Source organism: Alteromonas sp. KS69 (assembly GCF_003989595.1).
Classification (GTDB): Bacteria; Pseudomonadota; Gammaproteobacteria; order Enterobacterales; family Alteromonadaceae; genus Alteromonas; species Alteromonas naphthalenivorans.
In genome coordinates this window covers 57,672-173,014 of sequence record NZ_PYHU01000007.1, presented here as the reverse complement: position 1 = coordinate 173,014, position 115,343 = coordinate 57,672, and the positions used below count along the sequence as shown (strand labels likewise).

Below are 115,343 nucleotides of genomic sequence, written 5' to 3'. Positions count from 1 at the left end.
CTCCCCCCGCTAAACGTGCAGATGTACCAGGCCAACGAAGCAAACGCGTAGCAAGTGCCTTAAGCGTGTTGTCCCCGTTAGAATACCCGTAAAGGTCGTTAGTGGTTCTAAAACCTATAGTGGTAATAGCGACAACCTGCAAATTTTCATTTTCAGACATTTTTCCATCAAAATAGCCTTCAACATAATTTCGATTAAACAAGCCAGTAAGCACGTCATGTTGCGCTTGATACCGAATATGCTTTTCTCGATGTTGAATGCTCTCTTGCATGCTATCTACTGCCGTAGCGAGATCACTAATTTCGCGTAAATTTGAAGGTTTATCTAGTGTCGCGCCGTACTCACCGCCTGCTACCCGATTCACTGCTTTTACAAGGTTGGAAACAGAACTGCTGACATTTCGAGCCAATAGCATTGAGAACCCTAACGCCACTAAAACTGCAATTAGGGTTAACACCAAAATACTTATTTGGATTTTAGTAAACGCCTGAAAAGCCTCTGACACGTCTACAGCTATAGTAATGCGTACAGGAAGCTCCGATACCGACACTAAGCTAACTTCACGGCTTATGTAGGTGTTTTTCTGCTTGAAAGTTACATCGACCCAAGAAGGTGTGGGCTCACTAGTTAACACTGATTCTACTTGCTCTGGTGAGAGCGTTGATGCAATCGGCGTATTGTCACTCATATTGGTGATAATAATTTCAGCATCAACAAGATTTCTTAGTTCTTGTAATAATGTTTCATCAAACTCCACACCAATGATCATATAATAACGTAATGTCGGAATTTCTACTTTATAGAGATTCAACTGAATTAATGAGCCATCAATGAGGAAAAAACCATTTTCGTAGCCCTTTGCAGCCAAAGCGGTGCTGGCTTCTGAGGTTTCACCCGGTTTAAATAAGGCACTATGAGAAGCAACAATGGTGTGATCTAAATTCACTAATGCAATCACATCGGAATTAATTCGCGATGCATAACTTTCTAATGCAGTTTGTATAGAGGGTAAATCTGAGGTCCCCACTGCTTGGCGAAAATCGTAAGACCGAAGGAGTACGTTTGAGACGCTTTTAATGATAGCTTGGCGATCTTCAATTAGCCTATGCAGCACCTTTTCGGTAACAGCAATATCTTGACTAATATTTTGTTTAACTAAGTTGTTGGCTGACTTCCAAACCCCAGCAACAATGAGGAGTGAGGCTATAAAAATCCCGCCAAGAAGCGTTCTAAAAAGACTTTGTCGAAGTGATATTTGCAACCTACCGCTCCCAGCGTGCCAATCTATACATAATACGTGCATTCACTTTTTCTAATTGAGTTAGTAGCATAGCCCAATTACCCCAATACTTATAGTCGCGAGGTTGTCGTAATTCTTCAATTTATAACGGATTAGAAACAAAAAAACCGGCTAAAAGCCGGTTTTTAAAGTTGGTGCGGAAAGCGGGACTTGAACCCGCACGAGCTATGCTCACCACCCCCTCAAGATGGCGTGTCTACCAATTCCACCACTTCCGCAAAAATCTTAGTTAGGTACGTCTGAATCGTCAGACTTAGGTACGTCTTCCTCAGTAACTTCCGCCTGAGGAGCGTCAGCGTTGGGAGCCTCAGCGTTAGGAGCGTCACCCATTGGAATATCATTCGTCGTTGCTGCGTCTTCTACAGGCGTATCCATAACAGGAACATCCATATCACCTGGTGCTTGCACTGGCGCTTCAACCGCTGCTGGAACTTCTAAATTGTCCCACTCATCTTCAGCACTTTCACGGTTTGCCGTCATCGCGCCTAATGTAAGGCTGATAAAGAAAAACAGACCGGCTAAAATAGCAGTTGTTCGGGTCATAAAGTTACCTGAACCACCTGAGCCGAAAACAGTATTTGAGCCGCCGCTACCAAAAGAAGCGCCCATATCTGCACCTTTACCCTGTTGAATAAGAACAAAACCAATCAACAGTAATGCAACAATTAAATATGCTACCAGTAGCACTTCGTAAACCATAATTACCTCGTCAGTTTGCCGCTTGGCAAATTGAAATAAAATCTTCTGTTTTTAAGCTGGCGCCACCAATTAGGCCACCATCTACGTCTTGTTGTGCAAACAATGTTTTAGCATTATCTGCTTTAACACTGCCGCCGTATAAAATTCGTAACCCTTGAGCAAGCTCTGCGTCTACTTTTGCAAAGTATCCACGAATAAATTCATGTACGTCTTGCGCTTGTTCAGGTGAAGCTGTTTTTCCAGTACCTATAGCCCATACAGGCTCGTAAGCAAGTACTGATTTAGAAAGCTCTTCAACGGTTAAGCCGTTGATTAACGCATCAAGTTGTTCGCCAATGAAAGACTCAACTTGACCACTTTCCCTAATATCAAGTGACTCACCCACACAAATGATAGGGGTTAATCCACTCGCAATTGATTTCTTTGCTTTCTCGGCCACTAAGCTATTGCTTTCGCCGTGGTCATCTCTTCTTTCTGAATGCCCTACTATGGCGTATCTACAACCAAGCTCAGCAAGCATGTCAGCCGATAAATCGCCGGTGTGAGCGCCATTATCAAGATGACTAACATCTTGACCGCCTAATGCGAAAGCTTCAGCACAAAATGCTGAAAGATATAAAGCAGGCGGACAAATAACTACATCAACATTCCCGATGACATCAATAGTTAATGCATCGTTGAAATTAGTGACCAGAGAACGGTTACCGTTCATTTTCCAATTGCCCGCTACCAGCGGCTTTCTTTTATTGTTATTCACAATGCAGACCTTAGCCCTGTCTTAAAGCGGGCGTGATATTAACGATTTCAGTAAAAATATACAAGTATAAAACGCGAAATTTCCAGTTCTGCCAACTAATTGGCGACTTTACGAACAGTTTCAGCAATATGCTCTGCCCACTTGGAAGAATGCCCTTCATTATCAGACTCTACCATAACGCGAATAAGAGGTTCAGTTCCGCTTTTACGTAATAAAACGCGGCCTTTCTTACCTAATGCTGCCTCTGCTTCCTGTTTAGCGCCTTGCACATCAGCGTGGGCTAGATAATCTTGACTAGCATCTTGATAACGCACGTTGACTAAGCACTGAGGATACATATCAAAGCCACTACTTAAATCATGTAAATCTAAGTCTGAGCGTAACATTGCAGCAAGAACTTGTAAGCCAGCAATAATGCCGTCACCGGTAGAAGACGTTGCTAAATTCAAAATATGACCCGAGTTCTCGCCACCAATTGCCCAGCCTTTTTGCTGAAGCATTTCCATTACATAGCGATCCCCTACTTTGCTTCGTGCAAAAGGAACACCTAACTTACTAAAGGCGATTTCTAATCCAAGGTTACTCATTAAGGTGCCTACGACACCGCCTTGCATACGACCATTTTTAAGTGCATCGCGGGCAATCATATAAACAATTTGGTCGCCATCTATCACATTGCCTAAATGATCAACCATCATAATACGGTCGCCGTCACCATCTAAGGCAAACCCAAGATGCGCGTTCGTTTCTTTTACTTTCTCAACTATCGCGTCCATCGATGTGGCGCCAACACCTTCATTGATATTTAAACCATTTGGCGCGGTACCTATTTCAACAACCGTAGCGCCAAGTTCACGCAGTACATTAGGCGCAATGTGGTAAGTAGCACCGTGGGCGCAATCTACGACTATTTTTAAACCGGTAAGAGATAAATCAGACGGGAAGCTACCTTTACAAAATTCTATATAACGGCCAGCAGCATCGTTAATTCTGGTCGCCTTTCCCAACTTATCCGAAGCAACGCATGTCATTGGTTTATCAAGCATGTCTTCTATCGCCAGCTCAATATCATCGTCTAGCTTGAATCCGTCTGCTGAGAAGAACTTAATTCCATTATCGTAATAAGGATTATGTGAAGCACTAATCACAATACCGGCTTCAGAGCGGAATGTTTTCGTTAAGTAAGCGATAGCAGGCGTGGGCATGGGGCCTAGTAACCCACTATCAATACCCGCTGCTGATAAGCCTGCTTCTAATGAAGACTCTAGCATGTAGCCAGATATACGAGTGTCTTTGCCAATAAGTACTTTATTGGTGCCTCGTCCGGCAAGTACTTTCCCTGCTGCCCAACCAAGCTTAATAACAAATTCGGGATTAATATTACTTTCGCCCACTTTACCGCGTATGCCATCAGTGCCGAAATATTTGCGCTGCCCCATGAAGGTTCCTTATTCTATTGTTGTTAGCATATTAACAATGTTAACTGCGTCCGCTGTTTCTTGTACATCGTGAACGCGAATAATATGCGCACCTTGCTGTGCTGCAATTGTAGCGAGGGTAATACTTCCCGCCAAGCGTTCATCTACATTTCTATTTAACAAATTGCCAATCATTGATTTACGTGACATACCTACTAGCACAGGATAGCCCAGCGCTATTATGCTTGGGAGGTGTTTTACTAATGCGTAATTATGTTCCAGGGTTTTACCAAATCCATAGCCTGGGTCGAACAAAATTTGCTCTTTTTTAATGCCAGCTGCAATGCAATCTGATGCTCTTGCTAATAAAAATTGTTCAACGTCAGCGACCACGTCTTTGTAATGAGGCTGCTGCTGCATATCTTTAGGCTGGCCTTGCATATGCATTAAACACACTGGCACATTGGCATTTGCCGCTGCCGATAGTGCACCGGGTTCTTGCAAAGCTCTTACATCATTAATTAGCCCTGCTCCAGCGTTAACCGCTTGCGTCATGACCTCAGCTTTACTGGTATCTACTGAAATAATGCAATCGGTATTGGCACGCAACGCTTCAATTACCGGAATAACACGGTCTAGTTCTTCATCTAGTGAAACGGCTGCAGCACCTGGTCGAGTCGACTCACCGCCAACATCTATTAACGTAGCACCTTGAGCTAGCATCTTTTCAGCATGTCTTACCGCATTCTCAAGAAGCGCGTGTTTGCCACCGTCAGAAAAGGAGTCGGGTGTGACATTTAAAATACCCATCACCTGTGGGCGGGATAAATCTAGTGTGTGGGAAGAAAACTGCATTTACTTACTCTTAAAATCAATCAGCCAACTCGGCGTGGTATCGATCATTAAAAAAATTATCACTGCACAAATAAAAAACGCCAGAAATACTGGCGTTTTATTAACTTTATATCAATTTCTAGCTAGGTAAGTCACCTGGTTTACCAACAGACGGCTTTTCAACACCATCGTTAGTAATTTCGCCTTCGCGAGTAGGTTTACCGCCGCTTGGCTTGTCACCATCAGAAGGACGACGATCATCCCAATCTGCAGGAGGACGAACTTCGCGACGTTCCATTAAATCATCAACTTGCTTCGCGTCGATAGTCTCGTACTTCATTAACGCATCTTTCATGGCTTCCAGAATATCCGCGTTATCTTTTAGGATCTTTTCAGCTCGTGCGTAGTTGCGATTGATGATGTCTTTAACTTCTTCATCAATTGCTAAAGCAGTCTGGTTTGACATTCTGATTGAGCTAGATGAAGAACGACCTAAGAACACTTCGCCTTCTTCTTCTGCGTATAGCAATGGCCCCATCTTGCTTGACAAGCCCCATTGCGTCACCATTTTTCGCGCAATATCAGAGGCGCGCTCAATATCGTTTGAAGCGCCAGTAGTTACGCCAGCTTCGCCAAGGGTCATTTCTTCAGCAATACGTCCACCATACAAGCTAGAAATCATACTTTCTAAATGCTGTTTACTGTGGCTGTACTTGTCTTGTTCTGGAAGATACATAGTGACACCCAGCGCACGACCACGAGGAATAATAGAAACCTTGTAAACAGGATCGTGTTCTGGAACCAAGCGACCAACAATTGCATGCCCTGCTTCGTGGTAAGCCGTGTTGGTCTTTTCTTCCTCAGTCATCACCATAGACTTACGCTCAGAGCCCATCATGATCTTATCTTTCGCTTTCTCAAACTCTTCCATCGCCACTAGACGTTTATTACCACGTGCAGCGAATAAAGCAGCTTCGTTAACCAAGTTAGCTAAGTCAGCACCAGAGAAACCTGGCGTACCACGAGCAATAACACTTGGTTCAACGTTATCGGACACAGGTACTTTGCGCATATGAACTTTAAGAATCTGTTCACGACCACGGATGTCAGGTAAACCAACAACCACTTGACGGTCAAAACGACCTGGACGTAACAATGCAGGGTCTAACACATCAGGACGGTTAGTCGCGGCAATAACAATAATGCCTTCATGACCTTCAAAACCATCCATCTCAACAAGCATCTGGTTTAGCGTTTGTTCACGTTCATCATGACCACCACCTAAACCTGCGCCACGTTGGCGACCTACCGCATCAATTTCATCGATGAAAATGATACAAGGCGCTGCTTTTTTCGCTTGCTCGAACATGTCACGAACACGCGATGCACCAACACCCACAAACATTTCCACGAAATCTGAACCTGAAATGGTAAAGAACGGTACTTTGGCTTCACCAGCAATTGCTTTTGCAAGCAAGGTTTTACCCGTTCCAGGAGGACCAACCATCAGGACGCCTTTAGGAATTTTACCGCCTAATTTTTGGAACTTAGATGGGTCGCGTAAGAAGTCTACCAGTTCAGTCACATCTTCTTTTGCTTCGTCACAACCTGCAACATCAGCAAAGGTGGTTTTAATTTGGTCTTCACCTAAAAGGCGGGCTTTGCTTTTGCCGAAAGACATAGCGCCGCGACCACCGCCACCTTGCATTTGACGCATGAAGAAAATCCATACACCAATAAGCAGAAGCATTGGGAACCAAGAAATGAAAATAGATGTGAGAAATGATTGTTCTTCTGGCGGCTCACCGTAAACGCGCACATCGTTTTTAACCAAGTCAGAAACTAACTTGTCATCAAAATACGGTACGTACGTTTGAAATGTTTCGCCTGAACGTCGGGTACCACGAATTTCGCCGCTATTATCAATGCGAACTTCACGGATGTTACCCTGCTCAGCTTCTCTTAAAAAAGTTGTGTAATCGGTCTGTGTTTTCGACGATTCACCAGGTGAAAAGCTCTGAAATACAGACATCAACACAACGGCGATAACCAACCATAAGATTAAATTTTTTGCCATATCGCTCAATGCTACTAACCTCTAAAAATCCGAAAGAATATACTTGTGAAAGATAAAACCACGAGTGCTTCCCTTACACACATAAACTTTCGCAACGAAAATCGCTTACTCAAAGCGTACTACACTTTGTACCCAAGAGCCACCAAATACACCTCACGAGACCGTGATCGTGATGAATCGGGCTTACGTGTTTTTATGGTTGTGAACGAGTCACGTAATGCACGTAGAAAGGTATCAAAGCCTTCCCCTTGGAAAACCTTAATCATAAAACCTCCACCTGGTTTCAGTACTTGATGACACATATCCAGCGCCAATTCACACAAGTACATCGAGCCAGCTTGGTCTACCGCTGCATTTCCAGACAAGTTCGGTGCCATATCAGACAACACTATATCTACGGTGTTCCCGCCAATTCTGTTCAATAACGCATTTAAAACAGCTTCATCTCTGAAGTCACCCTGCAAAAAATTAACGCCAACGATAGAATCCATTGGTAAAATATCGCATGCGATAACTTGCCCGTTGTCTCCTACCAGTTCAGAAGCGAGTTGAGACCAGCCTCCTGGCGCAGCCCCAAGGTCCACTACTGTGTTACCTTTGCTGATAAGTTTGTCTTTTTGCTGAATTTCTTCCAATTTGAAGAAGGCACGCGATCGCTTACCCTGCTTCTGCGCTTTTTGCACATAATGGTCGTTAAAATGTTCTGTTAACCAGCGTTTACTGCTGGCAGAGTGCTTCTTTTTTGTCATTCCAATACATTGTCATTAGGATTGTAGAGAAGATGGCGTTAGAATACGTTAATTCAAGCTTAAATTTATAGATTAATTGTAAGAAAATTGACTACATGAAACTTTCAAATAAACAGAAACAATTTTTAAAAGGCCTAGCGCACCCGCTAAAGCCTATCGTACAGCTAGGTTCAAACGGCCTTACTGAAGGTGTTGTTGCGGAAATCGACAACGCATTAAATTTCCATGAACTGATAAAAGTTAAAGTTCCCACTGATGATCGTGAAGAAAAATCGCTCATCATGGATGCGATTGTTCGCGAAACTAAATCAGAAAAGCTACAAGTAATTGGACACACGCTTATTCTTTACCGTCCGAGTGAAGAGCGTAAAATTCAGTTGCCAAAATAAGTCATGCCGTGGTGCCGGTTTTTGCCGGCGCCATAGTTTTCGTACCGTATTCCCGTTAATATTATGTTAACAAACATGATAATGTCGTTGTGGACATAAATTAACAAACAATAATACGGAACCTACGCGGAAACCCTATGATAGAAACCAAGCCTATTCCCGACTCGCTTAAAACTCCCTATTTGCAACAAAAGTCACTTGAAAACCGAACTGCCATAGTTACTGGTGGGTGCTCCGGTCTTGGTCATGCTACTGCCATTGCCCTTCGTGCTGCTGGTGCCAATGTGTGTTTGCTCGATTTAAATGAAGACATGGGTAAGCAACGTGTAGAAGAACTCGGTGCTGAACATACCTTGTTTGTTAAGGTTGACGTAAGAAGCGAAGACGACATTACCCATGCGATAGATAAATGCCTTTCTCGTTTTTCCACGCTTTCTCTGTGCGTAAACTGCGCCGGTATTGCCCCTGCAAAGCGTTTACTGGACCGAGATGGTAATCCAGCCCCCTTAGGTGACTTTCAAAACACGATTGATATTAATTTAGTAGGTAGCTTTAATGTGGCGCGTCTTGTGGCGGCAGCCATGGCGGAACAAGCCCCATTGAATGAGGAAGGCGAGCGAGGCGTTATCATTAATACAGCCTCTGTAGCAGGCTATGAAGGGCAAATAGGACAAACCGCTTACGCAGCAAGCAAAGGCGGCATTATTGCGCTGACCCTACCTATGGCGAGAGATCTTGCCCCGCTAGGCATTCGGGTTAACACTATCGCGCCAGGGGTAATGGGAACACCTATGCTGCTTGCCATGCCAGAAAAAGTACAAGACGCTCTTTCTAGTAACGTTCAATTTCCTAAACGCTTAGGTTTGCCTGAAGAGTTCGGTAAATTGGTGCTGCATATTGCCGAAAATAACTATTTAAATGGTGAGACTATTCGCTTAGACGGCGGCTTAAGAATGCCGCCAAAATAATTGGCTGTATTGCTATAACAACAAAGAGCATCAAATTGATGCTCAAACTCTCTTACGAAAAGACCGAGCGGCCTGAACGGGTGCAGCATTGAGCGACCGGCGAATGAAAGCGCTTATTCGCCGTCGCCACCGTTAACCATGAGTGCAATATTGTATAAACGATTCACTGCATGATAGTTAATGGTGTTTTTGGGGTAACGACCTCGGCTACTTAATGTACCGGCATCTTGCCCCATCAATACGGTCAAGGCATCATCTACCGTTTCTACAGTATGAATGTGGAACAAGCCTTTTTTCACCGCATCAATGACAGTGGCATCTAATACCAAGTTGATTGCATTCGATTTAGGAATGACCACACCTTGTGTACCCGTTAAGCCGCGGTGCTGACATAAGTCGAAGAAGCCTTCAATTTTTTCATTCACCCCACCCACCGCTTGCACTTCGCCATACTGGTTAATTGAGCCTGTAATAGCGAGGGTTTGTACGCATGGAATTTCGGTTAACGCAGAAATTAACGCCACCAATTCTCCTAATGACGCACTATCACCATCGATGTGCCCGTACGACTGCTCCAACGCAATATTAGCCGACAAGGTTAGCGGGAAGTGCTGAGCGTATTTATAACCTAAATACCCTGTTAATAGCATCACGCCTTTTGAGTGAATCGGTTGGCCTAGCTCTACTTCACGTTCAATATCAACCACGCCACTTGCGCCAGCAAATACCGTAGAGGTAATGCGCGCAGGCGTACCAAAAGCAGTGTCACCAATATCTAGCACCGTAAGTCCATTCACTTTACCTATGGCTTTGCCGTCGGTAGCAATAAGTACATGCCCTTCTTTAATATCATTAAGTAGAGTTTGGCTTACTCGCCCGGTTCTGCGTTTTTTAGCACTAAGTGCGGTGCGCAAATGGTCAAGCTCTAGGGTTTCACTACCTGACTTTACGCAAAAATAATGGGCTTCATTCACCAACTCAATCACTTCAGCAAAATGTGCTGAAAGCTTTTCTTGGTGTTCAGCCATGCGCAATGAATATTCGACTAAGCGGCACATAGCATTGGCGGTAATACCGGTTAAGTTAAGCGCTAAAATGTGTTTGCGCACTTTGCCCACAAAATCGAACAAAGCTTGTCGAGTCACCTGAATTTCTAAATCGAAATCGACCAGCACACGAAACAGCTCATCAAATTCATCATCGTAATCTTGCAAGGTGTAATACAATTCTCGCGACCCTAGCAGCACTATCTTTACGTTCAAATCGATAGGTTGAGGGTTTAGGGTAATCGCATTTACCATACCGACATCTTGCTGGGGTAAATCCATTTTCAAACTACCCGATTTCGCCGCCAGCTTAAGGGTATCCCACACATAGGGCTGTTCTATTAACTGGTCGACATCAAGCAGCAAATAACCGCCATTGGCACGATGTAATGCGCCAGGGCGAATCATTCGGTAATTAGTGTAAACACTGCCATGAATATTAGTGTATTCAATTTTCCCGAACAGGTTTTGATACGTTGGGTTTGGCTCATAGATTACTGGCGCGGAGTCATCTAGACGATTCGCAACCAATACATTAGGCAGAAATTGCTCTTCTAAGAATAAGCGTTTATCGAATTCATCACTTTTTTCGTCTTTTTGCTCTTCAGCCAAAATAAGTAAAATAGCATTCACAAGTGCAGTTTTAAGCTGCTTTAAGTATTTTAAAATGCCTAAATCTGACGCGTATTTGTGCTCTAGTACCTTTAAAAGTGGCTTAATGCCTTGCTCGGCAGTTTGCTTATCTAGCTCACGCAAGCGCTCTGAATTTTCACGCTTCCACGACGGTAAACTTAATAAACTTTCACTTAGTCTATTTTCTAGCTCGTCTATCAAGTTGTAAAAGAATTGGCGCTTTTCGTCGCTAGCCGTTGCAAATTCGGCATCGCTAATGGGTTTACCATCAACAATAGGTGAAAACGTGATAGTGCCCCCGTCTTCATTCATTGCCACTTCATTAGCTTTTGCGAAACGCTCTACCGCATCAATGGCGCTATCGTATTTTTGATCGAACTCGCGAGAAATGCTGGTTCTACGGCGCTGATAACCTGGGTTATCAAATGCCACCGGAAAGGTATCGAGCACGTCATCAATTAAGCTAGTGATGTCTTTTTGAAATGCTTTACCGCCACCTGGCGGAAAACGAAGGGCTACTGGCTCGCGCTCTTCATCAAAGTTATTGATATAACACCAATCATCGGGTGCAGGCAGCACGGCTACTTGGCGTTCAATGTAATCTTTTACCAAGGTAAAGCGACCCGTAGCCGGTTCACCCATCACATAAAGATTATAACCTTTCGCGTTAATGCCAAGACCGAAGGTTAACGCTTCTCGCGCGCGCTCCTGCCCTATAAATGTGGCATTTAGGGCTTCATCGTCTTTTAAGGCAGCATTCACTGCTTTTCGATTGATGGTTGGGGTTAGGTCAATTGGATCTAGGGCCATAGTGGTGCTTTCGCCTGGCATAGTGTTCTATTTATTGTGCTTTAGGGTAAGTGAAACCCTATTTAAGTAGTGTGTCAAACCCTTATGCCGTAAAGCACTGTTTCGGGCCTCTAATCGATGAATTAACGAACAATCACGGCTATTAATTTTTATGTACGAAACCGCTATCAAGTGAAACCTTTGCCAATACGCTTACTTTTTCAACAAGTAGTCACAAAAAAGTCGTGCTAACCTAGCACTAGCTATTGAGGCTAAGTGTAGCGCTGGGTTATTCTATGCGGCTACATGCAAGTTAAACCTGCAATATTGTGATTCTGTCCAACGACGAGTCACACCCCACAATGAAATTTGGGGGAGCAGGTTTCATGAACGTTTTAACTCTAATAATGCGGAAGCCTAAGTTTCATGGCCGAAAATCAGTACAACCCGAAAGATATAGAACAACGTGTTCAGCAATACTGGGAAGAAAACAACTCATTTCAAGCAAATGATGATGTAGAAAAAGAGAAGTTCTACTGTCTCTCTATGTTCCCTTACCCAAGTGGTCGCTTGCATATGGGTCACGTGCGTAACTACACCATTGGTGATGTTATTAGCCGTTATCAGCGCATGCAGGGTAAAAACGTTCTCCAACCTATGGGTTGGGATGCTTTCGGTCTTCCAGCAGAAAACGCCGCGATTAATAATAATACTGCGCCTGCCAATTGGACCTATTCCAATATTGATTACATGAAAACTCAGCTTCGCTCTTTGGGTTTTGGTTACGACTGGGATCGCGAAGTAACAACCTGTAAGCCAGACTACTATCGCTGGGAACAATGGTTCTTCACTCGTCTTTACGAAAAAGGCTTGGTTTATAAAAAGAACTCAACTGTTAACTGGGATCCGGTAGATCAAACCGTTTTGGCAAACGAACAAGTTATTGACGGTCGCGGTTGGCGCTCTGGCGCATTAGTGGAACAAAAAGAAATTCCACAATGGTTCATTAAAATTACCGACTACGCCGAAGAGTTGTTGGCTGACTTAGAACAGCTTGAAGAATGGCCTGATCAAGTGCGTGCCATGCAGGCGAACTGGATTGGTCGCTCTGAAGGGGTAGACATTACCTTTAACTTAGGTAAAAACGGCAGCGACATAAACGATTTAACCGTTTACACCACTCGCCCTGATACATTCTACGGCGTAACCTACGTGGCAGTCGCTGCACAGCATCCATTAGCGGAATTTGCAGCTAAGACGAATGCTGAGCTTGCTACCTTTATTGACGAGTGCAAAAACACCAAAGTAGCCGAAGCAGAATTGGCTACCATGGAGAAAAAAGGCTGTGATACGGGCATTCAAGCAGTACATCCTTTAACTGGCGAATTGTTACCTGTTTGGGTGGCGAACTTTGTATTGATGGATTACGGTTCAGGCGCAGTAATGGCTGTACCAGGTCACGATCAACGTGATTGGGAATTTGCGACCAAATATGGCTTAACCATTAAGCAAGTTATCGCGCCAGATGCAGAAGCAAAAGAAGAATGTGATTTAACCGTCTCTGCGTATACCGAAAAAGGCACCTTATTAAATTCTGAAAAATTCGATGGCCTAGCGTTTGACGATGCGTTTAATAACATCGCAACCGCACTTGAAGAAAAAGGCTTTGGTAAACGTAAAGTAAACTACCGTTTACGAGATTGGGGTGTAAGCCGTCAGCGTTACTGGGGTTCACCTATTCCCATGCTTAACTTGGAAAATGGTGAATCGGTTCCTGTACCAGAAAGCGAATTGCCGGTAGTACTTCCTGAAGATGTGGAAATGAACGGTGTTACATCACCGATTAAAGCCGATCCTGAATGGGCGAAAACCACCTACAACGGTGAACCTGCACTTCGCGAAACTGACACCTTTGATACCTTTATGGAATCGTCGTGGTACTACGCTCGCTATGCAAGCGCTACAAATCACGATGCAATGCTTGACCCTACTTCATCGAACTACTGGCTGCCTGTCGATCAGTATATCGGTGGTATCGAACATGCCATCCTGCACTTATTATACTCTCGCTTCTTCCACAAACTATTGCGTGATGAAGGCTTGGTAAATTCTGATGAACCGTTTAAGCGTTTGTTGTGTCAGGGCATGGTGCTAGCAGATTCTTACTACCGCGAAGATGATGCTGGCAAGAAAACTTGGTACTCACCCACTGAAGTGTCTACCGAAAAAGACGAGAAAGGCCGTATTGTAAAAGCATGGCTAACCGCCGATGGTGAACCGGTTATTCATGGCGGCATGACTAAAATGTCGAAGTCGAAAAACAACGGGATTGATCCACAAGAAGTTATCGACCTATATGGTGCCGATACGGTGCGTTTATTTACGATGTTCGCTGCGCCTCCTGAGCAAACACTAGAGTGGGTAGATTCGGGCGTAGAAGGTGCTAACCGTTTCTTACGTCGTATTTGGAAGCTGGTAACCGAGCACGTTGAAAAAGGTACGCCTGTTGCCCTTAACGCAAAAGCGCTGAATAAGAACCAACAAGCATTACGCCGCGAAGTGCACAAGACTATTGAAAAAGTCTCTGATGACTTAGGTCGTCGCCAAACGTTCAATACCGCTATCGCCGCTATTATGGAGTTATTGAACCATCTTCAAAAAGCACCACAAGAAGATGCGCAAGATATTGCCATTATGCGTGAAGCTGCAGAGTCATTAGTCTTGCTACTTAACCCTATTACCCCTCACATTTCTCATGAATTGTGGAAAGTATTGGGCCAGACAAGCGATATCGATCATGCCCCTTGGCCTGTCGCCGATAAAGCAGCCTTGGTTGAAGACGAAAAGCTTATTATCGTGCAAGTTAACGGTAAGGTTCGCGCTAAGATGACCGTAGCTGCTGATGCCAGCAAAGACGCCATTGAAGAAGCGGCCAAAGCACAAGATAACGTGCAACCGTTTATTGAAGGTAAAACAATACGTAAAGTTATTGTGGTACCAGGAAAACTTGTCAACATAGTGGCTAACTAATATGCGCCGTTTACTTCGTTACACAGTGGTATTGAGTGCACTTTTTGCACTTGGCGGTTGTGGATTTCATTTAAGAAGTGCCCCTAGCCTTCCTGAAAATGTAAAATCAGTGCTTATCACCAGTGCTCGCGCTCATGCACCTCTTGCAAGAGCGCTTCACAACCGCCTTACTGTGTACGGGTTAAATGGCGTCTACCAACAAGATAGTACGTCGTCTAACGACGGCGTATCTTTGTATTTACTGCCTGAAAAATTAGAGCGCAGACTGCTTTCGGTTTACGCTTCGGGTCAAGTTGCTGAATACGAACTGATTTATACCGTGCGTTATCGGGTTCAATTCCCTGACGAGGAAGCCATTATGGCTACCTTCGATGTAATGCGTGATTATCAAGATGATCCCGATCAAGTATTGGCGAAATCAAGAGAACTCGAATTAGTACTCGATGAAATGCGTGCCGAGGCAGCGGACATTATTATCCGTAGGCTTTCAAGCCAAGCCTCTGCTGCTAAGCTGATTAATTAAGCATGCAAGTCTACCCAAACCAATTTTCCAGTGAGATAGGTAAAGGATTAGCATCCTGTTACTTGGTGTTTGGTGATGAGCCTCAGCAGAAGTTTGAGGTGATAGAGCAAATCCGCAGCACGGCAAAAGCCAACGGTTTTGATGAGCGCACAGTGCTTGTGGCCGACACTGGCTTTTCATGGAATCAGCTGCTTGAAGCAACCCAAAGCATGTCGTTGTTTTCAAACCAACAGTTTATTGAATTAGAACTTCCTACAGGAAAACCCGGCGCAGAAGGCAGCAAAATGCTGCAAGAAGTGGCTAAAGGGTTAACTCAAGATACTCTTCTTCTAGTGCATGGTCCTAAAATTGGCAAAGACGTACAGCGTGGGAAGTGGTTCAAAGTACTCGATGACATGGGCGTTTCTGTACTCTGCTACCCTTTAGAAGGCAGGCAACTTAGTGCATGGATCAGCAATCAAGTAAAACAACATCAGCTGACTATTAATGCAGCTGGAATGAAAATGATTGCCGATTTTTGCGAAGGTAATTTACTAGCAGCAAAACAAGAAATAGATAAGCTTGCCCTACTTTACCCTCAACAGTCCGTGTCTGAAGCACAGATTGAACGGGCGATGGTAGATCAATCTCGCTACAACGTGTTTCAGTTAGTAGATGTCATGCTAAGCGGCGATGCCAATCGCTGCGTGAAAATGCTTTACCGATTAGAAAGTGAAGGCTTAGAGCCAAATATTATTATTTGGGCCCTGATTCGTGAATGGGAAGTCTTATGGAAATTGAAAAGTGCTACCGCTAATGGTGAAGCCATTCAATGGCAAAAGTTTGGTATTTGGCGCAACAGGCAGGGCTTCTATCAAAGTGCGTTAAATCGCCTTAGCATAGAACAGCTGCTACAAATTCAGGATGCCCTCACCCAAGCTGATTTAGCGTTTAAACAAAACGTTATTTCTCGCCCCTTCGTGAAGCTTTGCCACTTATGCATGATGTTTATGGCGATGGGTATTTTTCACCTTCCTTTGATGGAAGCCTAACATTTTGGCTATTCGCGCCATTTTAGGGGGGACGTTTAACCCGCCCCATTTAGGTCATGTATCACCTGCGCTCCATTTATTGTCTGCGCTGAATATCGACGCCCTCGGTTTAATGCCTTGTAAATTACCGCCGCACAAATCAGTGGCCGTTAGCGAAGAACACCGGGTCAACATGGTGAAGCTGTGTTGTGAGCAAGATAAACGCTTGTACCCCGAGCTAATCGAACTCTCGTTACCTTCACCTTCTTACACGGTAAAAACCCTTCGGGCATTAAAAGAAAGAGACAATAAGACAATCTGTTTTTTCATTGGCGCCGATTCCCTGTATAATCTTAAGTCTTGGTTTGAGTGGGAGCGTTTGCTTGATTTCTGTCACCTAGTGGTAATGCGTCGCGACAGCGATACATTTACACCACCTGATGACTTGGTTGAGTGGTTAAAAGCCAACAAAACAGAGGACGTTCTGCAACTACATGCTCAGCCTAATGGCTTAGTATTTCTTGCGGATACCCCATTACACCCTGTTTCATCAACGCAATTGCGCAGCGCCGTTCAAACGGATGCATCATCGACATTGCAAGAAACATATATGAACGAAACAGCATTGCATGACGCAAAGTTTCAAGCCACGACATTAATAGCAAAGTGGCTGCCTCAGGCAGTCTCAGACTATATTTATACACATCGGTTATACCAAGAATTATCAAATAAGTGAGGAAACACTTGGAGAGTCAACAACTCAAGCAGTTCGTAAAAGATAAAGTAGACGACATGAAAGGCCGCGATATTATAGAACTGGATGTTCGTGGCAAATCAACCATTACCGACACCATGATTATTTGCTCTGGTAACTCTAAGCGCCATGTTGTTGCTATTGCTGAGAATGTAATAGTAGAAGCTAAAAGCGCAGACGAAGCACCAACAAGCGTGGAAGGCAAAGAAACTGGCGAATGGGTATTAGTAGATTTTGGCGACGTTATTTTGCACGTAATGCAAGACGAAACCCGCGATTTCTATCAGTTAGAGAAGCTGTGGTCATAACAAAGCCAACCGCAGACTTATAAAAAGGGCTGCGGTTAACTTTGTTGGTAGTTTGATGTTCTAAAGGATTTACCCACTGTGCGTATACAAATTGTCGCCGTAGGTACAAAAATGCCCGCCTGGGTCACCACTGGGGTAGATGAATTCCTTCGCCGTTTCCCCGCCGATTTACCGGTGAGTTTCACCGAAATTCCCGCTGGTAAACGCGGCAAAAATGCTGATATTAAACGCATTTTAGAAAAAGAAGGCGAACAAATGCTCGCCGCTATTCCTAAAGGTAACCGCGTAGTGACATTAGAAGTCACTGGTAAGCCTTGGGACACCCCCACATTAGCTAAACAGTTAGATAATTGGAAAATGGATGGCCGTGATGTCAGTCTTTTGATTGGCGGACCTGAAGGTTTAGCACCTGAATGTATTGCCTTGTCTGAACAAAAATGGTCACTGTCTGCACTTACGCTTCCTCATCCGCTTGTAAGAATTATTCTTTCTGAAAGTCTATACCGCGCTTGGTCTGTTACTCAGAACCACCCGTATCATCGCGAGTGAGAGAATAGCCTTTTATGCATCGCAAGCGCCAAGCAATTCGAGACCACTCGGCTGAAGCAAACTTATTTGCCAGACGTGCGTCTATCGCCTTTATTATTGTTGTTATGATGCTAGGCGTGGTGCTGAATAACCTTTATTCCCTGCAAGTTGAACAACACGACGTTTACCAAACTCGCTCAAACGGGAATCGCATTAAGGTATTACCTGTTGCGCCAAACCGTGGGTTAATTTATGACAGAAACGGCATATTGCTTGCGGAAAACCGCCCTGTATTTAGCTTAGAGATCACACCTGAGCAAACTAACGATTTAGACGCCACCTTAGATGGCTTAACCCAATTGATGGGCATTACCCCAGAAGAACGTGAAAGCTTTAATGGCAGCTTAAAAGGCCAACGACGTTTTAAACCTATTGCCCTGCGGACTAAATTATCCGAAGAGGATGTTGCATTATTTTCTGCCAGCAAACATTTGTACCCCGGGGTACAAATTGAAGCGCGACTAGCTCGTCATTACCCTTATAAAGAAGCCCTTACCCATGTATTAGGTTATGTGGCGCGTATTAATAAGAAAGACCTCCAAAAGCTGGTAGAAGCAGGGCAAGAAGATGACTATGCTGCCACCCACGACATCGGCAAATTGGGGGTAGAGAAATACCACGAAGAGCTATTGCACGGTTCAGTGGGTTACCAACAAGTGGAAGTGAATAACCAGGGCCGGATAATTCGTGTGTTAAACGTCGACCCACCCGTGCCCGGTAAAGACATTGTATTAAACATCGACCTTTCGCTACAAATTGCCACCCAGCAAGCACTGGAAGGTCAGCGCGGCGCGGTGATCGTGAGTGATGTAAAAACGGGAGGGGTATTGGCGTTATTTTCAAACCCCAGTTACGACCCGAACTTGTTTGTTCACGGTATCAGCAGAAAGAATTACTCTGCCCTGTTAAATTCCCCCGATCGCCCCCTAATAAACCGCGCCACTCAAGGCCAGTATCCACCTGCATCTACCATTAAACCTCACCTTGGCTTAATTGGACTTGAAGAGGGGATAGTCACCGAAGAGTATACGATTCAAGATAATGGTCGCTATCAGTTACCCAACGTATCGCATACATGGCGGGACTGGCGAAAGTGGGGCCACGGCGAGGTAGATATCGCAAAAGCAATAGAAGTCTCCTGCGACATTTATTACTACGATTTAGCTTATAAGTTGGGGATAGATAAAATCAGTGAAGCCATGTACGAATTTGGATTTGGTGATTTTACCGGTATCGATTTATACGAAGAATCTGATGCGAATATGCCTAGCAGAGGCTGGAAGCGTGCACGATTCAACCAGCCTTGGTATATCGGTGACACCATTCCTGTCGGTATTGGTCAAGGATTCTGGTCTACCACCCCTATTCAGTTATCGCAATCAGTGAACACATTGGTTAATCGTGGCGAACGTATAATTCCGCAAATTATTCGCGGGTTTATGCATGAAGATAGCTCGGTAGAAATTATTCCACTTAAAACCCTTCGACCTATCGAGATTAAAAACCAGCATAATGTCGATATTGTACTGAATGCGATGCACGACGTAGTGCATGGTAAAGAAGGTGGTGCTCGCCATACGTTTGCTGACGCCTCCTATCAGTCTGCGGGCAAAACCGGTACTGCACAGCTATTTTCCGTGGGGCAAGATGAAAAATACGATGCTGAAAAAATAGATGAGCGTTTGCGAGACAATGCCATGTATGTAGGCTTTGCCCCCTTTGAAAACCCAGAAATTTCAGTAACCGTCGTGCTTGAGAACGCCGGTGGCGGTAGTAAAAATGCCGCTCCTGTGGCCAAGAAAATCATGGATTTCTATTTTCGTGATCGGGTTTTCGACACCGAAATTAGCAAGGTTGACGAATAATGAAAAAGAACACGCTCAACCCAAATAAGACCAGTTTTTTACAGCGTATTCATATTGATGGTTGGCTGTTTTTAAGCCTGTTAGTACTTATGTCAGTGGGTTTGGTAACGCTGTATTCTGCATCAGGACAGGACAGCGGCCAAGTAGAACGCCAAATTACGCGCTTGGCACTGAGTGTGGCAGTTATGTTTGGCATTGCGCAAATTCCCCCCGGCGCATTTCGCCGCCTGTCGACATACGCCTATATCGCGGGGCTGCTAATGCTTATCGCGGTATTGTTATTTGGCGACATGGGTAAAGGCGCTCAGCGCTGGCTCGACTTAAAGTTTATTCGCTTTCAACCGTCAGAGTTAATGAAGCTCGCGGTGCCTATGATGGTCGCCTGGTATATTAGCAAGTTCACGCTACCTCCTCGCACCATGAATATTGTGGTTGGCTTTCTAATGGTGGCTATCCCAACGGTACTTATTGCTAAACAACCCGATTTAGGGACATCGCTGCTTATTGCCAGCTCCGGCATCTTCGCGATATTCCTCGCCGGTATGAGTTGGCGGCTTATCGGGTTTGTTGCGCTGTTGCTCGGTGGTTTCGCGCCCATTATGTGGTTCTTTTTAATGGCGGAGTATCAAAAGCAACGCGTATTGACCTTTTTAAACCCAGAGAGCGATCCACTCGGTTCGGGTTACCATATTATTCAGTCGAAAATAGCGATAGGTTCAGGTGGTGTAGATGGAAAAGGCTGGTTGCAGGGCACCCAATCACAATTAGAATTTTTACCCGAGCGACATACCGACTTTATTTTCTCGGTTTTCAGTGAAGAATTTGGCCTTACAGGGGTTATTGTTTTACTGATTATTTACCTTTGCGTTATTTTACGTGGGCTTATTATTGCGAGTAGAGCTCAAGACGCCTACTCTAAATTACTGGCAGGCAGTATTACCTTAACCTTCTTCGTTTATGTGTTTGTAAACATGGGGATGGTATCTGGGTTACTTCCTGTAGTAGGAGTGCCACTACCTTTAGTCAGTTATGGCGGCACTTCCATGGTGACATTAATGGCAGGCTTTGGCATGCTAATGTCTATTGCCACTCAAAAACGATTAATGTCTCGATAACATGCGCACACTACTGTTAATACTGCTTGCTTCATTTATACTCGCCGCGTGTAAGTCAGCGCCTAGTGGACGCTATACTCAGCATCAAGATACTGCCCCGAATCATGTAGCGAAAGTGCCTGAAACTTTGGATGCAGTTCCTAAGTATGAAGCATATAGAATGTTTAACAGCCGCCCTTATAAGGTGCTAGGCAAACATTATACACCGCTGACATCAGGTAAAGGGTTTGAAGAAGTAGGTTACGCCAGTTGGTATGGTCAGAAGTTTCATGGCCATTTAACGTCAAACGGTGAAACCTACAATATGTTTGCTATGTCGGCTGCCCACAAAACCTTACCGCTTCCTTCTTACGTGCGCGTGACTAATTTAAACAACGACAAACAAGCGATTGTGCGAGTGAATGATCGTGGCCCTTTTCACGATAACCGTATCATCGATTTGTCGTACGCTGCGGCGGTAAAGTTGGGTTATCACAACAAAGGTACGGCAAAGGTAAAAATTGAAGTCATTCACTTCGACCCCGAAAACAATGTAACGGTTGGTATTAACCCGACCGTTAGTTACGACGAATACATTGGTATTGCTCCCCTTCCCTCAGCACTAGCATCAACATCACCAGTGACACCATCATCTGAGGTCGCCGCGAGTACTTCAGCGCAAAGCGATAATCTTCAGCAAACGTCAATCTCTCTGGACGGTTATTTTATTCAGGTGGCAGCACTATCAAATCAGAAGAAAGCTGAGTCTATTTCAAATGTACTTTCTGCACTTTATCAGGTGCCAACACACATGCCAGTAGTAGGCAATGTGTACAAACTTCAACTTGGTCCGATTGAAGATGAAGCGCTTGCTCATGAATTGTTAGAGCAGTTAAAACAAAACGGCTACCCCCAAGCTTACAAGATAAAACAAACCCTCTAACGACTCGTTTAAAAAACCGCCACAACTATGGCGACAATGTGGCGAAACACGTTTCAAATCTGTCATTTATGGCGCTTTTTCGTTGTTTCGTAGCCTAATCTCTATTAACAGCTAAACTTTTTGGTTTAACCCTAGTCGAACTATGCGCCTTACGTTAGAATTCTAAACTAAGTAGTAGTATAAACTGTGTAGCGTGCCTGCTGTTCAGTTTTAAACGGATAATAAACGGTCAAAGAAAATAAAATCATGCTCAGAATAATTCAACGCGCTAAACCGTCCTTTCTCTCCTTCGCTTTTATGCTTTTCAGTGCACTAGTACTGTCAGCGAATGCAGCAGTGGTTACTCCACCAGCTCCATCGGTAGCGGCGGAAGGCTTTCTTTTAACCGACTTTGAAACCGGACACGTAATCGCGTCGAAAAACGCAGACATGCAATTGGCACCCGCCAGCTTGACTAAAATCATGACCATTTATGTGATTGGAAAAGAATTGCAAGCCGGTAACATTAGCCTTTCAGACGAAGTGACCATTTCTGAAAATGCGTGGGCTAAAAAATTCCCAGATTCATCAAAGATGTTTATCGAAGTGGGAACGCAAGTATCGGTAAGCGATTTATTACGCGGTATTGTAGTGCAATCAGGTAACGATGCGTGTGTTGCCATGGCAGAGCACGTTGCCGGTTCACAGGCGGCGTTTGCCAGCATGATGAATGCGCATGCACAAGCTATTGGTATGACATCGTCTAACTTTGTTAATGCCCACGGCCTGCACGACCCAGATCACTACACTACCCCTCGTGATATGGCTGTGCTGTCTCGTGCGCTTATTGCTGAAACTCCTGAAATGTACAAAATTTACAGCGAAAAAGAATTTACATTTAATGGCATCAAGCAATATAACCGTAACAGCCTATTATGGGACAAAAGCTTAAACGTTGATGGCATTAAAACTGGCCATACGTCAGACGCGGGTTACAGCCTTATTACTTCTGCCTCACAAGGCGACATGCGCTTAATCTCTGTAGTTATGGGTACAGATAGTGAAAGAGCCCGTAAGGTTGAAAACAAGAAGCTACTTAAATATGGTTTTCGCTTTTATGAAACGCTAACGCCTTACCACGCTGGCGATAGTTTTGTAGCACACCGCATTTATATGGGCGATAGAGAAACCGTAGACCTTGGAATTAACCAATCTACCCCCATTACCATTCCACGCGGCCAGGCGGCTAACTTGGAAGCCAATTTTGAACTAGATAAAAAACTAGAAGCGCCACTGGCTAAAGGCCAAGTTGTCGGCACACTTTTCCTTCAACTCGAAGGCGAAGATGTAGCCAGCTACCCCCTTGTCACTTTGCAAGAAGTGAAAGAAGGCAGCATGTTTAACCGCATTAAAGATTACATTATGCTGCAACTGGGCTTCGACGAAGCGTAACATTACGCCTCGCTACACTAGTTCAAGGGCGGCCTGATTGGTATAATCGGGCCGTTTTTGTATTTAATGACTGTATAAAAAGGATATCGCATGGATACCCGTTTCGATGAACTTCTAGATTTTCCGACAAATCAAACATTTAAAGTAATGGGCATCGCCCATGACGATTTACCTAATCACGTAATTGAGTGCTTACAGCAGCACGCGCCAGGTGATTATTCACCCGCAGTGAAGCCTAGCAGCAAAGGTAATTACCATTCTGTATCGGTAAGTGTACGAGTGACCAGCAAAGAGCACATGGAAACTATTTACACTGAACTTGCTAAGTTAGAACTTGTAAGAGTCGTACTATAAGTGAGCACCCTAACCGACTCTGTCATTATTCGGCAACTTGGCAGACAAAGCTACGAGCCCATATGGGCTGCCATGAAAGCGTTCACGGATGAACGTGATGATACGACTGAAGATGAAATTTGGCTGGTTGAGCACGACCCTGTATTCACACAAGGTCAAGCAGGCAAAGCTGAACACATTTTGATGCCCGGTGACATTCCCGTGGTGCAAGTCGACAGAGGCGGTCAGGTAACCTATCACGGCCCAGGCCAACAGGTTATCTATCTTCTTATTAATATTCGAAGACGCAAGCTAGGTGTACGTCACTTAGTGACTGCGATGGAAGATGCTGTGGTAGGCTTAATGGCCAAATACGGTGTTACCGCCTACCCTAAACCCGATGCACCAGGGGTTTATGTAGATGAGAAAAAAATTTGCTCACTAGGGTTAAGAATTCGTCACGGTTGCTCATTTCATGGATTGGCATTAAATGTTAGTATGGATTTGTCACCGTTTCAGCGCATTAACCCATGCGGTTATGCAGGTATGGAAATGATTGATACCGCCAGTCTGAATGGCCCAGATTCGATAAGTGTTGCCGGTGAAGTTCTCACCGACTTACTACTTGAAGCGCTTTCCATTACGGAAAAACGACATAAAGAAGGTTTTGATGAGTAACGCACGACCTGTAGCTGGAGTTAAACTCCGCGACGACGAAAAAGTAAAACACATTCCTGTCACCATTATTCCTACTGAAAAGGAAGAAATGCTGCGCAAGCCTTCGTGGATCAAAATTAAGCTGCCACGCAGCACCGATAAAATTGACCATATTAAGAAGACCTTAAGAAAGAATAAACTGCATTCTGTGTGCGAAGAAGCCAGCTGCCCTAACTTAGCTGAGTGCTTCAACCATGGTACGGCAACCTTTATGATTTTGGGTGACATTTGCACCCGTCGTTGTCCGTTCTGTGATGTTGCCCACGGTAAACCACTACCGCCAAGTGCAGAAGAACCAGAAAAGCTAGCGAAAACCATTGCTGAAATGAATCTTCGTTACGTGGTAATTACCTCGGTAGACCGCGATGACTTGCGTGACGGTGGTGCACAGCATTTCGTTGATTGTATCAACGCGATTCGCGAGCACAGCCCGACGACCACAATTGAAGTGCTAGTACCGGACTTCCGTGGCCGTATGGATCGCGCATTAGAAATTTTCAAAAATGGTGTTCCTGATGTGTTCAATCACAACTTGGAAACTATTCCGCGCTTATACCGCGAGTGTCGCCCTGGTGCTAACTATCAGTGGTCACTAGACTTGCTCAAGAAATTTAAAGCGCAGCATCCAGATGTTAAGACCAAGTCTGGCTTAATGATGGGTATGGGCGAAGAAAATGTGGAAATTGAAGGCGTACTTCGCGATTTACGTGCTCACGATGTGGACATGTTAACACTTGGCCAATATTTACAGCCAAGTCGCCATCACTTCCCTGTTAAGCGTTATGTTCACCCTGATGAATTTGATGCGCTAGGCGCTTACGCCAAAGACATTGGCTTTACTCATGCAGCTAGTGGCCCAATGGTTCGCTCTAGTTACCATGCCGACCAACAGGCAGCGGGTAAAGAAGTAAAATAAATATAAAAAAAGCGGCTTTTCACAGCCGCTTTTTTATTTGCCTTTCTTTTCGCTAAGCTAAGCTATCAACTTACTCGCCTTAGCTTTTAGAATTTAGATTTTAGATTTTACTTCGTCTATCCACATCGACATCTTGTCACTCAAGATAGGCATTGGCATTGCCCCATCGGTCAGTATATTGCTGTGGAACGCTTTAATATCGAAGTCGTCACCTAAGGCTTCTGTGGCTTGATTACGTAAATGTCTGATATGACGTTCTCCCACTTTATACGCTAACGCTTGACCAGGAATAGAAATATAACGTTCTACTTCTGCCACCGCATCAGACTCAGCCATTGATGAGTTATCAAGCATATACGCAATGGCCTTTTCGCGGCTCCACCCCTTAGCATGCAGCCCTGTATCAACCACCAGGCGCATAGCACGAAGCTGTTCGTCGTTTAGTCGTCCGTACCACATGTAGGGGTCGGTAAACATGCCAAGCTCTTTTCCTAAGCTTTCCGCATACAAGGCCCAGCCTTCACTGAACACGGTATAGCCGTTGAATTTTCTAAACAAAGGTAAACCTTCCACTTCTTGCTGAATAGCTATTTGGAAGTGATGACCAGGCGCCGCTTCGTGAATACTAAGGGTTTCCAAACTAAACTTTGGCTGCGCTTTTAAATCACGAGTGTTGATATAGAAAATGCCGGGTCTACTGCCATCAGGGGCAGGAGACATGTAGCTAGCTGCTGCCGATGACGCTTCACGATAAGGTTCTACCGCTTTTACAATATAATCAGCTTTCGGAAATACGCTGAAAAGCTTGGGCAAACGGGCGTCTATATCCTTTTTCACGTCGGTGTACGCTTTAATTAAGGCTTCATCAGACTCGAAGTAGAATTTATCGTCAGTACGAAGATGGTCGAAGAACGCCGCTAGGTTTCCTTCAAAGCCCACGATTTCTTTGACCGCTTTCATTTCACCTAATATGCGCGACACTTCAGATAACCCAAACTCATGCACTTCATCGGCACTCAGCGCTAAGGTGGTATTGTCTTTAATTTTGTACTCGTACCACGCCTTTCCGTTCGGTAAATCTGAGTAACCTACGGTAGCGCGAGTGTGGGGCAAGTATTCTTCTACTACGAAGTCGTGCAATTTTTGATACGAAGGTACAATCATTTCAGTGATCATTCCTTCATAGGCTGCGGCTAAACGCGCTTTTTCATCGTCGCTAATGTTTTCATTTGTTTCAAGCTGTTTTACTGGACCGTAAAACACACTCTCAGAGGCCTTTTTAACAACGTGAGCACTTAACTGCGGCACCATTTTTTCGGTGATAGCAGTCGGTAAAACCACGCCTTCCTCAATGCCTTTTTTCATATACTGGATTACGCTATCGATAAACGCTACGTAGCCTTTAGTACGTGAAATAAAGTTTTCGTAGTCTTTTACCGTAACAAACGGCTGGGCAGATTGACCCGAGCCCAGCATGGGGAAAAAAGTATGCACACCATACATTTGATTAATTGGCATGTACTGGCTACCAAACTCGTATCCCGCAATGCGGTGTTCTCTGTCGTTTTTGAAAATATGGTAGCTGATCCAGTCTTGCCCAGAAAGTTTAGACGCATCAATAGCATTAATGGCTGCTAAATACGTTTGCTCGTGCGCCTTTGATTTTGCGATAGACGCCTCGCTTAAAGGCTCGTTAAACTTATCGTTATAATCGCTCACGCCATAAAATGTCGCCATTACTGGGTTTTGTTCCAACGACTCGTTGAAATATTTAAGCGTTAAGGCGGCTAATTTTTCTGCCTCGGTTTTATTTGCATCCACTTCCATGATGTCTTTAGTTTCACTAACCGCAGACTGCAATTGTGTAGAAACCGCTGTATTGTCTTGCTGATGCCCTAAAGCGGGTGCAGCCATTAAGCCGCCCACTATGGCAGCACTAAGTAAACTTATCTTCATTGTTTTCATTATAAAAATAACCTGTCGTGTATTTATTATTAATTTACCGCCCAATATTGCCTGTTCCCCCCTAATGATTACAAGGTTTTTGCGCGATCAGGATGACTTTAGTCTGCGGGCTGTTAGAATGCCGTCATTCTGCCTAAACCCACAAAAGAAGTGAGGTTACGCAATGCGTAAACATATCTATATTGCCTACACAGGCGGTACCATCGGAATGAAGCCATCAGATCATGGTTATGTTCCAGCGGCTGGGTTCCTTGGTGATACATTGAATGACATGCCTGAGTTTCATCGTAGTGAAATGCCATTATTCACACTGCATGAGTACGATAACCTGATTGATTCATCGGATATGAACCCTTCTGATTGGCAGCGCATTGCCGATGATATTGCAGAAAACTATGATAAATACGACGGATTCATCATCTTGCATGGCACAGATACCATGGCGTATACCGCATCTGCGTTAAGCTTTATGCTGGAAGATTTGACCAAGCCTGTGATAGTTACTGGTTCACAAATTCCTCTTGCAGAGCTGCGTTCTGACGGTCAAGTTAACCTGCTAAACGCGCTTTACGTTGCGGCTAATTTCCCCATTGCAGAAGTCGGTTTGTTTTTCAATAACCGCTTATTACGGGGAAATCGCAGTCGTAAGGTAGATGCCGATGGATTCAGTGCCTTCGATTCACCTAACTTCCCACCACTTCTTGAAGCAGGTATTAACATCCGCCTTAAAGCCGGTGAACTTGCCACTAAGTCAGATAAACCCCTGAAGGTTTCGAGTGTAAAAGCTCAGCCCATTGGTATGGTAAGTTTGTACCCTGGCATTTCTTCAGAAGTGCTTAAAAATACCTTACAACAACCGGTAAATGCACTCATTTTATTAAGTTACGGCGTGGGAAATGCCCCCCAAAGCCCAGCCCTAATTGCTCAATTAGAATATGCAAGGGACAGGCAAATACCGGTGCTTAATTGCACCCAGTGTATGCGCGGTCGCGTCAACATGGGCGGGTATGCCACTGGGCATGGTTTACAAGAAGTGGGCGTGTTATCTGGCAGCGATATGACCCCCGAAGCAGCATTGGCAAAATTACATTATTTATTAAGTAAGAATCTGCCGTTTGAAACCATTAAAGCCAAGCTTACCCAAAACCTCTGCGGCGAGCTAAGCGAATAGGAATACACCATGACCACATCTTATAGCGGTGCGCTTAGAAAAATGCGCACTCATGCTGACGACAACAACACGGTAAACTACCAGCTTCCTATTGGAGAACACAAGGTAGATATAAACCCAGTTATCGGCCAAAAGGTTTCCCTAGATTTTACGGGCGACATTAACTGCGTACATTGCAATAGAAAGACCAAAAAAAGCTTTAGCCAAGGCTATTGCTACCCTTGCTTAATTTCATTAGCCCAATGCGATAGCTGTATTATTAAACCTGAAAAATGTCACTACCACGAAGGAACATGTCGAGAACCGCAATGGGGCGAAGAACACTGCTTTAGCGAGCACTTTGTGTACTTAGCTAACACCGGCAATGTAAAAGTCGGCATCACTCGCCACGTTACTGATGGGGTATCGTCCCGCTGGATGGATCAGGGTGCTACCCAAGCCACGGTCATGTTACGCGTAACAGACAGGCTCACCAGCGGCCTAGTGGAAATGCTTTGCAAAGAGCATATTGGCGATAAAACCAATTGGCGCACTATGTTGAAAAGTGCACCAGAACAGGTTGATTTACTTGAGGTAAAAGCCACTATATTGTCGAAAATTGCTGATGGATTAGCTCAAATTCAGCAGACAAAAGGGATACAAGCGGTGTCTGAAGCCGATGGTGAAGTGCATAACATTCACTACCCTGTTGATACTTATCCTGAAAAAATCAAATCGATTAACTTAGATAAAACCCCAGAATTTGAAGGCGTACTCACTGGAATTAAAGGCCAGTATTGGATGCTGGATGGCGACCGTGTTATCAATATCCGTAAATACGCCGGATACAATGTAAATCTGCATGTAGGATAAAGTTTGGGATAAGAGGTGGCTCAAATTGTAACACCGCCCCTTCCCGCGCAATCCGTGCAGATAATGTTGTCCTATACTTTGTCTGCACGGTTAGCTTTCTGCCTAAGCGTGTAACATAAAGTTTGTAACGCAAAGCTCGTAACGTTAATCTCGTAGCGCTAATCTCGTAGCGTTAATCTCTTAGCAATAACCTTGTAATGCAAAGCTCGTCACATAAACCTCTTAGCACCAACCCTATAGCATAAAGCGTGAAACTGCCGTCCAGCATTCAAAAAGCTAGGGGGTTAGCGCCAATATTCAAAGTAGTCAGAAGTATCACGTTCGGGTTTCGCCGCAGGTTCAAACGCTGGCGTACCTAAATATAAAAACCCAACTATCTCGTCGTCATCGTTTAAATCAAAACCACGCTTTACCGTATCGCAATGGGCATAACTTCCCGTTCTCCACATGCCATTAAACCCCTGGGCTACTGCAGCCATTTGCATAGCCATCACCCCACACGATGCAGAAGCAATTTGCTCTACACGGGGGACTTTTTCATGTTCAACATGCTTAGCAATCGCCACCACAATCATAGGTGCTCGACGAGGTAACTGCACTGCCCGCTCAATTTCTTTCTCAGACTTATCGTTATCGATAGCAGATTGCTCATATAAACTGCCTAGTTTATCTAGCCCTTTACCCTCACAAACGATAAAACGCCACGGCGTTAAACACGCATGATCAGGGGCACGAAGTGCAGCTTGCATAATGTTTTCAAGCGCATCACCTGACGGAGCAGGCGCAGTAAGTCTAGGTTGAGAGCTTCTGTTAAGCAGTAACGTAAGTGCATCCATTTCAGTATCCTATTATCGAACAAAGCGTTATGAAGATCCTACGTTCTATTATGAGAAAAGACCAGCATAGCGGGTCTATTTTAGGGGCAGGCTACCTAAAGTTGTTATCTCGCAACTTAGGGCGAAAGAAGTAATCAATACTTACATAGCGACCACCCCCATAGAAAAATAGCACCAGCAGCATCACAAAATAGGTAGCACCGAATTCAATACCATTATTTAGCACCACTAAACTACCACTGGAAGTAAGCCAATCGTAGTTGCCATACGTTTGCAGTAAAGATTTAGCAGCACTTAATTTCTCAGGTGCCGCCATGACACTGTCGTTCATCAAAATAGTGCCATCGGCTAGCCAAGATGATGCATCGGCAATGGCTAACCACCCGTTGTCGATGTGCACGGTGAATATGGCCACTAACATGGTTACCATCAACGGAATAGCCACCAACCTAGTAAGTAAACCGAGTAATAAGAATATACCGCCTACTAACTCAGCAGCAGTGGCTAGAAAAGCAAGCACGAGCGGAAATGGCAATCCCAATCCATAGTCTTCATTACCAAACCAGTCAACAATGGACGAAAAGCTGCTCGCCTTATTCCAACCAGCTTGAATCATGACAGGGGCTAAATAAAGCCTTAACAACAGTAATGGTATTCCATCTGCCACACTTAGTTTTTTAAAGAGGTTCGCGTATAATTGTTTTATCATTATCAAGCGCCTTGTTAATGGAGTTTGGTTTTTAACGTATTGTTATAGGAACGTGATGAAGTGAATAAACTTTCACTTAACAATAGAAAACAACCACGGGATACGCAAAAAACATCACCGCTTAAGCGGTTGTTTGTGCGTGGCCACAAAAAAGTAGGCTATAAAAAGACCACTGGCGACTTAATGATGCAACTAAGCGCGAATGATCATAAGCACATCGCTGAAGTGATTGCGCAATGGCTAACAGATGACGAGAATGCCCATAAGTGAGTGACTTTGCGGTACAATCACAAACAATTACAAATAAGTTAGCGATCTAGTTTCGATTCGGTAACATAATAGAGTTAAACAAACAGAAGGTAATGTAATTTATGGCTGCCAAAGGAAACTGGACTAAATCCTTATTTATTGGCCTGTGGACGGTTTTAAACTTCACCCGTAAGCTTTTTTTCAATGTCATTTTTCTGGTGATTTTTGTTGGCATAATCATTGCGATTACCTCTCAAGAAGACGACCAACTTACGGTTAAAGCGAATAGTGCGCTTTTACTTACGTTGAACGGACAACTTGTTATTGAAAAAGAGTCTGTCGATCCCTTTGAACAGTTTTTACAAGATGCCATGGGGTCAGAGCCTGATAACCCAGAAGTGCTAGTGCGTGATGTCGTAAAGGTTATCGAAAACGCTAAGCAAGACAGACGGATTAAAGCGTTAGTTTTAGACCTTCAAGGTTTATCTGGCGGCGGTTTAGACAAACTTCGCACAGTTGCGCGCGCCATCAACGATTTCAAAACCTCTGAAAAGCCTGTTTACGCTATTGGTGACTACTACACTAAAGAGCAGTACTACCTTGCGTCTCATGCGAATCACGTTTATCTCAATCCTATGGGTTCATTACTGCTAGATGGCTATGGTCGTTATGGCATGTATTTCAAAGATTTCCTGGAAAAACTTAAAGTTACTACACATATTTTCCGCGTGGGTACTTATAAATCTGCCGTAGAACCACTTATTCGCAACGATATGTCTGAAGCGGCCAAAGAAGCTGAGCGTAAATGGTTAGACGGTTACTGGCAGCAATATAAAGAAGACGTTGCTGCGGCCCGTGGCATCCCACTTTCCAACTTTGATGAAACCTTGGAAGGCTTACTGGCTAAGTTTGAACAAGCTGGTGGGGATTTTGCAAATTACGCATTACAAAATAATTGGGTAGATGCACTAAAAACCCGAGAAGAGGTTCGCGTTGAACTTACCGGTCTTGTGGGCGAAAACGAAGACAATCACGGTGTTAACGTGACTAACTTTAACACCTACTTGAAAGTCGTTAATCCTCCCCTACCGTCTATCAATAGTGACATCGATAAGGTGGCTATTGTGGTAGCGAAGGGCACTATTTTAAATGGCAATCAAAAAGCGGGCACCATTGGCGGCGACAGTACTGCACGGTTATTGCGTAAAGCACGTCTAGATGAAAACGTTAAAGCAGTAGTACTGCAAATAGATTCCCCAGGGGGCAGTACGTTAGGTTCAGAGATTATCCGCCAAGAAGTACTTGAGTTGAAAAACGCAGGTAAACCGGTGGTGGTTTCTATGAGTACTTACGCTGCATCAGGCGGTTATTGGATTGCAGCAAACGCCGATCGCATTTTTGCCAGCCCAAGCACTATTACTGGCTCTATCGGCGTATTCGGCATGTTTATGACATACGAAAACTCACTTGATTACTTAGGCATTCATAGTGATGGTGTTGGCTCGAATGAGCTAGCGGGTTTCTCAGCAGTACGCCCTTTAGCACCAGAATTTGGTCAAATTTTGCAACGTAATGTTGAAACTAGCTACGGTAACTTCTTATCTTTGGTATCGAACGCTCGAGATATGACGGTAGATGAAGTAGATGACGTTGCACAAGGCCGTGTATGGATTGGTACCGACGCCTTAGAACTTGGACTAGTTGATGAACTGGGCACGCTAGAAGACGCTGTTAATGCCGCGGCAGAATTCGCTGCACTAGAAAACTACGATACATTCTATGTTCAACGTACACTTTCAGCACAAGAACTGTTTTGGAAAGAGTTCTTCGGTCAAGCCTTTACGTTTGTTGGAAAGTGGCAGTTTGCTAACTCAGACTCTGCGCTAATTAATGAATTTAAACGTGTATTAGGCGAGTTCAGTATTTTCAACGAACTGAACGACCCGATGGGTACCTATATTCTTTGCCTGCAGTGCCAAGTAGAATAATTAGTCACGTAGGTAAGGTACTACTATAGCAAACCATGATTTAACCTCTCTACAGCGTCAGCACATTGCTGATGCTGTAGAAGGCTGCTACCAACGCGCTGATGAATATTTTAAGCGCACATTCCCCCGCCCTGCGCTTACCTTTAGACGCTCTGGTAAAAATGCAGGCACTGCGTTTCTTCAACAAAATCGCATTAACTTACACCCCGAACTATTCAAACAGAATGAACACGAATTTTTCGAAGATGTCATTCCCCATGAAGTGAGCCATTTACTTACTTGGCAATTATTCAAAAAGGTAAAACCCCACGGTGTGGAATGGCAGGCGATTATGGTTGATGTGTTTAAGCGTCCGGCTAACGCTACCCACAGTTTTGATGTAAAAGGCGTGATTGGTAAGTTGTTCAACTATGCCTGCCTTTGCAGTTCACACCAACTGACAATAAGACGACACAACAAAATTTTAAAAGGGGCGCAGTACAAGTGCCGAAAATGCAATGGCGTACTTGTAGAAGAAAAGTTAGTTAATTAGTTGGTTAATTCGCTAGCTCGCGAACGTGCTTCGACAAAGTAACAAGCAACCGTATTTTAGCGGAACCAATGTTTAGTAAATACATTATCTAAATCATTAAAAGCAGTTTTGAGCAACGCTGCCAATTCTTTATATTTCGGTTTCGATTTGACCGACGATACATTACAACCTTCAGAGCGCATCTTGCTGTGAATATCTAGATACCAGCTATTTAACTGCGGTGGTAAGTATTGGTTTGAACGATGACCCAACCACAATAATCCCTGAAGCGGAATACTGAGAAAGAATGCACCTATAGTGATAGTTTGGGGGAAATAGTCTGTGCCCATGTTCTGAAGTAACAGTGCGCAAGAGAGTATCGCCGCAGGTGGCATGGTCTTTATAGCAAAACGCGTGGCTGCAACCACCCTACATTCAGGGAAGTAGGCATACAGTTCTTTTTTGACGGGCCAGGTTTTCATGTAGTGCTGGCCATCTTTTAGCATTGTTATCACAGACTGTGACATAAACCACCTCATTTCGCTTCAGTAAGTAGCGCACTCTGGATACTTGTTCTTATTCACTAATAGCCAGTTGGCGCCGCTTTAACGCCGTATTGGCTCGTGACTATCGCAAATTAAAACGCTATGCATATTTAAACGCTGTTTTTGCCATAAAGCTCAGTGATAATACAAACACTTAATTATTACCCCAGCGCTCAAGGTTAATATGGTGTCTAAACATGATTTCTAAAGCACAGATTTAACGTATTGCTACAACATGAATTGTAATACGAATTTCGCCTAATACAACGCAAGTTCGTCGCAATATCGCCGCCTTTTATTATAAATAATTTAAAAACAGACTTAATTGCATAATTAATTATCACCAAGTACATCAGATGGGTGACTTTTCATCATCATGAAGGCATCATAATGCCCTTCTTTCAGTGCTATTGTGCGAAGGTATCGTGTTTTTCAAAGGTATTGGCCGATTAGCAGTTGAAAAAGCAAGGTACAGTCCTTACCTAGCTACCTATAGCGTAGTGACAGCGCGACAGACAGTTGGCAAGCTTCGCTTCAAAATTATAGCAGAATTCAGCCCGGATAAATGGGCATTAGTTGGAGATACAAATGGCAGATAACAGACATGTTCGCCTACTTATTTTAGGATCGGGCCCAGCAGGCTACTCAGCGGCAGTTTATGCAGCTAGAGCAAACCTAGAACCTGTGCTTTTGACGGGGATCCAGCAAGGCGGACAGCTTACTACGACCACAGAAGTAGAAAACTGGCCAGGCGATCCTGAAGGACTAACCGGTCCTGACCTTATGGTTCGTATGCAAAAGCATGCAGAGAAGTTCGATACTGAAATTATCTTCGACCATATTAATAAAACAGACTTAACCAAGCGTCCTTTCACTCTTTATGGTGACAGTGGCACATACACGTGTGACGCCTTAATTATTGCCACAGGTGCATCTGCTAAATATCTTGGTATGGAATCTGAACAAGCGTTTATGGGTAAAGGGGTTTCGGCCTGTGCTACCTGTGACGGCTTTTTCTATCGTAACCAAAAAGTAGCGGTCATTGGCGGTGGTAATACCGCAGTGGAAGAAGCCTTGTATTTATCTAACATTGCGTCTGAAGTTCACGTTGTGCATCGCCGTGATACTTTCCGTAGTGAAAAAATTCTTGAACAGCGTCTTCGCGACAAAGCGGAAAATGGCAATGTGGTATTACACTTAGACCGTACCCTTGATGAAGTCATGGGTGACGAAATGGGTGTAACGAAAATTCGTATTAAAGAAACCGATGGTGAAGCCACCGAAGAAATTGATGTAATGGGTCTTTTCGTGGCTATCGGCCACAAGCCTAATACTGACATTTTCGCTGAACAGCTTGAAATGAAAGACGGCTACATTGTGGTAAATAGCGGCTTGCATGGCAATGCAACGCAAACCAGTGTTGAAGGTGTATTTGCTGCCGGTGATGTGAGCGACCATATCTACCGTCAAGCAATAACGTCTGCGGGAACAGGCTGTATGGCTGCGTTAGATGCAGAAAAATACTTAGATGGCTTTATGCCTGAGCAAGGCTAAGCCTTGTTCGATTTCAAGCCCTGCCATTTTCAGGGCTTGATGTCTTTCCTTTTATGATAGCGCTGCCTTATTTAGACATTGATACACCCTTTCCTCCTGTATCTGAAGCACTTGACGATCCAAACGGCCTACTAGCCTTTGGCGCAGATCTTAGCGCCCAGCGTCTTTTTTCTGCCTATTCTAGCGGAATATTTCCTTGGTTTAGCGATGATGAACCCTTGTTGTGGTGGTCGCCCAATCCACGTTCTATTATCGAGTTAGATGATTTTGTGTGTTCGAAAAGTTTACGCAAACTGGCTCGACAAAAGCGCTACAAGGTGACGTTAAATCACGCCTTCGATTCTGTGATTAATGCCTGTGCCAATATTCCACGTAAGAATCCGAATTCACAAGCGCCCAGTCAAGACACCTGGATAACAGAAGATATGCAAAAAGCTTACAGTTATTTGCATCAGCTTGGTTTAGCGCATTCGGTAGAAGTGTGGGACGGTGATGCGCTTGTTGGAGGCTTATACGGCGTAGGTGTAGGGAAAGTGTATTGCGGTGAGTCTATGTTTCACAAACAAAGCAACACCTCTAAATTGGCTATGCTAGCGTTAGTTGAGCACATGAAGCGTAACGAGATGGCATTCATTGATTGTCAGCTGCCAACGGATCATCTTGCCTCACTGGGTGCGAAAACAATTTTCCGTAACGAATTTATTGAAAAACTGCAAACTAGCAACCACACTCTAACCGATGAAGGCTCTTTAACTACCGACTACATGCATCAGTGGCATCCGCAGGTTATCACACCGTGAGATTTGGAATTACGCAATCTTTTGATTGTAGCTATTTGCCCAATCAACAAGAACAATTACTGGTTTATGCCGAATCAGATAACCAGCTTGCGTGGCGTTACGGTCAACTTATTCAAGTAGGGTTTAGACGCAGCGGTGAGCAAATCTACCGCCCACACTGTCCAGACTGTCATGCCTGTGAATCGGTAAGAATACCGGTGGCTACTTTTTGTCCTTCTAAAAGTCAAAAGCGTATACTCAATCGCAACCAACATTTTGTAGTAACCAGCGCCAAGAGCGCCAATCATTTATATTACCCATTGTACGAGAAATATATTTGCGCCCGGCACACCGATGGTAGTATGTATCCGCCTTCTAGCGAACAGTTTGAAAACTTTATTTTGTGCGAGTGGAAACGCCCCCAATTTATTGAAGCCTACGATGGCGATACGTTGATTGCAGTAGCAGTGACAGACACCATCGACAATGGCGAAGAGCATCAAGCCTTATCGGCACTTTATACTTTTTACGATCCTGATTATCACTCATCGTCTCTTGGGACGTGGATGATCATGATGCAAATCGAGCAGGCAAAGCAACAAGAACGAGATTTTGTCTACTTGGGATATTACGTAGAAGAATGCCAAAAAATGTCTTATAAGCATAAATTTTTCCCTTATGAGCAATTTTCTGGCAACAAATGGCACCGTTTTGATAAAAAACCTGCTTAATCGCTTTACACGCAACGCAAGATTGGTTAATGTCTGCGCGGCAAAAAATTTGAATTACTGAGGTAACTGCTTTACATGGCAAAAGAAGATTGTATTGAAATGGAAGGTACGGTTCAAGACACCCTACCTAATACTATGTTCCGTGTTGAACTAGAGAATGGTCACGTAGTGACAGCACATATTTCTGGTAAGATGCGTAAAAACTATATCCGAATTCTTACTGGCGATAAGGTCACTGTTGAGATGACTCCTTATGACCTAACAAAAGGTCGTATCATTTATCGCGCCAGATAATGAGCCATTAAGCGGTCAACGCATTCCAAAAAAAAGCCCAATGTAAATCATTGGGCTTTTTTGTATGTGTAGAGTTAAGCCCCGCGAAGGCATTTGGCAGTACCCTAACGCTTGGGGTTTAGCATTAAAGTGTTTGGGTTTGCATTTGGGGTTTGGGTTTAGCGCTTAGTATTTGACACTTAGAATTTGGCACTTTGCATCAACAGGCAATCAAACTGCCTAGCCCTTTCACGTTTATCGCGTTTATCGCGTTTATCGCGTTAGAGGCTCAAGGTTTTAAAAACAAAAAAAATGCCACACCCTTTCAGGCGCAGCATTTTTTATTCAACATTACACGTCTAGTGCAACAAGGTCACTAGGTGTTAGCTAGACTCTGTTTCTTCTTTAACTGCATCAACGCCCGAATATTCAAACTCCAACTTATCGTCGTTCAAATCTACTTTAACGTCGCCGCCTTTCGTTAATTCACCAAACAGCAATTCATTCGCCAGTTCTTTCTTAATCTCTTCTTTGATTAAGCGAGACATAGGACGGGCACCCATGGACTTGTCGTAGCCCTTCTCGGCTAAATAAGCACGTGCTGCAGGGGTAACCTCTAAAGATACTCCTTTAACGTCCAGCTGCGCCTGAAGCTCGATAATGAACTTATCAACAACCTGCAAGATAACCTCAGCATCTAGGTGATTAAACCAGATGATGCCGTCTAAGCGGTTTCTGAATTCAGGGGTAAACACCTTGTTGATTTCAGATAGCGCATCGTGGCTATGATCTTGCTGTTTAAAGCCAATAGACTTGCGCACCGTTTCTTGTACACCCGCATTGGTCGTCATTACCAATACTACATTTCTAAAGTCTACCTTGCGGCCATTGTTGTCGGTAAGCGTACCGTGATCCATGACCTGCAACAGAATGTTGTAGATATCACTGTGCGCTTTCTCGATTTCATCTAGCAGTACCACTGAGTATGGGTTTTTAATAACCGCATCGGTTAACAATCCACCTTGCTCAAAACCTACATAACCTGGAGGCGCACCAATCAAACGGCTAACCGCATGGCGTTCCATGTACTCAGACATATCGAAACGAACCAACTCAACGCCCATTATTTTAGCAAGTTGCTGCGTGACTTCGGTTTTACCCACACCGGTAGGCCCTGCAAACAAGAAACTACCAATTGGTTTTTCTTCCGCACCCAACCCTGAACGCGATAGCAAAATAGCGTCGTTAAGCGTCTCTATGGCTTTGTCTTGGCCAAACACCATCATTTTAAGGTTGCGGCCAAGGTTCTTAAGTACTTCTTTGTCAGACGCGGAGACAGACTTTTCAGGGATTCGAGCCATCTTCGCAATAATCTGCTCAATATCCCCTACCCCAATCGTTTTCTTACGCTTCGATTGCGGCAACAAGCGCTGGCTTGCACCGGCTTCATCCATCACATCAATAGCCTTATCAGGCAAGTGACGTTCGTTTATGTACTTAGCCGAAAGCTCAGCTGCAGCCTGAATAGCTTTTTGTGTATAGCGTACGTTGTGATGATCTTCATATCGGCTTTTAAGGCCAAGTAGAATTTTGGTAGTGTCGCTTACGCTTGGCTCAGTCACATCCACTTTTTGGAAACGACGGGCCAAGGCTCTGTCTTTTTCAAAAATACCTTGGTATTCCTGATAAGTTGTTGAGCCAATACAACGAAGTTCACCGCTTGAAAGCTTAGGCTTCAGCAAGTTAGATGCATCCATAACACCGCCAGATGCCGCACCAGCACCAATGATGGTATGAATTTCATCAATAAACAAAATGGCGTCTTCGTCTTTCGATAATTCTTTCAATATCGCTTTTAAGCGTTTCTCGAAATCACCACGATATTTAGTGCCGGCTAGTAGGCCACCTAAGTCTAGCGAGTAAACGGTACTGTTGCTGATAACTTCAGGCACGTCTTCGTTTACAATTCGATAGGCTAACCCTTCAGCAATAGCGGTTTTACCTACGCCAGCTTCACCCACAAGCAGCGGGTTATTTTTTCTACGGCGACACAAAATCTGAATCGTGCGCTCGACTTCTTTATCGCGCCCAATCAATGGGTCTACCTTGCCTTCTTTGGCGTGGCGATTTAAATCTGTCGCGTATTTACTTAGTGCCGACCCGCTTTCTTCACCGCCTTCACCCTCTTCACCCGTTTCTGGGTTAAGTGGCGCATCATCTTCGGCTTTACTCACACCGTGACTAATGAAGTTAACAATATCTAAGCGGGTTACATCAGACTTTTTGAGAATGAAAACGGCTTGAGACTCTTGCTCACTGAAAATAGCCACGAGTACGTTGGCACCAGTGACTTCTTCTTTACCAGATGATTGCACATGGAAAACTGCACGTTGGAGCACGCGCTGAAAACCTAAGGTAGGCTGTGTTTCTCGTTCGTTCATTTGCTCGTCAAGAATCAACGGGGTAGTGTCTTTAACGAAAGAAATCAGCTCACTTTTAATTGCTTCAATATCCGCACCGCAGGCATGCAGTGCTTCACGGGCTGCCGAGTTATCAAGTAGCGCCAGCAATAAATGCTCGACCGTCATAAACTCATGGCGATGTTCTCTGGCAAATACAAACGCATCATTCAACGTCTGTTCTAATTCTTTATTTAACATTTCGCTCGCCCTCTACAAATTGACTTACGCCTGTTCCATAGTACACATAAGCGGATGATTGTGCTTACGCGCATACTGATTAACCTGCATCACCTTGGTTTCTGCTATCTCAGCAGTAAAAATGCCACAAACCGCCTTACCTTGGTAGTGTACTGTTAGCATAATTTGATGCGCTTTCTCAGCATCCATATTGAAAAATTGCATGAGCACTTCAATTACAAAATCCATTGGCGTGTAATCGTCGTTGTTCAACAACACTTTATACATTGGCGGCGGCTGCGTTTTTTGGCGCTGCGCGTCTTTGAGTTTTTCCCTTTCGATGCTAATGGCGTTGTCTCTACTCATAATTAATAATAGTGCTTTGTTGGCAGATGTCTCACTAACTTTAGGATAAAATTAATTCACATTTGCACTTGACATAATATGGTTAAAAAATCTACATTTTAGAGGTGACGTTGTTGTTTTCAAAACACGTCACGCTGCCTTCAATTATATTGTGGGGGCATAATCGTGTTAGTTCAAGGATTAAGAGGAAGTCGAAGTATGGCGATTGGCAAAGTTAAATGGTTTAACAACGCGAAAGGATTTGGTTTTATTGTACCTGAAGATGGTGGTGAAGATATTTTCGCACACTACTCAACTATCCAAATGGAAGGATATCGCTCACTTAAAGCTGGTCAAGAAGTCACGTATGACGTGCAACAGGGCCCTAAAGGCCTACACGCCGAAAACATAGGCTTTAAAGAAGAACCAGAGCGTTAAGTAACACCGAACATATTCTACAGAAGCCTGTTGTTGCCTACTTAGGCAGCAGTGGGTTTTTTCTTAGGGAGTCGACAATCGTTCACTCTCATAGATGAGTCTGCTCTACTCTTTTTATTAAATTTTCTTTATTTCCTCGCAACGCTTCTTTTAATTATTACTTATTTTTAAATATTCTGAGTTTAATTCAGATAAATTGCCTTTCTGCTCACTCACATTGTTAGATTAAATTGCACTAACCAGCAAAAAACCAAAATTAATTAGCATAAAGATAAGTAAATTTTTTAAAAATTTACTCCGATAGGATTGTTTTAAATGTTAATAAATATAAAAAAAGCGCCCCTGACTATTTGGTCAGGGGCGCTTTTAAAACAGGTGACTAAAAAATCAGTAACCTATTTAGTTTTATTAAGCGTTTAGAATCGCTTTCAAGGTTTCACTAGGCGACATAGTGGCCTCTAGTTTCTCTGAATCAGGGTAGTAGTAACCACCGATATCCTGAGGCTTACCTTGAGATTCATCAATCTCAGTAATGATTGTATCGATTTTAGCCGATAGTTCGTCATATACCGCTTTAAACTGCGCCGCTAAGTCAGCGTCTTCAGTTTGGTTAGCCACTTCTTCTGCCCAGTACAAACCAAGATAAACGTGGCTACCACGGTTATCTAATTGGCCAGCTTTACGCATTGGTGACTTACCATTGTTTAGCAGTGTCTCTGTCGCTTTGTCTAACGCTGTAGCGATAATCTTAGCTTTCTTGTTGTCGTGCTTAATTGCCACGTCTTCAAGTGAAACCGCTAACGCCAAGAATTCACCTAATGAATCCCAACGAAGGTGACCTTCTTCAACGAATTGTTGAACGTGCTTAGGTGCACTACCACCTGCGCCAGTTTCATACAAACCGCCACCTGCCATTAGAGGCACAATTGAAAGCATTTTAGCACTGGTGCCGAGCTCAAGAATTGGGAACAAGTCAGTGAGGTAATCACGCAGTACGTTACCAGTTACTGAAATAGTATCTAGTCCGCGAATTGCACGTTCCATGCTGAAACGAATCGCGCGAACAGGTGCCATAATTGAAATGTCTAAACCTGACGTATCGTGGTCTTTCAAGTAGGTTTCTACTTTCGTGATCAGCTGTGCATCGTGAGCACGCTCATCATCTAACCAAAATACAGCTGGCATACCAGATTGACGTGCACGGGTAACTGCTAGCTTAACCCAGTCTTGAATAGGTGCGTCTTTCACCTGACACATACGCCAGATATCATCTTCTTCAACAGCATGCTCCATCAATACGTTACCGTCTTGATCGACAACTTGTACTGTACCGTCAGCTTCTATTTCAAACGTTTTATCGTGTGAACCGTACTCTTCAGCTTTCTGCGCCATCAAACCAACGTTAGGTACTGTACCCATTGTAGTTGGATCGAATGCACCGTGAGTTTTACAGAAGTTAATCACTTCTTGGTAAATAGTGGCATAAGTACTTTCAGGAATAACCGCTTTAGTATCGTGCGACTTTCCATCCGGTCCCCACATTTGACCTGAGTTACGGATCATTGCAGGCATTGAAGCATCTACAATTACGTCACTTGGTACGTGTAGGTTAGAAATACCTTTGTCTGAGTTTACCATTGCGATAGGTGGGCGGTCGGCATAACAAGCATTGATGTCTTTTTGAATTTCAGAACGCTGAGACTCAGGAAGGCTAGCAATTTTATCGTATACGCTACCAAGACCGTTATTAGCGTTAACGCCTAGCTCTTCAAACAAGTCGCCCCATTTTTCGAACAAGTCTTTGTAGAATACTTTAACGCAGTGACCGAATACGATGGGGTGAGACACCTTCATCATTGTTGCTTTAACGTGTAGCGAGAATAAAACGCCTGTGTTTTTCGCATCTTCAATTTGTTCTTCGAAGAATTCACACAAGGCTTTTTTGCTCATGTACATAGCGTCAATAACTTCACCAGCAAGCAAGCTTACTTTAGGCTTAAGCGTTTTCTTGCTGCCGTCTTTTCCGGTGAACTCAATGCTTACGTAACCTTCTTTTTCTACAGTTACTGATTTTTCACCTGAATAGAAATCGCCACCGCGCATGTGCGCTACGTGAGTACGTGATGCTTGTGACCACTCGCCCATTGAATGCGGGTGCTTGCGCGCAAAATTCTTAACCGCAGTAGGTGCGCGGCGGTCTGAGTTACCTTCACGTAATACAGGGTTTACTGCACTACCTAGAACCTTGCCGTAACGCTCACGAATCTCTTGGTCTTCGTCAGTTTTAGGCGAATCTGGGAAAGCCGGTACGTTAAAGCCTTTTTCGTTTAGCTCAGCGATAGTGGCGCGCAACTGAGGAATAGACGCACTTACATTTGGTAGCTTAATGATGTTAGCTTCAGGATCTTGCGTCATTTCACCAAGTTCAGATAACGTATCGGTTACACGTTGCTCTTCAGAAAGAAACTCGGGAAAAGTAGCCAACACACGGGCCGCAAGAGAAATATCGCTTAGCTCTACTTCAACATCAGCAGCACTAGCAAACTTCTTAATAATAGGAAGCAACGAGTACGTCGCCAGCATTGGCGCTTCATCTGTTTTAGTATAGATGATCTTAGACTTGGTCATTATGTACCTCAATGTTGTCGGTAGCGTACTACCGTTTTAGTCCATTAGTCGCACTAACACAAAGCATGTGGAAAGCCTTCGGTCACTACGATACGTAATTGATGTTTTATGTTCTGTTGCACTTAACAACAGAACCACTTGTTGTTTTCGTCCTCGTGCTGAGATTAACGCAACCTTCATGCACTCAACACGAATGGGCAGTCTGTTATTTTTATAACTGCGAACATTAGTATAAGGTCGAAACTTTTAGTTACAAGTCATACCATTGTCTTAACCGACGACTTGCCTGAATTTCGCCGAACTTCCCGCACATTTTTATGCCCTTTATTGTTTTAGCTTTGTCTTACTCGGGCAGTTTTTCGCGCATTGTGGTAGGCTTTAGCGATAGAAGGCATCCTAAGAATAAGAGTAATTATTCACACCATGGCAAACGAAAGCAAAATCGTACTTTTCAACAAACCTTTTCAAGTACTGTCTCAATTTACTGATGCAGACGGCCGAGAAACCCTTAAGGATTATATTGATGTACCAGGGGTATATGCTGCCGGTCGACTAGACAGAGATTCCGAAGGGTTATTGGTGCTGACTAACGACGGAAAGCTACAACATAAATTGGCACACCCCGAGGCCAAAACCAGCAAAACCTATTGGGTGCAAGTGGAAGGCATTCCTAACGAGGCTGCGCTAGACGCCTTGCGTAACGGGGTAGAGCTTAAAGACGGCATGACCAAACCAGCCAAAGTTGTAGCTATAGATCCTCCTGAATTATGGGACAGAAACCCGCCAGTTCGTTTTCGTCAAGCTATCCCGACTAGCTGGTTATCTATCACAATCAGTGAAGGCAGGAACCGCCAAGTTAGGCGTATGACCGCCCACATTGGTTTTCCTACATTGCGTTTAGTGCGCTATCGCGTGGGCAATTGGACCATTGATGGCATCGATAATGGCAAATACGTGTGTTTCTAACATTGACGCTAAAACAATGCCGATTTCTTCAAACGCTTATTCAAACGCCCAATTGTGTGTTTCGCTATTTAATAGACCAATATAACGATGAGACCTCACTATGATTACGTTCATTATTAGTTATAGCTTTTTGGTTTATTGAATTTTTAAACTCGGCGCTTGAAATACGCTTTTAAACGACCAATTTACGCTTCCCGACACTAAAATCTGTCGGTAAAGCAAAACGATTGAACACAATCGCTTTATTATGTGAATTGGTGGGCTTTATCTGGTAAAATCCGCCACCCTGAAATCAACCTAAATGAGTGTTATCTACGTTGTGACTGATATTGAATCAAACGCGAGCAAAAAAGTAATCGTCGGAATGTCCGGCGGCGTCGACTCTTCCGTTTCTGCCTACTTGTTGTTACAGCAAGGCTATCAGGTGGAAGGCCTGTTCATGAAGAACTGGGAAGAAGATGATAATGATGAATATTGCTTAGCCGCCGAAGATTTAAAAGATGCACAAGCCGTCGCTGACAAACTAGGTATTGAGCTTCACACCATCAATTTTGCCGCTGAATACTGGGACAACGTATTTGAGTATTTCCTAGAAGAATATAAAGCAGGCAGAACGCCTAACCCCGATATCATGTGCAACAAGGAAATTAAGTTTAAAGCGTTCCTTGAATTTGCTGCCGAAGACTTAGGTGCAGATTATATTGCTACCGGTCATTACGTGCGTCGCCGCCATCAAGATGGCAAGTGGCAGCTATTGCGCGGGTTGGATGAAAACAAAGATCAAAGCTACTTCCTCTATACCCTAGGTGAAGAACACGTAGCGAAAACCTTGTTCCCTGTGGGCGATATTGAAAAGCCACTGGTACGTAAAATTGCAGAAGAACAAGGGCTAATCACCCACGATAAAAAAGATTCTACCGGCATATGTTTTATTGGTGAGCGTAAATTCAAAGACTTTTTAGGCCGCTACTTACCTGCCCAACCCGGCATTATTGAAACCGCGGAAGGGGAAGAAATTGGTAAACATGAAGGCTTGATGTATCACACCCTAGGACAACGCAAAGGGCTGCACATTGGTGGCCATGCTAAATACGGTGAAGAGCCTTGGTATGTGGTAGATAAAGACGTAGCACGCAACGTATTAATTGTAGGCCAAGGTGCCGACCACCCTCGCCTATACTCTAAAGGCTTGGTGGCAAAACAACTGCATTGGGTAGACCGTACTACTATTACAGAACCTATGCGAGCAGTGGTAAAAACTCGTTATCGTCAAACTGATATCCCCTGCGCAATCGCGCCAATCAATGATGATATGATTGAAGTTATTTTTGATGAGCCGCAAAAAGCGGTTACACCTGGTCAATCTGCCGTTTTCTACCTAGATGAAGTGTGTTTAGGCGGCGGAATTATTGAGAGCTATATCCGTTAATGTTAGATACCGACGTAGAAAATAATTTAGCTTTGGCTGGCGTTTGCCAATCGGCGGCGCTTGTGCAAAGCCTTGCAAGAAAAGGCACCGCAAACGACGAAGCGGTGGAAGCGAGTCTTTCCAGTATATTGGTTACCGATCCTGAAAATCCACAGCAAGTGTTCGGCAAGTTAAGTAACCTTGAAGTAGGATATAAAACCTTATTCGCACAGTTATCAGATAAACAACAGAGCAAAGACACCGAGCTGACCCGTTATATTGCCAGCATTCTTGGTCTTGAAAGAAAACTTGCACGTAAACCTGCCGCCATGAAAGAACTGGCAGAGCGTATTTCTCACGTGCAGCGTCAATTGGCGCATGTAGACTTTCAAAACCCGCAAATTGTGTCGTCGTTGGCCAGTATATATAGCGATATTATTAGTCCATTAGCACCGCGTATTCAAATTGCGGGTAATCCGGATCATCTTGGCCAACCGGCTACGCAGCACAAAGTTCGCGCTATATTACTTGCAGGCGTGCGCGCCGCGGTAATGTGGCGTCAAATGGGTGGTAAACGTCGGAACATTTTGTTTCGCAGAAAACAAATTTTAAATAGCGCTGTAAAGGCGCTCAGGCTGATAAACTAGTTAAGGAGCTGAAGGTGGAACTGAGTCAGTTAACTGCAATTTCCCCTGTCGATGGTCGATATGCTGGAAAAAGCGTAGAATTACGTAGTATTTTTTCCGAATACGGCTTACTGAAATACCGTGTTGAAGTGGAAGTACGTTGGCTGCAAATGCTATCGGCGAACACTAAAATTGAAGAAGTTCCTGCGTTTTCTGATACCTCAAACGCATTATTAGATGCTATTGTGGCTAACTTTAGTGTTGATGATGCTATGCGCATTAAAGATATTGAGCGCACCACCAACCACGATGTTAAAGCGGTTGAATACTTTCTAAAAGAGCAAGTGGCTAGCAACAGCGAATTATCTGCTGTGAACGAGTTTATTCACTTTGCATGTACCTCTGAAGATATTAACAACCTTTCTCACGGCCTAATGCTTACCGAAGCCCGTGATACCGTGTTGCTACCTTACTGTGACAAACTTATCGATGCCTTAATAGCACTTGCCAAGGAATACCAACATATTCCAATGATGGCACGTACTCACGGCCAACCCGCCTCTCCTTCTACCATGGGTAAGGAAATGGCTAACGTGGCAATGCGTTTGAAGCGTCAACGCGCACAAATTGCTAAGGTTGAAATTTTAGGCAAAATTAATGGCGCCGTAGGTAACTACAATGCCCATTTATCTGCTTACGCTGATGTAGACTGGCACAGCGAGTCTGAAAAGTTTGTCACATCGCTAGGCTTATCGTGGAACCCATATACCACGCAAATTGAACCGCATGATTATATTGCCGAGTTGTTTGATGCAGTAGCCCGCTTTAATACCATTCTTATCGATTTCGATCGTGATGTGTGGGGTTATATTGCTCTAGGTCACTTTAAGCAAAAAACCATTGCCGGTGAAATTGGCTCTTCAACCATGCCGCATAAAGTTAACCCTATCGATTTTGAAAACTCGGAAGGTAACTTAGGCCTAGCTAACGCTATCTTTAATCACTTGGCCGCGAAGCTTCCTATTTCTCGCTGGCAGCGTGATTTAACCGACTCCACCGTACTTCGTAACTTGGGTGTGGGTGTAGGTTATGCGGTAATCGCTTATCAAGCTACCCTTAAAGGTATTAGCAAGTTAGAAGTTAACGAGCAAAGCTTGTTGAATGAACTTGATAACAACTGGGAATTACTAGCTGAGCCAATTCAAACGGTAATGCGTCGTTACGGTATTGAAAAGCCTTACGAGAAATTGAAAGAGTTGACCCGTGGTAAAAAGGTTAACGCTGAAATCGTGGCTGAGTTTATTGATAACTTAGACATGCCAGAAGCAGCAAAAGCTGACCTTAAAGCATTAACACCTGCAAGCTACATTGGTGATGCAATCAGGCTAGTAGATCAGTTATAAAGGCATCGCCTTTTCCATACACTTAAAAACGCGGCCAGTCCGCGTTTTTTTATGGTTGGGATTTAGGCATGCTTACACACAAAACATTTCATTCAAAAGCGGCAATAATTCACGCAACTGCACGCTTTTTTGCCCTGTGCTTGTTGTTACAAACACCGCTATTGATGGCGTATGCTCACTACAGCGCACACCATATTGCACTGTGGTGGAATCTGACCTTTCATATTCTTTGTGCATTTACCACGCTATATTTGTGCAACAAAGGCCTGCCAACGCGGGCCCGTACACTGCTGTTAACCAGCTATTACAGCTATATTGTGCTAGCGACATTCCTATGGCGTGGCGACATGTACATTCAGCACTTTTTATTGATTGGCTGCTTATGCTGTGTGGGGGTATTTAGCCAGCATGAGCAACGTCCACGACTTTACTGGGGGTTGCTTTTCGCCCTAACATTCTGTGCTATTGATGGCCTATTTAGCTACTCACTTCACGGTTGGCAAGGCGCTATTCGTCGTAGCAATAGTATTACCCTAACTCTAGCCAGCGTGGGACTTATACTGACCTTGCATGCTCATAGCCGGCGCCACCTTCATCACCTTGCTGTGAACTACCGTCATACACGGCAATTGTTGATAAAAGCAACCCCTGCCGCCAAGCTTACAAGCGCTTTTACTCCCCCTTTGAGCCATGTTCCGAATACTCCTTTAAGTAGGTTTTCAAGTAGTGCATCAACAGGCTTTTCGACCGGGCTAATGCGGCAAAGCTTCTCCTCGGCCTGTGTGTTATTTGCAGATATAAAAGGTTATCAAACACTGGCCCCCTTGTTTGGAGAACAAAAAGTGATAGAGGCATTGGATGCCTTTTACAGCCAAATTGATGTGTTAGCCGCTGCCCATAAAATGTACCCAGTAAAAACGAATGGCGATGAATACATGGCGGTTAGCGAACTGTGTATGTTTCCTCCTTTAAGTGCTTCAAATGGCAAACAAAAAGGCGAACAAAAAAGTGCACATCATATAAATAACGGCGTGTTGTTTGCGCTTGCTGTTACCGCCACCTTTAAAATCTTTGCGTTAAAAGAAGGTTGGCCTTGCCAAATTCGTATCGGCGTTGCAGCAGGCCCTGTTACTGCTGGCATGCCTAGAAGACAGCACGGCATTTTCGATGTGTGGGGCAACACGGTTAATTTGGCGTCTATGCTAGAACAACATTGCAAAGGGAATGCTGTTACCGTTTGCGATAGTACATTTTCTCATTTAACCGCTGAAACCCAAGCTAAATTCTGCCCCATTTTAATTGATAGCAAAATTGGTGAATTGGCCGCCTTCGAACACCGGCTTACTAATACACACTAAGCTAGTAACCCTTTATAGAATAAACGATAATACCCCCATAGATGCGTGGAGATTACTTAATGAAAGAATTCGATATAGAACATTTTCTATCTCATTATTGGCAACAAAAGCCTGTTGTATTACGTGGCTTTTTTCAAGATTTTGAAGATCCTATCGATGAGCACGATTTGGCCGGCTTAGCCCAAGAAGAAGAAATAGATAGCCGACTACTAAGCTTTGAAAATACCAGTGGCAACCCAGCGGATGGCGCAGGCGAATGGAAAGTTCATCAAGGGCCAATTCATGATTTTGAAGCCGTTTGCGAAGGTGCATGGACACTACTTGTACAAAGTGTAGACAGGTACGTACATGACGTAGCTGACATTCTTGAACCCTTCCGCTTTCTTCCAAATTGGCGTTTAGACGACCTAATGGTAAGTTTTGCCACTAAAAATGCAGGTGTTGGCGCGCATATCGACCAATACGATGTATTTTTAGTGCAGGGAAAGGGTCAGCGTCGTTGGCGCGTAGGTAAGCCTGGAGAATACAAAGAAGTATTCCCACACCCTAAACTTCGTCAAATTGAAGGCTTCGACCCTATTATTGATGAAGTACTAAACCCAGGTGACGTACTGTATATTCCGCCGGGTTGGCCTCATGATGGCAAAGCGTTGGAAGACTGCTTAACCTACTCTGTAGGCTTTCGTGCCCCTGAAACCAGTCAGCTCGCCGATAGCCTTTCGTTAATGTTAGAAACCAGCGACATTAATGTGCGATTTACCGATTCAGGTAGAAAGTTGTCAATGCCTTCGGCAGTGGTTGAACCCAGCGATATCGCCGCGTTGAAAAAACAGCTCATCACGGCCATTAATTCAGATGACTTCACCCATGCATTGCTTGAATCACTAAGTGAACAAGGCCTTCCAGAGTATCCACCTGAGTATTTATATACTGATAGCCAAATTACCGCAGGGTTTGAAGAAGGTGAGGAGTTTGCAGCCGCCCCTGGAGTACGTGCGCTCATTGCAACAGATACTGAAAACACGACACCTTCTCACCAAGGTCGCTTCTTTTATGTTAACGGCGAACGTTTCAGTTATAACAAAGAAGATGAGCAATGGGTTCAGCTTTTATTGAACAACGACGTACTTTTTGCCGAAATCCTGCCTGATCTACCCTCTTTTGCGTTTTTAGCAACATTAACTACACTTGTAAATAAGGGTTACTGGGAATGGATAGAAGCGTAACGCAACCACATGGCTTATACGATAGAGAACGTCGATTGGGCAAGGGATAAGCATCGACTTAAAGCAATCAGGGAAGATGTATTCGTTTTGGAATGGCGAGTACCCCAAGACAGTGAATTTGATGAGCGCGATGCCAGCGCTTTTCATGTACTGCTTTTGGAAGATGGTGAAGAAGCTAACCAACCCATTGCAACGGGGCGGTTAACTCAGTGTGGAGAAATTGGCAGGATCGCAGTGAAGCGCGGTTACCGAAACATGTCTGTTTATCGTGCGCTGTTTGCGGCTTTAATAGAAGTCGCCAATCGCCATAACGTCACTATTTTAAAAGTAAGCTGCAGCCTTGATAGTGTGTCGTACCATCAAGGCTTAGGCTTTAAGCCCGAAGGGCAAGTGTTTATGGACGGTGGCGTAGCACGTCAGCGCATGCAATGCCCTGTAGAGCGTTTTCCATTCCCCGATGTTTCACAAATGCATTAACTATCACATTAGCCATTGCATCAATAAAGGTTAGCTTAAACGCCTTGCCATAGTTCATCTTGGTTTTGTATGGCGTGCAGGCCTTCTGCTCTACTTTCTAATAATTCCGCATACTCCAACGACGATGCATCAGCACTGTCTGACTCGCGTAAATTTGCCGCCTTCAACTGCCACGACATTGCAAAGTGTTTAATCGCTTCGCGAGCATTAGCCGCCGTAGCCTCAGGAATAAAGTCGGTAGGCAAATCGCCACTCATCACCCAATAAAATGCATTATTAGTATCTTTGATTTTCCATACTGCTAAATAGGGTACTAAATAACGGCTTTCGTTTGTCACCACTGATTCGTATAGCACACCATTTTCGGCGAGATGTTTGTTTGCTTTTTGAAATTGCTCACGCACCCATTCACTGCGTTGCTGATCGGTCATTTCATTTTGTGGTGTATTGTCTGTCATATTATTCTCTGATCTATTTCGTTTTATTTTTAGTTTTTACGTAGTCGGTTGATGTTGAGTTTAGGCTACTGCGATGATGAAACACAGGCCAACAGACCTTGTAAAGGATGCTTCGGCTTAAACTGCTCTATACGCGCTACCTGACTTCGGCATGAATAGCCAGTGGCAAGAATAGCATCTGCTGGATAACGTTTGACCGCTTGCTCCCAACTTAACCCATAAATGGCTAACGACTTTTCTTTTTGATCGGCTTCATGGCCGTAAGTTCCCGCCATGCCGCAACAGCCTACCGCCACAATATCAACTGGCTGATTCACTTTAGCAAACAAACCCTGCCATTGCTTTTCAGATGCGGGCAACGCCGTTTTTTCTGTACAGTGACTTAGCAGTGCTAATGGCTGAGCTGAAGGCTGCGCTGAATTCTGATCCGAAGTCTTCGCTGAAGGCTCTGACACACCTACCTTTTTGCTTGTCGATTGCCATACATCACTGGGTACCGTTTCAAGCCATTCATGCACTGCCAACACATGAAAATCACCACGGGCTTTACCCAAGGTTTTGGTGTACTCGTCACGATAAACTAACACCAAAGACGCATCTACACCTGCCATAGGAATGTTTAGCTGCGCCACTTCATTTAAAAAGCCTGCGGTATTTTTTGCGGTCTTCGCAAATTTAGCTAAAAAGCCTTTTACATGTTCTGGTTTGCCATTCGGTTTAAACGGTAACATTACCGGTGTAAAACCAAGGGCATTCACTAAGGTAACAAAATCTTCAACCACACTCGCATCGTAATAGCTGGTGAAAGGGTCTTGCACTATCAACACCGTCTTTTGCTTTTCTTGGGCACTTAGCTTAGATAACGCGTCGTGGTTATAAGTAGCCACTTTCCCTTTTACTCTATTCGCCAACGTAGGCTCAGATAGAATAGGCGTGTCTACATAGCCAATGGTTTTCTCAATACCGTTTTGCATCCACTTTCGTTTCAAAAACAAATTAACCACGGGCGAGAACTTAGCCATAATTGGCGCCATGCGTTCAATGTTTCCCACAAGATGGTCTTTCATTGGGCGCATGTAGCGCTGGTAATAAATAGATAAAAACTTCGACCTAAAATCAGGTACATCTACTTTCACCGGGCATTGGCTTGAACACGACTTACAGGCTAGGCAACCATTCATGGCGTCTAGCACTTCGTGAGAAAAATCGTCTTGTTTGTTTCGGCTATTACTAAAGCGCTGCCACCAAGACGTATCGAATTGTTCAGCACTTAGTGTTTTAGTGTCTACTCCATCTTTCGCGAGCAAACGTATCCATTCACGAATAAGGCCCGCACGGCCTTTCGGGCTATGGCGTCTATCACGAGTCACTTTACTCGATGGGCACATAGGTGACGTAGTGTCGTAGTTAAAGCACAAGCCATTACCATTACATTCCATGGCAGGCGCAAAAGCTTCTTTAAACGTAGTAGGAATAGTTCTATCGAATGTTGCGCGTTTCGTATCGCTAACCTTTACCAAGCTCTCAGTACTATCTAAAGGCGTACACACCTTGCCTGGGTTCATTTTATTAAGCGGGTCAAATGCGCTTTTTATTTTACGCAATTCGGTAAATAACATGTCACCGAAAAAGGCGGGACCATACTCGCTGCGATAACCTTTACCGTGCTCGCCCCACATTAAGCCGCCATATTTAGCCACTAACGCGACTACTTCATCTGATATTTGATGCATCAACTTTTCTTGTTCAACATCGCATAAATCAAGAGCTGGCCGTACGTGTAACACACCTGCATCAACGTGCCCGAACATACCGTATTTTAAACCATGGCTGTCTAGCAGAGCCCTAAATTCCATGATGAAATCGGCCAAATTTTCAGGCGGCACTGCAGTATCTTCTGCAAAAGCGATAGGCTTTTGCACACCTTTGGTTTTACCCAACAGGCCAACTGACTTTTTACGCATGGCGTATATTTTACCAATATCCGCTTTATCAAACGTAACCTGATAACCAATTACCCCACCCTCGCCGGTTTCGGCAGCGGCGGTAAGCCTGGCTTCTAGCTCGGCAATGCGGGTGCGAATTTCTTCTTCATCGTTGCTGTTGTACTCGACCATATTTAAGCCCAACATTTCCTTGTGTGGAACGTCGGTAATTAAATTGGCAATGGAGTGCCAGATAATATCGGTTTTAGCTAGGTTTAATACTTTTGAGTCTACCGTTTCAACAGACGTGGCATTTGCTTTTACCATTTCGGGAGCATGGCGAAGCGCCGATTCAAAGGTATCGTACTTAATATTAACTAAGGCTTTATGTTTCGCGATGGGCGTAAGAGAAAGCTTAGCTTCGGCCACCATAGCTAACGAGCCTTCAGCGCCGGTAATCAAGCGGCTCACATCTATAAGCTGCTCGGTTTCATTATAGGCGTGCTCTAAATCGTAACCGGTTAAAAAGCGGTTTAAACGGGGGAATTTTTCAATAATGGCATCGCGTTTATCTACGCAAGTAGCAAGTACTTGGCGTAAAATACCCACATAGGCGCTGTTATCTGCGTTTGTGTCAGCTATTTCTTTCGCTTCTTGCACACTAATTGGTGTGGTGTTTAATACTTCACCGTTAGCCAGCACCGAAGTTAAGCCCAATACATGGTCGCTGGTTTTACCGTAAACCAACGAGCCCTGCCCCGACGCATCGGTACTAATCATCCCACCTACCGTAGCGCGGTTACTAGTAGAAAGATCAGGGGAAAAGAAAAATCCATGGGGGCGAAGGGCGTCATTCAGTGCATCTTTTACTACGCCTGACTGTACTTTAACCCATTGCTCTTCAACATTGATTTCCAAAATTTGATTCATGTAACGCGACATGTCAACCACAATGCCGTCGGTTAAACTTTGGCCATTAGTGCCTGTGCCGCCGCCACGCGCCGAGAATTTCACTAGCGGGTGGTCGTTAACCAGCTTGCCTAATACTTGCAAATCGGCAACGCTTTTAGGAAATACCACAGCTTGAGGGAGTTTTTGATATACCGAATTATCGGTGGCCACAGCAAGACGGCTGGCATAGCTGTACTCAACATCGCCGGTAAAAGCGGTACTAGCAAGCTGTTCTAGATATGTCTGATAATGTGTTAAAAGACTCTGCTGGGGCACCACACGTGGCAAACTCATTGTGCTCAATTGCTGTAAAACCTCTGGAAATGCGATTGTGAGCTAGTATAACCACAGCGCTTGAGAGTCTCTAGCCAATTACACATATTTCATGTGGTTTTAATGACTAATTTTGCACTTTATATAACTGGATGCCTTTTTAATGCCGGCTTATTTTGCGAATGAGAATATCTTAGAAAATCACAGGTTAGCCATTCAGCTTTAATTATTGCACAATGCTCGCTCTTCTATTTTCAATAAAAGGAAAGCGCATATGTCTTTTACAGTAAACAGTTATTTTGATGACAAGGTTCGTTCAATTGCATTTGAGTCAGCAAATGGCCCCTGTACTTCAGGCGTAATGGCGCCAGGTGAGTACACCTTCAACACCAGTCAGCACGAAGTAATGAAAGTAATGGAAGGTGAAATGACCGTTAAACTTCCAGGTTCAAGCGACTGGCAGTCGTTCAAAACGGGAACAGAGTTTACTATTGATGCAAACCTTTCTTTCGATGTAAAAATTGAAACACCTACTGCTTATCTTTGTTTTTATAGCTAGCTGAAGTTTATTGCTTAGGCTTACCTAACGCTGCACTTGTTAATAATGCAGGTGACAGCGTTGGGTGAATTTGATGCAGGTAAGTTAATTGTAGCTATATTTTTTGCTGCTTTATTTATTTGCTAATAGCGATTCCCTATCCCTTTTGGAACGCTTCAATCATACGCGAAGAATATATAACCGTTCTATGCACTCTGCGTTAGACAAATATGTTTTAGCGTACCTTTCGCCATAGATGCCACTTGTCATTTGTCTTACCTAAGCGCTTTTATTTATAGAGCTTAATTTGTAGTACTTTTATGGTCTTCTAGCTAAATTAAACTTACTACACCATAATACAAAGTAAATGAGTCAAATACTCCTTCAGCCCCGAACATACCGTTTTTGTACCTTTAATTCGTGAGCAAAAAACGCCATTCGACTTTATTGTTTTGAGGGGTTAGCAGGTAATCTGGAAATATAGATAAAATCAAAAAAACCATAATAGTGTGTTAAAACAGACTGGTTTGGAGTCTAGTAAACTGTTATGTGGCAAGGGGTACATGTTGATATCTGAAGCAGTAGGGAAAATTATAGGTTTAGTATTAGCACATAGTGTTTTGATTGGCAGTGATTTACAAGAAGGTGAGCTATTAGTTCCTTTAGTTATTTACTATCTAGGTGAAAACCGAGAAATTAAAACCTTTGAAGCTGTCACACAACAAAATGCGGTTATTCTTGGACAAGAATTTTTACATTCTTTGTCACAAAAGTCTGATAGCTGGGCATATGTTCAAGATGGATTAATAACCCTAGAAAACGGCAGTAAGCAAGATGTTTATTTTATCAAAGCTTGGGCTAAGGGAATGTCAGAACCTATGGAACTATACCAAATGTATAATACACAGCCTTTCGCATTGGTCGACAATATTAAAGTGTTAAATTATGCAGATACTGGTTTAACCCCAAAAGATGCTGACTCTTTTGTTGCAGCGCTAGATGAAGGTATATTTTCACATCCATCAGCTAGTGAAGAAGACATAGGAAAGTGGTTTAAATAAGCTGCCATATAACAAGCAAATCAACAGGAGATATCATGGAAGAAATTAGCATTTTTCAAGTAATTATAATACTAGTTATCGTTTCAGCTCTGTTTGTTCAGCAGGTGCTATTGAAAGCAAATAAGTTTAAAAAAGTGCGCTATACAAGGAACCAACGTTTGGGCTTTGCTATCGCTTCGGCATTCCCTATATTAGCTTTTAGCTACATATCAAACAATCCAGTGCTCATCCCTTTCGCAGTAGCCATGGGTTCATTGGTATATTTTAAAGAAAACTGGTACGCGTTGAAAAAAAAGAATTAGATAGAGGTGATGTTAGAAATGTTCGCGAGCAGATGCATCAAACTTCTCTTCGCTAGTATGGGCAATTACTCGCTGGAGGTATGGTCAGCAAGTTTCATTGTTATGAAACTAATAAAGTTGAACGCATCAAAATGCGCTATAACCTTGAAGAATACGAAACAATTATAGGTTACTCAGACAGTTCAATTGATATCCCCCTTTTACGCCTTTGCAATCAACAAATCATAGTTAATCCAAGGCCGTACTGCAGTACGAAGCTGACTAAATCTTTTGAAAAATCGATGAAAATAGTGAAGTGGGTATAGCGACGCAAACAGCAAAGTAAAGTCCGAAGAAAAGGTTCGTAAAGAGGGGCCGAGTACTTTAAAAACTTATAATGTACTCGACCCCCCAATTATTTAGACTCCGTTATTTATCGTGCAGCCGCGATATAGCGCTCTACTTTGGCTTCTAGTACCGCTAGCGGTTTTGAGCCGTCCGATAAAACAATGTGGTGGAACTCCCGAATATCAAACTTGTCGCCTAGACTTGCTTCGGCATGTCTACGAAGCTCCCAAATTTTTTCGTAACCGATACGATAGCCAAGAGCTTGGGCGGGCATACCGGTTGAATAGCGCAATGTCTCAGAAGCAATTTCAGTTTTTGACTGAATAGCGTATTGAGCCATGTATTCACGAGCCTCTTCCAATGACCAGCCAAGCGCATTCATGCCAGTGTCGACAACGAGGCGGGCTGCCAGAAATATTTGCCCGATGTAGCGACCGTATAATTCTTCAGGTGTCGCATAAAGGCCCATTTCTTCTGCCAGACTGGCTGCGTATTCTGCCCAACCTTCGGTATAGGCATTATCTATTGAGTTCTGGCGAAATTTCTGCAGTGATTTATTTTCTGCCTGTGTAGCAATATGGAAATGGTGACCGGGTAACAGCTCGTGATATATAAGCCCCCCCGCCCATACCATGCTCCGCTCTGACAAGTTCGAAGCATTGTAATAATAGTAGCCAACAGGGTCTGCTGCGCTAGGTTCACCGTAATAACCGTAGGTCATTCCAGCTTCGACTGCCAGCGGAAGTCGTTTAACGCCATAAGGCGCTTTTGGTAATGTTTTAAAATATTCTCCCAACATCGGCTCAATCCGGCGTATGTACTCTAAGTATCTTTGTTCAACTTCTTCGGCATCAGCTGCGATAAATCTGGGGTCAGTTTTCAGTTGCTGCAAGAATTCCTGGGCAGTCCCTTCAAATCCAAGCTGCACTCGAATGGCTTCCATGCGTTTCGAGATGTCCTCTACCGCTGCTTTTCCTCGTTGATGTATTTCTTCTGGAGAAAGATTAAGTGTTGTCATCTGTCTCACCAGCCTTTTGTACACATCAATACCATTCGGATATTGAGAGAGGCCTACACTTTCAGGTGCATTGGCTTCGTATTCTTCTCCCAAAGCAGCCAATAGCTTGTCGAAACCGCCCACGATGCGAGTTTCAATTAACAATTTCAGCGCCTTATTGAACCGGGCTTTCTCATCCATGGAAAGCCCACCCAGTCGCGCTTCATCAACTCTGATGGTCTCAGGTAACTCACGCTGCATACCTTCCCACATCTGCAGGGTGGAAGGTAGAGCTGGCTTTGGTAAATAAATACCACGTTCAACCTGCCCTTCAACCTTGGCAACAAGCTGGTCAATCATATCGGCGAGTTCACCTACCAGTTTCAGATAATGCTGTGCTTCAGATTCGCTGTTGAGGGGTTGCACTGCTAAGGCTTGCTGGCCGGTTCGAAACAAATAGGGAGCTTGGTAGGCTGTTATATCAAACGTCAACCAGTAATCGTCGTCATTAGCGCCATCTTCTTGATTTTGGAAGGCCAGTATTTCGTAAGTGATCAAATCATCACCCGACAAAGCCCGTTTGTCGATTTCTTCCAATCTTGCACGGTACTTTTGACTCTGTAGCAATTCCTTGCGGTATTCCTGCAAGGTCAGGTCCTCGAACCTACTTATAGGCAACCCTTCCTGCAACCGGTAGTAAGTATATTGCTCTAGATAATCGGCCCATACGTCGTCGGCTAGGGTGCGCAGAGCGTCAGTGGCCGCTAGCTTTTCTAAGTCAGTAACCTTTAGTTCAGCGGTGTGTGGAGCCGGATTTTCCTGTTTTTGGGCGCAGGCGCCCAGTAAGAGTGATATTGCTATGGCAGTACCAATAAACAGATGGCGAGGGTTGTTCATGGGTGAAACTCCGTTTTCGAGATTAGATTGATTTTTAGAGCATCGTCAGGCTTTTGATCTGACGGCCCGTATTATAAATTACCGCTTTTGGGCGGTAATGCTCCCTGAAAACTACTGCGGAAAAAGCCCAAAAAATGAGTATAGGAAGAATTAAAGCTATTTACTAGCTTTCTGCAGCGGCTGTCTTTTTGACTTCATTGATTTATGTAAATATCGAATTTTGAAACTTTGTTCGGCGTACTAGCCTTCATCTATCACGTGTGGATAGACTATTCGATGAGGTATTTGATGATAGGGGTGACGGTAATCGTGCCTTACAATAAGGTCTTCTGGGAATAGGTTGAGTACGTTAAAAAAAAGGGGCTAATATAAGGGGCTACTATAAGGGTCAAAGTACTTTAAAAACTACCAATGTACTTTGACCCAATCTGTGTAAATACAGCGCTTTATTCAAACAGTTCGCAGGAATAGTCAGAGCCATTTTCAATCGCACCACTGGGGCTTAAGCTGTAGTAAGAAAGCCCGATGTAGTCCGTAGGATACTTATTTATGCGAAAAACAAAGTTACTTCCTGGTGTATCGCCTTGTGTAAGTACACCGGTCTCATCCACGGGAGTAACATATTTCCAGACAACCTCGCCATCATAAGTCACTTCGAAAAATGTGCCTGTGGTACCTTCATCTATTATTGTGTTGCCATTATCTAATCGCTGCGCACCGGAAATATTGGTAGCGTAGAAGTCGGTAGGATTATCAGCTTCATATGTCCAAGTAAAATCTGTAGGTCCATAAGTTCCATCTTCATTTAAGGTGTAATCGCCGGCATCACTCACTTGCGTATCCACCACGTTAATTGTGGAATAATTGCTATTACCGTAATAGTTTGGTTGGTTATTGAAGCTCATGACTTGACCACCTTCGGTATAGTCATCATCTATCCAATAAGCATCATGTTGTAAAAACAGCTTTTGGTCGTCGGCGTCGCCCATGTCGTAAGTTTGAGGGTTTCCCCAACGATATAAAATATCTCCACCTTTGCCTCTAGCTCCACCTGAATGGGAAGCCGCTTCAGCGGTAGTGGTCGAATGGTCAATAATCCAAAACTCGCTGTAGTTACGGCTATTGATCATGATCTGATCGAACTTCTCGTTATAGGTAACAGCGTTCATATGAATAGGGTCGGCTTCATATTCAACGTCTATGCCGGTAAAATCAATGTCAATTAACTGTGGGTTCTCTGAAATAACACCGTAACTCTCAATCGTTAAATCTTCATCTTGTACAATGTGATCCCATGAATCCCACTGCCAAACAATAGCGTCTTCGGTATCTTCTACTGTTGGATCTAGCTCAATAATCTGCTCACTCCACAGCGCATGATTCCTTGAATAGCCAACTGCTTCAGCTTCTGCAGCGCTATGCTTATTCCACACCATAACCAATACCGTGCCGGTACTTTCAATGTATTCGACATCGTGATGCATAAACTGGGTGTCACTATTGAATTCGTAATACCATTGAAGCTCATCTTGTTCATTAATAATTTCTACACGACCAGAGTCGCCCCCTGCCCTCAAAAACTCTGAATTCACAGCGCTTTGCAAACGGCCTGTATGAAGTAAGTTGCCATTTTCGAGTAAGTACGAAGACATGGTGCTGTAGTCAGAAGACCAGCTTTGCACCATTTCACCACAGTTATCAATTAGGTAAGTGGTACTGAAGCGCTGCCCGCCAAACAATGTATAGCCATTCTGGGCGTCTGCAGAATTCAACAGCAAGCCAATTACATTCGAGGTCGCGTATTCTGTTACTTCAGTATCTGAGTCGTCCTCGTCGGTCGTATCGTCAGACGTGTCATCACTGGTATCGTCAGTTGAAGTTTCTTCTAACGTTTCTTCGCTTGAGGCGCTGTCAGAAGAGTCAGAGTTACAAGCTGATAAGGTAAGAGTGATCAAAACGAGCAGTATAGAAAAGTAAAAAGAAGGAGATTTTTGTAATTGCATTCGACTGCCTTTGTTAACCGTTTATCGGGTTAGTGCGTATTAATAAAAAATTTTGAAATCTGGTTCGATAATGTGCGTAAATTTTTCAGTTAGCCTGCTACGCATGACCACGGATTATGAGGGCTGAAGTCAAAGGTACAATCGTCTTTATAAATACTTTACGTTAGTAAACGATGGGGAATAAAACAGGTAAGAATATATTTTTGAATGAAAGTGTGTGCTGCCCCCTTAATTTAAGATCCTAAATTATATAGCTGAAGTAGTTATTCAGTCAGCTTAGTCATCAATAAAATAGAAACCATTGCTTTTGCACTAGCGCCTAAAAACTTGAGATTCGTGGAACATGTGCATGATGAACGGGTTTCACTCAACTCAATCAAGCAATTACTGGACAGGGCAAAAGGTGATTCTAAGAACTCCTTCTTATTATCGTTGTCTGTTTCGGACTGGCTGAATAATTTACCACTGGAATTCGTACAGCAAATTCATTTTACTAGACTCAATAGATTGGAAGATTTTTATGAAGTTGATGTTATTCATCGCAATTATTTTTTCTGCCTCCATGTCGTTACATGCGGCACAAGCATCAGACAAGACAAAATTTACCTTCGAAGACTTAAAAACCCTTGCTAAAACATCAGCTGGTAAACCCTATACTCCTCCCGACGTTCCGGCGCCCGAATTAATTAATAAAATCACTTACGATCAACACTGGAAAATACGCTTTAAAGAAGACGAAACCTTATACCCGAGTGGTGAAATAGCACCGGTACAATTATTCTACCCTGGACGATATTTTCCCGAGCCAGTCAAAATTTTCATCAGAGACAGTAAAAATATTGTTCAAGAGGTTCCCTTCAGTAACGCGCTTTTTGATATGCCTGCTGATAGCCCTGCTCACGCTCTCCCCGAAGGCTTCGGGTATGCAGGCTTTAGAGTTATGCGACCAGGTATGAAGCCAGACTGGGTATCTTTTCTGGGTGCTTCTTATTTTCGTACCGACGGGCCGCAAGGGCAATATGGGTTATCAGCGCGAGGTATTGCGATAAATACTGGAATGAGCGAACCGGAAGAATTTCCTCGATTTTCAGCATTTTGGGTTGGTCCGGCAGAAAACAACAGCGAAGATCTGTCTGTATGGGCATTGCTTGAAGGGCCTTCTATCACGGGCGCCTACCGATTCGGCCTAACCAAAGACAATAAAAACGCCAAAGGTCATGTTACATCTGTTACCGCGAATTTGTACATGCGGGAAGATGTGGAACGTTTAGGCATAGCGCCGTTAACCAGTATGTTTTGGTATTCAGAAAAAGACAAAACTGTTGCTAAAGATTGGCGCCCTGAAATTCACGATAGTGACGGCGTTGCTATTCACACTGGCGCTGGTCAACATATTTGGCGCCCTCTCAATAATCCTAAGTCGGTGTCGACCAATAGCTTTATTGATGAAAACCCCAAAGGCTTTGGATTAATTCAAAGAGATCGTGATTTCAACAACTACCAAGACGATGGGGTATTCTACAACAAACGTTCATCAGCTTGGGTCAAGCCTCGTGGAAAATGGGGCAAAGGTGCTGTTCAGTTAATTGAGATCCCAACGCAAGACGAAACATTTGACAATATAGTTGCCTATTGGGTGCCCGAGAAACCCGCTCAAAAAGGCGATGAGTTTACCTTTTCTTATGATATCGAATGGCGCGAGCTCGATCCAAAATCCAATGAATTAGCCCGAGTTACGAATACCCGACAGGGTTTGGGCGGAATCCCGGGTCAGCCTATTCCCGAAGGTGTGAACAAAATGGTTATCGACTTTGAAGGCCCAGTATTCGAAGGGTTAAACAGAGATAGCGGCGTTAAGCCTATTGTTGAAGCGAGCAATGGCGAAATAATTGAACCTATTGGTGTTTATCCGGTACTAGGCACAAACCAATGGCGCCTAACGTTCGATTACAAACAAATTAATGAAAACCCTGTGACGATAAGGGCATATTTAGTAAATAAAGACGATAAGGCCATCAGCGAAACATGGGTAAGTGACGCAACGGTAACAATTAAATAGGCATATAAAAAAGGGGCAGACTACTTTGGAATTTAAAATGTATTCTGCCCCCTTATTTATCCCCACATACTTATAAAGCTGTTCTTTCGCCGGTTTCTGTAAGCCGATAAAAGTTTTCCCTTTCAATAAATAACGCCTCAGAATGTTTTGTTGGAAAACTTCCTCGATAGTCATTAGGGTGCTTTACGTCTATCGCGAAAACGCGGCCATCAAATTGCTTATTTACCTTAAACTGCAAGGTGTGACCTACCGTTATTGAGCGAGCATCAAATTTATCTAATGTTTGCTGTATAGATGTATTACTAGCATCACCTTTGAAATACCCTCGATACCACGCCAGTCCATTCTCTGTTGAAATGAGCGATTCAGTTACCTTGTCAGCCACGCCGGGGAAATACATTTGTCGGTAATAAGCTTTAGCCTTGTTGTTTATCTGTTGCAAACTTAAATCAAGGTTCGCGATATCTTCGTGAATACCGCCATGTACAAACAAATGGCCATTAATTTTTTCAATGGTATTTTTACTGGCAAGCCAGCGCCCTATATATGAATTGTGACTGAATAAATCGGCTTGGCTTTTGCCAATTAAGCCCGCAATGGGAATATACTTATTGGCCGCCGATTTAAAATTGCCTTGAAGGTTTTTAAGCTCGTGATTGCCAATAATATAATGCACCATCCCACCCGCTTTTTGGGCTTCTTGCTCTAGCTTATAAATGAACCAGAGTAATTGAGTAGTAGAGAATCCTCTGTCTACCATGTCGCCCACTAGCACTAAATGGCCTTCACCAAACTGCCATTCAAGGTTTTCATTTATAACGCTATGGGTAATAAGGAAATCACGGAAGGTTTTGTAATTCCCTTCTAAGTCAGACATTGCCAAAATAGGCGCAGTGCTTTCATATACCGACGGCGTTTTGGTATTCAATGTGTTTAATGGCTTTAAATTGAAGGTAAACGTGGCATCTTCTAAAGCAAAATATACCTCAAGGGGCACTGCTATTTGGTCTGTTAAAGGCACGTAGCGTTTTTCAATGAAGAAGTTTTCTTCTCGGCTTCCGCGGATGTAATTAATTTCAACGCCAGTACTTACAATATTAGCACCAACAATATCAGCACCTACATTATCAGAGCTTGTAACATCAGTACTTATCTGCGTTTCATCGTTAAAAAATATGAAGGGCCCTTCCCCGCCTACTTTATAAGCCAATGGGGCGTCTCCGATATCAATAGAGCCATGCTGGCTTATTAAGACACCCACACCAACAATAGCCAACACAAAAGTAACAAATAGAAAATGCCCGACTGATTTCGCTATACGTTTCGCTGCGCGCTTAAGCATACTGATAGCGAACAGCAAACCGTTTAAGCAAAGCCAGAATGCGATAGGTTAATAGGCTAATCGCGTAGGCACTTACCAAGGCAACCGGCGTTATCCATAAGCCTGTAATAGTAGCGTCGCTATTTGCCAATATAGGGTTACTTAAAAAGCCAATAGCAACTGAATTTCCCTCAGCTTCTACCCAAAAGGCAATGCCGTTGGGCAGCAGTAAGTTTGCAAATGCCAATGCAATTAGTGCCAAACCCGTACCATAACCAAAAGCCAACATGCCCCAGTACAAGGTTTTAGACAGTCCTTTGGTGACCGACGCTAATGGACGAAACCCTTTTGGTGGGGGTGTACCTTGTTGAATATGGCTCACATAATTTTCGGCCAGTACTCTTGGCGCACCAAGCCCAGCCAAGATGCTTTCAATATTGGCTTCTTTTCCTGCCATTTCCTGCTGATCGATAACATCATAAATATGAGATTCAATTTCTTTAATGACTTCTGCTGCATCTTCAGAACTTAACGAGGCCAAGTAACGACTAAAGCTTTTTAGGTAGTTGCTAATTTGTTCCCTTCCACTCATTTCATTATCCTTTTCCAGTTTCTGTCACATTGTCTGCGCCGTTACCTTCGCTGATAGCTGAATCTGCTAGCAGCGATTCCATATCGACTACCGAACGCTTCCACCGTGCGCGCAGAATATGTAACCGTTCAAGGCCACTTTCGGTAAGCGAGTAATATTTTCGTGGGCGTACTTCACCCTCGTGATGCCATTTCGCATTCAATACCCCTTCGCGCTTCAGCCTATCGAGCAATGGGTAAAGCGTGCCTTCACTAATCACCATGGTTTCAAAACTATGCAGGTAATTAAGTATCGCCAGCCCGTATTTTTCTTCGCCCGCGACTGCGGCAAGTATGGCCAACTCTAAGGTGCCTTTGCGAAGTTGCGCATCCCACTTCGCGCTTTGATTTGAAACTTCTGTCATGACCTTCCAGCTAGGTTAAACTTATTACTATGTAATACATAGTATAATTTATAGCATAGTAATTAAGCAAAATACACTTTTCTCTTTTGGCAGAGCGTTTTGGTGGTTTTGATCAATTCGCGAAGTACGCTAATCTACTTTGTTGTTTAGTTTGTTATTTAATTTGGGGGGATTAGGGGGTAATCTGGATTTATTCACCAAAGGAAAATGTGCCCCCATGGAATATCTCTATTTAGTAGCGTTGCTTATATTTCTGTTTACTTTTTTTATGTTCCGCTCACCACGCCTAAATAATCCGGAGCATGTATTGCAAGACGTTGGCGATGAAGTGTTAATTCTTCATACTCCCTTGGCAAGACTGTGGCCGTCTCAGGGTAAGCGAATTAATAAACAAAACGCAGCGCGTATTCAACATGCCGACAACATTATTACGGTATTTAATCATAGTTCAAATGCCATCGATATCACCCTATCACAAAGGCATACTGCTCTTGTGTTTGACCGAGCTTGCCTGTTATTTCCAAATGCTGAGAGAGTCTCTATTTAGTGGTTATCAACTATATTTTGTCGTTCCCAACGTCAGTGACACAAACACTTGTAGAGATATAGAATAAAACTATTATAAAAATTGAAATCTACCCTGCCCCACCCATGCTAAGGAAATTAAGATGCTGTCAAATTTACGTTCTAGATTTGCACCGATCATGTACATGCAAATTTGGGAGCATCGATTAAAAGTCACTGATACCGCAAAGCGCACGTCCTTTGATGATTACCCCGTTGTAGTCATAAAGACGACCGACAAAGGTCAGAAACTAATATCGGGAATTGGTAAAGAAGCTAGTAAAAATCTTCAACAGGATGAAATTGCCGTAAACCCTTTCTCACACCCCAGAGTACTTTTTTCTGATTTCTATGTAGGCGAAAAGCTACTACAACACGCTTTTAAGCACTTAAGTACTAACCAAATATTACGGCCCAGACCTAAGGTCATTATCCATCCTATGGAAAAAACCGAAGGTGGTCTCACTATGATTGAAAAGCGAGCTTTTAAAGAGTTAGCTATTGGTGCAGGCGCAATAGCAGTAAAGATTCATTCTGGCTCCCCGTTAAATTTTGAAACAGTAAATTTTGATGAACTTGAAGATGACGATAAGCCTACAATTCAAAATATTTCACCGGCTTCAACGTCGGCTAGCTATGGTATCTTTGCCATTTATCTTGCAATATTAATCTTAGCTGTTTGGTACTTAGGCAAATAAAACAGTTTGAAAGGCCTTAAGTATTAAAATGTCTGAATATTTAAAAACATCGAAAATTAGAAAGGAACGCTAGCCCATGAATTAGTGCATGTGCGGCAGATAGAAAATGCCAGCTTAGATAAAATAATAACGCAGCATTATTCTGATTTAGCAGCGTACGGTTACGATAATGCGCCGTTAGAAGTAGAAGCTTTTGAAGCGAATAAAAAATATAGCGCCGACTGGTAGTAATAGGGTTAGTGTAAGTTCGGTGTCATCGTCTACGTCATTTTGCTATTTAAAGAGGCATGTTTTCATTATTACCGTTATCAGCAAAACAAATGCAGTTACTACAAGGTGAGTTCGTTATTTACGGCATGCCAAACGGTAGAATTAATATTGCAGGCTTAAGAAGTCGGAAATACCCATTCTAGCCGCTGCCATCATGTCGAAAATTTCGCGAAAATGATAAGCTTTAAAAAAACACCTAATAGGTTTTCAATTTTTAGCTATAGCAGCAAAAAAAAGGCACAACTATTTATACATTATATTGGGATAAAGGCGGCGCGAATATGGCTACCCACGCCATTTTTGAAGAGCTTGGCGTTTCTTATGAGTTAATAGAAATAGACTTAGCTAAAAACATGCAAAAATCGCCTGAATATTTAGCCATTAACCCAAACGGTAAAGTGCCTACGTTGGTGCATGAAGGGCGAGTTATTTATGAATCTGCCGCAATATTACTGTATGTGATAGATCAGTACCCAGAATCTGGACTAGCGCCTGATATACACTCTCCTGCACGCGGCTTGTACTATCAATACTTATTTTGGATGTCTTCTACGCTGCAAGAGGCCGCCAACCGCTGGGCGCACCCTGAACAATACGTTAGCGGCGACAGCAATTTGCAGCAAGTAAAAGATAACGCGAATGATATGCTCACCCATTGCTGGGGCGTACTTGAAAAAGTGCTCACCAATAATGGACCATGGCTAGTAGGTGAGCAACTTACTGCTGCCGACTTCCACTTGTTCATGGTTGCCTAATGGAGCCGTCGGTATGCCAGTAAAGCTCAAGACTGGCCGCATTTAAATGCGCACTATCAAACCATGCTAAGCCGTAACGCGGTGAAAAACATGATGGCACAAGAAGGATTGGATTAGGGCTCTTAATAAAGATATATTCATAGCGCTTAAGGAATAACTGCCCAACCTCAAGTGTTAGAGGTTAGTAGTCTGACGTTAGTACATTCAGTCCTATTGTTTGCTAGAGGAGCTCATCATGAAAGTCTCTGTTGAAATAGTAAATGCATTTATTGACGGTGACTCTGGTGGAAACCCCGCCGGTGTAGTTTTAGATGCGAACCCCTTAACGGCACAGCAGAAGCTTATAGTGGCGCAAAAAGTGGGGCTTTCTGAAACCGCCTTTGTTTCAAACTCAGAAGTTGCCACTATAAAGCTGGAGTTTTTCACCCCCGTACAGCAAATAGCGCATTGCGGTCATGCCACCATAGCGACGTTTAGCAGAATGAGTGAGCTTGGCCTAGTACAAAATGGTCGGATGTCGAAAGAGACGGTAGATGGAACCAGAGAAATAATCATTGATGGTTCAATGGCATTTATGGAGCAATCACGGCCAATCTACACGGATGTGTTAAACACCGAAGAAGTGCGCGCTGCGCTTAATCTTTCAAGCGACGTACCGCTTCATTCAATATCAATTGTGAATACGGGGAATGCCTTTTTACTTGTTCCCCTTCACAATGCAGCTTCGGTAGCTGGAGTACAACCGAATCAAAATCTCATCAAAAAAATGAGCGAACAATATGACCTAATAGGTTTCTATGTTTTTTCAAGTGAAGCCACTGTGCGCGGGCGTCATGCTGGCGCTAGAATGTTTGCCCCACGCTATGGAATTGACGAAGAATCTGCTACTGGTATGGCTGCTGGCCCTTTAGCTTGCTATCTCTATGATCGAGAGGGTATAGACAAAACTACTCTGTTCATTGAACAAGGCCATTTAATGAATCCCCCATCAGGCAGCCTGATAACCGTTGATTTACAGTTGGTTGATGGCTGCATTACTCGTTTAATGGCTGGCGGCGTTGGCCGCTCACTTCAACAGATTGAAATGGAAATTTAGCATGTGCCTGACACTTCTCAAAAGGCGCTGTGCATACATTACGCGAACCAACACTTATGTTGTCAGCTCTTTTCTTTCAAGGTGTCTTCCATTAGATTTTTAGCTGCTATACAGCTCGCTAATGTACTTATAACGAAAGTCATCTCCCTCGCATTCTCTATACCTGCAACCAAGTACCAAACACAAAACATAATGGCGCTTAAAACAAAATGCGTTACAACAAATTTTAAATATAGCGTTCTCATAGAAATTCCAAATAAGGGCCAAAGGGCTGGGGACCTAGGGAATTAGTGTCGACATCATTTTGAGCTATTGGATTTGTTGTTTGTACTGAACTGAATGATAGTTATGCAAAGTTACAAGTGCCATTGGAATGTCTAAAACCCGCTATGAAAGTACTGAAATTATATTTTCAAACTAATGCCGCAATCTCGTTTAAGTTTGGTACTGTATTGCCCATCTCCTGAATTTAGTGCTTTCATCGATTAACTCCCATGCTTTCATTTATCACCAGTACCTTAGTGCCCGTTTTAATCCTTCTTTTAATGGGTTGGGTATTTTTTCGCATCCGTTGGTTAAACGAAGCCTTTATCGAGTCGGGTTCAAAACTCGTATTTAATGTTGCCTTACCAGCGCTGCTTTTTTTATCTATTAGTCAGTCGAATTTTTCTAATGCTGCTAATTTTACCCTTATCACTATTGGAATAAGTGGTTCGGTATTAATGTGCGCGGTATTAATGCTATTGGTGCATTGCACCGTGAACCCACAAAATGCACGCGGGGTAGTAGTGCAAGGCGGTTTTAGGGCCAATATGGGCATTATTGGCTTAGCATATTGCGCGAATACTTACGGACAAGAAGGTTTAGCAGCCGCATCCGTTTATATGGGCTGCATTACTATTTTGTACAATGTTATGTCAGTATTTGTACTTAACTTCTATCAGGTGGGTTTTACGGCGCCAATGAATCAAATTAAAGGTATTGCTCGAAATCCGCTTATTATTTCGATTGTTGCAGCTTTACCGTTTTCTTATTTTCAATGGTCGTTGCCCGAGGTTGCCTTAAAAACCGGGGAATACTTTGCCCAGCTTACCCTTCCCTTAGCACTTATTTGTACCGGCGCATCGCTGCAGTTCCGCTCATTTTCTAGCGACTGGTACAACATCGCATTAGCCACAGTTAGTAAGTGCATTGTTTACCCCGCCTTACTGGTAGGTATTGCCTATTTTTTTGGTTTCAGAGGCATGGAGCTAGGCATAGTATTATTGCTGTCTATCGCGCCGACAGCCGCAGCCAGTTATGTGATGGTAAGGAACTTAGGTGGCGATCACCGCTTGGCTGCAAGTATTATTGCCCTAAGCACATTGGTGTCGTTACCTGTTACCGCCATCGGTTTTGGGGCTTTGGCCATGCTAGGCCTCGTTTAAAAACTAACTGAGCTTTAAAAACTCCGCTATACACTTGTTTACACTTTTGTGGTTGGCAACTATTCGATTTTGAACCACAATGAGTTTAGTTATCTTTCATTACCTGAGTTCGATTGCTTTAATTCGAACGTTAGGGCTAAGCGATTAGATTCGATGGCTTGCCGTTAATAGCTAAAATTCAGTAACTAGCATTTAATTGCGTGGAAAAATTATCATGAAAATTGTTCGGTTAACCCTTGGTGGCATTCTATTTATCGGCGGGATTGTGTTAACCCTTTTGCCAGGGTCGATTCTGTTGGTGATAGGTGGTTTAGTATTACTAAGCTACGATTGGCCTCGTGCACGAGGATGGCTAAAAATAAGCCAGAACATGATGACGTCAAGCGCTAGAAAAATAGACCGCGTATTGTTAATGCGTAAATTTCGCTAACTCATTACTACGTAATTTACACGTTTATCCCCCTGTCATCGCACATCGTAAACCATTAATCTGAAGTTTCAGTATAACCTCCATCGTCATGTTATTTTATACGCTAAATTCGTAACGCGTATAAAAACCAACGACGCGTTATATAACACCTTATAAAATCAAAAAACCTTTCATTTATTCAAACAGGCAACGTGAGATATTCGACTGACCATCGACACTTACGACAATGGAGACAAGACCATGATTACGTTTACCGTTAACGGTGAAACACGTGAATTTGCGGGCGATCCTACCACTCCCGTACTGTGGTACTTACGTGACGAATTACATCTAACTGGCCCTAAATTTGGCTGCGGCATGGCACAATGTGGTGCTTGCACAGTACACATTAATGGCGTAGCACAGCGCTCTTGCGTACTGCCTGTTTCTGCTGTTTCAGGCAGCAAAATAACGACCATTGAAGGGTTAAGTAAAGACGGTGAACATCCCGTTCAACAAGCATGGGTTGAACATAAGGTACCTCAATGCGGTTACTGTCAGTGCGGCCAAATGATGCAAGCGGCCAGTTTATTAGCGAGTAACCCTACCCCAAGCGATGAAGAAATTGTGCAAGGTATGTCTGGCAATATCTGCCGCTGCGGTACTTATCCCCGTATTCACAAAGCCATAAAGTCAGCGGCCAAAACCATGGCCGGTGTGGAGTATTATGTGCCTGAGTCTGCGGGAGAAGAAGCATGAGCAAGTATTTTGATTTAACTCGTCGCAGCTTTTTAAAGTCATCGGCTACCGCTGGCGCACTCGTGTTAGGCACTTACTTCATGGGAGCGGCGCCCCGCGCTATGGCAGGCGTACTAGCAAAACCCTCTGAGTCAGCCAAAATGGCTAACTTGTTTGTAGCACTTCGCCCTGATGGCGTTGTTGAGATTACATGTCACCGCTCTGAAATGGGCCAACAAATTCGTACCGCATTGGCGCAAATTGTGGCCGATGAGATGGAAGCCTCGTGGGACAAAGTCGTGGTTATCCAAGGTAAAGGTGATCCGAAATACGGCGATCAAAATACCGATGGTTCACGCAGTATTCGTTATAACATGCAGCGTCTTCGTGAAATGGGCGCAAGCGTGCGCCACCTTATGCAGCAAGCCGCGGCCACACGTTGGGATGTGCCTTTCGACTCATGCAGTGCAGTGCAACATGTGGTCACCCATACCTCGGGTAAAACTCTTACCTATGCAGAACTGGTAAATGATGCATTAAAAATTACTCCGCCAGAATTAGATCGCATTACATTAAAAGCGCGCAGCGAGTGGCGTTACATTAATACCGCCATGGCGCATATCGACCTAAAAGACATTGTAACTGGCAAAGCGACTTTTGCGGCTGACGTACTTGAGCCAAAAGCCTTAGTTGCCGTGGTAGTTCGCCCACCTGTTGTTGGCGGAAAAGTAAAAAGCTTTGATGCAAAAGCAGTTAAAGCCATTGATGGCGTTGTAGATGTTGTGGAAATTCCGGCGGCGAAAGGCGCACCACAGTTTCAACCTAAAGGCGGCATCGCCATTATTGCTAACAATACCTGGGCTGCCATAAAAGGACGTCGTGCTCTTACAGTAAGCTGGAATGACGGTAAAAATGGTGATTATAATTCTGCGGCCTTTAAAGCAAGCTTGCTAGAAACAGTATCGAAACCACAAAAGTCGGTACGCGCAGAAGGTGATGCAGCCAATGTGCTCGCCAGTGCAAGTGACAAACTGGTTGCCGATTATTATGTGCCGCACTTAGCGCAAGCGCCAATGGAGCCACCTTGCGCCACGGCAATGTATTATAAAGACCGCGTTGATGTGTGGGCTGCCACGCAGAACCCTCAAGCCGATATGGAAACCGTGGGTGCCATGATTGGTATGCCAAAAGAGAAAATTAACGTGCACGTCACCATGCTAGGCGGTGGTTTTGGGCGTAAGTCTAAGCCCGACTTTTCTGCTGAAGCGGCCTACCTTTCAATGAAAACAGGTAAGCCTATTCGCGTGCAGTGGACACGTGAAGACGACATTCAGCATGGTTTTTACCATGCAGTGTCAGCTCAGCACATTGAAGCTTCTTTAGATGAAAATGGCGGTATTAATGCTTACTTGCACCGTACGGCTTTTTCACCTATTGCGTCTACCTTCCAACAAGATGCTACCGCGCCGTTTAGCTTTGAACTTGGCCTAGGCTTTACTGATAACCCAATCAATACCCCTAATATTAAACTTGAAAGTGGTGAAGCACCTGCAAAAGCGCGTATAGGGTGGATGCGTTCGGTGTCTAATATCTTTCATGCATTCGCTATTCAGTCCTTCATTGGTGAAGCGGCACACAAAGCGGGTCGCGATCAAAAAGACTACCTACTTGAAACCATTGGTCCCGATCGTATTATCGATGTAACTGAACAAAATGCAGAGTACGGTAACTACGGTGCCGACAAAGATGCCTATCCACTCGATATTGGTCGCCTACGCAAAGCCATCGAGAAAGTGGCAGATATGAGTGGCTGGGGTCGAGCACTACCAAAAGGCCGAGGGCTTGGTATTGCAGCCCATAGAAGCTTCTTAACCTATGTAGCTACTGTGGTGGAAGTAGAAGTGTCAGATGCAGGCGATCTCAAAATTATCAAATCGTGGGCCAGCATTGATGCGGGTACTGTGGTAAACACCGACACCGTGAAAAATCAGGTACAAGGTGGCTCTGTCTTTGGTATTACTGCCGCCATTAGTGAGGGTATTACCTTTGATAAAGGCCGTGCTCAACAAAGTAATTTTCATGACTACCGCGTACCGCGTATGAGTGATGCGCCGTTAGAAATTGACGTTGAGATTATACCCAGTGATGCACCACCAGCAGGCGTGGGTGAACCAGCCACACCGGTTTATGCCCCAGCCTTATGTAACGCTATTTTTGCGGCGTGTGGCAAGCGCATTAGGCAGTTACCTATTGGAAACCAGTTAAAAGCTTAAGGCTGCGTTACGCTGACAGTGTGATAAAAGTGCTTAGAAAAAGCCGCTTAGATTGAAAAATCTATGCGGCTTTTTAATGTTGAGGCTTTTATAAATAGCGCTTCTGCTAGATTGGCTTATTTGGCAGTTTACCCGGTATGTGTAAACTGCCTGTAAGCTAGTTAACGTCGCTATTTAAAATCTCTAGCTAGCCATGCTTTTCAGCAAGGTATAACCAAGTTTCAACGACGGTATCTGGGTTAAGCGATACTGAATCGATACCTTCTTCTACCAACCAGGCTGCAAAGTCTTCGTGATCTGATGGGCCTTGGCCACAAATACCAACGTATTTACCACGTTTCTTCGCCGCTTGAATAGCCATTGATAGCAAGGCTTTCACTGCTGGGTCTCGTTCGTCAAACAAGTGAGCAATAACGCCACTGTCGCGGTCTAGCCCAAGAGTTAACTGAGTTAGATCGTTCGAACCAATCGAGAAGCCATCGAAAATATCTAAGAACTGATCGGCAAGTAATGCGTTTGAAGGTAGCTCACACATCATTATAACGCGTAAACCATCTTCGCCTTTCTTAAGCCCCTGCTCTTCTAGCAGTTCGATAACCTTTCGGCCTTCTTCTAGTGTACGTACGAAGGGGATCATGATCTCAACGTTGGTTAAGCCCATGTTATTACGAACCCGTTTAATTGCTTCACACTCTAAAGCAAAACAGTCGCGGAAATCTTCCGAGATATAACGGCTCGCACCACGGAAACCAAGCATTGGGTTTTCTTCATCTGGCTCGTACTGGTAACCGCCCACTAAGTTGTAGTATTCGTTAGACTTAAAGTCAGACATACGAACAATGACTTTTTCTGGTGAGAACGCCGCACCAATGGTAGAAATACCTTCAACCAATTTTTCGATGTAGAACTCAGTTGGCGAGTCGTAACCGGCAATCATATCGCTAATTTCTTCTTTAAGCTCAGCAGGCTGGCTGTCGAAATTAAGGAGCGCTTTAGGATGCACACCAATCATCCGGTTAATAATAAACTCTAAGCGAGCAAGGCCAACACCAGCATTAGGCAAACGCGCAAAATCAAAGGCGCGGTCTGGGTTACCCACGTTCATCATTACTTTTAGTGGTAAGTCAGGCATAGAGTCGATACGTGAGGTCACTACGTCAAACTCTAGCTCTGCACCATAGATATAACCTGTATCACCTTCTGCACAAGACACGGTAATTTTATCGCCGTTCTCGATGCTGTCAGTGGCGTTACCACACCCTACTACCGCTGGAATACCAAGCTCACGAGCAATAATCGCTGCGTGACATGTACGACCGCCTCGGTTAGTGACAATGGCAGACGCCTTTTTCATGATAGGTTCCCAATCTGGGTCTGTCATGTCGGTAACCAGTACATCGCCAGCTTGAATCTTGTCCATCTCTTCAATAGAGCCAAGTACTTTCGCTACGCCTGCACCAATTTTATGACCAATAGCACGGCCTTCACATACGATATTACTTTGACCTTTAAGTTGGAAACGCTCAATACTTTGAGAATCTTCACGGCTGCGAACCGTTTCAGGGCGTGCCTGAACAATATATAACTTGCCGTCTACGCCATCTTTGGCCCATTCGATATCCATAGGGCGATCGTAGTGCTTTTCAATGATTTGCGCCTGCTTTGCTAGCTCCATCACTTCTTCGTCGTTCAGTGAGAACGCTTTACTCTCAGTGCTGTCGATATCAACGATAGACACTTGCTTTCCATGCGCCTCATCGTCTGAGTAAATCATTTTAACTAGCTTGCTGCCTAGGTTACGGCGAACAATGGCTGGAAGCCCTTTATCAAGGGTTGGTTTGTGTACGTAAAATTCATCTGGGTTTACCGCACCCTGCACAACCATTTCACCCAAGCCGTATGAACTCGTAATAAATACTACGTCCTCAAAGCCCGACTCTGTGTCGATAGTGAACATCACGCCCGACGATGAAATATCGCTTCGAACCATGCGCTGAATACCAGCAGACAATGCTACGCCTTTATGGTCGTAACCTTGGTGTACACGATACGAAATAGCACGGTCGTTAAATAGCGAGGCGAATACGTGTTTAATGGCTACCAATACAGACTCGTAACCTTTCACGTTTAGGAAAGTTTCTTGCTGACCGGCAAACGACGCATCTGGCATGTCTTCTGCGGTAGCTGATGAACGAACTGCAAACGATGCTTCGTCGCCTGCATCACCCTGCAATTTAACAAACGCTTCTTTAATTGCTTCTTCTAGCTCAGGTTGAAACGGCGTGTCGATGATCCATTGACGAATATCTTTGCCCGCTTCGTTAAGCGCACCAATATCTTCAACGTCGAGTGTATCTAATACGTTATGAATCTTTGCCTCTAGACCACTTTGCTCTAGAAATTCATTAAAAGCCTCTGCAGTTGTGGCGAAACCTCCCGGTACTTGTACACCGGCGTTAGCTAGGTTAGAAATCATCTCGCCTAAAGATGCATTTTTGCCGCCTACGCGACCTACATCATGCATGCCCAGTTCTTGATACCAAAGTACGAATTCTTTCACTGCCGAAGCCTCCAGCTTATTTTTGAGTAGGGTATAAGCAATGGCGGGCCACATGCCCAACATTGGTAAAATACGTGTCGACTGCGTATATCCAAACGCGCTTAATGCTTATTAATATTAACGAGTACCAAGTAAAGCAGGCTTGCGTTACATCAAGTCATCATTAATAACCATATAGCTTTTCGACGAAATCATCTTAGAATGGGGGAAATCGGAAAGTAAACTCTTTATTACTTTTGTAATAAAATTACGACAATGTTAAGGATTTGTTGTGCGCACAGCTTTTTATATTTCAGATGGTACCGCCATTACAGCAGAGGTGTTTGGCCACGCCCTGCTGTCTTTGTTCCCTGTTGAATTCAATCACAATACCATTCCTTTTGTTGAAACTGAGGAAGAAGCCAACAAGGTTTTGGACAAAATATCTGAAAGTTTTCAAGACACAGGAGAAAGGCCGCTCGTTTTTTATACAATTGTGAATGTAGATGTTCGCAAGATAATTTCAAAATCGGTAGGTATTAACTACAATTTCCTCGATCAATTCGTGGCGCCGCTGGAAAAAGTGCTTGGTGTGCCCTCAAAACCAGAAAAACATCGCACTCACAGCATTCACGAAACCACCTATGACATTCGTATTGAGGCGGTTAACTATGCCTTAGCCAACGATGACGGTTCTAACCTGAAAGATTACGACGAAGCCGACATTATTTTAGTAGGCGTCTCGCGCTCGGGTAAAACGCCCACCAGCTTATACTTAGCCCTGCAGTTTGGTATTAAGGCGGCAAACTACCCCTTTACCGAAGATGACATGGGCGACATGCTTAAATTGCCTACGGCGCTTCGCCGCTACAAAGACAAACTTTTTGGGCTCACTATTCAGCCAGAACGACTACATCAAATTCGCTCTGAGCGAAAAGCAAATAGCCGCTATGCGTCATTACAGCAATGCAGAATGGAGCTACGAGAAGTTGAGAACTTGTACCGAAAAGAAAAAATTCCGTTCTTAAACAGTACCAAATATTCAATAGAAGAAATTTCAGCGAAAATATTGGCGGAGACAGGGTTAAAACGAAGAAAGTATTAACCAACCACAAAGTGCATAGATGCCAGCCAAATCTTTGGCTGGCCTATTTACCGCTAATTTAAAAACACGCTAATTTATGAACAGGTTCCTCATCGAGTATCAGCTTGTGCATTTAACACGGGCTAATCTAGAGATGTTTAGAATCCAACAGTGTTTGCACTGCCTTGGGCAAGATTTTACGTGTTTTCGCGGTAATAGCCGCGTCGTTCTTTTGCCATTTTATACCTAGGTAAATCACAAACAACCCCAAAAACGTTAACGCAATAGGGAAAAACCAGCTATCTGCGAACACTTCTGCTGCCAAATAGCCTACGTATCCTGTACACCCAATAGCCCCGAATACGACAAACACTCTTCTAATTAAGAGTACGCCGATAAATATCATCACGAAATTAATGAGAAAGTAGAAGAATTTCGAAAGCTCGCTGTCAGAATGTTGAGAAGATAACCCTCCCCAAAACGCAATAACGCCAAATAAGTATATCCAAAATGCATAGTCGGCTTTGTTTGCTGTACGTACATCTACCCAAAACCCGAGCGCTATCATAAGAAGACCTGTGTACATAGAAACTATTGTTCTTAGTTCCCAGCTGTATTCCCCGTCTGACAACATCACCGAGACATCCATGGTTAAATACCATAGCGTAACCGCAATAGGCATGACTAAAAATGGATATTTATACTTCCAAGCAATGACAACACCCACCGCCAACGTACTTAGCTCCATATACAACCAGTGCCAATGAATGTACCTGTGATAGTCGCGGTAAACGGTATCGTCAGGCCAAACGCCTAAAGCCTGCTGAACACCAAAAACTGCCAACGGGGTTAGCACAACAACAAAGGTAGCGCATAGGCCCGCCGGCACAAAAAATCCTTTCATCTTAAAAACGTTAGCTAACTTAATTCCCACAGCTGCATAGAATAAGCTGATGAAAACAATACCGATTCCGCCAAACGATACCCAGCCAAGGTTCATAAACAGTGTCATTGCGCCAATGGCAATTAAGCCACCAAGATAATACAACACATGGGTGAAATCGAACTTGGCAGTGGTACTCGTTTGCTGATTCAAAAACGCGATCAACTGTTCAGACTGCTCTGATGAAAGAATATTGGCGCTTACTGCGTCTTTAATATGTTGCTTGGTGACGTTCAATCTGCACTCCTTGGCAGTGTGTTACCGCAAAGTCATTTTTCTAAATAACATGACGCCCATAAACAGTAAGCAAAAAACCTGAAGTGAGCCGCCACTGTAGCCTTCTCTATGTTCTACTTTCGCAATCTTTTCTTCTTTTACTCTGGTTTTAAATCGAGCAAGTTCAGCATCTAAGTTTGTAGACATATCGTCAACGGCTATACCAAACCCTTCTAAAGATTTTTCGGCCAACGTATCGTCAATACCTACAGCGGTGGTACGCTTCTCAAGCTTACTTACCCCTGGCGCTCTGAACAGCATCTTTTTACTTTTGATATCGAAAACTGCAGTATCCACAAAGGTCTGAACCGTGTTTTCATTCCCTGGAATAACGTACATTCCTACAATGGTCCAATACAGTAACGCCGCGTTATTTTCGAGTGACTGAGTAACTTGGTCGTAAGACACTAACGCCATTACATCAACATCATATAACCTTCCTACTTGCTCTAACGTTGAAAAACCTTCTCCCCCGCTTAAGTACTCACTAGGAATGATTTCAATGCGATCGATATACTCGTATTGAAGGAAAGACTGCTTAACATTTTCTAGAAGCTCTACTTGATCTTTACCATGCAGGCCATCTCGGCGCCAATTGCTTGAAGGAACAAATGCGAGCCCAACCTTTACCGGTAATTGTAGCGTGGGAATTTCAGGCTGGTGCTTAACCCGGCTTTCTTCATCAGGGTAAAGGAAATCCATTAAACTGCTAGATTGAGCTTGTTTACCTGTGTTGTTACTGACTATTGCACTGCATGCTGCGAGTGAAAAGAGTGCTGTGAGTAACATTGCCCCAGACATGGTTTTTAATATTCTTGTTGTCATCGACAATCCTTTTTTACTGCTATTGAAAGGTTACGAAATTGAATGGTATTTATCGTTTAAGGCGTTAATCGTAATACTTCAAATTACCTAAAATTTATATTTATTACTATATAAGGCACGAGATAGCCATAATGTGGCTTTGTGTAAGTATGAGCGCAGGCCTAGTTTACACATCAACGTTGTATTTTAAATCTGACGCTTCATCGCCGGTAATACCACGAAAACCCCATTGGTATTTTTCTTGTTCTTTAATCGTTATCTCAACGTCTACCGTGCTAATACCCAATTGAGACTCGATTGCTTCAAAAAGCCCTTTAATCAGTGCTTTTTGGGTGTCGGGCTTGCGCCCTTTCATCAAGTTAATTTCAATAACGGTATAGCTATCTGTTCTGCCATCAGGATAGAAAAAGTCTTCATTGGCAAGCGGAATAAAGCGATGAGCGCGTTTGTCTTCCGGCATACCCAAAACAGATTGCATACAACGGTGGATCACATCAGACAACTGGCTTTTAATTGGGTTTAAGTGCTTATCAATTCCATAGATTACTACCACAACGTTTTCCTTTATAAATTATGTTCAACGCGCGTAAAGAGAAAGTACTAAAGCTTTTTGTCCTGAATTTTTTTGAGTAGATTCGCATGACGGGTTTTATAAGCGCCGTTTTCAACATTTTCAGCCGTGCTTTTCTTTATCGCGAGCGCTCTCATTTCTAGTGCTTTTTGTAAATCTCCACTAGCTTCAAACCCATCTGCTAAGCTGTCGTAGGCATCCGCTTTATAAGGGTAGCTGTCGACATTGCTTTGAAATATCGCAATAGCCGATGAATACTCTTTTTCAGATAATGCTTTGTATCCCACACTGTTAATGGCGCGATAACTGGGCTTAATGTCATAACCGTACATTTCAGACTGTGCTTTATAAAACTGTTTAATTGCTGGTATCCCGCCACTTAACACTTCTTTTGATGGCTGCAGCGACGTGTAAAGATTTTGGTAAGCCAACGAATGCCCAGCAAGCGCGGTGGTATTGTGGCTTTCTGAGGTATCTAAATCTGTGTTGTAACTAAAACCTTTTCGCTTATGTGTGTTTAGCAATTCGTTGTAGCGCTGGTAAGCGCTCAGCATATTGCCGCCTTCGCTGCCCATATTGATATACAAATAAATGTTCAATTCAGAAGTATCGGAAAAGAAGGTTTCGGCGTCGTCAAAGATAATCTGTTCTTGCCACCATAAACTTGGGCTGAAGGCAAAGTGAGCTTGGAACAAATGGGGTCTAGACTGTAAGGCATACACCGACAATAGCCCACCTAACGAATGCCCTGATATTACTTTGTAGTTGTTGGCGCGATAGTTTTCGTTAATGTATGGCACGAGCTCTTTCTCGATAAAATCTAGGAAGTTATCGGCACCACCTGATATACCCCACTCGTTATAATTCTCATCATAGGTTGGGGTGAAGTCTCTTGTGCGATGGGTATTTGCGATACCAACTACTATCATTTCTTGCGCCATATTCGATTGATTGAGCAAGTCTAGAGTACCTACTGCATGGCTGAAATTTCGTTGACCATCAAGTAAATAAAGTACGGGATAATGTAGCTTATTCGGCCGGTGATAATTATTGGGTAAGTGTATGAACAACTCACGCTCTTCATCGAGTATTTCAGAATGAATATTTAGGTGCGTAGTTTCCCCACGTACTTTTGAGTACGAGTGTGAAGGCACCAAAATAAGTAAAAATACTGCAATCGTAATGACCGATCTGAACACAACATATTCCTTTATTTTTTTAGTTTTAGTCCGTGGTTAACTTTTAATCTTACCCGCTCAATGCCCACAAGAAAAGGGCACGTTATTTACCTCAAAATAGCATTGATGAAATGTTGACCTTGTTCGCTAAAAAGCCAAATAAACGCAAAGGAATTTAGCGTCACCGTAGCCCAATAAACTCGCTTAAATGAAACTTTAGCCGACTTGTGCCTTAATCTTCGTTGGGCAAGATACGCCCCAGGCCAACCACCAAGTAAACTTAAAAGATGAAGACGAGTTTCTGGTACACGCCATTTTCCTTTGCGAGCGGCCGACTTATCAAACGCATACATGGCAAACGTTATCGTGCTGATAGTAATGTAAAGGTATACCACTTCTACAGGTAATAAATTGAGAAAAGCCGCTGCTATTAAGGCGGTGCAAAAGATAAGAGTGATAAGTACGCCGAATTTGCTTACAGCCATCTTCGAACCGTTTTCCTATATTCTGTATAGCTGGCGCCAAATTTATCCGTTAGAAATGCCTCTTCGGGTATTATCTGGTACTTATTCATGTACCACACAAAAAGCAGAATAAAGACAACATTAACTGGGTTGGCCGTGTAAAGCCCAATACCCACCAAACACAACAACATACCTAGATACATGGGGTTCCTACTGTACTGATACACACCTGAAGTCACCAAGCTAACAACACGTTCGGTTTTGATAGGATGTACCGAGGTTTTGTGTTTTTTGAACGAAACGACACCTATAACCGCTATTCCAACACCCAACAATAGAAATAGAATTAGCGTCTCAAACTTGTATTGATATTCAACACTCACATTCCGGGCGACTTTAGTCGTCACCACCATAAAAAAGGCTGACAGTAAAAAGACGGCTACGGGCGGGATTTTTTGCTCAAGTTTCATCGAAACTGACCGGTTCAACACCTTTATTTTTAGGTCGAATAACAACAGTGCCAGCCATTTTGTCATGCCATCCTTGCTTTTTGGTATCCCATAAAACCCATAGAAAGCCTAAGCCTAGGGGTAATAGAGAAACGTAATACCCTATATAGCGAATTACAGACTGGCGTATTGTGGGCGCACTTCCCGTTTTAGCATCAACGACTTTTACTTTAAGCACCATTTTGCCTGGGGTGGCCGATTTATATACCCAAAATAATATTGTGGCAATTAACGGTAGAACGTAGCTAATTAAGACATCAACTATACCTACAACAGAGTCCCCAGCGGTCCAATATCCCTTGCCATAAATTAGATGCAGTAGTGGGAAAGTAATCGCTAATAAAAGTAATGTATCAATAATTGATGCGCCAAATCTAATCCCAAAACCTGCATACACATGCTCTTCTTCGTATGCTGTTTTATATTCAGCGCCAGTATCTGAGAGGCCTGTACTACTCATTTATATCTCCATTTTCAATCAATCAGCTGCGCTTAGGTACGATATTGGATTTAAATAATACGCCTTCTTAGCACCTTGAGTCGATTCATCAGCCAACCAAAAATAAGGAAATAACGAAACAATACTATAATGCAGATGAGGCGCTTTACCTTGGGCATTGCCTGTTGAACCAACCGTACCGATTTTGGTCCCCTTGGAAACAAGGGTAATACCGTCAATTTCTATTGAATCAAGATGTGCATAATAATGCAGCCGCCACTTAGGCCCTAAGGCAAGTATGATATTGCCACCTTTTGGCTTTTGACCTTGATAGATAATAAGTTGATGCGTGGATGACAGCACCGACGTGCCCTTTTGAGCAAAGATATCGATACCTTTGTGGACCCCTGAAGTGCCCCAGGGTTCATACCAAAAAGTGTCTTTGTTCCAATCAGCGGGACTGGCGTTATCTACGGGAATAGTTCGCGGTTCTGGTATAACAAAGCCAAGTAGTACAACGACGCATAGCCCCAACAAAATCCATCTCATCATTAAACCTTATGAACCACGACATGCCATTAATTCACTTACAATAGCACTAATGATGCTGAACATAACGGCATCGTTAGAAGCTTATTCCCGAAGATTCTATTTCTTTTTGCGCTTTTTTTACTGCCAAAATAATAGTCTCTCGTTTTTTCCACGATTTCAAACGGGCAGGAAAACGACTAAGCCAATGGTTATTTGGCCCCAAACTCCGACCTCGTTGCTCGGTAAGTGCCGTCCTCTCCCACACATTTATGAACCCAGTAGCTGATAGGTGTTGTGGGGCGTTGAGGGCTATACTTAAACTTCCATTTACTCATAGTCGCACACTCGGCTCTGTTAACAATCGAAAAATGCTGAGTTAGTTTTTACCGCAGCACTTCTTAAATTTAAGGTCACTACCGCAGTGACACGGATCGTTGCGGCCAATCTTGGGCGCCGAACGGGTTAATCAATCATTACCTGCTGCCGTGTAAGAAAACACTAATTTACAGTTGATATGCTTTAGCATCTTGTTGACCGAGGAAGGCACATCAATAATGTCAGTATCTTTGCCACTAAATACCGATAGAAAAATATCACAATCTGCAATATTAATTTGTTGGCGCTCGAAAAAAATCATTAAAGGGTCGAAGATATCTTCGGTTAGTGGGATCACTCCAACGTAACAACTTTTACTATCAACATACTTGAAAGATGAGCGTGGAACTTCTCTTTCTAATGTGTGAGCTTGCAATTTATTAAGCTTTAGCAATCTAAAGCTGACATCAAAATTCATTTAAATCCCTGAGATAGCAATTTTAAACAGAAAATAAAAGAAGCCAGTGAAAAGTAAAATACTCACAACAACAATTGCGGTAAGCGTCTTAGACCTTAACATTGAATCAATTAAACCAACTTCTGTTTGCATTCTAACGAAATCTAAGCCATCCGTAGACTCTTTAAGCCTTGATTTATTTTTGTATTTATCCATAACATTCTCTTTTATACGACTTTGCGTACATGAAGTAAGGTATTCATTGAATACAATATAGGCTTGATACTTACCATATAGTACCGATGAAATTAGTACCGATGAAATTAGTACCGATGAAATTAGTACCGATGAAATTTTTTCATTAGCGGTTTGTTCATAAGGCTGCCTCTCGAGAGATAGACATTGCCTTAACCGGCCTCACGTTAAGCTATATATTGCTTCCAGTATTAATTTTATTTTACAAAACCCACAAGCCACTCCAAAATATAACGCTAAAATATATGTACTTCCCAATACATAAAAACAACAACGACAAGAGCAAACTTATGTTTTCAACTAAACGCACTATCGTCGCAGCACTCGTTAGCATTACGCTAATAGGTTGCGGTGAAGCTACTACCAAAACTGAAACCACACCTGCGGCCCCTACCGCGCAAGATGCGCAAGAATTCCTTATTAATGCGCAAAACGACATTAGTAAAATGCAGGTGCCAGCCGCACATGCCGAGTGGAGTTACGCCACTAACATCAATTTTGATACCGCCGCGGTAAGTGCCTATTTTAATGAAGTGCTGTCTACCAAAGTAGCGGTATTAGCTAAAGAAGCGGCTAAATTTAACGATGTTGAAGTAGATGAAGATACCCGTCGTCAACTCAATTTGCTCAAAAACGGGCTTACCATGCCACCTCCGTCAGATCCGGCGAAAGCAGAGCAACTTGCTAAAATTGGTTCTGAGCTTAGTGCAATGTATGGTTCTGGCCAGTACTGCATGGAAGATGGCACCTGTAAAAGCTTGGTAGAAATGAGTAGTGAAATGGCGACTATTCGCGATGCCGACACCTTACTAGAGTACTGGAAAGGTTGGCGTGAAGTGTCAGTACCTATGAAGCCGCTTTATGAACAACAGGTCAATTTGGCCAACGAAGGCGCTGCTGAATTAGGCTTTCAAAACGTTAGCGAACTATGGCGCGGTAAATACGATATGCCAGCCGACGATTTTCCGAAAGAGCTTGATAGATTGTGGGGGCAAGTTGCGCCTTTCTATGAATCGTTACACTGTCACGTTCGTGCTAAGTTAGGTGAGCATTATGGTGAAGAATTGGTTCCGCAAGACCAACCTATTCCAGCGCACTTGTTGGGCAATATGTGGGCGCAAACCTGGGGCAATGTTTACGATATCGTGAAACCTGAACAAGAAATGTCAGTACCCGACGTTACCTCATCACTTGTTGCGCAGGGCTATGATGAAATAAAGATGGTGAAACAGGCTGAATCTTTCTTTTCTTCACTGGGCTTTGCGCCGCTGCCTGATACGTTTTGGGAACGTTCTATGTTCCAAAAACCTGAAGGTCGGGACGTACAGTGTCACGCTTCAGCATGGGACCTAGACGATAAAGACGATTTGCGTATTAAGATGTGTATCCAAAAAACGGGGGAAGAGTTCAACGTTATTCATCATGAACTGGGTCACAACTATTATCAGCGCGCTTACAAAGACCAGCCTTTGCTGTATCGCGGTTCAGCTAACGATGGCTTCCATGAAGCGATTGGCGACACCATTGCCTTGTCGATTACCCCTAAGTACCTTAAAGAAATTGGTTTGATTGACGAGATTCCAGATGCATCTAACGACATAGGCATGCTAATGCAGGTAGCGCTAGATAAAATTGCCTTTATTCCATTTGGTTTGATGGTCGATCAATGGCGCTGGAAAGTAATGGCTGGTGAAGTTTCACCTGAGCAATACAATACACTTTGGTGGGAATTAAGAGAAAAATACCAAGGCGTAAAAGCACCGATAGACAGACCTGCTGATGCGTTTGACCCAGGCGCTAAATATCATGTTCCTGCTAACGTGCCCTACACGCGCTATTTCTTAGCACATATTTTGCAATTTCAATTCCATAAAGCGTTATGTGATATTGCAGGTGATGAAGGTCCACTTAATCGCTGCTCTATTTACAACAGTGAAGAAGCGGGTACAGCACTAAACGCCATGCTTGAAATGGGCATGAGCCAGCCATGGCAAAATGCGTTAGAAACCCTTACTGGTTCACCTGAAATGGATGCAAGTACCATTGCTGACTACTTTGCACCCTTAAAAACCTGGTTAGATGAGCAAAATGCTACCCGTCAGTGTGGCTGGTAATTTTTAGCCAACTAAATGATTTAATAGTAGAACCTCGATAATCGGGGTTCTTTTTTATCTGCACTTATATCTTGTACTTGCAAAATTAATACTTATGTCCCATTTTTACTAGCTTAACCCTAGTATATCGTAACGCTTGATTCCTTCTTCCCGAGCGTATTTATGAAGTTTGTAGTGGTAAGATTTCTGGTTACCGCCACTATGCTATTCCCTATTATTTTTTCCTTTGCGGCCACATCTCGTGCCGCAGACTTTCCTATGCCCGTGTTTAAAAGTTTTTCAATCGAAGAAGGCCTATCGCAGGTATCGGTTTTAGATATTGCGGAAGATAAAAACGGTTATATTTGGCTGGCGACACAGTCGGGGCTCGACAGGTTTGATGGAAACGAATTTAAGCATTTCGGTAAATGGCAGAAAGATAAGTCTGATGGGCTCAACACTGTTACTACCTTTCAAATAGAATCTTCGTTAGACAAAGAATACTTATGGATTGGTTCTATTGCTGGTGTAAGCAAGTTTCATATCGAAACGGCAACGTTCGAACACTTCCCTATTTCGGTTTCCAGCGAAATAAAAGCCGGCTCAATCAAACGCATAAAAATCGATAAGAGTGGTAACGTTTGGGTTATTAGTGGCCGTGCGCTTTATCGCTTTTCAACGCTTTTAAATAAACTGGTTCAAATTGCTGTTCTAGAGAACGTGACCAGTACACTCACCGACATCGTTATTGATAGAAATAGTCATGTTTGGCTTAGTTCTACATCAGGGTTATACAAGCTTAATTCAGCGTTTAATACCTTAGAGCTTCAACAACTGGCGGGCAAAAAATTAACGTTGATGGCACTCGCTGCTGACGAAAGCTTGTGGATTGGCACCGGCGCTAACGGTCTTTGCCGGTACCCCTTATTCACGAACAACGATTTTTCCGCGTCTACCTGTTTTGATGAAATTAACGGCCTTTCATCTAATGATGTGCTGAATGTTTTATTTCAGCGTAATGGTAATATTTGGGTTGCTACGAGTAGCGGCGTGGATATTATTCCCGCTAAAGAAGCATCAGAGATTGTGTCATTATCGGTTTCTCGATCGAATCTCGCGAATAATTACATTACATCGCTATATCAAACAGACGCGGGCACAGTTGTGGCGGGGTCGCGCGATAATGGTTTTTCTATTTACCACCCTGTACTGGCCAACTTTTCAACCAGTGCTGTTATTAGTAATAATATTTCTGGCATTGCTACCCACACAGATAGTTCCTTATGGCTTGCTACACATGACAACCTTTGGCATTACAATTATCAATCTGGCAAGGTTAACGGGCCCTATACTTCGAAGATTAAGTCTGAAGGTCAGGTATCTTCAAACAAGCTACTAACCGTGCATTACGATAAACCGTCAGACTCGGTTTGGCTATCTACTCGCGCGGGGCTAGCGAAACTTAATACCGCCACTGAAAAATTGGATTTAGTGGCATTGGAGGGTAAGGCAGGTTATACCCTTAACGTGGATGCCGATGGTGACGTTTGGTATGGCGGTTATAGCGATGGCGTTTTTGTGTATCGCCCTTCCGAGAACCGGGTGATTCGACAATGGCCAATCTCACTCACCACTCGTATCATATTTGAAGATAATGAAAGTGCATGGCTGGCAAGCATATCGGGCTTATATTTTGCCAATAAATTTACGGGTGAAATTCGCAATATTGGTGAAAATAGCACGAATTTCCCTGACGGCGCGGTGGTGACGTGGGTTTCTCGGTCTATTCGTGGCGGCTATTGGGTTGGCACGCAGGCGAACGGTATCTATTTTATGGTGGTTGAGGATAACGATGAGCCCACCGTGTCGTTTACCCAGATAGAAGCAGACAGTTACTTAAGTAACCTCTCAATTGGCGCAATTATTGAAGATCAAGAAAATGCGCTCTGGATCTCCACAACGGTCGGCATCGCCCATATCGATTCTACCCTATCGTCGATTTCATATTTTGGGGCACAAAATGGAGTCATCGAATCTGGCTACTACATAGGCTCCGCCGTAAAAACCGGTGACGATACTATATTTATGGGCAGTCCACAGGGACTCACTCGCTTCAAGCCCACTGATATTAAACAGCAGCCTTGGTCGCCCAAGGTCAATATCTCGCATATAGAAATTATTGATGAGCATAGTAAAGGAGCTGAAAACCTTTTCCCAAGTACCAATGTGGATGAATTAGTACTCAATTCCGACAATGTCTCATTTTCTGTCGAATTCGCCGCGCTCGATTTTACTCGCGCAAACGAGGTGAGTTATGCCTATAAATTATCAGGGTTTGATAATAGGTGGCGGTTTACGGACCATCGCCGCCGCGGGGTGACCTACACCAATTTAGATCCCGGGAATTACACACTTACTATTCGAGCGATGAACAAAGAAAAAGTATGGAGCCCAAATGAGGCCAAGCTCCAAATCAGTATTGTTCCACCATGGTGGGAAAAACCCGTATGGCGAAGTGCCATTTTTGCATCCGCTTTTCTGCTTTTAACGCTACTTGTGTGGTGGCGTATTCAAACGCTTAAAAATCGCTCGGTTGCGCTTGCAAAAATGGTAGAAGAAAAAACCAAAGATCTTGAAGACGTGGTAGAAAAATTAACGCTGATATCAAGCCAAGACCCGTTAACCGGGCTGAAAAATAGGCGCTACTTTACCAGCCGAGCTCACGAGGCTTGGGACAGTTACGAGCGTTATGCACAAGCCTTTTCGTTACTTATCGTGGATATCGATTGGTTTAAACAAATTAACGACACTTACGGTCACCATGTAGGCGATCTTGTACTAGTTAAGGTGGCAGAACTGTTGCGTACGAATTTGAGAAATTCCGACGTTATTTGTCGTTGGGGTGGCGAAGAGTTTCTCATTCTACTGCCCCAGCTTAACGTCCGTGAATGCTATTGGGTAGGCGAAAAATTAAGAAAATCGGTAGAGAAAGCGTCTTTTCACTGTGAAGGGTATGATGTGAATGTGACTATCACCGCGGGAATTGCAGACATTCGTGAAAGCGATAGTGTAGAGCAATGCATACACGCTGCTGATAAAAAACTCTACAAAGGTAAAGCTGATGGGCGCAATGCCGTTGTGAAATAGCCTTATGTGAACCTGCTGCTTAAGCCCCTATTTTTACAAACTATGCTAACCACCGTGCTCCCTAGTTAATCAATTAATGCCTTTTTGTCAATTAGCGCACCATGATGAAACTCATCGTACGGTGTGATCGAAATCCCCTCCCACGCTTATGAATAACCATATTCAATCATGGAGGTAACATTTATGGCTAAGGTACTTGTCATTGGCGCATCAGGCCAAATTGGTAAACAGGCTACTGGAAAATTACTTGAAGCAGGACACCACGTGGTGGCGCCTGTACGAAGCCCCGAAAAGCTAAACGACGTTGAAAACGAAAACCTTGTGGTTAAAGAGCAAGATCTTGAAAAAGACTTCTCTGAACATTTCGAAGGTGCAGACTGCGTTGTATTCGTTGCCGGCAGCGGCGGTAATTCGGGCGATGATAAAACGCTTCTTATCGACCTTTGGGCTGCGCGAAATGCAGCAAATTACGCTAAGGCAGCTAATACGCCTAAATTTGTGATGGTAAGTTCAATAGGGGCTGGCGATCCAGACGCAGTAAGCTCTAGCATTAAGCCTTATTTAGTCGCTAAACACATGGCTGACGAGCACCTAATGAATAGCGGTGTGCCTTATGTCATTTTACGCCCAGGCACACTGTTAAACGAGCCAGGTACACATCTGGTGTCTACCGATATGCCTGACAACCAAGATGATGCTGTCATTCCTAGAGAAGATGTGGCAACGGCTATCGTCGAAGCAGTGAATCGTAGTAACACTGATAACATAACCACTTACCTGTTTAAGGGTGATACGCCGATTTCGAAAATTTTCGAATAAGCGAATACTGCTAAGTGATAAAATCACAAACGCCAGCAAATTTGCTGGCGTTTCTTTATTTAATTGCTAGCGTTCAATGAGTTGCATTAAGGGACAATAGACTGGCTTACCCAGTTACCCATTTCGTCACGACGATGTAACTCTCGATACTGTGGATTACCGCGTAAATTTAAATAGTCCACGTTGAAAATATCTAACAAAATAACGCAAAAATGTTCAGGAGCGACAGAATAGTCGCCTGCAATTTGAAGCGGCAACCCGTTGTTTCTTGGCGTACCGGGGTCGCCCCATAGAAACTGCTTCTTACCAGCATCAGACAATTTTGCCCAATGCGCCTCTATTAACGCCCTATCTTCGTTTTCAGTCACAATAGTCGCATTTACACTGAATCGATACTGCTCACGAGTTTTCGAAAAATACCAACAACCTTGTGCTTTCGCTTGTTGCGACAACTGGTTGTATTTTTCGGTACGGGTATCTGAAATAACAATCAGCTTGTTGTCATCACTTAAGCCTCGGTACACCACGGTTCTGCAATACGGCACGCCATCTTTATCAGCGGTTGCCAACTGAAAATAACGGCTCTCAGGCATGCTTCTGCTAGCGTGTAAGCTTTTTGTTAACCCTGTACGCCACTGCGGCATTTTTGAAATTCTCCGATCGCTTAAGCGGCTTTACGTTGGACAAGCGAAAACAAGGTATAGAAGTTTTCGGTGGTAATGCGTGCTAATTCCTTCACCGAAATACCTTTTAATTCGGCAATGAATTCTGCAACTTCTACCACATAGCCAGGCTGATTTTGTTTACCTCTGTGAGGCACTGGTGCAAGCCAAGGCGAATCGGTTTCAATTAATAAGCGCTCAAGGGGAACCGCCTTTACAACTTCTTGTAATTCACTGGCGGATTTAAAGGTGACTATGCCTGAGATAGAGATATAGAAATCCATTTCAATGGCCGCCTGCGCCATTTCAAGTGATTCGGTAAAACAATGCAGCACACCCTTTGTATGGCTAGCTTTGTGTTCGCGCAGCAAATTAATGGTGTCGTCACGGGCATCACGGGTATGAATAATAAGTGGTTTTTTCGTTTCGTTAGCGACTTTAATATGATCAACAAACGACGTTAGCTGAACCGTTTTGCTTTCAGGGCTATAAAAATAATCTAAGCCTGTTTCACCAATGGCCACTACCGCATCGTCTTGCGCTTTTTCAAGTAACTCTTGATAAGTACATGCATCTTCTTGGTGAAGGGGGTGTACGCCACAAGAGACAGAAACGTCATCGAAGTCCTTTACGGTTTCTAACATGCTGTCGTAATCGGTCACCGATACGCACACACATAAAAAGTGCTCTACACCGCGGGTACGAGCAAAGTTAAGAGTTTCTGCCAATGCTTCTGGCGATTGCTTTAATCTGTCTAAATGACAATGTGAATCTACGAACAAAATATACCTATCTTTTTTACGGCTAACCCAATAATAACCTGGCCTAGCGCTGAAATTGTTTCAAAATACTTACCAACACCATGGACTTATTCACCCCTGGGTGCTGTAAGGTTTTTACTGCGTCTACGCAAGCACGATAACGTGCGTAATCTTGCGCTTGCTGGCGTTCTACATACGATTTATGCGCCATATGTTGACACCATGTTGCTACCTGAACAGCGTCACCTTGCCATTTATTAGCCAGTGCTAAAAGTTGCTGACTTCCTGAACTAGCAAGTAGTGCGCCCATACCGTCGGTAAAGGTACGATAATTAAAATCGCTTTCGCTATTAAGTGCTGCTTCTAAACGAAGTGGCGCATAACCATAGGCTTCTAGTAACGCTTCACTCGCATCTTGTACGCCTTGTTGCTGTAAATAGTCCAAACTACTTTGCACATCAGGCAGACCAAGTGAATGTTTTTCACATCTACTCAAAATAGTGGGCATTATTCGATTCAGGCTGTCAGTGATAAGCAGCAAGTAAGTATTATTGGTGGGCTCTTCTAACGTTTTCAAGAGTGCATTGGCCGCCGCTTCTGTCATGCTATCGGCCACGGGGATCACCAATACCTTATTACCCCCCATTTGCGCCGTGCCGCTTAACTTGGCAATACCTTCACGAATTTTATCCACGCCCAATTGTTTTTCGCTTTCTAACACGTAAAAATCGGGGTGATTACCAGCAAGACGCAAATGGCAGCTTTGGCATGCATTGCACGCACCTTGAGGGGTTGGCTTTTTGCACAACAGCGTATCCGACAGCCCAGCAACCAATTTTGCTTTACCAATACCTTTAGCGCCAATGAATAGCAGCGCATGGTGCAGCTTGTTATTAAAATAGCGTACAAGCAATTCGTTATAGGTATCCGTGAACCAAGGAAGCATTTGCCCAGATTGCATTAAGAAAGGTACTCCTGCACAGCGGTTATCACGTCTTTATGTACATCTTCCATAGCTTGCATGGCATTAATCACCACAATACTGTCGTCTTGTGCTGCTAAGCTTAAATACCGTTCACGGGTGCGCTCAAAAAAGGCCAAACCTGCTTGTTCAATACGATCTAGCTCTCCCCTGCCTCTAGCGCGTTCTAGCCCTATGGCTGGCTCAACGTCCAAGTACAAGGTCAAATTAGGTTTAAAACCGTTAAGCGCTATTTTGCTAATGGCAGTCATAGTATCAGCACTCACGCCGCGGCCACCGCCTTGATAGGCTTGTGAAGACAAATCATGCCTGTCACCTACTACCCACTGCCCTGCATTTAACGCCGGAAGTATACGGTTAGTTAATAACTGTACCCGGGCGGCGTACATCAACAGTAATTCTGTTTCTTCGGCTACGGTTTCGTCCCAATCGTGTTTAACACACTCGCGTATCGCCTCGGCCATAGGCGTACCGCCAGGCTCGCGTGTTTGCTCAACCGCAATACGTGCTTCTTGCAAATGCTTTACGATAAGCCCAATCACTGAACTTTTTCCGGCCCCTTCAAGGCCCTCTACTACAATAAACTTTCCGTTCATAATTATTCGTTGCTGGACTTATTATTTTCGATTTAACTGATATTTTCGCACAGCTGCATTATGGGCTGCCAGCGAAGATGAAAATTCATGGCTACCATCACCTCTAGCCACAAAATACAAGGCATCGGTTTCCATTGGGTTTAACGCGGCCCAAATGGCATCCTTACCCGCCATCGCGATAGGCGTGGGCGGCAAACCTTTAATTGTATACGTGTTGTAAGGTGTGGGCGTACGAAGGTGCTTACGGGTAATATTACCATCATACGTATCACCAATACCGTAAATAACAGTGGGATCGGTTTGTAATCGCATATTTTTCCGCAGTCGGTTTACAAATACCCCCGCTATTTTGGTTCGTTCTGCACTCACTGCGGTTTCTTTTTCAATAATACTTGCCAATATTAGGGCGTCGTACGGTGAGTTCAATGGCAAATCTTCTTGCCGTTGCTGCCACTGGGTTTCGACATAATCTAACATGGCCTTGTGTGCGCGTTTTAAAATGCTACTGGCCGCAGTGTTAGCGGTAAAGAAATACGTATCAGCTAAAAATAAGCCTTCGGCGCTGCTAGCTTCGTTCAGCCATAGCATTGGCGCTTTTTCCTCATTTACCGAGCTTGTGATATTAATTGTCTCTTCAACCTGATCCAGCGATACATCGTTGATAAGTTCAGTTTTCGCCTTTAACGTAACCAACCACTCTTTTAGTGTCAGTCCTTCTACCAAGCTCACGGCAAAATAGTGCTCTTCACCACGGCTTAATATACCGAATACTTCTCGTAGTGATAGCCCAGGTGTTAAGCGGTATGTACCCGATTTTACATGGGTATTGGCAGCAAAAAACTTGAGCCAAAGTTTTGTTGCTAATTCAGGGCTATCGATTAACTCCCGTGCCCGAAGCTCCCTTACCACCTTGTATCCGTTACTGCCCTTTTCTACCGTATAAAGCTGCGGTTGAGAAATCGACATGGGCGATGAAGCTTGCCCATTTACATATAAAACACCAAAGGTAATTGCACCCACAACAAGCGCTAGCATTATCCCAATGCTAATAACTATTCGCATGATCGTCCTGAATTTTATCTAATACTAACTTAGCAAGGCGCTTTGCCCCTTCATGAGACGCACTAAATGCTAACTCATCACTCGTTTTTCCGTCGTTTAGCACAACTTTATTAACTGGCATTACGCCCATTAAGGCATTGGTGATCACCATTGCCGTGGCATTAGCGATATCAGCCAGAGTGTATTCGCCTTCATAAACGTTTAAGGCGTTGTCGCCAATAACATCAGCGTTAGTTAGGCTTTCGTTTACCGAATTTTTTTCCAACGTACTTAACAAGCACTGGCGCACAACACCATTTACACCGCAGTTATTTACCTTTGGTGTGTGCCATCCAGTATCGGTTTGAAAAAATACGTTTCCCGCACTGGCTTCAATAAGGTGCCCTTGCGTGTCGAACACCAAGGCATCATCGGCATTCGCCTCAACAACTTCACGCTTAACCAATACCTGCTCTAACCGGTTCATATGTTTAATACCACCCAGCAAAGGCTGTATGGCCAAAGGTGTTTTCGCGTTTATTAGGGTTAAACCACTAACGGCAAGTTCAGAATAATGCGCAGGATACGTATGGGTGGAAAACCGAACAATGGCCGGAGCTTGGCTATCTCGTGCGTACCCACGACCGCCCTCTCCTGAAGACACATGAACCTTCATTACTCTTTTAATGCTGAGGTGTTCAAGAGATTCGGTAAGTGCGCTGACATAAACATCAATTGCCTGTCTAAGTGCAGTCATGTCGAGGGAAATGGCTAACGCTTTAGCATCATGATTGAGCCTAGCAAGATGAAAAGACAGAAGTTCTACTTTCCCCTGGCTAACGCACATAGTAGTAAAAACGCCATCACCATAGTTCAGTGCCCTGTCGTTTAAGGCAATTGCATCGGCGGATGAAGGGGTTGAAGATGCGGTGTCGGTATTTGCGACTATTTTCACAACTAGCTCTAATAATTAACGTCTGCCGTGCAGTATACCAAGTTGTTGTGCGCAGACAAGAAAGGCAGCTTGCGCTGCCTTTAATCAATAACTACGGATGTCCGAACGTGTGCTCGGGCTTAAATTCGTTTGAAAATAAGCGAACCGTTAGTACCACCAAAGCCAAATGAATTACACAGCGCATAGTCTGAAGTAAACATTTTTGCTTTATTCGCCACGAAGTCTAAATCGCATCCTTCGCTTGGTTCATCCAAATTAATGGTAGGCGGTGCCATTTTGTCACGTAGTGCCAATATGGTGAAAATAGCTTCTACAGAGCCTGCTGCACCAAGTAAATGACCTGTCATCGACTTAGTAGAGCTTACCAGCATGTTATGCGCATGTTCGTTGAAGACGCGCTTAACCGCTGCTACTTCTGCTATATCACCCGCTGGTGTAGATGTACCATGCGCGTTAACGTAGCCAATTTTGCTGCTCTCAATTTTTGCATCGCGAATAGCGTTACTCATTGAAGCCGCTGCACCTTCACCGTCAGCAGGTGGTGATGTCATATGATAGGCATCGCCACTCATCCCAAAACCAACAAGTTCAGCGTAAATGGTTGCACCACGGGCTTTCGCCGCTTCGTATTCTTCTAGCATTACTACGCCAGCACCTTCGCCCATCACGAAACCATCACGATCTTTATCCCAAGGGCGACTAGCCCCTTGAGGATCGTCGTTTCGTGCAGACAATGCACGTGCCGCAGCAAAACCCGCAATACCTAATGGCGTAATAGACGCTTCTGAACCGCCTGCTAGCATGGCATCTGCATCATCATACGCGATAGTACGCGCAGCAATACCAATGTTATGCACACCAGTGGTACACGCCGTCACAACGTTTAAGTTTGGCCCTTTAAGCCCTTCCATGATAGACAAAAAGCCTGAAATCATATTGGTAATAGTGGAAGGCACAAAAAATGGAGAAACGCGCTTAGGACCGCTATTCATTAATTTAGTGTGGTTTTGTTCAATTTGTTCTAGCCCACCGATGCCTGAACCAATAGCTACACCAACACGGTGTGCATTTTCTTCAGTTATCGTTAAGCCCGAATCAGCCATGGCCTGTTTACCCGCTGCAATACCCAGCTGAATAAACCTGTCCATTTTTTTCGTTTCTTTCTTTTCGATATATTCCTGCGGGTCAAAGTTATCAACTTGACCTGCGAAACGGGTGGAATAGTCACTGCAATCAAAGTGGGTGATTTCACCAATACCGCTTTCGCCTGCTAACAGACGACGCCAAGTCTCATCTACAGAAAGACCCAAAGGTGAAAGCATGCCAAGACCAGTAACCACTACGCGACGTTTTGTCACAAAAAGCCCTCGCATTGGAACCAATAAGGTGGGAATACAAAAACGGCTCTAAAGAGAGCCGTTTTTTAATTTACTGTAACGAAGACTTAAGCGTCTTTGTTAGCATTGATGTAGTCAATAGCTGACTGAACAGTAGTAATTTTTTCTGCTTCTTCGTCAGGAATTTCAGTATCAAATTCTTCTTCTAACGCCATTACTAGCTCAACAGTGTCAAGTGAGTCTGCGCCCAAATCATCAACGAATGAAGCTTCAGCTTTTACTTCTTCTTCTTTTACGCCAAGTTGTTCAATGATAATTTTCTTAACGCGTTCTTCAATGTTACTCATAATTCTAGGTTTCCCTTAAACGTCACTAGATAGTCAAAGTGCCGCTAGTTTATTTTGCAAGGTACAAGCTTGCAAGCACCAGTTTAAACAAATTTTCTGGTCAAACCAGCGGCATCCCAAATTCTTAATGTTCTATTTTTACATCCAAGTTCGGGGAAAATCCACCCCAAACACAGTTAAATTCACAATTTTCGTGAATTTAACCCATATACATACCACCGTTTACATGGATAGTTTCGCCTGTAATATAGGCTGCACCGCTGCTCACTAAAAAGGCAACAGTGGCTGCTATTTCATCAGGTTCACCTAAACGGTTAGCAGGAATATCTTTAAAAATTGCGCTTTTTTGATCGTCCGTCAATGATTTTGTCATGTCGGTATCGATAAAACCAGGCGCAACAACATTAATAGTTATACCACGAGAAGCCACTTCACGTGCCATAGATTTCGAAAAACCAATAACACCTGCTTTCGCTGCTGCGTAGTTTGCTTGCCCAGCATTACCCGAACTACCCACCACAGAACCGATATTTACAATACGGCCAAAGCGTTTCTTCATCATACCGCGAAGTACTGCTTTTGACAGCGTAAAAATGGCTGTAAGGTTAGTATTAATGATGTCTTGCCATTCGTCATCTTTCATACGCATTAACAAGTTATCACGAGTAATACCTGCATTATTAACCAAAATATCAATGCCACCGAAGGTGTCATTAATTTCCTTGATTATAGCATCTATACTGTCTTTATCGGTAACATTTAGTGCAATACCTTTGCCACCAAATTCAGATAAATATTCAGTAATTGCACTTGCACCACTCTCGCTTGTAGCGGTGCCTACAACCGTAGCACCCTGCGCTGCAAGCTGACTAGCAATGGCTTTACCAATGCCTCGGCTAGCGCCTGTTACCAGTGCTACTTTGCCTTCTAACTGACTCATAGCGTTTCCTTATTGTTTTAATGCTTCCACACTTTCTGGGGTGTTTACAGCAATGGATTCTAAACTTTTATTAATGCGTTTATTTAATCCTGTAAGTACCTTACCTGGGCCTACTTCAATGATACGTTCAACACCTGCTGCAGCCAAATACTCCACGGTACGCGTCCACTGAACAGGGCAATATAATTGGCGTACCAACGCACTTTTTATTGATGCACCGTCAGTTTCAATGGTCACATCAACATTATTAATGATATTGATTGCAGGGGTATGAACGCTTGTTGACGCCAGCGCATCTTCTAACTTGTCAGCAGCGGGGCGCATGAGTTCGCAGTGCGAAGGCACACTTACCGATAATGGAAGAGCTCGCTTGGCACCCGCTTCTTTACACGCCGCAGCAGCTTGCTCAGCGGCCACTTTTTCGCCAGCAATAACCACTTGCCCTGGCGAGTTAAAATTAACCGGAGACACTACATCGCCTGTCGCAATCGCCGTTTGGTGGCACACGTTGGCAATGGTATTGTCGTCTAAGCCAATAATGGCATACATAGCACCGGCACCCGCTGGCACCGCCTCTTGCATATATTGACCACGAGCTTCAACCAGCTTTATCGCATCAGCAAAAGACATAGCACCGCCACATACTAGGGCTGAATACTCACCCAAACTGTGTCCCGCTAAATAGCTCACTTCAATGCCTTGTGCTTCTAATACGCGCCAAGTCGCAACACTAGCAGCAAGCAAAGCTGGCTGAGTAATATGAGTTTCGTTCAATTTTCCATCGGTATCGTTTTGTACCAGATCCCAAAGATCGTAACCTAATACGTCTGAAGCTTCTTTGAAGGTATCTAAAACCGAAGGATGGCTGTCGGCCAACTCTTTAAGCATGCCCACCGATTGTGAGCCCTGCCCAGGAAAGACGCAGGCTGTTTTTGTCATTGTTGTTCCTTATTATTTTTTGTATACAACGAATTTTTGAATACAACGAATTCAATAAGACTGATAGAAGAAACTAGTATCGTACCAGCGCAGATGCCCAAGCAAAACCGCCGCCGAATGCTTCTAATAATAAATGTTGCCCACGCTTAATGCGACCATCGCGAATAGCGGTATCTAGTGCTGTGGGTACTGTGGCTGCGGATGTATTACCGTATTTTTCTAACGTCACTACCACTTGGTCTAACGACATATCTAATTTTTTGGCTGTCGCTTTAATAATTCTGAAATTCGCTTGGTGAGGCACTAGCCAATCCAGATCAGATTTTTGCATATTGTTGGCCGCAAGGGTTTGCTCAACCACTTCAGACAATTTGTTCACGGCAACTTTGAAAACTTCGTTTCCGCGCATAACGCCCCAATTTTCGTGTACTGATGCTTCATCACCACGCGTAGGGTTTCCAACGTAAAGTAAATCGCCGTAAGAACCATCGGCATTTATATGAGTAGATAAGATACCCGGCTCATCACTGGCTTCTATAATAGTGGCACCCGCGGCGTCACCAAAAAGAATGACCATAGTGCGATCTTCAGGTGCTATCAAACGGCTAAGACAATCTGTACCAATAACTAAGATACGCTTAGCCATGCCAGATTTGATGTATTGGTCGGCCACACTTAATGCGTAGCAATAACCCGCACACGCAGCAGCCACATCAAAAGCAGGAATACCGTTAATACCTAAAATGCGCTGGATTTCACAGGCCGTGCTAGGAAGTGCATAGCGTCCGCTCGTAGTAGCACACACTATCATGTCAATTGATTGAGGGTCGATGCCTGCCATCTCTATGGCTTTCTTACTTGCCTCTGCCCCCATGGTCGCAGCGGTTTCTTCAGCACCTATAATTCGGCGTTCTTTAATACCGGTTCTATCAGTGATCCATTCATCACTGGTATCAACCATAACTTCCAAATCGGCATTGGTTCGTATATCACTAGGGTAATAACTTCCAGTACCGATAAATCGAGAATATTTGCTCAAAGCTGCTCCAATAAAACCGTTTCTATCTTCGTTTTTATCTTGTCTGGAACTCGCATCTTTGCTTCTTTCATTGCTTGCACAATGGCGTAATAAAAGGCGTCTTTAGATGCATTTCCATGACTCTTGATAACAATGCCGCGCAATCCTATCAGACTCGCACCATTATACTGGTCGGGGTTCACGCTGTTATAGATAGATTTGAGCAATGGAAAAGCAATTTTGGCCATTAGCCGCGTATAAAAGTTCTTTTGTGACTGGCGCTTCACTTCATTAATGACTAACTTGGCTAGGCCTTCACTGGATTTAAGCGCAACATTGCCGGTAAAACCGTCAGTTACCACCACATCGGCTTTATCGGTAAAGATGTCATCACCTTCTACATAGCCAATGTAGTTAATGCCTGGTGCATCTTTAAATAGTTGGTCGGCTAACTTTACGTACGCATTTCCTTTTATATCTTCTTCACCCACGTTTAATAAGGCAACTCGCGGCGAAGGAATACCCGCGGCTTCTTGCGCTAACACCGAACCCATCACACCGTACTGAAATAAAATTTCAGGCGTGCAATTCACATTCGCGCCTAAATCGAGCAAGAATACATTATGGTGACTCGCGGTGGGCATCATGCTGATAAGTGCTGGCCTATCAATACCCGACAAGGTTTTTAATAAGTAGAACGATAAGGTTAAGAGCGCGCCAGTATTGCCTGCACTTACACATGCATCGGCTTCGTTGCTTTGAACATATTCAATCACACGGCGCATTGAAGAGCGTTTTTTATTGCGTAACGCAGAGGTAGGCGCCTCACCCATTTCAACCACTTGGTCGCAATGAGATACGGTTACCCGACTTCGTTGGGAAGCGGTGAGATTTTGGATTGCTGGGGATATAACGGCTTGGTCGCCGCATAGCAAAAAATGAACGTCAGAATGAAGTTCAATGGCCTTTACAGCCGCAGAAAGGATAACAGGGGGACCATGATCGCCCCCCATGATATCTAACGCGATGGTTAGCTTAGACAAAATGTAGACGCCGAATTACGCGCCGACTACTTTATTGCCTTTGTAATAACCGTCAGCTGTCACGTGGTGACGACGGTGTGTTTCACCCGACGTAGGGTCGACAGACAAAGTCGACGCTGTCAATGCATCGTGTGAACGACGCATGCCACGCTTAGAGCGCGTTTTACGATTTTTTTGTACAGCCATAACTTACTCCTGGTCTCGCTTAAGTTCTTTCAAAACCGCGAAAGGGTTTTCTCGCTCTTGTTCCGGTTCAATCTTTCCAAATGACATATCATCTTTAGACACTGAGCACTCCTCCTCTGCATGAAGGGGTACGATGGGCAAAGATAAAAGTAACTCGTCTTCAAATATCTGAAGCAGATTAACTTCTCCGTGGTCGTTGACCTCTACCGGTTCGTAAGCCTCGGGTATTGGATCTTCTTCATTTCGTTCTTCTCCCTGCACTGGAGTAAAACAAAAATCCACATCAAGTGTGGTATCAAATTCACCATTACACCGCTGGCAGAGAAGTGTTACCTGAGTGTCTAAATGACCGTGAAATACAGTAAGACCCTGCTCGTCTTTTTTGAACTGCACATCGACGTTCACATATTCACTACATCGGACAACTGCCCCACTCAATCGTTCCATATCTTCAGACACAAGAACACCCCGATAATCGGAACGTTTCATAGCGCTGCTGGTCGGTTCGACCGTATGAGGGAGTTTCACTTTCTGCATAGGGCGCGCATTCTATAGATTCCACGTCCCACTGTCAAAGATTTAATGGGCGTTTTTGTATAATAATTTAGCGATTTTGTACTTCTTTTCATAAACCGAATTTTAAGGGAATAGCCCCAAATAACAAGTAAAAAGAACATGATGTGTTTAAAATAGCGGAAGGTTGGTAAAATGGCGTATTGTCAAAACAAACCAAGTTGGCAAACGGCATTACGCTCATTTATAAAAACACGCTATATTTAAGGTAAGTTGTAATTACTCTTTATGAGTAATTTAAAGGTTTTTGGTGGTTTTTTTTGGGGTTACTCGAAAAATAAGCCAGATAAAAAGGAGTTCAGTGTTTAAGGATAAGCACAGGCTTGCGTAAGAGGACACACAACGCGTAGACCGGTTAATTAACACTTAATGTAAGATTGAGGTTTTGTAGTATGACCACACTCGTTCTAGCTTCATCATCTAAGTACCGCCAGCAATTATTGTCGAATATTGGCATTCAAGCTGAAATAAGCAAACCAGATATAGATGAGACTCCCCTACCCGACGAAACACCCCTTGCGTTGTGCAAACGTTTAGCGTTCGAAAAAGCTAAAAAGATTGCCCAACAGCAGCCAGGGAGAATTGTAATTGGAAGCGATCAAGTTGCTTCTGTCGAAGGTCCTGATGGCAAAATTATACTAGGCAAGCCGGGAACAGTTGAAAACGCCGTAGCGCAACTGAAAATGTGCCAAGGAAAATCGGTGTATTTTTATACCGCGATAAGTTTATGTAAAGCTGAAAACGACGAAGACCTACCCGACATCCTTACTAGCAATTTAGACACTATTACTCGGGCTGAAGAAACCTGTGTGTATTTTCGTAGCCATAAAGAAGCACAACTACGTGCTTACGTTGAAGCCGAAATGCCACTTGATTGTGCGGGGAGTTTCAAATGTGAAGGCATGGGGGCCTTATTGTTTGAACGTATTACCAGCCGCGACCCGAATACGTTAATAGGGCTTCCCGTTATGCTGCTACATAATATGCTAGACAAACATTTTAATATCGATTTGCTAGACCTAGCTACTGCCAAGGCCTAGCGGATGAAGATTTGCTTTGCTATTGAACGCCAAACTAGCGGAGCAAAAACTGCTGAAGTTCGCCAATGGAATGCACAATGGTTTCAGGCGCCAACGCTTCAAGGTGAACTTGTGCATGCACCCCGTAAGAAACCCCTATTCTGCGCATACCAATAGATTTTGCCATTTGCATATCGTAAGTGGTGTCGCCAATCATGACGGCATCATTCGCACTAATATTTAGCTCGTCTAAAATTTGCAGTAGCATGTCAGGTGACGGTTTAGACTGCGCATCATCAGCGCATCGTGACGCACTAAAAAAGTGGCCAGTCTCGGTTTGCGACCAGGCCCTATCAAGACCTCTTCGCGCTTTCCCTGTTGCTACAGCAAGGGTAGCTCCCTTTGCCTTTAGTGCTGATAACAAATCTTCTACACCATTAAACAACGGGCACGGCGTAGCATCATGGCTTACAAAGGCTTCTTTATAAGCCAGTACTAAGCGCTCAGCAAGGGCATCATCGTTAATACCAAATAACTGCTTAATAGCAGGTTTTAAGCTAATACCTATAATGTGACTTACCGCATCAGCACTTGGAACCGGCATGTCACAGTGTTTTGCTGCTATCTGCATACAGTTGATAATTTTATCGGCAGAGTCCATTAAGGTGCCGTCCCAATCAAAAATAACCAACTTATAGCGCATAGTTACAGCGTTCCTTCTATATAAAGAATCTATATAAATAAATAGTACTTAATTAATAAGTAAACTTACCGAATACCCTAAAAGCTTTATGACAAGGCTTTAAGGGTATTGGTTAACGTGGCATCTAACGGTGCGGTAAATTTAACCCGCTCTTCTGTGCCAGGGTGAATTAGCGAAATGCTATGTGCGTGCAAAAATAGGCGATTTAAGCCTTTTTGACGCATAGACTCATCAAACTCGGTATCACCGTATTTAGGGTCGCATGCAATAGGATGCTCAGCGTGTAAACAGTGCACTCGGATTTGATGGGTTCTACCTGTAATAGGTGAAGCCTCTACCAAAGTAGCGGTGTCGAACTTTTGCAATATGCGATAGCGGGTTTCAGATGGCTTACCATCTTCACTTACGCTCACCATGCGTTCACCCGATTGCAACACATTCTTACGAAGGGGCGCTTTTACTTTAAAGCGATTGTCAGGCCACTGCCCCGCCACTAGGGCTTGGTAGCGTTTATCCATTTTACCGGTACGCAACTGCTCATGCATATGACGAAGCGCCGAGCGTTTCTTAGCAATAAGAATACAGCCAGAGGTGTCTCTGTCTAAACGGTGTACCAATTCCATAAAGTTGGCATCGGGACGCAGTGCCCGTAAACCTTCAATAAGACCAAAACTCAAACCACTACCACCATGGACGGCAATACCTGAAGGCTTGTTAATCACTATAATGCGCTCGTCTTCAAATAATATTTGAGATTCAAGCGCTGCAATTTTATCGAGTTTTGGCGACGGTCCAGGTGTACCTTCAGAAACTCGCACTGGTGGGATACGCACCACATCATCGGCAACGAGTTTATATTCGGGTTTTACCCTGCCCTTATTTACGCGCACTTCACCTTTACGCAAAATGCGATAGATCATGCTTTTGGGCACACCCTTTAATTGGGTGCGCAAAAAATTGTCTACACGTTGCCCTGCTAAATCGGGTTCAACGGTAACGAAACGGACTGATTGTTGGGTTTGTTCTTTCATAAACTCCATTATAACGCATTGCAAAAGCAGACCGATACAGAAACTTTGATGTGCCTTAAAAATAAAACCCTTTGACTACTTTTGATACTAAACGAGCATTTAGCACAGAAAAACCGCATTATCTGGGCTTATTTACCCCTCACACCTTGCTTAAATTGAACCTTTGATGCCATAATAAAAACTGTATTTTACGCGGCCAAATCATGCCGGTGAAACACAACATTTAACATAGTGAGCATTTAGAGCAGGTTAATTCGTTACCCGTTTATTTCGCCACTTTTGTTATCCATAAGAACAGCGTCACGTTCCAATTGCATTATTCAATGAACACGCAATTTTATATCTGGAACGAGAATTATAGAGGCAACGACTACACTGCCGTTAGATAATTCAGATGCTGTTTGCGAACATAAAATAAGTTCGCCGTTTAGCTAACAGAATTGAATTGACAAACAAGCGCCAGCCTAAGAGCGGTGTTTGTTAAAAAGATAGATAGAGATAAGGGTATGTCGCTCCCGACATCCTTAAGAACAATATAAAACGCGGAACGAGTAACGAAAAACGTTACATGCCGCGTAAGTTCAAGGATAATGCGGCGTTACAACAAGGTCCCCGTACAATCGTGAGGTTGCGCGGTGAGGGTTTGTACATGTCACTTTAATTTTGTATCTGGACGGCTGTATTAAAAACAGAGTTAGATACAATGAAAAGAATGTTAATTAATGCAACTCAATTAGAAGAGTTGCGTGTTGCCCTTGTTGATGGGCAGCGGTTATACGATTTGGACATCGAAAGTCCTGGGCACGAACAGAAAAAAGCAAACATTTACAAAGGTAAAATAACCCGCGTTGAGCCAAGCCTCGAAGCGGCATTCGTAGACTACGGCGCAGATCGCCACGGTTTCCTACCTCTTAAAGAAATCGCTCGCACTTACTTCCCTAAAGGCTACCGTTTCGAAGGCCGTCCAAACATCAAAGATGTTATTAAGGAAGGCCAAGAAGTTATCATTCAAATTGATAAAGAAGAACGTGGCCAAAAAGGCGCAGCGCTTACTACTTTCTTATCGCTGGCTGGTAGCTACTTAGTATTAATGCCAAACAACCCTCGTGCTGGCGGTATTTCTCGTCGTATCGAAGGTGATGAGCGTACAGAACTTAAAGAATCTTTGAACAAACTAGACCTGCCTGATGGCATGGGCTTAATCGTTCGTACCGCTGGCGTAGGCAAATCTTACGAAGAATTAGAGTGGGATTTAAAAGTACTACTTACCCATTGGGAAGCAATTTCTAAAGTGGCTGAAGAGCGTGAAGCGCCCTTCTTAATTCACCAAGAAAGTAACGTAATTGTACGTGCAATTCGTGACTATCTACGTCGCGATATTGGTGAAATTTTAATTGATAAAACCAGCATCTACGAACAAGCGCTGCAGCACATCCAACTAGTGCGCCCTGACTTCGCTAGCCGCGTTAAGCTTTATCGTGGCGAAGTACCTTTGTTCAGTCATTATCAAATTGAAAGCCAAATTGAGTCTGCCTTCCAACGTGAAGTTCGCTTACCATCTGGTGGTTCAATTGTTATCGACCCTACTGAAGCGCTTACTTCTATTGATATTAACTCTGCCCGCGCAACAAAAGGTGGAGATATTGAAGAAACGGCATTAAATACAAACCTTGAAGCCGCTGACGAAATTGCCCGTCAACTTCGTTTACGCGACTTAGGTGGCTTGGTTGTTATCGATTTTATCGATATGACCCCAGTACGTCACCAACGTGAAGTTGAAAACCGCATGAAAGACGCGGTTCGCAGCGATCGTGCTCGCGTTCAACTAGGCCGTATTTCTCGCTTTGGCTTGCTTGAAATGTCACGTCAGCGTTTACGTCCATCATTGGGTGATTCAGCGCACCATGTGTGCCCTCGCTGTTCAGGACACGGCACCATTCGTGGTACCGAGTCATTAGCGCTGTCTATTTTGCGTATTCTTGAAGAAGAAAGCATTAAAGAAAACACAGGCCAAATTGAAGCACAGCTTCCTGTATCAGTAGCAACCTACTTGCTTAATGAAAAGCGTAAAGCAATTCAAAGCTTAGAAAAGCGTCATGGGGTTAACTTATTACTTATCCCTAACGCCAACCTTGAAACACCTCACTACCAAGTCACTCGCCGCCGTCCAGATGATATTCTAGATGACGCAAGCTACGAAGTAGAGTTAATGCCAACGGTTGAAACGGAAACTGAAACCACAACGTCAGTGCCGGTTAAGCGTGAAGAGCCAGCATTGAAAGGGCTAGTTGCGCCTACCGCGGCACCTGTTGTTGCGCCTAAAGCAGAAACACCTGAAGCTAAAGCTGAAAGCTCACCATCACTATTTGCCCGCATAGGTAAATGGTTAGGTGATGTGCTTGGTGGTGAAGACGAGAAAGCGAAAGCAGAAGCTGAAGCGAAAGAAAAAGAAAAGCAGAAGCAATCTGAAAGCCGCAATAATCGTGGTGGCAATCAGTCTCGCAATCGCAATGGTGATGATCGTCGCCGTAAGCCAAGAAAGAACACACGTCGTAACCAGCCTCAAAACAAAGATGGCGAACAAGAACAGCGTACGCCACGTTCTGAGCAGGACGACAAGCCACGCGCAAGTAACAATAAGCCTCGTAAGCCTCGTAAACCTCGTGACGAGACTCAGAAGCCTAAGCAAGACCAAAGCAGAGATAACGCGCAAGACGAAGCACCTAAGACCCAAGACAGGAAGTCTCAAGATGCTAAGCCTCAAGAAGCGCAGAAGAAACAAGAAGTGGCTGAGCGCCGCAAACGCAGAGATACTCGTCGCAGCGTACGTGTGAAAAAAGATGACAATACACAGTCAAACGAAGCACCGGCTAGCAAACCAGTTAAATCTCTTGCAGTTGATAAGCCTAAACCTGCTAAAGCAGCCCCTGCTGAAACTGAAGAGGTTAATACTTCACCAGTTCAGTCAACTGATGCACCAGCAGCTTCTGAATCAGCAGCGCCTGTAACACAAGCCTCTCAGCCAGCTGACGTTGAGTCGACCACTGAACAAGATGCTCAATCTTCTTCAGAGCAATCGAACAACGACACTGATGAAAATGGGCAAAAACATGAAAGCCGTGGCCGTTCGCGTCGCTCTCCTCGTCATGTTCGTGCAGCTGGTCAGCGCCGCAAGAAGGAAGCGCAGCAGTCTAATGATGACAACATCGCCCCAGTAGGTGAACAGTCAACAGCAAACGTTGAAACTACATCGTCACAAGAAATACCAGCTTCAACGGCTCCTGCCGCCGATACTAGTGAATCAGCACCCCCTGCGGAAGATACGCAAGCGGCTATGCCTGGTAAACTTGGGGCAGACACTGCGCACACTCAAAATGAGAATGCCCAGCCTGCTGCTGTTGATGCAAGTACCGATAATGCTGAAGCGCCTTCTGCGGCTAAAGCGGAAGACACTCAAGCCACTAAGCCTGGTGTACTAGCGCCGTCGGAAGAAAAAGCAGAACCTGCAACAACAGAAACCGCATCGGCCAAGCCAGAAGCGCCAGTAGCTGAAGTAGTTCAAGACGAAATGCAGTTCGAGCTAGCTTCGCCTAAAAGTGAAGCGGACGCACCTAAGCCAGCTAAAGCTGATGTTACTCCTGCTCCTGCCGCTGAAGATGCACCTAAACAGGTTGAAATTAACCTAGGTGAAGATTCTGCTAAAGCAGCAAGTGAACCTAAGCCTAAACCTGCGCCAAAAGCGAACCTTAAGAAAGCCAAAGCAGCGGTATCTAAGCCTATTACTACAGGTGTAGCAGCTAGCAGCCGTGGTCGTATTAATGCATCTGCGCCAATGGCAGCACCAGCATCGGTTGATGACACGTTCAATGACGTGGCGCTTACCGCTAAGTCTGACGATAGCCGCCCAGCTATTATAGTATCGGGTAGAAGCGCAGCTATTGCGAAGGCAAGTGCCGCCGCATCAGCACCAACAACACTGCCAACCAGTGTTGATGAAAACGCCTGAGCGTGACTAGCAACCCTAGTTAGTGATAGCGCTAGTCATCCTTGACTAGCGTTATTACTAGGAACTAAGGTTGTTTACACACGATAAGAAGCCGCTTAATTGCGGCTTTTTTAATGGTCATTCATATTGCTGAACAGTGGGAATAAAACGTTGGATAAAGTTAAACCCAGCTTGATTGATTGGTTAGAAAGAACCACTCAAAAAGAAGTGCGTTCCCCAGTGCTGATTCAGTCACTATGGAGTGGTTATGGCGCATGCTTTCGTGCAACCCTGTTTGATAACGCTAAGAACACTTCAATACCTGTAGTGGCCAAGTGCGTTCAACCCTCTTCACAAATTAGCCACCCAAAAGGATGGCAAACCAATACCAGTCACCTTAGAAAATGCCGATCATTTCAGGTAGAGCACTACTTTTACACCCGTTTGCAACCTAGCACTAACGCAGACTGCTTAACCCCTATGTGCTTAGCAGCCGCTAGCGGTGAAAACGATAGCAATGCACATATCTTAGTAATGGATGATCTAGATAACGGGGGATTGACAACACGTGCCACTTCGCTAAGTGTAAAACAAGCGCAATCGGTATTGCGTTGGCTGGCAGCATTTCATGCTCGCTTCATGGGTATTGTTGACACGAATGTCTGGCCCGAAGGCACTTACTGGCATTTGAGTACACGACAAGATGAATGGCAAGCGATGGTAGATGGGCCTTTAAAACGGGAAGCTAGCAGATTGTCGACCCAACTTTCATCAGCACGCTTTCAAACCTTATTACACGGTGATGCCAAGGTTGCCAACTTTTGCTTTACCCCCGACTTTACCCGATGCGGTGGTGTGGATTTTCAATACACTGGATTAGGTGTAGGAATAAAAGACGTTGCTTATTTTATTGGCAGCGCATTAAGTGAAAGCAATCAACGAACCCACACTACTCATTGTTTGGATTACTATTTCGAGTGCCTAAGCAGCCAACTAATAGGCACAAAATACCAATCACAACATAAAGAAATAGAACGGGAGTGGCGAGCGCTATATCCTATTGCCTGCGCTGATTTTAATCGATTTTTAGCCGGTTGGAGCCCTGACCACTGGAAGATTAACGGTGAACTGACTAGGCAAACCGATATCGCCTTAGCGACGTTAATTTAGTGCTTTGTCCAAGGCAACCAGTGTAAAGACAGCCTGAGGCTTTCAAGCACATCGGCCTCGTTTGGTTGCTGATATCCGTAAACCCGAATACCGAAAATAGCCATCATGACCGACGTGGCATACACCTCACTCAGCGCTTCACCGTATTCGCTGGCAATCGCCAGTTTGTACTGCGCTTTAGTACGGCTTAAATAGTCTCCAGCAAGCTTAGCGAGCTTAGGCTCCGTACTGGTAAGTTCTAGTTGGGTTTTAATGATAAAGCAGCTTGCGTAGTCTTTCTTCCCTCTTGCTGCCACCATGTCGGTCAGCAGCATAACAATGCCCTCACCTGTGCCATATGACATCGCAAGCTTCATTTTGTCAGCGCTACGCTGTGCGTAACGTTCCAAACTGGCAATAAACAGCTGCTCTTTATTGCCAAAACTGTTGTACAAGCTGCCCGGCTTTAACCCTGTGGTAGCGGTAACGTCTTGCATCGATGTTCCATGGTAGCCTTGCTGCCAAAACAGCATAATCGTTTTATCCAATATACTGTTTTTATCAAATTGTGCTTTAGCCATCACAGGTACCTTTCGTTCGCTTATTTCCTATTTTTTCTATTTACATCATAGCAATTTTGAACAAACACTCAAAAAGTTATTGAACCCTACTGCAATCTCCTTTATCGTTTTGAGCAATCATTCAAAATATGAACGTCTATTTTTATATCATTGGTAAAACCCACTCTTATTATTCGCTCACTTACCTTGCTCATTAGAAGAGGACACCTTATGAAACGATTTATTACTGCGGTACTACTCACACTACCGTTATTTTCAAGCTATGCTCAACAACCTGCAGACAGCAACATGGAAACGGGTAAGCCATCAGCCCCAAAAGTTATATTCTTCGATGTGAACGAAACCCTGCTAGATCTGACTGCAATGCGAAGCTCAGTGGGAGAAGCATTAGGCGGGCGTAATGAACTACTCCCTTTGTGGTTTTCAACCATGTTGCATCACTCATTGGTAGACTCTACCACCCAACGTTTTCACACTTTCGGTGAAATTGGTGTGGCGTCATTGCTAATGGTGGCTGAGATAGAAGGCATCTCGCTTACTCAAGAACAAGCGAAAACGGCCATTGTTACCCCACTTCGTAGTTTGCCACCACACCCAGATGTGCGTAGTGGTTTACAAGCGTTAAAAGACAAAGGCTATACACTGGTAAGCTTGACCAACTCTTCAAACAAAGGCGTGTATACCCAGTTTAAAAACGCTGACTTACTGGATTTTTTTGAACACCGCTTAAGTGTTGAAGATATCAACCTATACAAACCTGATCTTCGCACTTATGCATGGGCCGCTGAAAAAATGGGGGTTAAACCCGAAGATGCGATGCTAGTTGCTGCACATGGTTGGGATATTGCTGGCGCTAAACAAGCCGGTTGGCAAGCCGCCTTTATTGCCCGCCCAGGCAAGGTATTGTATCCACTGGCTATTGCACCCGATTACAAAGTAAATGACCTTAACGAATTGGTAGACATGCTACCTAAGCAACAATAATTACCGTTTTTTTTAGGGCGGGCGTTTACCCGCCCTAATTAACTACCAGCCCTAATTATCTCCCCCCCTAAATACCCAGGCGATACTTGAATCAAACTACGGCTTTACGCTTCATGTCCACATGAGGTATATCATCTTCCAGATACATTTGTGATGTTTGCACAAAACCAAACTTACGATAAAACGCTAACAAATATTCTTGTGCACCAATTTCAATATCTTTATTCGGCCACAGGTTTTCACACTGTTTTATCGCCTCAGTTAACAAGCTTATACCCGCACCATTGCCTCTGAAGTCAGCATGGGTAGCCACTCTGCCAATACTTACCCCAGGATAACTCACCCCCGCAGGGATCAAACGGGCATAAGCGACTAATTTGTTGTTAGTAAAGCCCAATAAATGCCGCGTATCGCTATGTCTGTCTTTTTCATCAAGCTCAGGGTATGGGCATGTTTGTTCTACCACAAATACATCAACTCGCAGCTTCATAAGCTCGAACAACTGATGGGTATTGAGCTGAGTAAATGTTAATACTTTCCAAGAAATCATAAGACTGGTTATTTACTCTTTATTTATGGGGCTATTTTTATCAAACCTGCATGAAGATAGCACTAAAAAATGCACGGGTGAATCAATGAACCAAATGGAATTTGAACCGTCATAACAAATACCTGTTAGCCACGAGTGTGGCAGTTCTCTTCTCAAAGGTAATTTATGTTTAATCGCAAACTCGCATCCCTCGCGGTAGTGGCAACGGTATCGCCGTTTTTATTCGCTTGCACGTCGCAAGATTTGTACGAAGCTACGCAAGAGAACCGTCTTCAAGAGTGCCGTAAACTTTATGGCGCACAACGAGAAGAGTGCGAAGCTCAGTATCAAAAAAGCTATGACACCTACGAACGAGAAAGAAACGAAGTCATTAATGAGGGTATTAACCAGGGTAAGTAGAAGTAACGTATCAATCGCAATTCAACGTTTAAGTACAGCGCTTTTAAAAAGGGTTGTGCCGAGCTCTTATGAACAGCTCGAATGAACAACTTGTTAAACGGATTGTTTATCAGCTTGTTGAATATTAGCGTGAGATTAAGAATTCAAGTACACATCTTTTGCTAAGGCACTTTTGACATATTCTACGAATTTCTTCACTTTTTCTAGGTTATGACGCCCTTCAAGACTGACTACTTGTATAGGTAACTTTTCATCGTTAAATTCATCTAACACACTCACTAGTTCCCCCTTCTCTATTGCATCCGCTACTTGATAAGACATCAAGCGCGTGATGCCTAGCCCAGATTTTGCGGCGCTAATTGTCGAACGATTTTGATTGCATTCAAATCTAGGCTGTAAACGGATGGCTACCGTTTTACCATTACGTTTGAAATTCCACACCGGCGGCTCCTTGAAGTCACTCGGGTACAGCAAAGTATGATGTTTTAAATCTTCCGGTGTTTTTAGGTTTGGTGCATTAGCTAAATAGTCTGGCGATGCTACCGTTACCTTTCTTACGTACCCCACAGTAGTGGCATATAAACCAGAGTCTTTCGGCTGACTAATTCTTATTGCCACATCAATTTTTGTGTCGAGTAGATCAACAATGTTGTCGTACATATAGCCATGCACATTTACTTCAGGAAAGTCTCGTAAAAACTGAGCAATGATAGGTGTAATGTAAAGCTCACCAAATAACACGGGCGCCGTTACACTCAGCGTACCCTTTGGCAATAACTGAACACCCGCAATTGCAGCTTCACTTTGTGCTATGTCTGCCAATATTCTCTGTACGTCATTAAGGTATTGTATGCCCGCTTCGGTTAATCGAATACGACGAGTTGTACGATGGAACAATCGCGTGTTCAACTGTGCTTCTAAAGTAGCGATAGCCCGCGTTACCGCCGGAGCCGACATCGACAATTGCTCGGCAGCGCTCACAAAACTGCCAAGCTTAGCTGCTTCCGCAAACACTGACATTGCTTGTATTCTATCCATACCGAGTCGCTTTACTCATTCCTAATGGGGTTTACCAACTATTCTACACTTTTATTATTTCAAATAATGAAATTATAAATTTCAAAATTGAGTAATTATTTATTTTTAGCAAGCAATCATACTCACTGCAATATAAATAAACAGGATGAGCTTATGAGACCTCCACTTCCCCCTTTTACCAAAGAAACTGCTATTGAAAAAATTCGCCTGGCTGAAGATGCTTGGAATAGTCGTTCTCCTGTGCGAGTAGCTGCAGCGTACACGGCTGATTGTCAGTGGCGAAATCGTGCTGAGTTTATTACCGGAACGGCTCAAATCGAGGCTTTTTTAACACGAAAATGGGCCAGAGAACTTAACTATAAATTGGTAAAAGCGCTGTGGGCGCATACTGATAATCGTATTGCTGTTCGCTTTGCTTATGAATATCAAGATGCCTCAGCACAATGGTTTAGGGCTTATGGCAACGAAAACTGGGAGTTCAACCCAGAAGGCTTAATGCAGCGCCGCATTGCCAGTATTAATGACCACCCTATTAGTGACAATGAACGAAAACTGACTTGGGAAGGCGATAGCCGTCCCGATGACTTTCCAAGCCTTACAGAACTTGATTTATAAGGAGAATGTTGATGACTTCATTACCGAAAAATGCCCCAAATAGCACAATGAAAGACGCACCTATTATTCATTATCGAAACCCAAAATCTGGGCATTGTCATAAAGTGGAATTGTTTATGTCGCTGCTCGGTATTAGCTACATTAATCACGAACTTGATATGGTTAACGGCGCACACAAATCGACAGACTTTATTACCAAGAACCCTTTCGGGCAGGTACCAGTGATTGTTGATGGTGAACACACAGTGTCAGACTCCAACGCCATTATTGTCTATTTAGCAGATACTTACGGCAGTATTTATCCTTGGATGGGGGCGACACCTATTGAAAAGGCCCGTGTACAACGCTGGCTTTCAGTGGCTTCAGGTGAACTTGCCAAAGGCCCAGCAGCACTTCGTCTTGAGTATGTATTTGGTGCCAATATTGATGTAGCCAGCGCATTAGCAATAACTGAAAACTTGCTAAAAGTGATGGAAGATACTTTAACCGACACCAAATCATACTTGGCTACCGACTCGCTGACGCTTGGGGATATTGCCATGTACAGTTACATAGCCCATGCACCTGAAGGGGGTGTTTCGTTGCAACCCTACCCCGCTATTCGCGCTTGGGTTAACCGCATTGAATCGCTCGCTAATTTCATTCCTATGGCCAGTTCTCCCATAGTGGAATGTAGGCTGTAGGATCTGTTATGAGCAGCGTTAATTCAAGTAATGCGAGTGTCTTTCATACTGAGGAATATCGCATTCAGCAACGTTTAGGCGTTGCTGAGCGTATGGATGAGCAGATGAAAGGCTTCATACGCCCTTTTATGCCAGCGCAGCACCGCGCTTTTTTTTGCAATAGCCCATTCATGATGGCTGGCCTTGTGGATAGTCAGGGGCATCCCTGGGCTATACCACTTTGGGGTGACCATACCACTGTTGACGACCACCACTATATTCAGTCGCCATCACCCACTCAGCTTTCACTTGCCTTAGACGATAATGTAACTTGGTTAATTAATGATGTCGCATTGTTAGATGGTAATACTGGCAGTAAAATTGCGCTACTTGGGTTGCAACTCAGCACTCGCCGCCGTAATAGGCTCAACGGACTAATAATGCACAATCGGGGTGGTGTTATACGCGTGCAAGTAGAGCAAAGTTATGGAAACTGCCCTCAGTATATTCACCCTCGAGGTACCTTGCACCGTGATGTGGCACCTACACTGGAAGCCAGCTTAAGCACAAATTCAAATACTCAATATGCACGTTCCAGTGCGCTAACCAGTAAAGATGCTTTGCTAATCGCTCGGGCGGATACATTTTACATTGCCTCAAGGCACCATGACTTTACCGACGACCCTCGCCACGGACTCGATGTATCGCATCGAGGCGGCAAGCCTGGCTTCATTGACGTAGATGAAAGTAGCTTGTTGTTTCCTGACTTTAGTGGGAATAAGTTTTTTAATACCCTTGGTAACATCGAATCAGATGGACGTGTTGGTTTATGCTTTGTTGATGATAGCAATGGGGATATCTTGTTCGTTAATGGCAAAGCATCCATCTTGTGGTCTCACCCAAAACTGGAAGGGTTTGCTGGCGCGGAGCGGTTTGTACAAGTATCCATTCAAGACGTTACCCGGGTTTTTAGTATTTACCCCTTCAAGCACCCTATCATTGAGCGGTCAATTCACACTGAGCATACCGGCGTGTGGTGAAATCCCCAGTGTTATAAACCACAACGCTGCACTAACTCGATGCATTTGCCACTTATTGTCGCGTGATGCCATTAACGCCAAAACGCCTCCTGTGCACTAGACAGGTTATTTACTTATCATTTTCCATTACACACCTGTACAACCTGTACATGAACACGGAATAAAACCGATATTAACCCATTACTATTAATAACTTACGCTATTTAATTGATTACAATGACTTTGAACTAAGGCGTGTTTATTGCATTGCTTTGTCTCTATCTAGCGTTGATTTTATGTAGCGTTAACTTTATGTGGCTTTGACTCTACGTAGCGTTACACATAAACCGACTTCAAACAGCGTCGTAAACGAGCTGTATTTCAGACTGAATGCGTTTTTCGCGCGTTAATCTAAAAAATAACACCGAGGCCATATGCAAGAATTCATACAAAAGATGCCAAAAGCCGAACTACATGTTCATATTGAAGGCACATTAGAGCCCGAGCTAAGCTTTGAATTAGCACAGAAAAATGCCATAAAACTGAATGCTGAAACCCCAGAGCAAATGGTGGATGCTTATAATTTTCACGACCTTCC

112 protein-coding genes, 1 tRNA gene and 1 pseudogene (2 of these 114 cut by a window edge) are annotated in these 115,343 nt (G+C 43.8%); 59 read left to right on the top strand and 55 right to left on the bottom strand.

From position 1 onward, the window contains the following. The 8 genes from C7Y69_RS07060 to rlmE all read right to left on the bottom strand — a co-directional run. Positions 1-1,261, bottom strand: partial view of a GGDEF domain-containing protein gene (locus C7Y69_RS07060; RefSeq protein WP_126872232.1) — the 5' portion only. Its footprint begins 1,034 nt before the window's first position; 1,261 of the gene's 2,295 nt are visible here — the first part of the coding sequence; its start codon is at positions 1,259-1,261; its stop codon lies beyond the left edge, outside the window. Positions 1,262-1,432: 171 nt separating this feature from the next. After that, positions 1,433-1,518 (bottom strand) — tRNA-Leu (locus C7Y69_RS07055). A gap of 7 nt (positions 1,519-1,525) precedes the next feature. Continuing rightward, positions 1,526-1,999 carry a preprotein translocase subunit SecG gene (secG, locus tag C7Y69_RS07050; RefSeq protein ID WP_126872231.1) on the bottom strand — a complete coding sequence of 158 codons (474 nt, stop codon included), beginning with the start codon at positions 1,997-1,999 and terminating at the stop codon, positions 1,526-1,528. Between the two features lie 10 nt (positions 2,000-2,009). Then, positions 2,010-2,756: a triose-phosphate isomerase gene (tpiA, locus tag C7Y69_RS07045; RefSeq protein WP_126872230.1), complete on the bottom strand. Its 747-nt coding sequence runs from the start codon at positions 2,754-2,756 to the stop codon at positions 2,010-2,012. Between the two features lie 95 nt (positions 2,757-2,851). Then, a complete protein-coding gene (glmM, locus tag C7Y69_RS07040) occupies positions 2,852-4,195 on the bottom strand; it encodes a phosphoglucosamine mutase (protein WP_013784357.1) in 1,344 nt (447 codons plus the stop codon). A 9-nt stretch (positions 4,196-4,204) separates the two neighbouring features. After that, a complete protein-coding gene (gene folP, locus C7Y69_RS07035; RefSeq protein ID WP_126872229.1) occupies positions 4,205-5,029 on the bottom strand; it encodes a dihydropteroate synthase in 825 nt (274 codons plus the stop codon). A 118-nt stretch (positions 5,030-5,147) separates the two neighbouring features. After that, positions 5,148-7,094, bottom strand: coding sequence for an ATP-dependent zinc metalloprotease FtsH (gene ftsH / locus C7Y69_RS07030; protein ID WP_126872228.1), 1,947 nt, complete (start codon positions 7,092-7,094; stop codon positions 5,148-5,150). A gap of 110 nt (positions 7,095-7,204) precedes the next feature. Next, positions 7,205-7,834 (bottom strand): 23S rRNA (uridine(2552)-2'-O)-methyltransferase RlmE, encoded by a 630-nt coding sequence (gene rlmE, locus C7Y69_RS07025; RefSeq protein WP_126872227.1) that lies wholly within the window; start codon positions 7,832-7,834, stop codon positions 7,205-7,207. A 95-nt stretch (positions 7,835-7,929) separates the two neighbouring features. On the opposite strand from rlmE, the gene yhbY reads away from it, so the two are divergent. Together yhbY and C7Y69_RS07015 are read left to right on the top strand one after the other, a co-directional pair. Continuing rightward, positions 7,930-8,223 carry a ribosome assembly RNA-binding protein YhbY gene (gene yhbY / locus C7Y69_RS07020; protein WP_013784361.1) on the top strand — a complete coding sequence of 98 codons (294 nt, stop codon included), beginning with the start codon at positions 7,930-7,932 and terminating at the stop codon, positions 8,221-8,223. A 137-nt stretch (positions 8,224-8,360) separates the two neighbouring features. Further along, positions 8,361-9,191 (top strand): 3-hydroxyacyl-CoA dehydrogenase, encoded by an 831-nt coding sequence (locus C7Y69_RS07015; RefSeq protein ID WP_185864149.1) that lies wholly within the window; start codon positions 8,361-8,363, stop codon positions 9,189-9,191. 113 nt (positions 9,192-9,304) lie between these two features. Here C7Y69_RS07015 and C7Y69_RS07010 read toward each other — a convergent pair whose 3' ends face one another. After that, entirely contained in the window at positions 9,305-11,680 is a 2,376-nt protein-coding gene (locus C7Y69_RS07010) for a Lon protease family protein (RefSeq protein WP_260563435.1), read from the bottom strand. Between the two features lie 405 nt (positions 11,681-12,085). On the opposite strand from C7Y69_RS07010, the gene leuS reads away from it, so the two are divergent. The 13 genes from leuS to lipA all read left to right on the top strand — a co-directional run bounded on the left by leuS (position 12,086) and on the right by lipA (position 25,171). Further along, positions 12,086-14,689 carry a leucine--tRNA ligase gene (gene leuS, locus C7Y69_RS07005; RefSeq protein WP_126872225.1) on the top strand — a complete coding sequence of 868 codons (2,604 nt, stop codon included), beginning with the start codon at positions 12,086-12,088 and terminating at the stop codon, positions 14,687-14,689. A 1-nt stretch (position 14,690) separates the two neighbouring features. Next, a complete protein-coding gene (gene lptE / locus C7Y69_RS07000; RefSeq protein ID WP_126872224.1) occupies positions 14,691-15,212 on the top strand; it encodes an LPS assembly lipoprotein LptE in 522 nt (173 codons plus the stop codon). 2 nt (positions 15,213-15,214) lie between these two features. After that, a complete protein-coding gene (gene holA, locus C7Y69_RS06995) occupies positions 15,215-16,243 on the top strand; it encodes a DNA polymerase III subunit delta (protein ID WP_126872223.1) in 1,029 nt (342 codons plus the stop codon). Positions 16,244-16,247: 4 nt separating this feature from the next. Further along, positions 16,248-16,958: a nicotinate (nicotinamide) nucleotide adenylyltransferase gene (gene nadD / locus C7Y69_RS06990; RefSeq protein ID WP_013784367.1), complete on the top strand. Its 711-nt coding sequence runs from the start codon at positions 16,248-16,250 to the stop codon at positions 16,956-16,958. Between the two features lie 8 nt (positions 16,959-16,966). Then, positions 16,967-17,284 (top strand): ribosome silencing factor, encoded by a 318-nt coding sequence (gene rsfS / locus C7Y69_RS06985; RefSeq protein WP_013784368.1) that lies wholly within the window; start codon positions 16,967-16,969, stop codon positions 17,282-17,284. 78 nt (positions 17,285-17,362) lie between these two features. Then, positions 17,363-17,833: a 23S rRNA (pseudouridine(1915)-N(3))-methyltransferase RlmH gene (rlmH, locus tag C7Y69_RS06980; RefSeq protein WP_126872222.1), complete on the top strand. Its 471-nt coding sequence runs from the start codon at positions 17,363-17,365 to the stop codon at positions 17,831-17,833. A 14-nt stretch (positions 17,834-17,847) separates the two neighbouring features. Beyond that, positions 17,848-19,737 (top strand): penicillin-binding protein 2, encoded by a 1,890-nt coding sequence (gene mrdA / locus C7Y69_RS06975; RefSeq protein WP_013784370.1) that lies wholly within the window; start codon positions 17,848-17,850, stop codon positions 19,735-19,737. Further along, positions 19,737-20,852: a rod shape-determining protein RodA gene (rodA, locus tag C7Y69_RS06970; protein ID WP_013784371.1), complete on the top strand. Its 1,116-nt coding sequence runs from the start codon at positions 19,737-19,739 to the stop codon at positions 20,850-20,852. The genes mrdA and rodA overlap by 1 nt, the downstream gene beginning before the upstream one ends. Before the next feature lies 1 nt (position 20,853). Further along, the gene (locus tag C7Y69_RS06965) at positions 20,854-21,774 is read left to right on the top strand and encodes a septal ring lytic transglycosylase RlpA family protein (RefSeq protein ID WP_126872221.1); all 921 of its coding nucleotides are present in this window, start codon (positions 20,854-20,856) and stop codon (positions 21,772-21,774) included. Positions 21,775-22,020: 246 nt separating this feature from the next. Beyond that, complete coding sequence (locus tag C7Y69_RS06960) at positions 22,021-23,205, top strand: D-alanyl-D-alanine carboxypeptidase family protein (RefSeq protein ID WP_013784373.1); 1,185 nt, start codon at positions 22,021-22,023, stop codon at positions 23,203-23,205. 90 nt (positions 23,206-23,295) lie between these two features. Beyond that, positions 23,296-23,559 (top strand): DUF493 family protein YbeD, encoded by a 264-nt coding sequence (ybeD, locus tag C7Y69_RS06955; RefSeq protein ID WP_013784374.1) that lies wholly within the window; start codon positions 23,296-23,298, stop codon positions 23,557-23,559. Then, entirely contained in the window at positions 23,560-24,216 is a 657-nt protein-coding gene (gene lipB, locus C7Y69_RS06950) for a lipoyl(octanoyl) transferase LipB (protein WP_126872220.1), read from the top strand. It begins immediately after the preceding gene. Further along, positions 24,209-25,171 carry a lipoyl synthase gene (gene lipA, locus C7Y69_RS06945; protein WP_013784376.1) on the top strand — a complete coding sequence of 321 codons (963 nt, stop codon included), beginning with the start codon at positions 24,209-24,211 and terminating at the stop codon, positions 25,169-25,171. Before lipB ends, lipA begins: the two co-directional genes overlap by 8 nt. Before the next feature lie 93 nt (positions 25,172-25,264). Here lipA and C7Y69_RS06940 read toward each other — a convergent pair whose 3' ends face one another. Further along, positions 25,265-27,136 (bottom strand): DUF885 domain-containing protein, encoded by a 1,872-nt coding sequence (locus tag C7Y69_RS06940; protein WP_126872219.1) that lies wholly within the window; start codon positions 27,134-27,136, stop codon positions 25,265-25,267. 163 nt (positions 27,137-27,299) lie between these two features. On the opposite strand from C7Y69_RS06940, the gene ansA reads away from it, so the two are divergent. Continuing rightward, positions 27,300-28,307 carry an asparaginase gene (ansA, locus tag C7Y69_RS06935; protein WP_126872218.1) on the top strand — a complete coding sequence of 336 codons (1,008 nt, stop codon included), beginning with the start codon at positions 27,300-27,302 and terminating at the stop codon, positions 28,305-28,307. A 9-nt stretch (positions 28,308-28,316) separates the two neighbouring features. After that, positions 28,317-29,159 carry a DUF2797 domain-containing protein gene (locus C7Y69_RS06930; protein WP_126872217.1) on the top strand — a complete coding sequence of 281 codons (843 nt, stop codon included), beginning with the start codon at positions 28,317-28,319 and terminating at the stop codon, positions 29,157-29,159. Between the two features lie 284 nt (positions 29,160-29,443). Here the strand turns inward: C7Y69_RS06930 and C7Y69_RS06925 are convergent, their stop codons facing one another. Both C7Y69_RS06925 and C7Y69_RS06920 read right to left on the bottom strand, forming a co-directional pair. Continuing rightward, on the bottom strand, positions 29,444-29,995 hold the full coding sequence (locus C7Y69_RS06925; RefSeq protein ID WP_126872216.1) for an NAD(P)H nitroreductase: 552 nt from the start codon (positions 29,993-29,995) through the stop codon (positions 29,444-29,446). Positions 29,996-30,086: 91 nt separating this feature from the next. After that, the gene (locus tag C7Y69_RS06920) at positions 30,087-30,704 is read right to left on the bottom strand and encodes a DoxX family protein (protein ID WP_126872215.1); all 618 of its coding nucleotides are present in this window, start codon (positions 30,702-30,704) and stop codon (positions 30,087-30,089) included. Between the two features lie 60 nt (positions 30,705-30,764). Between C7Y69_RS06920 and C7Y69_RS06915 the strand changes: the two genes are divergently transcribed. The 3 genes from C7Y69_RS06915 (at position 30,765) to C7Y69_RS06905 (ending at position 33,473) form a co-directional block, all read left to right on the top strand. Then, entirely contained in the window at positions 30,765-30,974 is a 210-nt protein-coding gene (locus C7Y69_RS06915; RefSeq protein WP_013784382.1) for a hypothetical protein, read from the top strand. A gap of 101 nt (positions 30,975-31,075) precedes the next feature. Next, positions 31,076-32,941 carry a signal peptide peptidase SppA gene (gene sppA / locus C7Y69_RS06910; protein ID WP_013784383.1) on the top strand — a complete coding sequence of 622 codons (1,866 nt, stop codon included), beginning with the start codon at positions 31,076-31,078 and terminating at the stop codon, positions 32,939-32,941. Positions 32,942-32,966: 25 nt separating this feature from the next. After that, entirely contained in the window at positions 32,967-33,473 is a 507-nt protein-coding gene (locus C7Y69_RS06905; RefSeq protein ID WP_312847917.1) for a SprT family zinc-dependent metalloprotease, read from the top strand. Positions 33,474-33,529: 56 nt separating this feature from the next. Here C7Y69_RS06905 and yfbV read toward each other — a convergent pair whose 3' ends face one another. Beyond that, on the bottom strand, positions 33,530-33,979 hold the full coding sequence (gene yfbV, locus C7Y69_RS06900) for a terminus macrodomain insulation protein YfbV (protein WP_013784385.1): 450 nt from the start codon (positions 33,977-33,979) through the stop codon (positions 33,530-33,532). 606 nt (positions 33,980-34,585) lie between these two features. Here yfbV and trxB point away from each other — a divergent pair. The 4 genes from trxB to infA all read left to right on the top strand — a co-directional run bounded on the left by trxB (position 34,586) and on the right by infA (position 37,355). After that, entirely contained in the window at positions 34,586-35,551 is a 966-nt protein-coding gene (gene trxB, locus C7Y69_RS06895) for a thioredoxin-disulfide reductase (protein ID WP_013784387.1), read from the top strand. 53 nt (positions 35,552-35,604) lie between these two features. Beyond that, positions 35,605-36,351 (top strand): leucyl/phenylalanyl-tRNA--protein transferase, encoded by a 747-nt coding sequence (gene aat, locus C7Y69_RS06890; RefSeq protein WP_013784388.1) that lies wholly within the window; start codon positions 35,605-35,607, stop codon positions 36,349-36,351. Continuing rightward, positions 36,348-37,061, top strand: coding sequence for an arginyltransferase (locus tag C7Y69_RS06885; protein ID WP_013784389.1), 714 nt, complete (start codon positions 36,348-36,350; stop codon positions 37,059-37,061). Before aat ends, C7Y69_RS06885 begins: the two co-directional genes overlap by 4 nt. Before the next feature lie 75 nt (positions 37,062-37,136). Continuing rightward, entirely contained in the window at positions 37,137-37,355 is a 219-nt protein-coding gene (gene infA, locus C7Y69_RS06880) for a translation initiation factor IF-1 (protein WP_013784390.1), read from the top strand. A 362-nt stretch (positions 37,356-37,717) separates the two neighbouring features. Here infA and clpA read toward each other — a convergent pair whose 3' ends face one another. Together clpA and clpS are read right to left on the bottom strand one after the other, a co-directional pair. Beyond that, positions 37,718-39,994, bottom strand: coding sequence for an ATP-dependent Clp protease ATP-binding subunit ClpA (gene clpA, locus C7Y69_RS06875; RefSeq protein ID WP_013784392.1), 2,277 nt, complete (start codon positions 39,992-39,994; stop codon positions 37,718-37,720). Between the two features lie 24 nt (positions 39,995-40,018). Continuing rightward, positions 40,019-40,339, bottom strand: coding sequence for an ATP-dependent Clp protease adapter ClpS (gene clpS, locus C7Y69_RS06870; RefSeq protein WP_013784393.1), 321 nt, complete (start codon positions 40,337-40,339; stop codon positions 40,019-40,021). A gap of 198 nt (positions 40,340-40,537) precedes the next feature. Here clpS and cspD point away from each other — a divergent pair, with 198 nt between their 5' ends. Continuing rightward, positions 40,538-40,756, top strand: a complete 219-nt coding sequence (gene cspD, locus C7Y69_RS06865; protein WP_013784394.1) for a cold shock domain-containing protein CspD — start codon at positions 40,538-40,540, stop codon at positions 40,754-40,756. A 408-nt stretch (positions 40,757-41,164) separates the two neighbouring features. Here cspD and C7Y69_RS06860 read toward each other — a convergent pair whose 3' ends face one another. Beyond that, on the bottom strand, positions 41,165-43,384 hold the full coding sequence (locus C7Y69_RS06860; protein WP_126872214.1) for an NADP-dependent isocitrate dehydrogenase: 2,220 nt from the start codon (positions 43,382-43,384) through the stop codon (positions 41,165-41,167). A gap of 423 nt (positions 43,385-43,807) precedes the next feature. Between C7Y69_RS06860 and C7Y69_RS06855 the strand changes: the two genes are divergently transcribed. The 7 genes from C7Y69_RS06855 to C7Y69_RS06825 all read left to right on the top strand — a co-directional run bounded on the left by C7Y69_RS06855 (position 43,808) and on the right by C7Y69_RS06825 (position 50,848). Next, positions 43,808-44,350: an rRNA large subunit pseudouridine synthase E gene (locus tag C7Y69_RS06855; protein ID WP_057792274.1), complete on the top strand. Its 543-nt coding sequence runs from the start codon at positions 43,808-43,810 to the stop codon at positions 44,348-44,350. 301 nt (positions 44,351-44,651) lie between these two features. After that, entirely contained in the window at positions 44,652-45,779 is a 1,128-nt protein-coding gene (mnmA, locus tag C7Y69_RS06850; protein ID WP_126872213.1) for a tRNA 2-thiouridine(34) synthase MnmA, read from the top strand. Continuing rightward, a complete protein-coding gene (gene hflD, locus C7Y69_RS06845; protein ID WP_013784398.1) occupies positions 45,779-46,405 on the top strand; it encodes a high frequency lysogenization protein HflD in 627 nt (208 codons plus the stop codon). The genes mnmA and hflD overlap by 1 nt, the downstream gene beginning before the upstream one ends. A gap of 14 nt (positions 46,406-46,419) precedes the next feature. After that, positions 46,420-47,787: an adenylosuccinate lyase gene (purB, locus tag C7Y69_RS06840; protein WP_013784399.1), complete on the top strand. Its 1,368-nt coding sequence runs from the start codon at positions 46,420-46,422 to the stop codon at positions 47,785-47,787. Between the two features lie 68 nt (positions 47,788-47,855). Continuing rightward, positions 47,856-49,145 carry an adenylate/guanylate cyclase domain-containing protein gene (locus C7Y69_RS06835; protein WP_013784400.1) on the top strand — a complete coding sequence of 430 codons (1,290 nt, stop codon included), beginning with the start codon at positions 47,856-47,858 and terminating at the stop codon, positions 49,143-49,145. Positions 49,146-49,204: 59 nt separating this feature from the next. After that, entirely contained in the window at positions 49,205-50,371 is a 1,167-nt protein-coding gene (locus tag C7Y69_RS06830) for a JmjC domain-containing protein (RefSeq protein WP_126872212.1), read from the top strand. Between the two features lie 9 nt (positions 50,372-50,380). Further along, entirely contained in the window at positions 50,381-50,848 is a 468-nt protein-coding gene (locus tag C7Y69_RS06825) for a GNAT family N-acetyltransferase (protein ID WP_063458464.1), read from the top strand. A 35-nt stretch (positions 50,849-50,883) separates the two neighbouring features. On the opposite strand, the gene C7Y69_RS06820 is transcribed toward C7Y69_RS06825, so the two are convergent. Together C7Y69_RS06820 and C7Y69_RS06815 are read right to left on the bottom strand one after the other, a co-directional pair. Next, on the bottom strand, positions 50,884-51,306 hold the full coding sequence (locus C7Y69_RS06820; RefSeq protein WP_126872211.1) for a DUF4826 family protein: 423 nt from the start codon (positions 51,304-51,306) through the stop codon (positions 50,884-50,886). Between the two features lie 65 nt (positions 51,307-51,371). Continuing rightward, a complete protein-coding gene (locus tag C7Y69_RS06815) occupies positions 51,372-54,476 on the bottom strand; it encodes an FAD-binding and (Fe-S)-binding domain-containing protein (protein WP_126872210.1) in 3,105 nt (1,034 codons plus the stop codon). 253 nt (positions 54,477-54,729) lie between these two features. Here C7Y69_RS06815 and C7Y69_RS06810 point away from each other — a divergent pair, with 253 nt between their 5' ends. From C7Y69_RS06810 to C7Y69_RS06800, 3 genes are all read left to right on the top strand, one after another. Beyond that, positions 54,730-55,014, top strand: a complete 285-nt coding sequence (locus C7Y69_RS06810) for a pyrimidine/purine nucleoside phosphorylase (protein ID WP_126872209.1) — start codon at positions 54,730-54,732, stop codon at positions 55,012-55,014. Positions 55,015-55,556: 542 nt separating this feature from the next. Next, a complete protein-coding gene (locus tag C7Y69_RS06805) occupies positions 55,557-56,054 on the top strand; it encodes a hypothetical protein (RefSeq protein ID WP_013784407.1) in 498 nt (165 codons plus the stop codon). A gap of 35 nt (positions 56,055-56,089) precedes the next feature. Beyond that, entirely contained in the window at positions 56,090-56,356 is a 267-nt protein-coding gene (locus C7Y69_RS06800; RefSeq protein WP_126872208.1) for a hypothetical protein, read from the top strand. Between the two features lie 412 nt (positions 56,357-56,768). Here C7Y69_RS06800 and C7Y69_RS06795 read toward each other — a convergent pair whose 3' ends face one another. Together C7Y69_RS06795 and C7Y69_RS06790 are read right to left on the bottom strand one after the other, a co-directional pair. Further along, on the bottom strand, positions 56,769-58,577 hold the full coding sequence (locus tag C7Y69_RS06795; RefSeq protein WP_126872207.1) for a DUF885 domain-containing protein: 1,809 nt from the start codon (positions 58,575-58,577) through the stop codon (positions 56,769-56,771). Positions 58,578-59,023: 446 nt separating this feature from the next. Further along, positions 59,024-60,580, bottom strand: coding sequence for an aryl-sulfate sulfotransferase (locus C7Y69_RS06790; protein ID WP_126872206.1), 1,557 nt, complete (start codon positions 60,578-60,580; stop codon positions 59,024-59,026). Between the two features lie 520 nt (positions 60,581-61,100). Here C7Y69_RS06790 and C7Y69_RS06785 point away from each other — a divergent pair. Next, entirely contained in the window at positions 61,101-62,639 is a 1,539-nt protein-coding gene (locus C7Y69_RS06785) for a glucan biosynthesis protein (protein ID WP_126872205.1), read from the top strand. Between the two features lie 70 nt (positions 62,640-62,709). On the opposite strand, the gene C7Y69_RS06780 is transcribed toward C7Y69_RS06785, so the two are convergent. Genes C7Y69_RS06780 through C7Y69_RS06770 form a run of 3 tightly spaced genes read right to left on the bottom strand, consistent with a single transcriptional unit; the run spans position 62,710 to position 64,955 of the window. Continuing rightward, the gene (locus tag C7Y69_RS06780; RefSeq protein WP_126872204.1) at positions 62,710-63,981 is read right to left on the bottom strand and encodes a metallophosphoesterase; all 1,272 of its coding nucleotides are present in this window, start codon (positions 63,979-63,981) and stop codon (positions 62,710-62,712) included. After that, positions 63,974-64,552, bottom strand: a complete 579-nt coding sequence (locus C7Y69_RS06775; RefSeq protein WP_126872203.1) for an HAAS signaling domain-containing protein — start codon at positions 64,550-64,552, stop codon at positions 63,974-63,976. Before C7Y69_RS06775 ends, C7Y69_RS06780 begins: the two co-directional genes overlap by 8 nt. A 4-nt stretch (positions 64,553-64,556) precedes the next feature. Further along, entirely contained in the window at positions 64,557-64,955 is a 399-nt protein-coding gene (locus C7Y69_RS06770; RefSeq protein ID WP_126872202.1) for a PadR family transcriptional regulator, read from the bottom strand. Positions 64,956-65,172: 217 nt separating this feature from the next. On the opposite strand from C7Y69_RS06770, the gene C7Y69_RS06765 reads away from it, so the two are divergent. The 10 genes from C7Y69_RS06765 to C7Y69_RS06720 all read left to right on the top strand — a co-directional run bounded on the left by C7Y69_RS06765 (position 65,173) and on the right by C7Y69_RS06720 (position 73,185). Beyond that, positions 65,173-65,502 (top strand): hypothetical protein, encoded by a 330-nt coding sequence (locus C7Y69_RS06765; RefSeq protein ID WP_126872201.1) that lies wholly within the window; start codon positions 65,173-65,175, stop codon positions 65,500-65,502. Between the two features lie 121 nt (positions 65,503-65,623). Beyond that, positions 65,624-66,217, top strand: coding sequence for a rod shape-determining protein (locus C7Y69_RS06760; protein ID WP_013784416.1), 594 nt, complete (start codon positions 65,624-65,626; stop codon positions 66,215-66,217). 90 nt (positions 66,218-66,307) lie between these two features. Further along, positions 66,308-66,445, top strand: coding sequence for a hypothetical protein (locus tag C7Y69_RS21530; RefSeq protein WP_158306767.1), 138 nt, complete (start codon positions 66,308-66,310; stop codon positions 66,443-66,445). 59 nt (positions 66,446-66,504) lie between these two features. After that, complete coding sequence (locus C7Y69_RS21800) at positions 66,505-66,630, top strand: hypothetical protein (protein ID WP_257720344.1); 126 nt, start codon at positions 66,505-66,507, stop codon at positions 66,628-66,630. A gap of 138 nt (positions 66,631-66,768) precedes the next feature. After that, complete coding sequence (locus C7Y69_RS06750) at positions 66,769-67,242, top strand: glutathione S-transferase family protein (protein WP_409513418.1); 474 nt, start codon at positions 66,769-66,771, stop codon at positions 67,240-67,242. Between the two features lie 235 nt (positions 67,243-67,477). Next, the gene (locus C7Y69_RS06745; protein WP_126872200.1) at positions 67,478-68,338 is read left to right on the top strand and encodes a PhzF family phenazine biosynthesis protein; all 861 of its coding nucleotides are present in this window, start codon (positions 67,478-67,480) and stop codon (positions 68,336-68,338) included. Positions 68,339-68,832: 494 nt separating this feature from the next. Then, positions 68,833-69,765, top strand: coding sequence for an AEC family transporter (locus C7Y69_RS06735; protein WP_126872198.1), 933 nt, complete (start codon positions 68,833-68,835; stop codon positions 69,763-69,765). A gap of 214 nt (positions 69,766-69,979) precedes the next feature. Continuing rightward, complete coding sequence (locus C7Y69_RS06730) at positions 69,980-70,195, top strand: tellurium resistance protein TerC (protein ID WP_126872197.1); 216 nt, start codon at positions 69,980-69,982, stop codon at positions 70,193-70,195. A 240-nt stretch (positions 70,196-70,435) separates the two neighbouring features. After that, positions 70,436-70,933 (top strand): (2Fe-2S)-binding protein, encoded by a 498-nt coding sequence (locus C7Y69_RS06725; RefSeq protein ID WP_126872196.1) that lies wholly within the window; start codon positions 70,436-70,438, stop codon positions 70,931-70,933. Continuing rightward, on the top strand, positions 70,930-73,185 hold the full coding sequence (locus tag C7Y69_RS06720) for a xanthine dehydrogenase family protein molybdopterin-binding subunit (protein WP_126872195.1): 2,256 nt from the start codon (positions 70,930-70,932) through the stop codon (positions 73,183-73,185). The genes C7Y69_RS06725 and C7Y69_RS06720 overlap by 4 nt, the downstream gene beginning before the upstream one ends. A 187-nt stretch (positions 73,186-73,372) precedes the next feature. On the opposite strand, the gene ppsA is transcribed toward C7Y69_RS06720, so the two are convergent. After that, complete coding sequence (ppsA, locus tag C7Y69_RS06715) at positions 73,373-75,745, bottom strand: phosphoenolpyruvate synthase (RefSeq protein ID WP_126872254.1); 2,373 nt, start codon at positions 75,743-75,745, stop codon at positions 73,373-73,375. A gap of 271 nt (positions 75,746-76,016) precedes the next feature. Here ppsA and C7Y69_RS06710 point away from each other — a divergent pair, with 271 nt between their 5' ends. Further along, entirely contained in the window at positions 76,017-76,829 is an 813-nt protein-coding gene (locus tag C7Y69_RS06710) for a pyruvate, water dikinase regulatory protein (protein WP_063458448.1), read from the top strand. A gap of 127 nt (positions 76,830-76,956) precedes the next feature. On the opposite strand, the gene C7Y69_RS06705 is transcribed toward C7Y69_RS06710, so the two are convergent. The 12 genes and pseudogenes from C7Y69_RS06705 to C7Y69_RS22045 all read right to left on the bottom strand — a co-directional run. Further along, positions 76,957-77,988, bottom strand: coding sequence for a DUF2157 domain-containing protein (locus C7Y69_RS06705; RefSeq protein WP_126872194.1), 1,032 nt, complete (start codon positions 77,986-77,988; stop codon positions 76,957-76,959). A gap of 21 nt (positions 77,989-78,009) precedes the next feature. Beyond that, positions 78,010-78,852 carry a rhombotarget lipoprotein gene (gene rhlP / locus C7Y69_RS06700; protein WP_013784437.1) on the bottom strand — a complete coding sequence of 281 codons (843 nt, stop codon included), beginning with the start codon at positions 78,850-78,852 and terminating at the stop codon, positions 78,010-78,012. A gap of 166 nt (positions 78,853-79,018) precedes the next feature. Further along, the gene (locus tag C7Y69_RS06695) at positions 79,019-79,405 is read right to left on the bottom strand and encodes a tautomerase family protein (RefSeq protein WP_013784439.1); all 387 of its coding nucleotides are present in this window, start codon (positions 79,403-79,405) and stop codon (positions 79,019-79,021) included. 47 nt (positions 79,406-79,452) lie between these two features. Then, positions 79,453-80,622, bottom strand: coding sequence for an alpha/beta hydrolase-fold protein (locus C7Y69_RS06690; protein WP_013784440.1), 1,170 nt, complete (start codon positions 80,620-80,622; stop codon positions 79,453-79,455). Positions 80,623-80,708: 86 nt separating this feature from the next. After that, entirely contained in the window at positions 80,709-81,086 is a 378-nt protein-coding gene (locus tag C7Y69_RS06685) for a DUF1294 domain-containing protein (RefSeq protein ID WP_013784441.1), read from the bottom strand. After that, positions 81,077-81,535 (bottom strand): methyltransferase family protein, encoded by a 459-nt coding sequence (locus tag C7Y69_RS06680; protein WP_013784442.1) that lies wholly within the window; start codon positions 81,533-81,535, stop codon positions 81,077-81,079. Before C7Y69_RS06680 ends, C7Y69_RS06685 begins: the two co-directional genes overlap by 10 nt. Beyond that, on the bottom strand, positions 81,525-82,034 hold the full coding sequence (locus tag C7Y69_RS06675; protein WP_013784443.1) for an RDD family protein: 510 nt from the start codon (positions 82,032-82,034) through the stop codon (positions 81,525-81,527). Before C7Y69_RS06675 ends, C7Y69_RS06680 begins: the two co-directional genes overlap by 11 nt. A gap of 18 nt (positions 82,035-82,052) precedes the next feature. Beyond that, the gene (locus tag C7Y69_RS06670; RefSeq protein ID WP_013784444.1) at positions 82,053-82,562 is read right to left on the bottom strand and encodes a M23 family metallopeptidase; all 510 of its coding nucleotides are present in this window, start codon (positions 82,560-82,562) and stop codon (positions 82,053-82,055) included. Between the two features lie 358 nt (positions 82,563-82,920). Next, positions 82,921-82,989, bottom strand: coding sequence for an SEC-C metal-binding domain-containing protein (locus C7Y69_RS22050; RefSeq protein WP_083820188.1), 69 nt, complete (start codon positions 82,987-82,989; stop codon positions 82,921-82,923). A 21-nt stretch (positions 82,990-83,010) separates the two neighbouring features. Continuing rightward, the gene (locus tag C7Y69_RS06660) at positions 83,011-83,337 is read right to left on the bottom strand and encodes a hypothetical protein (RefSeq protein WP_013784445.1); all 327 of its coding nucleotides are present in this window, start codon (positions 83,335-83,337) and stop codon (positions 83,011-83,013) included. Continuing rightward, on the bottom strand, positions 83,338-83,532 hold the full coding sequence (locus C7Y69_RS06655; RefSeq protein ID WP_013784446.1) for a hypothetical protein: 195 nt from the start codon (positions 83,530-83,532) through the stop codon (positions 83,338-83,340). A 70-nt stretch (positions 83,533-83,602) separates the two neighbouring features. After that, a pseudogene (locus tag C7Y69_RS22045) lies at positions 83,603-83,668 on the bottom strand (pentapeptide repeat-containing protein); the annotation flags it as partial. A 193-nt stretch (positions 83,669-83,861) separates the two neighbouring features. Between C7Y69_RS22045 and C7Y69_RS06645 the strand changes: the two are divergent. The 3 genes from C7Y69_RS06645 (at position 83,862) to C7Y69_RS06635 (ending at position 89,630) form a co-directional block, all read left to right on the top strand. Continuing rightward, positions 83,862-85,685 (top strand): M2 family metallopeptidase, encoded by a 1,824-nt coding sequence (locus C7Y69_RS06645; protein ID WP_013784447.1) that lies wholly within the window; start codon positions 83,862-83,864, stop codon positions 85,683-85,685. Between the two features lie 162 nt (positions 85,686-85,847). Continuing rightward, complete coding sequence (locus C7Y69_RS06640; protein WP_126872191.1) at positions 85,848-88,811, top strand: ligand-binding sensor domain-containing diguanylate cyclase; 2,964 nt, start codon at positions 85,848-85,850, stop codon at positions 88,809-88,811. Between the two features lie 183 nt (positions 88,812-88,994). Beyond that, positions 88,995-89,630 (top strand): SDR family oxidoreductase, encoded by a 636-nt coding sequence (locus C7Y69_RS06635; RefSeq protein ID WP_126872190.1) that lies wholly within the window; start codon positions 88,995-88,997, stop codon positions 89,628-89,630. An 86-nt stretch (positions 89,631-89,716) separates the two neighbouring features. Here C7Y69_RS06635 and C7Y69_RS06630 read toward each other — a convergent pair whose 3' ends face one another. From C7Y69_RS06630 to yceD, 14 genes are all read right to left on the bottom strand, one after another. Beyond that, on the bottom strand, positions 89,717-90,274 hold the full coding sequence (locus C7Y69_RS06630; RefSeq protein ID WP_013784450.1) for a pyridoxamine 5'-phosphate oxidase family protein: 558 nt from the start codon (positions 90,272-90,274) through the stop codon (positions 89,717-89,719). Between the two features lie 20 nt (positions 90,275-90,294). Continuing rightward, positions 90,295-91,074 (bottom strand): TatD family hydrolase, encoded by a 780-nt coding sequence (locus tag C7Y69_RS06625; RefSeq protein ID WP_126872189.1) that lies wholly within the window; start codon positions 91,072-91,074, stop codon positions 90,295-90,297. Between the two features lie 43 nt (positions 91,075-91,117). Beyond that, complete coding sequence (locus C7Y69_RS06620; RefSeq protein ID WP_013784452.1) at positions 91,118-92,014, bottom strand: DNA polymerase III subunit; 897 nt, start codon at positions 92,012-92,014, stop codon at positions 91,118-91,120. Further along, on the bottom strand, positions 92,014-92,631 hold the full coding sequence (gene tmk / locus C7Y69_RS06615; protein WP_013784453.1) for a dTMP kinase: 618 nt from the start codon (positions 92,629-92,631) through the stop codon (positions 92,014-92,016). The genes C7Y69_RS06620 and tmk overlap by 1 nt, the downstream gene beginning before the upstream one ends. 21 nt (positions 92,632-92,652) lie before the next feature. Next, positions 92,653-93,693 carry an endolytic transglycosylase MltG gene (gene mltG, locus C7Y69_RS06610; RefSeq protein ID WP_041452546.1) on the bottom strand — a complete coding sequence of 347 codons (1,041 nt, stop codon included), beginning with the start codon at positions 93,691-93,693 and terminating at the stop codon, positions 92,653-92,655. Next, positions 93,677-94,627 (bottom strand): aminodeoxychorismate lyase, encoded by a 951-nt coding sequence (pabC, locus tag C7Y69_RS06605; protein ID WP_013784455.1) that lies wholly within the window; start codon positions 94,625-94,627, stop codon positions 93,677-93,679. Before pabC ends, mltG begins: the two co-directional genes overlap by 17 nt. 119 nt (positions 94,628-94,746) lie before the next feature. After that, on the bottom strand, positions 94,747-95,985 hold the full coding sequence (fabF, locus tag C7Y69_RS06600) for a beta-ketoacyl-ACP synthase II (protein WP_013784456.1): 1,239 nt from the start codon (positions 95,983-95,985) through the stop codon (positions 94,747-94,749). 86 nt (positions 95,986-96,071) lie between these two features. After that, positions 96,072-96,311, bottom strand: coding sequence for an acyl carrier protein (gene acpP / locus C7Y69_RS06595; protein ID WP_013784457.1), 240 nt, complete (start codon positions 96,309-96,311; stop codon positions 96,072-96,074). 199 nt (positions 96,312-96,510) lie between these two features. After that, complete coding sequence (fabG, locus tag C7Y69_RS06590) at positions 96,511-97,251, bottom strand: 3-oxoacyl-ACP reductase FabG (protein WP_013784458.1); 741 nt, start codon at positions 97,249-97,251, stop codon at positions 96,511-96,513. Between the two features lie 9 nt (positions 97,252-97,260). Further along, on the bottom strand, positions 97,261-98,190 hold the full coding sequence (gene fabD, locus C7Y69_RS06585; protein WP_126872188.1) for an ACP S-malonyltransferase: 930 nt from the start codon (positions 98,188-98,190) through the stop codon (positions 97,261-97,263). 73 nt (positions 98,191-98,263) lie between these two features. Beyond that, positions 98,264-99,229, bottom strand: coding sequence for a beta-ketoacyl-ACP synthase III (locus C7Y69_RS06580; RefSeq protein ID WP_126872187.1), 966 nt, complete (start codon positions 99,227-99,229; stop codon positions 98,264-98,266). After that, positions 99,226-100,251, bottom strand: coding sequence for a phosphate acyltransferase PlsX (plsX, locus tag C7Y69_RS06575; RefSeq protein WP_057792382.1), 1,026 nt, complete (start codon positions 100,249-100,251; stop codon positions 99,226-99,228). Before plsX ends, C7Y69_RS06580 begins: the two co-directional genes overlap by 4 nt. 15 nt (positions 100,252-100,266) lie before the next feature. Continuing rightward, positions 100,267-100,437 carry a 50S ribosomal protein L32 gene (rpmF, locus tag C7Y69_RS06570; protein WP_013784462.1) on the bottom strand — a complete coding sequence of 57 codons (171 nt, stop codon included), beginning with the start codon at positions 100,435-100,437 and terminating at the stop codon, positions 100,267-100,269. A gap of 3 nt (positions 100,438-100,440) precedes the next feature. Further along, positions 100,441-100,974: a 23S rRNA accumulation protein YceD gene (gene yceD / locus C7Y69_RS06565; RefSeq protein ID WP_013784463.1), complete on the bottom strand. Its 534-nt coding sequence runs from the start codon at positions 100,972-100,974 to the stop codon at positions 100,441-100,443. 428 nt (positions 100,975-101,402) lie between these two features. Between yceD and C7Y69_RS06560 the strand changes: the two genes are divergently transcribed. Beyond that, positions 101,403-102,050 carry a Maf family protein gene (locus C7Y69_RS06560; protein WP_013784464.1) on the top strand — a complete coding sequence of 216 codons (648 nt, stop codon included), beginning with the start codon at positions 101,403-101,405 and terminating at the stop codon, positions 102,048-102,050. A gap of 34 nt (positions 102,051-102,084) precedes the next feature. On the opposite strand, the gene C7Y69_RS06555 is transcribed toward C7Y69_RS06560, so the two are convergent. Together C7Y69_RS06555 and rluC are read right to left on the bottom strand one after the other, a co-directional pair. After that, positions 102,085-102,732, bottom strand: coding sequence for an HAD-IIIA family hydrolase (locus tag C7Y69_RS06555; RefSeq protein ID WP_013784465.1), 648 nt, complete (start codon positions 102,730-102,732; stop codon positions 102,085-102,087). An 86-nt stretch (positions 102,733-102,818) separates the two neighbouring features. Continuing rightward, a complete protein-coding gene (gene rluC / locus C7Y69_RS06550) occupies positions 102,819-103,763 on the bottom strand; it encodes a 23S rRNA pseudouridine(955/2504/2580) synthase RluC (protein WP_126872186.1) in 945 nt (314 codons plus the stop codon). A gap of 703 nt (positions 103,764-104,466) precedes the next feature. Here rluC and rne point away from each other — a divergent pair. Further along, on the top strand, positions 104,467-107,769 hold the full coding sequence (gene rne, locus C7Y69_RS06545) for a ribonuclease E (protein ID WP_126872185.1): 3,303 nt from the start codon (positions 104,467-104,469) through the stop codon (positions 107,767-107,769). Between the two features lie 150 nt (positions 107,770-107,919). Beyond that, positions 107,920-108,918 carry a phosphotransferase family protein gene (locus C7Y69_RS06540; protein ID WP_126872184.1) on the top strand — a complete coding sequence of 333 codons (999 nt, stop codon included), beginning with the start codon at positions 107,920-107,922 and terminating at the stop codon, positions 108,916-108,918. Here C7Y69_RS06540 and C7Y69_RS06535 read toward each other — a convergent pair. Beyond that, the gene (locus C7Y69_RS06535; RefSeq protein WP_126872183.1) at positions 108,915-109,478 is read right to left on the bottom strand and encodes a TetR/AcrR family transcriptional regulator; all 564 of its coding nucleotides are present in this window, start codon (positions 109,476-109,478) and stop codon (positions 108,915-108,917) included. The genes C7Y69_RS06540 and C7Y69_RS06535 overlap by 4 nt on opposite strands. 210 nt (positions 109,479-109,688) lie before the next feature. Between C7Y69_RS06535 and C7Y69_RS06530 the strand changes: the two genes are divergently transcribed. Next, entirely contained in the window at positions 109,689-110,462 is a 774-nt protein-coding gene (locus C7Y69_RS06530; RefSeq protein WP_185864148.1) for a haloacid dehalogenase type II, read from the top strand. Between the two features lie 91 nt (positions 110,463-110,553). Here the strand turns inward: C7Y69_RS06530 and C7Y69_RS06525 are convergent, their stop codons facing one another. After that, a complete protein-coding gene (locus C7Y69_RS06525; RefSeq protein WP_126872182.1) occupies positions 110,554-111,012 on the bottom strand; it encodes a GNAT family N-acetyltransferase in 459 nt (152 codons plus the stop codon). Positions 111,013-111,177: 165 nt separating this feature from the next. On the opposite strand from C7Y69_RS06525, the gene C7Y69_RS06520 reads away from it, so the two are divergent. Beyond that, positions 111,178-111,411, top strand: a complete 234-nt coding sequence (locus C7Y69_RS06520; RefSeq protein WP_126872181.1) for a hypothetical protein — start codon at positions 111,178-111,180, stop codon at positions 111,409-111,411. Positions 111,412-111,546: 135 nt separating this feature from the next. On the opposite strand, the gene C7Y69_RS06515 is transcribed toward C7Y69_RS06520, so the two are convergent. After that, the gene (locus C7Y69_RS06515; protein WP_126872180.1) at positions 111,547-112,449 is read right to left on the bottom strand and encodes a LysR family transcriptional regulator; all 903 of its coding nucleotides are present in this window, start codon (positions 112,447-112,449) and stop codon (positions 111,547-111,549) included. Between the two features lie 153 nt (positions 112,450-112,602). On the opposite strand from C7Y69_RS06515, the gene C7Y69_RS06510 reads away from it, so the two are divergent. The 4 genes from C7Y69_RS06510 to add form a co-directional block, all read left to right on the top strand. Next, the gene (locus C7Y69_RS06510) at positions 112,603-113,064 is read left to right on the top strand and encodes a DUF1348 family protein (protein WP_013784474.1); all 462 of its coding nucleotides are present in this window, start codon (positions 112,603-112,605) and stop codon (positions 113,062-113,064) included. Positions 113,065-113,075: 11 nt separating this feature from the next. Next, entirely contained in the window at positions 113,076-113,747 is a 672-nt protein-coding gene (locus C7Y69_RS06505; protein WP_013784475.1) for a glutathione S-transferase, read from the top strand. An 8-nt stretch (positions 113,748-113,755) separates the two neighbouring features. Next, positions 113,756-114,766, top strand: coding sequence for a pyridoxamine 5'-phosphate oxidase family protein (locus C7Y69_RS06500; RefSeq protein WP_013784476.1), 1,011 nt, complete (start codon positions 113,756-113,758; stop codon positions 114,764-114,766). 413 nt (positions 114,767-115,179) lie between these two features. Next, a protein-coding gene (gene add, locus C7Y69_RS06495; RefSeq protein WP_126872179.1) for an adenosine deaminase crosses the window boundary here: on the top strand, positions 115,180-115,343 show its start. It continues 844 nt past the right edge of the window; 164 of the gene's 1,008 nt are visible here — the first part of the coding sequence; its start codon is at positions 115,180-115,182; its stop codon lies beyond the right edge, outside the window.

Coding starts and splice junctions, on each gene's coding strand:
- secG (WP_126872231.1), bottom strand. CDS start 1,999: ATGGTTTACGAAGTGCTACTGGTAGCATATTTAATTGTTGCATTACTG.
- glmM (WP_013784357.1), bottom strand. CDS start 4,195: ATGGGGCAGCGCAAATATTTCGGCACTGATGGCATACGCGGTAAAGTG.
- folP (WP_126872229.1), bottom strand. CDS start 5,029: ATGCAGTTTTCTTCCCACACACTAGATTTATCCCGCCCACAGGTGATG.
- rlmE (WP_126872227.1), bottom strand. CDS start 7,834: ATGACAAAAAAGAAGCACTCTGCCAGCAGTAAACGCTGGTTAACAGAA.
- yhbY (WP_013784361.1), top strand. CDS start 7,930: ATGAAACTTTCAAATAAACAGAAACAATTTTTAAAAGGCCTAGCGCAC.
- C7Y69_RS07015 (WP_185864149.1), top strand. CDS start 8,361: ATGATAGAAACCAAGCCTATTCCCGACTCGCTTAAAACTCCCTATTTG.
- C7Y69_RS07010 (WP_260563435.1), bottom strand. CDS start 11,680: ATGGCCCTAGATCCAATTGACCTAACCCCAACCATCAATCGAAAAGCA.
- leuS (WP_126872225.1), top strand. CDS start 12,086: ATGGCCGAAAATCAGTACAACCCGAAAGATATAGAACAACGTGTTCAG.
- lptE (WP_126872224.1), top strand. CDS start 14,691: ATGCGCCGTTTACTTCGTTACACAGTGGTATTGAGTGCACTTTTTGCA.
- holA (WP_126872223.1), top strand. CDS start 15,215: ATGCAAGTCTACCCAAACCAATTTTCCAGTGAGATAGGTAAAGGATTA.
- mrdA (WP_013784370.1), top strand. CDS start 17,848: ATGCATCGCAAGCGCCAAGCAATTCGAGACCACTCGGCTGAAGCAAAC.
- rodA (WP_013784371.1), top strand. CDS start 19,737: ATGAAAAAGAACACGCTCAACCCAAATAAGACCAGTTTTTTACAGCGT.
- C7Y69_RS06965 (WP_126872221.1), top strand. CDS start 20,854: ATGCGCACACTACTGTTAATACTGCTTGCTTCATTTATACTCGCCGCG.
- C7Y69_RS06960 (WP_013784373.1), top strand. CDS start 22,021: ATGCTCAGAATAATTCAACGCGCTAAACCGTCCTTTCTCTCCTTCGCT.
- ybeD (WP_013784374.1), top strand. CDS start 23,296: ATGGATACCCGTTTCGATGAACTTCTAGATTTTCCGACAAATCAAACA.
- lipA (WP_013784376.1), top strand. CDS start 24,209: ATGAGTAACGCACGACCTGTAGCTGGAGTTAAACTCCGCGACGACGAA.
- C7Y69_RS06940 (WP_126872219.1), bottom strand. CDS start 27,136: ATGAAAACAATGAAGATAAGTTTACTTAGTGCTGCCATAGTGGGCGGC.
- ansA (WP_126872218.1), top strand. CDS start 27,300: ATGCGTAAACATATCTATATTGCCTACACAGGCGGTACCATCGGAATG.
- C7Y69_RS06930 (WP_126872217.1), top strand. CDS start 28,317: ATGACCACATCTTATAGCGGTGCGCTTAGAAAAATGCGCACTCATGCT.
- C7Y69_RS06925 (WP_126872216.1), bottom strand. CDS start 29,995: ATGGATGCACTTACGTTACTGCTTAACAGAAGCTCTCAACCTAGACTT.
- C7Y69_RS06920 (WP_126872215.1), bottom strand. CDS start 30,704: ATGATAAAACAATTATACGCGAACCTCTTTAAAAAACTAAGTGTGGCA.
- sppA (WP_013784383.1), top strand. CDS start 31,076: ATGGCTGCCAAAGGAAACTGGACTAAATCCTTATTTATTGGCCTGTGG.
- yfbV (WP_013784385.1), bottom strand. CDS start 33,979: ATGTCACAGTCTGTGATAACAATGCTAAAAGATGGCCAGCACTACATG.
- trxB (WP_013784387.1), top strand. CDS start 34,586: ATGGCAGATAACAGACATGTTCGCCTACTTATTTTAGGATCGGGCCCA.
- aat (WP_013784388.1), top strand. CDS start 35,605: ATGATAGCGCTGCCTTATTTAGACATTGATACACCCTTTCCTCCTGTA.
- infA (WP_013784390.1), top strand. CDS start 37,137: ATGGCAAAAGAAGATTGTATTGAAATGGAAGGTACGGTTCAAGACACC.
- clpA (WP_013784392.1), bottom strand. CDS start 39,994: ATGTTAAATAAAGAATTAGAACAGACGTTGAATGATGCGTTTGTATTT.
- clpS (WP_013784393.1), bottom strand. CDS start 40,339: ATGAGTAGAGACAACGCCATTAGCATCGAAAGGGAAAAACTCAAAGAC.
- cspD (WP_013784394.1), top strand. CDS start 40,538: ATGGCGATTGGCAAAGTTAAATGGTTTAACAACGCGAAAGGATTTGGT.
- C7Y69_RS06860 (WP_126872214.1), bottom strand. CDS start 43,384: ATGACCAAGTCTAAGATCATCTATACTAAAACAGATGAAGCGCCAATG.
- C7Y69_RS06855 (WP_057792274.1), top strand. CDS start 43,808: ATGGCAAACGAAAGCAAAATCGTACTTTTCAACAAACCTTTTCAAGTA.
- mnmA (WP_126872213.1), top strand. CDS start 44,652: ATGAGTGTTATCTACGTTGTGACTGATATTGAATCAAACGCGAGCAAA.
- hflD (WP_013784398.1), top strand. CDS start 45,779: ATGTTAGATACCGACGTAGAAAATAATTTAGCTTTGGCTGGCGTTTGC.
- C7Y69_RS06835 (WP_013784400.1), top strand. CDS start 47,856: ATGCTTACACACAAAACATTTCATTCAAAAGCGGCAATAATTCACGCA.
- C7Y69_RS06830 (WP_126872212.1), top strand. CDS start 49,205: ATGAAAGAATTCGATATAGAACATTTTCTATCTCATTATTGGCAACAA.
- C7Y69_RS06825 (WP_063458464.1), top strand. CDS start 50,381: ATGGCTTATACGATAGAGAACGTCGATTGGGCAAGGGATAAGCATCGA.
- C7Y69_RS06820 (WP_126872211.1), bottom strand. CDS start 51,306: ATGACAGACAATACACCACAAAATGAAATGACCGATCAGCAACGCAGT.
- C7Y69_RS06815 (WP_126872210.1), bottom strand. CDS start 54,476: ATGAGTTTGCCACGTGTGGTGCCCCAGCAGAGTCTTTTAACACATTAT.
- C7Y69_RS06810 (WP_126872209.1), top strand. CDS start 54,730: ATGTCTTTTACAGTAAACAGTTATTTTGATGACAAGGTTCGTTCAATT.
- C7Y69_RS06805 (WP_013784407.1), top strand. CDS start 55,557: ATGTTGATATCTGAAGCAGTAGGGAAAATTATAGGTTTAGTATTAGCA.
- C7Y69_RS06800 (WP_126872208.1), top strand. CDS start 56,090: ATGGAAGAAATTAGCATTTTTCAAGTAATTATAATACTAGTTATCGTT.
- C7Y69_RS06795 (WP_126872207.1), bottom strand. CDS start 58,577: ATGAACAACCCTCGCCATCTGTTTATTGGTACTGCCATAGCAATATCA.
- C7Y69_RS06790 (WP_126872206.1), bottom strand. CDS start 60,580: ATGCAATTACAAAAATCTCCTTCTTTTTACTTTTCTATACTGCTCGTT.
- C7Y69_RS06785 (WP_126872205.1), top strand. CDS start 61,101: ATGAAGTTGATGTTATTCATCGCAATTATTTTTTCTGCCTCCATGTCG.
- C7Y69_RS06780 (WP_126872204.1), bottom strand. CDS start 63,981: ATGCTTAAGCGCGCAGCGAAACGTATAGCGAAATCAGTCGGGCATTTT.
- C7Y69_RS06775 (WP_126872203.1), bottom strand. CDS start 64,552: ATGAGTGGAAGGGAACAAATTAGCAACTACCTAAAAAGCTTTAGTCGT.
- C7Y69_RS06770 (WP_126872202.1), bottom strand. CDS start 64,955: ATGACAGAAGTTTCAAATCAAAGCGCGAAGTGGGATGCGCAACTTCGC.
- C7Y69_RS06765 (WP_126872201.1), top strand. CDS start 65,173: ATGGAATATCTCTATTTAGTAGCGTTGCTTATATTTCTGTTTACTTTT.
- C7Y69_RS06760 (WP_013784416.1), top strand. CDS start 65,624: ATGCTGTCAAATTTACGTTCTAGATTTGCACCGATCATGTACATGCAA.
- C7Y69_RS21800 (WP_257720344.1), top strand. CDS start 66,505: ATGTTTTCATTATTACCGTTATCAGCAAAACAAATGCAGTTACTACAA.
- C7Y69_RS06750 (WP_409513418.1), top strand. CDS start 66,769: ATGGCTACCCACGCCATTTTTGAAGAGCTTGGCGTTTCTTATGAGTTA.
- C7Y69_RS06745 (WP_126872200.1), top strand. CDS start 67,478: ATGAAAGTCTCTGTTGAAATAGTAAATGCATTTATTGACGGTGACTCT.
- C7Y69_RS06735 (WP_126872198.1), top strand. CDS start 68,833: ATGCTTTCATTTATCACCAGTACCTTAGTGCCCGTTTTAATCCTTCTT.
- C7Y69_RS06730 (WP_126872197.1), top strand. CDS start 69,980: ATGAAAATTGTTCGGTTAACCCTTGGTGGCATTCTATTTATCGGCGGG.
- C7Y69_RS06725 (WP_126872196.1), top strand. CDS start 70,436: ATGATTACGTTTACCGTTAACGGTGAAACACGTGAATTTGCGGGCGAT.
- C7Y69_RS06720 (WP_126872195.1), top strand. CDS start 70,930: ATGAGCAAGTATTTTGATTTAACTCGTCGCAGCTTTTTAAAGTCATCG.
- rhlP (WP_013784437.1), bottom strand. CDS start 78,852: ATGACAACAAGAATATTAAAAACCATGTCTGGGGCAATGTTACTCACA.
- C7Y69_RS06685 (WP_013784441.1), bottom strand. CDS start 81,086: ATGGCTGTAAGCAAATTCGGCGTACTTATCACTCTTATCTTTTGCACC.
- C7Y69_RS06680 (WP_013784442.1), bottom strand. CDS start 81,535: ATGAAACTTGAGCAAAAAATCCCGCCCGTAGCCGTCTTTTTACTGTCA.
- C7Y69_RS06675 (WP_013784443.1), bottom strand. CDS start 82,034: ATGAGTAGTACAGGCCTCTCAGATACTGGCGCTGAATATAAAACAGCA.
- C7Y69_RS06670 (WP_013784444.1), bottom strand. CDS start 82,562: ATGAGATGGATTTTGTTGGGGCTATGCGTCGTTGTACTACTTGGCTTT.
- C7Y69_RS06660 (WP_013784445.1), bottom strand. CDS start 83,337: ATGAATTTTGATGTCAGCTTTAGATTGCTAAAGCTTAATAAATTGCAA.
- C7Y69_RS06655 (WP_013784446.1), bottom strand. CDS start 83,532: ATGGATAAATACAAAAATAAATCAAGGCTTAAAGAGTCTACGGATGGC.
- C7Y69_RS06645 (WP_013784447.1), top strand. CDS start 83,862: ATGTTTTCAACTAAACGCACTATCGTCGCAGCACTCGTTAGCATTACG.
- C7Y69_RS06640 (WP_126872191.1), top strand. CDS start 85,848: ATGAAGTTTGTAGTGGTAAGATTTCTGGTTACCGCCACTATGCTATTC.
- C7Y69_RS06635 (WP_126872190.1), top strand. CDS start 88,995: ATGGCTAAGGTACTTGTCATTGGCGCATCAGGCCAAATTGGTAAACAG.
- C7Y69_RS06630 (WP_013784450.1), bottom strand. CDS start 90,274: ATGCCGCAGTGGCGTACAGGGTTAACAAAAAGCTTACACGCTAGCAGA.
- C7Y69_RS06620 (WP_013784452.1), bottom strand. CDS start 92,014: ATGCAATCTGGGCAAATGCTTCCTTGGTTCACGGATACCTATAACGAA.
- tmk (WP_013784453.1), bottom strand. CDS start 92,631: ATGAACGGAAAGTTTATTGTAGTAGAGGGCCTTGAAGGGGCCGGAAAA.
- mltG (WP_041452546.1), bottom strand. CDS start 93,693: ATGCGAATAGTTATTAGCATTGGGATAATGCTAGCGCTTGTTGTGGGT.
- acpP (WP_013784457.1), bottom strand. CDS start 96,311: ATGAGTAACATTGAAGAACGCGTTAAGAAAATTATCATTGAACAACTT.
- fabG (WP_013784458.1), bottom strand. CDS start 97,251: ATGAGTCAGTTAGAAGGCAAAGTAGCACTGGTAACAGGCGCTAGCCGA.
- fabD (WP_126872188.1), bottom strand. CDS start 98,190: ATGACAAAAACAGCCTGCGTCTTTCCTGGGCAGGGCTCACAATCGGTG.
- rpmF (WP_013784462.1), bottom strand. CDS start 100,437: ATGGCTGTACAAAAAAATCGTAAAACGCGCTCTAAGCGTGGCATGCGT.
- yceD (WP_013784463.1), bottom strand. CDS start 100,974: ATGCAGAAAGTGAAACTCCCTCATACGGTCGAACCGACCAGCAGCGCT.
- C7Y69_RS06560 (WP_013784464.1), top strand. CDS start 101,403: ATGACCACACTCGTTCTAGCTTCATCATCTAAGTACCGCCAGCAATTA.
- C7Y69_RS06555 (WP_013784465.1), bottom strand. CDS start 102,732: ATGCGCTATAAGTTGGTTATTTTTGATTGGGACGGCACCTTAATGGAC.
- rluC (WP_126872186.1), bottom strand. CDS start 103,763: ATGAAAGAACAAACCCAACAATCAGTCCGTTTCGTTACCGTTGAACCC.
- rne (WP_126872185.1), top strand. CDS start 104,467: ATGAAAAGAATGTTAATTAATGCAACTCAATTAGAAGAGTTGCGTGTT.
- C7Y69_RS06535 (WP_126872183.1), bottom strand. CDS start 109,478: ATGGCTAAAGCACAATTTGATAAAAACAGTATATTGGATAAAACGATT.
- C7Y69_RS06530 (WP_185864148.1), top strand. CDS start 109,689: ATGAAACGATTTATTACTGCGGTACTACTCACACTACCGTTATTTTCA.
- C7Y69_RS06525 (WP_126872182.1), bottom strand. CDS start 111,012: ATGATTTCTTGGAAAGTATTAACATTTACTCAGCTCAATACCCATCAG.
- C7Y69_RS06520 (WP_126872181.1), top strand. CDS start 111,178: ATGTTTAATCGCAAACTCGCATCCCTCGCGGTAGTGGCAACGGTATCG.
- C7Y69_RS06515 (WP_126872180.1), bottom strand. CDS start 112,449: ATGGATAGAATACAAGCAATGTCAGTGTTTGCGGAAGCAGCTAAGCTT.
- C7Y69_RS06510 (WP_013784474.1), top strand. CDS start 112,603: ATGAGACCTCCACTTCCCCCTTTTACCAAAGAAACTGCTATTGAAAAA.
- C7Y69_RS06505 (WP_013784475.1), top strand. CDS start 113,076: ATGACTTCATTACCGAAAAATGCCCCAAATAGCACAATGAAAGACGCA.
- C7Y69_RS06500 (WP_013784476.1), top strand. CDS start 113,756: ATGAGCAGCGTTAATTCAAGTAATGCGAGTGTCTTTCATACTGAGGAA.